Here is a 115,343-nt window from a genome sequence, read left to right as displayed (position 1 = left end):
TGTGCACACCACCGCCTCAACCGCGTCGACATCGCAGGAGCCCGTCACGGTTCCAGCACGTTCGCGCGTCGCGATATCGATGTTGAAATCATAATCCTGTCTCTTGGCATCATACTGCAGAAGAAACCTCAGCTCGGTGACTTTTTGCCCGGGATGGCGCGCAAGATGGGCGTCGCTGTAGGTTCTTTCCCAGCAGAAACCGTCACCTGAAGCGGGCGCCACGAAATCCGACAGCACACCGGCCGCGGCGGAGCTTGTCAGAAGAACAGCCGACAGGATGGCACACTGGATTTTCAATCGTCCCGGCATTTCAGGTCTCACTCGGCAAACAAGGGCGAGACAGCAGGAGACGAAACTCCCGCTGCCCCGAGCGGGCTCTCACACCCCGAGCCTGTCCGCTTCTGCGGGCTCCTGCTTCCTGAGCAGGTCAAAGAAGGCATATTGGGTCAGAATATTTAGCGATTTGATAGTCTGAAAAAGCTCCTTGTCGCCTTTGACATAAGCCCCCCAGACAGCCTGGTACCCTTCGTAGACCTTCTTGGTTTCAGGCTTGTAGGTCATCGACGAAATGGAACTGTTGAGGCTGGCTTCGACGGCTGTCCGATCCGCTTCACTCATCGCGGCAACCTCGTGGCCCAATGCAACGACTTTGGTCACCGAAGCCTCCTTGATCGCAGCCATCTTGTCCGCGACATCCTCAGCAGGCGGGGTTCCTTCCAGAAGCGTATTGGTTTGCACGAGCGTATCGACATAGATCGAAAAGATCTGGTCTGCGGTGTCTTTCGGGTCTGCGGCCATGGAACCTCTTGCGTTTGCGAGCAGCATGATAGTGGCAATGGAAGACAAAAGTACGCGCCTGTTGGGCAAGGAAGGCATCGCATTCTCCTCTGGTTTGAACCCATGGTAATACCGCATGGTAACGATCCGTGCCGCTCTGGCTTGGACACAAGTGGCTGCCCGGGTTGGACAAAACACGCCTTGCCGCCAGCGGCTTGCGCATGCTGACCGCGTGTGGGGAATGCCATCTGGTACCGTTGTGTCCAAGCTCTCCGAGCGCTTAGTCCAAGCCGGCGATTTCCTCGCCTGATAGGCTTTCCTCCTGTTCCGGGCGACGGGAGCGATCGTTGGCCAGAAAGAGGAGACACTCATGCGCTTGCGACATTTGCTTGCCGCCATCGTTTTTATTGCTGCCGTCGCGGGCGGCATCTTTGTGATGGCACCGCTGAAGCTGTCGATTGCGCAGTCAACCGACTACTCACCGCCTCGGACACAGGAGAGCGACGACGGCTGGCTGATCTACGTCGACGCAGCCGATATCGGGCCGGAACTGGCCGCAGACCTGAACCCCTCACCGGCCTCGCCCGAGGAAGTGGTGGTCAAGTTCCTTGCCAGCCGTATGCGCGGAGACAGCCTGTGGCAGGAAACCCTCGTTGCTGACAGAAGCTCGCGTCTGCAACGGAAAATCGCCAAATGGCAGAAGTGGACAGTCGCCGGGTTTCAGTTGCGCGGGCGCAAGGCGGCAAGAGGCGACGGTGTCTACGTGAAGGTGTTTTTCCGTGTTTCCATCGATGGGGACAACGACGAAGGCACGGACGAATTCCAGGTGGTTCCCGAAGCCGACGGCTGGCGCATTGCGGACATTCCATCCTGAAGCCCTGATCCATGGCCTCTAATACCGACAATGGTTGGACCGGAAGCCTCTTCTGCGGAGGAATGTAAATGTCCTGCACCCTGCACACCAAGCTGCTGAAACTGACGGTTTGCGCAGTTTTCCTGATGGGCCCTGCTTGGGCTGAAACACAGCAGAACGTCTCCGGGCCCACTTCACAGCAAGGGCAGAGCCTCCCTGCGGATGTGCGGCCGCTGTCGGATCTGCCACCCGAGATCAGGGAGATGCGTGAGAGCCTCGAGTTCTGCCGTCCGCTGCCGGAGCTCGATGACAGAAAGGTCTATGTCTTTGCCGAAGATCCCAAAGCATTTTCCCAGTTCTTCATCGTGCCCTGTGCAGGCGGCGGCTACAATCTGTCCGATGTGATCTTTCTCGAAAGTGCGGGTGAAATCACACTCAAGGGTCTTGAGAAATATTCACATACGGACGGTTGGGCACAGGAACCGGAGATATTCAACCCGGAATGGGACAGCCAGACGGGTATCCTCACGAGCTTTCTGAAGGGACGCAGCCTGGGAGATTGCGGTCACAGGGGCAAATGGTGGTTTACCGAAGGCAATTTGCGGCTGATGCAATACGCCTGGCAACCGGAGTGCGATGGAACTTCCGTCCCGGGCGAATTTCCGCTCATCTTCGATTCTCGTTCCCGTGATTAGATGTCCCTGTCTCATTTGCACGAAATCGCAGCCGGCTAGCTTTATGTCGATCACATCAGAACGTCGCAGTGTCTCTTGCGGATCCGCCCGACAAAAGTCGATACGGGTTCCGCCAAGTCCCCTGCCTGTTTAGCCGCTTCTCCTTGCAGGCACACGTTGCCTCTTCCCAGATCACGTCAACGATTTCATCTGGCTCAGCTTGGCATAGGGCTTGTCGCGTAGACATGGTGCACATTCCGCTTGTCACCGCCGTCCTCCGTTCTGAACTCGATCGCGCTGAGCTGACCCGGCCCTGTCTGTTTCCCGATGCTCACTCGCGTTTTTCGAGTATGCCTATTCTTCCACACCTGTCATGGTGTTGCAGACCGCCGGACATGCCCGTTGCGCTGAACTGTACGGTGACGGCTTTCAACATGACGGATGGGACGATGCCTGAAACAGAACAATTGCTGCCATTGACCAACGGCAATGACGATTTGCCGAGGAATGAGGCTGGCTCCATCGACGTCTGGTTCGGTTCGAAGACACCGGACTGTGTGTTGGCCCGCGCTTTCCGCCTGACGGTACCCTGTTTGAATTCATCACCGATGCCGGGGCTGGACCTGAACACGACGGGGGCGGCCTGCCATAACGTTCCTGTTCCCGATAAGTTTTTTCGCGCCTTTGCAGATCGGCTGTCGCGGCGCAGATCCGTTTTCCCGAAACAGATGAAACACGCGCACATTTGGAGGTCGGAATGGTAAATACCGGAAGGAATGCTTCAGTCCCGGTTGTTGTCGGTCTATTGGCCGCGCTTGGGCTGCCACCCGTTGCAATGGCGGCGGATGGTTCCGATGACGAAGCAACACAGGCAGCCATTGCCGCCGTCTCCGAAATGGGCAAGCAGCTTCGCGAACTGAAAAGTTTCGGCATTCACGCCAATGTTGCCTATGACGACGTCGTGAGCGACGACGTTCTCGTTCAAAGAAACGAGGAAGTCACGATCTCCGTGCGGGTTCCGGATGGACTTCGGGCCGAAATCAAGGGCGCGGATCTTCACCGCAGCATCACCTACGACGGTCAGATGGTGACGGTCTACGGTGAAACACTCGGTTACTATGCCCAGTTCGAGGCTCCCGCGACAATCCGCGAAACGCTGCAACAAGCCGCCGAACGGCATGATCTTCAGCTTCCGCTTGCGGACCTGTTCTTCTGGGGTACCGATCAGGACAATCTCGCGGATGTGACGGCTGCCACCATGGTCGGACCTGCGAATATTGGAGGACGCCTTTGCGACCAGTTTGTCTTCGCACAGGAGGATGTGAGCTGGCAGATCTGGATCACTCAGGGAGACATGAAGCTTCCTTGCAAGCTGGCCATCGTCGACCTGTCGCAACCTGCCAGACCTCAATATTCAGCTGTCATCGACATGACGCCTGAAGCGACGTTCGATGCATCGGTTTTCAGTTTTTCCCCGCCGGATGGGGCTCAAAAGATCCGCATCTACACCGCAGAAACCGCTGACCAATAAACCGGGAGGACAATCGATCATGCGCAAAATCCTGATACCAGCCCTTTCGGCATTCCTGATTTACGGCCTCGTTCCGGCGACGGTTCATCTTGCAAGCACCGACCAGGCGGAAGCCCGTGGAGGTGGTCACCGTGGCAGTGGTGGTGGTGGCGGACGTCACACCGTGAACAACCGTGCGGGCGGCAGTGTTCACCGTCAGGTCAACAACACTGTGGTTGACCGCAACAATACGGTGGTAAATCGCAATAATACCGTGGTGAACCGCAACAATGTCGACGTGAACGTCAACAGGAACACCAACATCAACGTCGACAACCGCTATTATGACCGCGGCCATCATCCCGTCGCTGCGGCTGCAGCAATCACCGCAACGGCGCTGGCGGTCGGAACGATTGTCGCGTCACTGCCCTCCGGCTGCACTCAGGTGGTGGTCAATGGCATCGCCTACCAACAGTGCGGAAATGTCTGGTACGCACCGCAATACCAGGGAACGACGATCAACTACATCGTTGTAAACCCGCCGCGCTAGACAAGACTCGGCCACAAACCAATGACGTCAGGTCTGCGGCCGGTTTGTATGCTTCTTGTCCGGAAACGAAAAGGGCGGCCCGGAGGCCGCCCTGCAATCGGTTGGTCTCCGCCTGCTTGGCAAAGGCCAAGGCAATAGCCAGATCGAAGGATCGCCGCCCTGCGAGTGGCCATGGGCCAACCAGTGCCTCGAAATTCCCAACACCCTCGGCTTTCGCTTCCTGACGCGCTGCGAACTTGACGGGTGACAGCGTCGGATCAACGTGCCGCCGGATATGTCATTTGCCGGGCAGATCGACTTGCAGCATTTCGCCTCGTCAGGGTGTTCCTGCAAGAGAAAGCAGTTGCATTGACAACTCTCAAAGGGCTTGCTAGCGAAAGAACATGAGCAACATCCCGCACACAACTGCGAACTACTACTATTATCTGCCAACTTAGCGGTGGGATGTTGCAATCTCTTTACCGCTGCATCGCCAGCGGTTGTGACTCGGTATACAGCTCTGGCCTCGCAGCCAATTTACCGAGTTAAGGTATGACTGTTTGCCAAGCTGTAACATCAAAGCCCCGTCGTTCGCCCTCCCTGGGGCTTATCGGATACGGAGCGTTCGGGCGACTGATCGCCAAGTGTCTTTCTCCTTACTTCGACCTGCAGATCTTCGATCCGCATTATGAAGGTAGCGCAGATCTGGCTGAGGTGGCCGTCTGCCGGATCGTCGTGGTTGCTGTACCCGTTGCAAGCATGGGCGAGACGTTGCAGGCAATAGCACCGCATGTCCGTCCAGGTGCGCTGGTGCTGGATGTCGGTTCGGTAAAGGTCGAGCCCGCCCGTCTGATGTTGGAATTGCTTCCACCGCATGTCGAAATACTTGCAACCCATCCGCTTTTCGGACCGCAAAGCGCCCGAAACGGAGTGCAGGGTCTGAAAATCGCACTTTGCCCTTTGAGAGGCCGCAGCCACAAACGGGTGGCCGCCTTTCTCAAGGCGGCGCTCGGGCTGAATGTGTTTGAAACGACACCAGACGCGCACGATCGTGATGCCGCCCTTTCCCAAGGACTGACCCACCTAATCGCAAAAGTGCTGGTGAAGATGGGGCCACTGCCCCAAATGACCACCACCCGGAGCTTCGATTTGCTCAACGAAGCTGTCGAGATGGTTCGCCACGATCCGCCGGAACTCTTCGATGCGATCGAATGTCTGAACCCGTACGCTTCAAGCGTGCGCCGGCGTTTCTTCGACCTCGCGTCGGAGCTTGAAATTGAATTACGAGAGGCTCCGCAATGGCCCGAACCGTCGGGCCTGCCGCAAAGTTTGGCGGACTAATCGTGTTTTGAGGTTTGGCCGTTGAACGTGTGCGGCGATCCTGGCGGTGCACAGATCCCTCGAACTGCAGATTTTCCGCCTCAGTCAAAGGGATCTGTCCGACAGCGACACTTGCGGTGTCTACTCGTAACGATCGTGGCGGCGCACCCAATCCATGCCCCTGGTCTCGTTACGTCCATTGGGCGCGAGGTCGAGCATGGCATAGGTACCCATCATCGCTTCCACACCGCGGCCGTAGGTCGAGTAGGTCCGAAAGACTTCCCCGGCCTCATCCTCGTAGAAGGTGCTGATGCCTGGCCATTCTTCGCCTGTCATGTTCCAGCCACCGAAATTGTAATCTATGTGACCACTCGCGATCTCCTCGGGTGTGAAACTGACCCGGAAATCGTAGTTGAAGTCGCTGCCTGAGGACGAGACCCATCCGAACTTCCAGCCCATGCGCTGGCGGTATCGTTCGATATCGGCAAGCGGTGCGCGCGACACTGCAATCATGGTCACGTCATGATGGGCAAGATGCAGGTTCATGCCGTCAGTGTGGTCTGCCATGAAAGAACAGCTCGGGCAGCCTTCCTTCCATCCCGGCGCGAACATGAAATGTTGCACGACGAGCTGAGACCGGCCGTCAAACAGACCGGCAAGCGTGCGTGGGCCGTCAATTGTATCGAACACGTATTCCTTTTCGATGCGCACCCATGGCAGCGCCTGACGCTCGCTGCGCACCTGGTCGCGCAAGCGAGTCAGGTCCTTTTCTTTTTGCAGCAACTCCCGCCGGGCGGCGAGCCAGTCGTCATGTGAAACAACAGAATGTTGCATGATCATTCTCCTTCAGTTCGGTTTGCGGAATTGTCAAAGCGCCGCCCCTTGGCGGAACAGAGCCTCAGCCAGGGCGCCAGGTGGAAAAGGCTCATCAGGAGGTACATCAGAGCCATGTCGTTCACCGGAAGTAAGCCTGGAACAGAAGAGCAGATCGCCATTGCTTCTGGCCCTGTCCCGGAAATCCAGGCCATCAATGCGAAGGTTGGCGCTGCGGCAAGGCCAAGCCAACTTTCCGCGTAAAGGGAGTGGCCAGGTCGTGCTGATGCCTTCCCTGCGGCTGCAATCCTCGTCATTATCTGTCCTTCGATTGATCCGGCGTTTGCCGCGATTACGCGGTGAGCAAAGACTTAGATCCGGAGGCGGTTCGGGTGAGAGTTACAAGATTGACGGGATTTTCATGGACTTGCTGATCGCCGCCGCAGCGCGTGCCCTATCAACCGGAGATCCCCTGGCTGCACTAAAACGGGTTGCATTGCGCAATGACGCCCCCGCGCTGGCCTTGCGTGGTATTGCGATGGCCCAGCTCGGCGACCTGTTGCGCGCCAGAGATCTTCTAAAAGGGGCCGCACGCGCTTTCGGGTCAGAGGAGCCAATGGCGAGAGCGCGCTGCATCGTTGCCGAAGCCGAGATCGCTCTTGTCTCGCGCGACCTGGGCCGTTCCTTTCAAGCGCTCAAAGGGGTGCGGGCAACACTCGAGATCGAGGGCGATTGGACGAATGCTGCGCATGCCGGCTATATCGAAGCCCGCCAGCTTCTCCTGATCGGCCGGCTTGAAGATGCCCAGGAGATCCTCGACACCATCGACAGCGACGTGCTGCCACCTGCATCCCGCGCCGGCTGCGGCCTTGTTGCGGCTGGCATTGCCATGCGGCAGATCCGAACAAGTGCCGCAAGAATCGCGCTCGATCAGGCTGAGCAAGCAGCGCAAGCCTCCGGCATTCCCAGCCTTATGGCCGAGGTTGCCAAAGCTCGTCAGACGCTGGAAGCACCTGCAGCTCGCCTCGTCTCCAGCAGCGGACACCAGTTGCTCCAACTTGAGGGTGTCGAGGCCCTGATCGCTTCGGACATGCTGATTGTTGATACCTGCCGAAACGCCCTGCGTGCGGGGGATGTAATAATCGCTCTCGACAGCCGCCCTGTCCTGCTCGCGCTTGTGCGTACGCTTGCCGAATTCTGGCCGCAGGATGTTTCGCGCGAAATTCTTCTCGGACGCGCGTTCGGGGCAAAGCAAGCGGATGAATCCCACCGGGCAAGACTGCGTGTGGAAATTGCAAGGCTTCGCAAGCTTATCAAGCCCTTCGCCGCTGTTACATCAACCAGTCAAGGGTTTACGCTCAAGCCTGTCGGCACCCGCCAGGTCGCAGTTCTGGCGCCTCCTGTCGAAAGTGATCATCCAGAGGTGCTGGCCTTGCTTGCAGACGGTGAAGCCTGGTCGAGTTCGGCGCTGGCCATGGCTCTCGGCGTCAGTCCGCGCACCGTGCAAAGGGCGCTTGAAGACCTTGCCTTTGCCGGCAAGGTTCAGTCCTTCGGGCGAGGACGGGCCTGCCGCTGGATCACAGCGAGTGTTCCCGGTTTCCCGACAAGCTTGTTACTCCCTCTGGCGATCGCCTCCGATTAAGGTAGCCATATGAAACACAAAGCAGCAGAGATCATCCGCGAATACGGGCCCTTTTCCGGCATTGATGACGTTGCCGGGGTCAGTTTCGATCGAAATCATGTCTGGTTCGCATCGGGAGACAGGCTGAACGCCCTCGATCCTGAAAGCGGCGAGATCACCGCATCGATAGACACGACCGCGGATGCAGGCACGGCGTTCGATGGGCAACACCTGTTCCAGCTTGCCGGTGCCCAAATAAACAAGGTCGATCCCAAGACCGGCGAAGTGTTGGCCACAATTCCAGCGCCTGGGGGCACGGGCCATTCCGGGTTGGCCTGGGCCGAAGGGTTTCTATGGATCGGTCAGCATCGTGATCGCCGGATCCATCAGGTTGATCCCGATACCGGAAAGATACATCGTACCATCGAGTCCGACCGCTTTGTCACTGGTGTCACCTGGGTGGACGGTGAACTTTGGCATGGCACCTGGCAGGACGGCGAAAGCGATATCCGGCGCATTGATGCCACTTCGGGTGAAGTGCTGGAGCATTTACAGATGCCATCGGGGTCAGGTGTTTCGGGGCTTGAGTCTGATGGCGGTGGCCGTTTTTTCTGCGGCACCGGAAGCGCTGGAAAGGTGTTGGTGGTTCGCCGGCCACGGAGCGACCTGGAGTGACCCGATCTCAGGTTCGATTGCCGCCCTTGTTCGGACCAGCTTGAATTTCGGAATATTGCCATCGAAGAGTTTGGTGCGGAATTCACAACAGAAGCCTCAAGCGGGCCTCCAGACGGTTGGCTGATCAAAAACCTATTGCAGATCGAAATCATCTCTAATTGCCAGGGCGCTCAACGTGAACCAACGGGAAAAGGCCTGAACATCTGCCTTGTCACCTTCAAGCAGGAGCTCATGCTTACGGATCGCTGAATCCAGCGGCAAGTGTCCAAGCCAGACTTGAGTCAACGTCCGGATATGCGCAGTCACCGCAAGGCCGATCTCGTATCCCGGGTCACGAACACAAACTTCGATTTCCCCGTCCCAAAACAGCAACCAGAAGCGGCTTCGTTTGGTTGGTACGCCCATGAAATGAAACAGCACGACAAAGTGCTTTTCCCTGGGAATACCCTCGCTGGTCACTCTGCGTCTGATGTTCCACATCAAGAGGTCGGGATCCAGGTTTTCGTCCCTGGTCATGTCGTTGCTGCTATGCGCCTGCGCCCAACGTCCCATGCTTTCAAGGACCGGAAAAAGAGCGAGGCCTGCCTCGGTCAGGCCATAAATATTCCCCGCCCCGTTTTCGGCGGGCTGGCAGGTAACAATGCCGTTGAGTTCCAATTCTTTCAGACGCTGCGAAAGCAAAGCACTGGATATTCGAGGCAAACCCCGCCGCAAATCGCTGTATCGCGTGCTGCCGAAATACAGCTCGCGCACAACCAAAGGTGTCCACCTGGTCGTTAGGAGTTCGGCTGCCCGCGAAATCGGACAGAATTGGCCATATCCCTGACGCTTGCCCATACGTATTTGCTTACTCGCAACACCCTGGTCATTCAACTTCAGTTTTTGAACTTGAATGAATTGAAGCCCCATCGAAAATGGAACCAGAGCTCCCGGACCGTGTGACGGCGCTTCCAGGGGCTCAGTGGCCCCCTGATACTTGAAGTGGCGAAGACGATGATCACAGAAGCAGACTATGACGCGTGGACGGCAGGGCAAAGCTATGAGCAATACATGGGTCGATGGAGCCAAATGATCGCGGCCAGGTATCTCGATTGGCTGGACGCTCCGAACAATGCCGACTGGTTCGAGTTGGGATGCGGAACCGGGGCGTTGACGTCCACCATTCTCCGGAAATGTTCTCCAAAATCGCTCGTGGCGACGGATGCTTCTGAAGACTTTGTCGCGCATGCGAGACGAGCTATCGTGGATCCGAAGGCAAGCTTCCAAACTGCGAATGCCGAGAAACTGCCCGCAGATGCCGGAAGCTTCGATGTCGTGACATCCGGTCTCGTATTGAACTTCGTTCCTGACCAGGCGGCCGGCCTTGCAGAAATGAGGCGCGTTCTGCGGCCGGGCGGACTTCTGTCGTTTTATGTCTGGGACTATCCCGGTGGTGGCGTCGGCTTCATTGACGCCTTTTGGAAGACTGCGGCTTCCCTCGACGCAAGAGCGACCAAGCTCGATGAAAGTTCGCGGTTTCCCTCTTGCACGAAGCACGGCTTGGCCAAGTTATGCTCTGAAGCAGGGTTGGACGATCCTGAGATCACACAGATCGAGATTCCCACTGAGTTTGCCGATTTCGAAGCGTTCTGGCATCCCTTTACGCTGGGGGTCGGACCAGCTCCGGGATATTGTGCGAGCTTGTCGGAAGACGGACGCAAAGCCCTGAAGTCCGCCCTCAAGGAGCGGATGGGGGCCAAAGTCCCGATCAGTCTCATGGCGCGTGCCTGGGCAGTGAAAGCCCGTTCTCGCGGTTAACTCCAGAGCGAACGGACAGGGCACGCCAGAATTGACCAGTGGGATTTGCGGCCCCGTTTCGGACGCACGCCGGGTTTGATCCAATCCCAAAGACAGTTATCGTTGGAACGCGACCCCAACAGTCTCATGTGCCGGTGCCACGGGATCGTGAGTTGTGACAGAGCGGAGTAATCGGCGGGTCTGAAATTGCAGCATGGTATTGGTCAAACCCGAGACGACAACCTTCAAGCCAGGGAACGTGGCTGAACACCCATCTGAAGGGCCAATTTGGAGTGGGTAAATTAGCCTTTGGAGCCTTTTACCCGCCCCAGACAACTGCATCTTCGTGTCGCTTGATCAGGTTTCGAAGGTGATATTCAGAAATCAAAAAGAACACGCCAACGTCTTTACGGTCATGAATCGGAATTCACAAAATCGCCAAGGCTGGGTATATTCTCCCTGCGGCCTAAGTTGGCTTGTATACTAATTCGATATTCATTTTGATTTGCCTCTCACATTTCCGGAGAATTTGTTGTGCCGGTCAAAGAATTGCGACTATTGATATGTTCCGCAGGACGCCGCGTTGGATTGCTTCAGTGCTTTCAATCTGCCGCCGAACGCCTGGGTATCCAGTTGGAAATACTTGCCTGTGACCTCGTTCCGGATTTGAGCGCAGCATGCGCAAGTGCAGACCGATCCTTAGCCGTGCCCCGATGCACTGACCCGGGCTATGCCAACGCAATTCTCGACATCGTGCGTGACAATCAGGTCGACCTGGTGGTTCCAACGATTGACCCGGAGTTGATGCCTCTTGCGGAAGTCTCGGACGCCTTCGCCCGACTGGGAGCGCGGCTGCATGTTTCTTCGACTGACGTCATCGAAATTGTGAGGGACAAGCGGCTGACGTCGGAATTGCTTGAAGCGGCAGGAGTACCCGTCCCCGGATCCCTGGGACACGAAGCGCTGCTGTCCGATCCGGATGCGCTCGGCTGGCCGGTTTTTGCCAAACCAAGTGGCGGCAGCGCCAGCCGGGGATTGCAGGTGTTTCAGAATATCGGCGAGCTGCCCGACGGTTTTGAGGAACCCATGGTGTTCCAGCAGCTTCTGCGTGGTCCGGAATACACGATCAACATGTTCGTCGATAAAGGCGGCCATTTGCGAACCGTGGTTCCGCATCTGCGCATTCAGACCCGCGCGGGTGAAGTCGAGAAGGGAAGAACGGTTCGCCGGGAGGATTTCCGGCAGATCGCCGAAGGCGTGCATCGAGCCTTGCCCGGCCTGCGCGGCGTCGCCTGTTTTCAGGTGATCGACGACCCGGATCTTGGGCCTCGTGTCATTGAAATCAATGCAAGATTCGGTGGCGGTTATCCGTTGGCCGACCATGCCGGCGCCTATTTTGCACAATGGCTGCTTGAAGAAGTGCTGGACCGCCCATGCAGCGCAAATGATGACTGGCGAGAAAATGTCAAAATGCTCCGTTTCGACAGCGCGATCTACGACGGCTAGCTGTCCCGGAGTTTCCGCGGGCAATGTCCTTTCGTTGGCATCCAATCATAAGGTTAGCCCCAGCACTGGTCGCCCTGCCCGCAACCTAGAAATATCGGCCCGATATCGTTTGTCTGGTGGATTGCGATGATTGTTTTTGATCTGGACGATACGCTCTACCTGGAGCGGGATTTTGCGTTCAGTGGCTATCGCTTTCTCGACAGATGGATGAAAGAGCGCGAAGGCCTCTCAGGCTTTGGCAATGCCTGCAGGACGCTGTTCGAGGAAGGCGAGCGGCGCCAGATCTTCAATCGCGCGCTTGAAAATCTCGGTCACAGCGGGGACGGCAACTTGATCCCCGATCTTGTTGCGGCCTACCGCGGCCACACGCCGCAAATTTCGCTGGCTCCGGATGCGGCCCGTTATCTTGAGCACCAGCGCGGTCCATTCGGCCTGATTACCGACGGACCTGCGGCAACTCAAAACGCCAAGATCGTTTCTCTCGGGGTCGAGCGGTGGATTGAAAATATTCGCAAGACCGGCGACTGGCCGCAAGGTTACGGCAAGCCTCATCCTCGCGCTTACGAGGAAATGGAAGAACTTGCGGCAGACAGCGGGCCAATGGTCTACGTCGCCGACAATCCGGCAAAGGATTTCGTGACACCAAAAGCGCGCGGCTGGATCACCGTTCAAATCCGGCGGACGGGGGCGGTCCATTCACCACACGCGAAAGACGACGCACATGCGGCCCATGTGGAGATAACGTCGCTCGACGACCTTGACGCCACGTTGAAAGTCCAGATGCAGTCCATAAAATAGCTGTCTGACTGAGACAAGCGTGCCGTTACACGGGAAGGCGCTGCGACAGAACCTCCCGGTACTCATCAAGGATGTGCTTCACCTGGTAATTCTCCTTGATGCGCACTCGAGCCCTTTGTCCGAGATCTGCTACCTGATCGGCGGTCAGCTGGGCGAGGTCCGCCATAGCCTCGGACAATGCATCCGGATCCCCCGGCGAAACGACCTTGCCGGTGGCTGCCACGATAAGAGCTGCGTCGCCAACATCGGTGGTGACCACCGGGCGGGCGTGGCTCATGGCTTCAGCGACCACATTCGGGAAGCCTTCCGTTCGGGACGACAGGACGAGAACATCTATTTGCGAATAGAAATCCTCCATGTCACGCAGTTCGCCGAGCAGTTTCAGGCGTGACGGATCGAGCCCTGCTTCCGCCACCAGAGCCATGACCTCGCTGTTGTGCTCATCGAGACCGTGGCCTGCAGCGACAAAGCGAGCATCGGGAAATTGCGCCGCGATCTGTGCCGCGGCCCGGAAGAAGGTCAGATGGTCCTTCTGCGGATGAAAGCGCGCGGCAATACCGAACACGCGGGCCTTGCGTGGCGCGCGCTCCGCCTGCTCTGGCACCACCACACCATTCGGGATGACTGTGCCATATTGCGCGGCATAACCATACTGTTCGTGCTGCTCTTTCGCCCGGGCCGAATTATAGACGATGCCGGCAGCGCGGGACGAAAGCATACGCGCACCTGCGACTGCAAGACGCGTGCTACGGCTCAGGCTTCGGGGGTCGTCAAGCGCCTGGCGCACAGTCCAGAAAACGGGCGGGGCGCCCGCAAGCCGCGCCGACAAGGTGCCGACAACCATCGCATGATACATCCAGCACAGCACCGCTCGCGGGCGCTGCTCCCGCATAAGCCCGGTCAGTTTCATGATTGCGCCCGGCATCTGCGCCGCACCACGGGCGTTGAGCGAATGATAGTCCACATCCGGACGCGCGGCTAAATTCAGATTACGATCCGAAACGTCGATCAGGGACACCACGACTGCCGGATCGCCTGTTGCCGCCAGAAGTCTTGCCAGCATCGTTTCCGCACCGCCGCTCGCGGCGAAATTGGTAATCACATGCATGACCGGTGGACCAGCGTCCGTAGCAGCCTCCTCCACAAAACCGTCGCTGGCAAATTCGTCCATCCGCTCAGGCCCCGCGCATGCCGCGCCAGACGTCGAGCGGTCTGCCGATCCACTGTTCAAGCTCGCTGACTTCCGGCGCATAGAAATCCTGCAGCCGTTTTTCCAGATCAGGGCTCAATGGGGGGTATTCCTGTGGCCGGGCAACGGCGTCGCGAAGAACCTTGATTGGTTTCGTATGCCGGACACCGTCCAGGACCGGCCGAAACGGCTTCAGCACCTTCCGCAGAGGCAGCGGAACCATGGCCGCGTTCTTGTCCTTGACCTTGCTGTCCACCGGAGGGGCCAAGGGCGCCTCGTGACCGATATGAGAGGCAAGGCGGGCGAGCTGAGCTTCTGGCTCACGCCGGATATCCTCAAACAGCAGCAGCAGGATCTGCTCCGTCGGGAACAGATCGTAGAACCGGCGAAGATGCAGGGCATAACGGCCGTTGTTGATGAACCGCTTATCCGCCGCCCTGGCCGGGTCAAGATGATCCTCGATGTTTCGGGACACCTCCCCCCGCCGCAAGAGCATGCAATAATCGGAGTAGGCACGCGCCGCGGGTTCCCGCATCTGCACGACCAGCCGGACATCGGGAAGGTCCCGCCGGATTCGCTCTGCTGCTTCAGGAACCGTGAGATAGGTATTGGACTTTTCGCCGACGATTGCGTCCGGCTTGTCGAAGTTGAACTGAGACAAATACCAGTCCGCCCCCCGGTGATACTCATCGGAAAAATAGTGCAGTTCCGGACTTGGCATCGATATCGTCGGACTGCGCTCAAGAGATCTTTGCAGCCAGGTCGTTGCGGATTTGGCAGCGCCGAAAATCAGAAATCGTATATTTGAGTCAAGCATATGCGGTACCTGCTACCTGGGGGCCCACGACGAGCTTTTCGTAAAGGCGGGAAATTTCGGAAACGTGGCGTTCGGCCCCGTATTTGGCCGAAGCATCTGCCTGCGCCGCGTCTGCAATGCGGGCTCGCAGCGCAGGGTCGCTAATCAGGCTGCTGATCGGTTCGACAAAACTCTCCGGAACATCCGGTTCGACGAGAAAGCCCGTCCTACCGTCCGCGATCGCTTCGACGTTTCCCCCGTGACGCGTCGCGACGACGGGTGTGCCCAGATACATGCTTTCGATCAGGGTCCGCCCGAACGGCTCGTTCACGGCCGGAACAAGCATGACGTCGACACCGCTCATGGCCTCGAAAACCGGTGAGCGGAAGCCCATGAAATGGAAGTTGTCTGCCAGCCCCAGGCTGTCGGCCAGTGTCTTGCAGGTTTCGTCCAGTCCCCGGGTTGCAGCGACGGCATCTCCGAACAGCAATCCGTGCACCTCACGGTCCGGCAGCGCGCGACGAACGGCGTCAACCGCCCGAACAAATCCGTCTGGACGCTTGCGTTTGATAATCGAGCCGAAATACCCGAGCAGCATCGCGTCCCTCGGCAGACCGAGTTCGTCACAAAGCGTGGCATGGGCGGCCGCGCGGTCAGGCCGGACGGCAGGGAAGTCGAACGGACTGCGGATCACGCTGGCCCGGTCGCCGATCGAACGGATAGGACGCGATGGCATGGCGTAGTGCGAAACGCTCACGATGTGATCGGCCAGCAAGGGGGCGAGTGTGTTCGCGCCTCTGGCTGCCGGGTCCTGACGATGATGCCAGAGGTGACGGCAACCGGACAGTTTGCTTGGCACGATCCAGTTGGCGTGCATGCGTCCTTCGTTCGTATGCACGATGTCGGGATCAATCTGTTTCAGCGTCCTGCGCAGCGCCGGCAATGTTCGCGTCAGATAGCCCAGCGGGCCCACACGGCCCGGCAGAGGCAGGCCGGGCGACGACATCAGCGGCGTGTCCTCCAGCACCTCGAAGTCGAGACCCAGATCCCGTGCCCTTTTGCCAATGGCACCGGGCTCGAAATGAACGAGGACACGCGGCTCGAACCGGTCCGGATCAAGCGAGGCGGCAAGGCTGAGCGCCGAGATATGGCTCCCGCCCAGAACCGGTCCGCCAACGAACGGAAATAATACTCGAATGCGTCTCATGACTGCTCCGGACCTACCTGGACGCTGGCTCGGACACTGCCAGGGTGATTGTCAGACTGTCACCGGGACGCATGAAGGCGTTCAGATCGACGTTCAAGCTCTGCATTTCGCCGTTCTCGAACCGCGATATCCTGTAGGAAGGTGTGACAATGCTATCCGTTTCGGTCGCATCGACAGAGTTTGTTGCGAGTGCCTCGGCGTAGACCTTGTGGGCCAGGTCGAGACGGGCTTCGACTTCGAAACGTTTCGATTTCACCTCCATGAGTTCGGAAAGCTTTTCCCCGCGGGCCTTGTCGAACAGGGTGGCGGCGTCTCGCAATGCGAGATTGAGACGCTGCTGCGCGTCGAGACGGGCCACTTCAAGCTGCAGGCGTTTTGCCTCCAGGTCGTTGAGCGTCGTATTGGCTGCTGACACACGCGTCGTCACGGCCAGCCCCTTGTCCTTCAGATGCTCCATCGAGGCGAGATCCTTGCGGGCCAGTTCGATCTGCTTGTCGCGCAGGACGATTTCTTCAGACAACTGAGAGATCTTCTCGTTGAGCAGGACGCGAAGATCCTTGAGGCTCTGGATCTCGGCCTTGATCACCCTGATGTTGACGGAAAGGATCTTGGCCTGCACCGGATCGGAGGATTGCGACTCGACCGTATCAGGCAGCTCTTCCGCCGAATAAAGCTGGACTTCCTGCTCAAGCCTTTTCTGCTGCTCAGCCAGGCCGGCTGCCGTTCCGCGAAGCTGATTGATCTCGCCCGTTATTTTGGTGAGCGAGGTCTGCCGCGTCCCGTCTTCGTTCGGAAGGCGATAAAACCCGCCGGCAATCGCAAGAGCTTTTTCAACCGTCATGCCGGGCGTGAAGTCGAACTGACCTGGGGCTGTCACCGCCCCGCCCACAAAGATCGGCGCATATCGCGATATTTCGACCGACACTGCGGGCAATTCGGTCAAACCGACAATACGCTGCATCCGGCTGGCAATTGTGTCCGCGACCTCGTCCAGGGTCTTGCCGACGACTTCCACAGCACCCGCAATCGGGACGTAGATATTGCCGTCTGGCGCCATCTTGTAGGAGCCGGCAACACCATCCCAATTGGCAAAGATCTTGTTTCTGGCATCCCAGGCACCGGCGCGAAGTTCCAGCGTCTCACCACCGGAGAGCCTGTACTGCTCGGCCGCGCGGCCAGCTCCAAGAAAAGCCATCAACGAAATCAGGGCAATTAACAACCGAATACTCAACGTACATTCCCCCGGATTAATACCAACTTTTAAAAACTGAATTATTCTCAATATCGAATAGAATATCACAGAAACCGGCAAACACCTCAATAGAAACACTGTTAAAAACGGCATCTCCCAATAGTCCTGGATGCCGACCCCGTATCCGGCCGCTCCGGTGTATCCATCGACCTTTGGAGTGCACATTTTCCATGGATCACATGGGCTCCCGCTTTTTCTGTCCGCGCCCCCCAAAGCCTGACAGGCAGATCGCCGCCGGAAGCAGAAGCGGCACGCACAGGAACCTTCCGTAGATGTGTGTGACGCCATTCAGGGCGAATGCGAACATGAGCAGTATCGTGAACATCAGCACTCCGGCCCAGCGCGTTTCGGGATTGCTGAACGCCCGCCAACCGACGAACACCAGCGTGAGAAGGACGCCGACAAGACCGAGCAGCGAAACGACACCGCCTTCCGAAAACAACAGCAGATAGGTGTTGTGGACAGGCGCGCCCAATTGGCTGATCAGCCTGTGCTGATCCACGCCGACGCCGATCCAGATGGACCGGTTGATCATGACGATTGCTTCGCGAATGAGAAGCATGCGGCCATCGAATGTGCCTGCCTCACTGGAATCGCCGGTCGTCAACGCCCCGTAGACCCGCTCCTGAAACACCTCGGGTAAAAAATACTCTCCGAAGAGGAAAAGCGCCGCCAGACCTGCCACGGCCACCCCGATGAAGACCAGCATGTGTTTCGCCGAGCCGTAGAAAAACGAAATTCCGAAAATCCCCAACATCGCGACGATAAACCCGGAATTCGATGCGGACAGCAGCAGGCCGTAGGCAACCGGCGCGGCCAGTGCCACGAACACGATGCCCGAGATCTGGGAGATGAAGTAGAGCCAGATCAGGTAGACCAACCCCACACCTGCCAATAGCCCGACCCCGTTTTCCCGCTCGATCAGGCCGGTCAGGCGTCCGTTTCTCGAAAAGAAACGGGCATCGTCCGGGCTGAACACGGAATAGAGCACACCGTGCAACATCACGAACGCGAGAGAAAAGGCCATCACCTTGCACAGGAACATCGTTTCCCGCGCCGGCCGCCCCAGAAGCAGCAGAGGCATGAGGACGAGCGAAAACCCGTATTGGCCGACACCTACAGCCCCGGTCAACGGATCGCCGGACATCAGCGATCCGACAATCAGACCACCGCAAAGAAGCAGCACCGAGAACAGCCAGAAAGACGTCATGTCCGCAAATGGACGAAGCGGAATACGCCTGTTGGCGATCATCACGACAAAGGCGGCACTGGCAACGAGATCCGACAGCGTGAAGAACACGATATTGGTTCGTAGATAGGTCATCGGTGACAGGAACACCGCGACGATGACAAGCAGACGCTCCAGTTGCTGACTGGCCGTCCCTGGCAATACTGGGCTTCGGTGCGGAGAGACCGGGATCGCGCTCAGGCTCAAGACGCCCCCCTCACATCACGCTGCCGGCGCGACCAATAGAGGACGATCAAGGCACCTGCCACGAGCGTGCCGTTGAACAACACATGTGCGACGGCAGCACCAACCGGTCCCAATATGCGGACGAGCGGCACGAAACAGGCCAGGAAAACCACGCTTCCGATCACGGTCACCAACAAGAGCTCACGGTCGCGCCCCATGCTCAGCATTGCCGGATTAAGCACCATGGTCGCCAGCAGCAGTATGACGGCCAGCAACTGAACATTGACCATGCTCGCCGCTTCGTCGAAGCCTGCGCCGAAAACAACTGACAACAGGGATGGCATCAGGAACGCTGCAGGGATCAGCACGGTCAGGCAAAGCCCTGCGATTGCCAGCAGCACACCATTTACCAGCTTGTGAAAACCACGCTCCTCGCCGGAACTCCATTTGCGCGCCAGTTCCGGAAAGATCACCTGGTTCAGCGGGCGCCCCAGCTTGAGCGCGCTGTCGGCAACCCGGCGGGCGATATGGAAATAGCCGACAAATTTCTCATCCACGAGCAACGACAGCAGGATCACGTCAAGACGCTGGACTGTCTGACGGATGATCACATTGAAGTTCGAGTTCCAAAGGAACCGCAGTATTCCGGGGTTCTCGTTGCGAATGCCCCGGATCGGAAGTTGCATGAACTTGCCGTAGCCGCGCTGGCGAACATACCGAAGCGAAAAGACAAAGGGCAGCAGACTATTCGCCAGGCCTTCGATCACCGCAACAAGAACAAAACCCCAAAGACCGTAACCCATCGCCCATATACCGGCGGACAGCACCAATCGCATAAGGGCAATACCGACGTCGACCTTGGCGAGAACGTCGAACCGGTTGAAAATTCTCAGCACTGCGACGGCGGTTGGTTTGAGGTTGAAGAGAAGCGCCAGGGAAAACAGCGCTAGATAAGCGGAACTGTCCTGCGGCCAGCCCATCATCCGCACCGTTACATGGGCGGCAAGGATCGAAACCCCGGCAGCGAGCGTACTGCCTGCAAGGTTCACGTAAACCGAGCCCTTCAGCAATCGCATGAACCTGTTGCCGTCATTGTCGGACAGGGCCTCAACGCCGTATTTGATCACGGCCTGCCAGGGTTCCAGCCGCAGAAGCCGGTCGACAATGCGCACATAGGCCTGGAAGATCGCAAACAGGCCGAGACCTGCCGGACCAAGCGACTGGGCCATGATGGCCAAGGTCCCGATGCTGATCAGCCCGCTGACCGCCTGAGACGAGAAGACCCATGAAAAATTGCGGATAAGCCGCCCGGCGATCAGGCTGTCTTCGGCAGAGAGGTTGAGCAGGCGGGCCATCAGTCAACCAGCTCCCTGTCGCCGGCAAGCTCTGCCAGCCAAAGTTCAATGTGCGCCTGGTCCGTTCCCGTGGCCATCTGCCAAGGGTCGTTCGGCTGGCTGGCATCAAGCCCGGCCGTTGCGTCTTCCCAAGCGTCCGGAAACCCGTCACCGTCACTGTCCGAAACCCTTTCCTCCGACAGAAGATCCGGCCAGCCACCGACTTCGGAAGGAGAATTGATTACCCTGCCGGCGCAATTGCGAACCGTATCGACAAGCTGACGGTCGAGCGGGTCCCGGTGGCGGTCCGACGGCAGGCGGTCACCAACACCTTCAAGCACGAGATCGAGCACTTCACTTGCCTTGACGCGCGGGACGGACAGTTTACCGGTCACGCCTTCGATGATTTCGGCGCCGGGATCGGCGTCCACCTGCCGGAAAGGGCGGTTTCGATTGCAGCGTCCGCGGTCGATCGCGAGAACGTCATCGACCTGAACCTCAAGACTGTACTGGTCGCTTGCCATGATGGCCTCGACAGCAGCGGGTCGTCTGCGGACGGTGTTCGGACCGGTCAGCGCCACATTGCCGGCATAAATGATAAGCGCGTTGCCGTAGTAGTTGCGAAACTCTCCGAATTGACTGATCGGATTGTAGAAAACGCTGTTGACGACTTCGACCGGGCCGGCGTCATTGCCGTAAATATCGGGATTACGGTCTCGATTGTGGGCAAAGAGGTTTCGCCAGAGGCTCACGCGCCCGCACTCGAAGGTCGAGCCGTTCCCGGAGCAGATCAAGGCCCCCTTGGAGTGGCGTCCCTTCGGATGATTGGCGTGATCCAGACCCCAGGCGGAAATGCTGTTGGCGACCGTTATGTCGCTGGATCGCTTACCGGAAACGTGAATGCTGAAGTTCTCGTCGGTCGCAAACATCAACGACAAATGATCGAGGTAAACGCGTGAGGCGTTTTCAAGCGTCACGGCATCGACCGACGACGACGGCTGCTGGCTCGGCCCCGGTCGCACCTTGAGAAACCTCACGACGACATCGCTGGCATTCTTGATGATCACCGGCGTGGCACGGGACGACTTGCCCAGCCTGATCTGGATGCCCAGCCCGGGTGCTGTCTGGCCTGCGACATAGAGGTTCGAGCGGAAAAAGAGGGGACTGTCGAGCGTGATCGTTCCGCTTACCTGGAAAACGCAAATCCGAGGCATGTCCCCCTTTTCGACGCAGGCGCGCAGAGAGCCCGCGCCGGCATCAGCCAGCGTGGTCACCGGAATGACCTCCCCACCGGTCCAGCCGGTAGCATAGGCCCCGTACCCGACAGCCCCCGGGAAAGCGCGAGGCGCGGCCTCAGCCGCCAGCGTCATTGACAGCAAGAGGCCAAGGGCGAAAACGATTGCAGCCTGTGTCCTGTTCTCAGCCATCATTCACCACAATCCCGACATTCGAGGCGTTGTTCAGTTCGAGTTGTTGAGCGGCTTTCGAAAGGTCTTCGAAGCGCGTCTTCTTCATGCGGGCGACCACCAGCACCGCCTGCGCAAGACTGCCGAGGCGGCATGCCACGTCATCGCTCAGCACAGGCGGGCAGTCGACCACGATCAGGGAATATTTGCGGCGCAGGACGCTGAGCGACGCCGTGACGCTGGACATGTTGCCGAACCGTATGGGCACGGCACCCGGTGCGGGTGCGATTATCGACAGGCTCGGATGGCCGGGCAAATGCCACGCGGCCGCATCTATCTGCAAAGGATTGGTCAGAAGATCGAGGAACCTGCTCGCGGTGCGTTTGCGCGACAGGGTCGTGATCAAATCCGTTTGCGACGGGTCGAGATCGACAAGCAGGACATTCTCACCGCCGGCGGCCGCATGCGCCGCGATTGCAAAACTGAGGGTGCTCCGACCCTCGTGGCTTCCCGGTGACGTCACCAGAACCATGGCGCTGGTCTCGTTCCCGGAGCCTATCCCGGTCTTTGTCCGCAGGGTCGTATAAAGAGGCGAGAGCTTGTGCAGCGCATGCACCAGACTGCCTCTCCTGGTGGCCCAGGCCATGCGGGCGATGAACTTTCGTGAAAGCCGAGGCAAGTGCCCCAGAACCGGCGCGCGAAACGCGGTAATCTGATGCGGCCACCGCAAACGTCCGCGAAGATTTTCCCGCAGAAGCGCCAGAATGAAACCGAATGTAAGCCCACTGATCAGCGCGCCCGCCATCTCTGTTTTGGGAGAAGGGGAAACAGGCCTTGCTGACGGACTTGCTACGGTAACCTGCTGCGCAACCGGGGCCAGAAGCGCCTCCTGCATTGTGAGTGCCTCAATCTTGTCGAACAGAAGATCATCCTGTCTTCGCATCGACTCCAGCTTTCGCTCGAAGCCGGCTTTTTCTATTTCGGCCGCCGCACGCGCTTTGAGTTTCGCAAGTGTCGCGTCCCGGTCGGCCTTGAGTTCCGTGGCATCTGCCGAGAGTTCTCCCTGTTCGCCAGCCAGCGCCAGCTGCGCTTCCAGGCGGCGAAGGGTGTCGGTCAGAGTTTGCGTCACGGTCAGATCGTCGAGATTGTGGGCTTTGTTGAACTCAAGCAGTTCGGTTTCCGCTTTTTTCATCGTCTCCTGCAACGCGGATTGACGCGACAAGATCGACATCTTGGCCCTATCGACTTCCGTGCGCTGTATCTCCAGCGTGTAATCGACGTAGCTCCGGGCGACGCCATTCGCGATTTCGGCAGCCCCTTGCGGACTGGTGTCCGTAGCAAGGATATCAATGGCGAATGTCGTGGGATACCAGATGATCTGATAGCTCTCCAGAATGCGATCGACCGCATTCTCCTTGGCGGTATCGCCGCCTTGACCGGCCCCGGAAACCGAGCCGTAAATCTCTTCGGGCAACACCCGTTCCGCCACCCGTGCAGCGAACTCTCGTGAATTCATGACCTCGACTTCGGTGGCCAGTTGGGTCATCGACAAGGTTCTGGCCCGCAATCGGGCTCCGAACGGGTCAAGTCGCAGGATCGCATCGTCGACCACCAGCGTGGCCTGCGAGCTGTAGGTCGGCACAACAGTGGCAAGCCGAAGCCACATAAGGGCGCCACAGGCCAGAATGCACATGACGATAAGAACCGCATTCCTGAGGATCAGCGTGTGAATCTGGATGTTCTCAGGCCAGAAATCGGCAGCACTTTCGGCAGAGCGATCCTGTTTTGACACCGGATCAGCCACCTTGCCGGCAGTTTTAGAACTGGTGTTGAGCAAAGACAGGAATCGTCTCCTTCACTGTGTTGCGGCGAAAGTGCCGGACCTTGCGATCGTCTTAAATTGCCGAGCGCCCGAATATCCCTTGAACGGCACTGCGCGGCACTCGATGCGGTTTTCAAATAGCTGCCACTGAAACGCCAATGCGCAGCAAGATGCAAAAAACTTCAGATAAACTGCCCTGTCAGATCCAATGCCTTTGGGTGGCTCGCGATGACGGAAAGGGGAGCGTCAACGCGACCGAGGCTGTGTCACTGCGGTGATTTGTAAATGTAGCTGTTGTTATAGGCGTAGTATCCTCCTGCCCGGTGGGCTCCGTAGTCGCGCAACGAATAACGGCGAATGTCGACGTCGTTCAGCACCACGCCAGCGAGTGGAATCTGATTGTACCGCAAGGCTTCCGCCGCCGTTCCGAGCGCATCTTCCGACGTACGCCCCCAACGCGCGATCAGGATCACGAAATCCGCGAGCGCCGCCAGGCGGTTGGCTTCGTCGGCTGCCAATACGGGGGCTGTATCAATAATGATGACGTCGTAGGTTCCGCGTAGCTTCTTCAAAATGGCCTTGCCGCGAGGCGTGTCAAACAGGCGCCTCGGAACGATGAAATCCTGCGAGAAAGACAGGAGATTGATCTGTCCGAACCGCGCGCATGGCACAATCTGCTCGTCGATTGCCTTCTGATCCTGCCAGATGTCCTGGGGCGTATTCTTCGGTATCTCGCAGCCTGCCATGCGTGTAAGGCCGTGCCGGTGGATGTCGAGATCGATCACCAGCACCCGATGTCCTTCACGGGCAGCAGAAACCGCGAGAGAGAACGTCAGGGTCGTCTTGCCTTCGTTGGCAAGTGCCGATGTTACGGCCATGACCATGCTGTCCTTTTTCCGGACCTGATTGGAAAGAAGCGTGAGCAGGCTGCGCAGCGCGAGCTGGAACGGCGAATTCTCTTGCCTGGATGTTTTGCTCAGGAAGAGTTCCTGCTTGTCCCTCTTCCGCCAGTACCTTATCCGCGGAACGTAACCAATAGTTCGCAAGCCCAGGTACTGCATCGTCTGAGTACCGGTCCACACCCTGCGGTCGAACAATTCCCGCAGGATCACGAATGCCAGACCGACAATCAACCCGCCCGCAATGCCAAATGCGAAGATTGCGATACGGTTTGGTGTCGCCGGTTTCAGCGCAGGGTAAGCCACTGTCACCTGACGGGCATCGGGCTGAAGAAAGTCGACCTGTGTTTCCAGCGCGTTGCGTCGCTCCACGAGTGCCTGATACCTGGCCAGGTCCGCATCCAGAGATCTCTGCAGCTTGGACTGTGTCAGTTCGGCGCGCGTTCGCTCTTCCAGTTTCTTTTCCACCTCCGCAAGGCGCTGCCTGCTGTCATTGATCCGGATAGACGACGCATTCCGGTCGCGTGCCAGGCTCATGATAGAGGTCAACCTGTTGAACTCTGCCCTCAACTCGTCGCCGAGGCTGGTGTCATCGAGTTCGTTTTCGCGAATGAGCTCCGCGAGACGCGCTTCCATCTCGCTCAAGCGGCCGCCAAGGAGCGTTATCCGATCCCGCAATTCGGAGATTGAGGACTGGACGACTTCCTTTTTCTCCCGAAGGGAGCTGTCGATGTAGGTCCTTGACAGTGTATTCGCCAGTTGTGCTGCCATGACGGCATCCGGGTGGCGCACACGAATGTCGAGGGCCAGGCTCTCGCCCCGACGTTCGACCGTGTAACTGTCGAGCATTCGCACCAGGACCGCTTCCAATTGCTGTTCGTCAGTGGGAACCGGCTGTTCGGTCGCCGACAGGTACGGATTGAAATAACTGTCCGAAATCAGTTTCAGCTCACTGGCGACCTTGCGGGCGAACTCGACTGAACGAAGCAGGTCGATCTCGGTCTCGATATGGACAAGCGACGTGTCGGAATTCTCGATTGTCGTCTCTGTCGGATTAATCCGCGTTTCCACGTTAGCCAGAATGATGGTCGAGCGTGCAGCAAATTTCGGCTGAATGACCCGAAGTGCCAGATGCGCAGCACCCAGGCCCAGCAACACGGACAAAGTCAGCCAGAGCCAGTTTCTTCGCAACACCTTGAACATGGCAAAGAACCCGAACTGTATCGGGCGTTCTGCCAAGGGACTTTGCTCCTGCTGCGAGTCAACAAGAATGCTCATAGAATTCCCCCAAATGCCGCTGAGTTCTGTTGATTTGTGTTGGTATTAAAGTCGTAATTGTTGAGCGCTCCGATATCGGTCCGCGCCAGGTCCGCAGCGAAGGACATACCGATGTCCGCAGGGGTGAAAACCTCACGCATTCGCATGTGAATATCCCTCCCCTGCCGGTTTGCCGTGTTTGAATGCTCCCTTCCTGGCGGCATCGGAAATCGTCCGGTCCCAGAGAGCAAGAATGGTCTCCGGTGCCAGTTTTTGCTGCAGGCGGACATTGGCATCAGCCATTGCCGCTCTCAGGGCCGGGCTTGACATCAAGCGATCAATCGCCTCGGCAAGCGCGCCGACATTGCCGTCCTGAACCAGAAGTCCGTTCTCCCCATCGACGATCAACTCCCGCGGGCCGTAGGGGCAGTCGAATGCAACGACGGGAAGCCCGCTGACGACTGCTTCAGCGACAACGTTCGGAAACCCTTCGAACCGGGAGGACAGAACAAGAATGTCGGAGTTCCGGATCCATTCACCTGGCCTGGTGCTCTTGCCCGGCAGGGAAACGATGTCCTGAAGACCAAGACGGTCACGCTGCGCTTCCAGGGAATCGCGGGCGGCCCCTTCTCCATAGATCCTCAATCTTGCATCCGGCTGTTTTTCACGCACCAGCGCCATGGCATCGATGAGCAGATCAAAGCCCTTCTGGTGGTCCAGACGCCCGACGGCAACCAGCCTGTTTCCGCGTGGTGAAGGCACCACCCCTTTTATCGGCGCACAGGGATTCGGGATCACCTGGGCGCAGGGCTGCACTCGCGCCGGCAGGTCCTGCCGTGCCCGGTCAGTCTGCATGACCATCGCCGCAGCTCTCGGCATCAAGGCATTCTGGGCACGGCGCCAGAGCGGATGCGCTCTCTGAGCCAGCGGGTTGTTGCGCTCGGAGGCAATCACGGGCACCGACGAACCGGCGGCCAGAAGGGTCAGCACGTTGATCTTGGTCAGGAACGAAAGGCAGGCATCCGGTGACAGAGCCCGAACCAGCCTGCGGATATTTGCAAGCCTGCGCAACGGCGTAGGAAGCAGCCCTTTGCCGCTTGGCCGGTCGAGTACGTGAAGGACGACGCTGTCCGGATAGGCGAAATACGATCCTGCTTCGAGGCAGGTCATAGCGGCCACATGCACCTCATCGCCCAGCTCGGCACGATGTGCCGCCAGCATGGCAACGATCTTTTCCGTGCCGCCTGCGCCGAAACCAGCCTGAACGAAGAGCAGTTTCATGGTCTATTCTGCAGCCTCCACCATGGTACGGCTGTCATCGGGAACCTTTCCGTTCCGCTGTCCACTGCCATTCAGTTCGATTTCGACCAGTGGCCGGTTCAGGTTCTTCGACTGCAGGAATATCCGGCCGACATATTCCCCCAGAATGCCGAGAAACATTGCGTTCACAGTCGTCGACAGCAGGATCAGCGTGGTGGTCGTCGCAAAACCAGCGGGCCAGTCCTGGCCGAAAACAAGCTTGCCGATGATGTATCCGGAAAGCAGCAGAAAGGCGCACAGGCCGCCCACGAGGCTGATCAGGGAGGCCAGCCGCAGCGGCACAAGCGAATGGTTGATCAGCCCATCCACCGCCAGCGAGACCATTGCACCAAGCGGAAACTTGGATTCGCCGGACACGCGAGCGTTCCGGTCGTATTCAAAACCGGTCTGGTTGAAGCCCATGCCGCTGATCAGCCCGCGGACATACGGTGAGCGGTCGTCCACGCGGCGCAGCTCATCGAGAATACGCCGATCGGTCAGCCGGAATTCACCCGCATTCCGGGGAAGATCGTCCTCGCTGATCGCGTCGATCAGCGCATAGAAGGTTCTGCGCAGCCAAGCGACGATCGCGCCGTCCGGCAGGCTCCGCCGGATTCCGTAGACCACATGATAGCCCTTGCGCCACGTGTCCAGCATCTGCGGGATCAGTTCAGGCGGGTCCTGGAGGTCACAATCAAGCTGTATGGCACAGGCGCCCTCAGCGGCCCGGTAGGCAGTCAGCACTGACGCCTGATAGCCGACGTTGCGCGAAAACCGTATCACGCGAACCCGGGGGTCCTTGGCGGCTATTTCCGTGAGAATGTCGAAGGTCCGGTCACTGGAATGATTGTCAGTGAAAATGAGCTCCGGCTCATAGTCGGGAAGCTGGTCAAACACGTCCATGACACGCTTGTAGGTGTTGCGAACGTTGTCCTCTTCATTCAGCGTCGGGATCAGGACAGAAACAAGAATCATGCCTGCATCTCCGCTGCGAACGTTGGAATGATGTTCTCTCGTACCCATTTCACGGTCCTTTCGAGGCCATCTTGGAGCTGGATTTCGGGCGACCAGCCAAGGCGGTCGCGGATGCATTCGGCAGTGACGATCAATTCGACCGGATCGCCGGTTTGATCGCTGAAATTCACGAGACCGGCATCGGCGCCGGTGAGCTTGATCAAGGTCCGCATGACCTCGGCGACCGTCGGAGAATGTCCCGACCCCACATTGACCACCAGTCCGGCATCTTCGGGATTGTTGCCCAGCATCATGAGTGCCCTGGTCACGTCATCGACATGGATCAGGTCACGGCGATCCGAGGGGCTGCGGACACTTACCTTCTGGCCGGCCAGCAATTGAGAAATGGCGCGCGGGATCAGGAAGCTCTCCGACTGCCCCGGCCCATAGGTCAGAGCCAGCCGCGCAGTGACGGCAAAAAACGGCAACCGCGGTTGTGCCATCTCCAGATAGTGCGTCCCGGCCAGAAGAGAGGCGGCATAGGACCCGCCCGGTCTCTCACGCGCTGTTTCCGTAAAAGGCGTCGCACAGTCCCCGTATTCGGCAATCGTCCCCGTCCTGACGAAGGCCCGGGGTGGGCAATCGCAAGCCGTCAAGGCCGACAGGAGCGCGATCAGCGGCGAGAGGTTCTCTTCGACGCTGTCTGCAAGATCCTGCAAGTCCGGCCGGTTTTCGAAACGGGTGCGTGCGCCCACATGGAAAACGATCTCCGGCCGGGTTTTTGCCAGGCAATTGCCGAGCGCCCGGGCGTCCGAGAGATCAAGCCTGTAGAGGTCGATGCGCGACCCGATGCCGGCGAGCCGGCCCGTGGACGAGCGAGGCCGCACGACGGCACTGACCTCGTCGCCTCGCTGCAAACAGGCCCGGACCAGGTTCGATCCGATGAAGCCGGATGCTCCGGTTATGAGAACGCGCGCCATAAGTCTGCCTCAGGGAACAATCTTCGGCACCGGAAGGGGCACGATGAACTTGCCGCCCTTCGCCTCGAATTCGGCCATCTGCTCACGGATTTCGTCCAGGAAATTCCAGGCGAGAACCAGCAGGTAGTCAGGCTGTTTCTCGGCCACGGCTTCCGGTGCCAGAACCGGAATGTGCATGCCAGGAGAGTAGAGCCCCTGTTTCAGCGGGTTCCTGTCGACCAGAAAATCGAGTGTTTCCGTGCCGATCCCGAAAAAATTGAGCAGCGTATTGCCTTTCGCCGGCGCTCCGTAGCCGGCAATCGACTTGCCGTCTGCCTTCAGTTCCGCCAGCAACTCGGTGAGATCCTTGCGGATCTGATGAATACGGCCGGCGAAATCCTCGTATGTCGCAGCCTGCGTCATACCGGCCTGACGTTCATCTTCAAGCATCTCGTCGACAATAGCCGCGCGTTGCGCCTTCAGGGCGGCCGGCTGCATGAACACCCGCATCGAGCCGCCATGAACGGGAAGCTTGGTAACATCCACCACATCCAGCCCGACGCTTTCGCCCAGGCGCACGATGGAAAGCAGGCTCAGTTCCGAAAGATGCTCGTGATAGACGTTGTCGAATTCGTTGGTCGCGAGGATCTCCTTGCCCCACGGCACTTCAATGATGAAGACGCCGCGCTCGTCCAGAAGCGTCAGCACGCCCTCGGTAAAGCCGTGCAAATCGTCGATATGGTTGAACGTGTTGGAAGTCGTGATGACCGCCGCCGGACCTTCGGCCTCTCGCAAGGCCGCGGCCGTCTCGGGATTGAAGAATGCCGTGTGCACCCTCACGCCGCGCTCTTGAGCGATTATCGCAAGGTTTGCCGCCGGGTCCACACCAAGCGTCTTGCCGCCCAGCTTGTTCGCATGGGACAGCATGAGCCCGTCGTTGCAGCCGATATCGACGATCAGCCCGCCGTCTGCCTTGTCCACGGCGACTTTCGCCAATTCCGCGAAATGGGAATGCATCGTCGCAGCGCCCGAAGGCACGTAAAGATAATTGGTGAAGAAATCGGCCGGCACCTGATCGGCAACCTGGATCAGGCCGCAATCGAGGCAGGCTTGCGTGTTGAGCGGAAAAGCGACCTGGGGCTTGCCGCGATCGGCCTCGCTTGCGAACATGTTGGCCGGCGGATGAGTGCCCATCGGCAGAAACAGCAAAAGATCCTCGGAACCGCAGGTTCTGCAGGTACGGCGGATAGACTTGTCTAGCTCGAACTTATTCATTGTTTTCAATCGCTCTCAAAAAGGACTTGCACTGTCTGGGTTCTTGTTCACTGCGAATTCCGCGCGGTAAAATCCCCACCAATTCGACCTGTCGATGCCGCTCCTTCTGAACTGTGTCTGCGCATGACCCGGCGGGCCTCGCCTGAAGGACATGGCAGGGTCAGCATCATCCAACCCTCTCTTTGCCTGCAGCCACAGCACCGAATCCGGCAGAAAACCGGCTCAGGAAATCGCTGACACGCGCGTGCATGTATTCAACCTGATCGTCATCGAGGCCGTGATGGCAGGCCAGAAGGATGCCCCCCCGCATCACGCCGTCGGCAATCGGATAACCAGCCGGATCGACGCGGCAGTCGACGTCCTTCATTGCCGGCTGGCGCAGGATATTGCCGGTGAAGACCGGGCGCGTCTGGATGTCGGCCTTTTCGAGATAGATCTGGAGTTCGCGCCTGGTAAACGGCGCATCAGCACGGATTGTCAGCGGGAATGCCAGCCAACCCGTCCGGGCACCCTCTAGCTGGCGCGGCAGGACGAACCAGTCTTCATGGTCCGCGAAGAACCGCTTGTGTGCCTCAAAATGCCGTTCGCGAACCGCAATGTTGTGTTGCAGCTTGCCAAGTTGCACGAGGCCGAACGCCGCGCTGATTTCCGAAGGTTCCAGATTGTAGCCAAGCGCTTCGAAAACGAACTTCGCGTCATATTCGATGTCGTCGAGCCGGACGTTGAACCGGTTCTCGATTGCCTCGGACTCAACGAAGAGCGACGAACTGCGGCCCCAGGAGCGCAACAACAGCGCCTTGCGTGCCAACTCGGGAGTGTTGACACAGAGCATGCCACCGTTGCCTGCGCCGTTGATGACGTGCGAACCGTAAAAACTCGTCGTCGAAACATCCGAGTAGATGCCCGTGCTTTCGCCGGAAATCGTCGCGCCCAAGGTGTCGGCACTGTCTTCGATCACCTTCAGGCCATGTGCATCGGCGATTTCCCGAATGCGCTTCCAGTTCGGCAGATTGCCGATCAGGGAAGGGATCATCACCGCAGAGGTTGCGGGCGTGATCATGCGTTCGATGGCCGTCTCGTCGATGTTGTAGGTTCCCTCGGCAGCGTCGACGAATGCCGGCACGAGGCCCTGGCGGACGAGCGGGGCAACCGTGGTGGCAAATGTCAGCGCGGGGGTGATGACCTCGCTGCCCTTGGGAAGGTCCAGGATCTCCACGGCCAGATAATTGGCCGAAGACCCCGAGTTGACCATGATCCCGAAATTCTTGCTGAAAAGCTCGGCGACCTTCTGCTGCATGTCACGAACACGCGGCCCCATCTGGGTCGAGGTCTTGAGCACTTCGACCACGGCGTCGATCTCTTCCTGTCCGTGTACCGTCTGGCCGTAATTAACTCGCATGTGTCAATTTCTCCGGTGATCTCGCAGTGTCTATTCAGCGACCATCGCGTAGCGCGTGAGACTGCTGCCAGCCATCAGGGCGCTGTAGCCAGCAAGCTGCTGTTCGCTACACTCACTCATGTCCTCGCCAAGCGCGTGTGCCTTGTACCAGTCGACTGTCATCCCGATTGCCTCGGCAAGCCTGAGCTGCGGCCGCCATCCGAGGCGGGTGCGGGCCTTGGTGCTGTCGAGACGCAAGATGCCGGCTTCGTGCAGAGCAGAAACCGTTTCGGGCTGTGGCTTGGCGAAACGGATCTCCGGGGCCCCTTCGCCCCAGGCCGTCCGCACCATATGCAGCAGCTCGCGCACGTTGACCGTGCTTTCGATGTCAGGGCCGAAGTTCCAGGCGCCAGCAAACTCGGGGCCATCCTCGACAAGCCGGGCCGCGAGCTGGAGATAGCCCGAGAGCGGCTCCAGAACATGCTGCCAGGGCCGCACTGCCTCGGGGCTGCGGATCTCGAGCGGCACACGGTTTGAGGCTGCCCGCACGATGTCCGGCACCAGCCGTTCCTCACCCCAGTCGCCGCCACCAATGACGTTCCCGGCTCTGGCTGTAGCCAGTTGCGGTCCGCTGCTATCGGCGAAGAAGGCGTGGCGATAGGCCTGCGCCACAAGTTCGGTGCAACCCTTCGACGCGCTGTAGGGGTCATGGCCACCCAGCGGGTCGATCTCGCGATAGCCCCAGGTCCATTCGCGGTTGTCGTAACACTTGTCGGAGGTGATCACGACGACCGCACGCAGCGAAGGCATCTGGCGAACCGCATCCAGGACGTTGGCCGTACCCGAAACATTGGTTGCAAAGGTGTCCGCCGGATATCGGTAGGAATGGCGCACCAGGGGTTGGGCGGCCAGATGGAAAACGATCTCGGCATCGACGCCGTGCAAGGCTTCCTGCAGCGCCGCCCGATCCCGGATGTCCGCAATCCGGCTGTCCATCCGACCGTCAAGACCGCAGGACCTGAAGACGCCCGGTCCCTCGTTCGGAGGCAGCGACAGGCCGACGACATCGGCTCCAAGATGCATCAGCCAAGCCGAAAGCCAGCCGCCCTTGAACCCTGTATGCCCCGTGACCAAAACCCGGCGACCGGCGAAAGAACGGCCAATATGAGGATCGATAAAATCTGACATGGTCGACATCTCAGATCGCGAGCGCCGGCATGTCAGCCGGCATTTCCTCATTGAACCGCAGCCATGGCGGCGGGGCCTCATCGCACAGCGAATTGAGCGTGTCCCGGTCGCGGACGGTATCCATCGGATGCCAGAAACCGTCGTGGCGATAAGCCATCAGCTCGCCGTCCTTGGCCATCTGGGTCAGAGGCGACTGTTCGAGCGGTTCGGCATCATTGACCATGTAGTCCAGCACGCCGGGTTCGAAGACGAAATAGCCGCCGTTGATCCAGGTGTCGCGCTTGCGCACCTTTTCAGTAAACGCGAAGACCCGGTCGCCCTTGAGCTCGATGTTGCCGAAGCGTGCGGGCGGCTGAACGGCGGTGACGGTGGCAAGCTTTCCATGCGACTTGTGGAAGTCGATCAGGGCATTGATGTCGATATTGCCCAGACCGTCCGAGTAGGTGCACATGAAAGTTTCGTTGTTGAGCCAGTCCCGCAGCCTGCGAATGCGGCCGCTGGTCATCGTGTGAGCGCCCGTATCGACAACGCAAACGTTCCAGCCACCCGGTTCCGATGGCACGAGACGCAGCTTTCCTGTATCCACCGACACGGAAATATTGTTGGCGATCAAGTGGTAGTTGGCGAAGAACTGTTTTATCAGCAACGCCTTGTAACCGGCCGCGACAACAAAGTCGCGGTGGCCGAAATGACTGTAAATGTCCATTACGCGGGCAATGATCGGCCGACCACCGACCTCGACCATTGGTTTGGGAATGGTGACTGTTTCTTCTGCTAGGCGTGAGCCTAACCCTCCGGCAAGAAGCACTGTTTGCATTTTTCTTCTCCCTGATTGTCTAAACACTGAAAACAAAATCTTGGTAAGAAACGAAGTCAGTCCGACTGAAACGATCGCGCTGACACAACTTTGAGAACCGCAGAGCTGCGGCTCAGTCCAGACCTCCCGTCGTTCGAACAAAAAGGCGGCCTTCGCCGTAACGGTTGCTCAGCTCCGAAACCGGAATTTCCAGGTAGCTGTTTGCCCGCGCATACTCGAGCATCGGTGCTTCGAGGTCGGGCTCGTAGCCCACGAGGATGGCGGCGGGGGGCTCTTTGCTGAAAAGACCTGCCAAGCCGTCGGCGCCGACCATCCGATAGAAACTGGCAAGTTCGGCGTCCGTATAAGGCGCGATCCGGTAGGCGAACTGGCCCGAGGCAAATTCCGGATAGATACCGAGACCGGCCTCCATCGGATAAAGAGGCATGAAAGTCGCCACCGGTCCCTCGGGGGCATTGTGGGCGACGAGCGCCTGCTGCAATTCCTTGCCGCCGCGAAGCATGCGCGCGGAGGTAAAGTCGTCAGAGGCGGCAAGGCTTGCGAGTCCGGGCATGAGCCGTGGAAGCGTAATGACGAGCATGACGAACATGCTGGCGCAAAGAACCGGCAACACTTGCTGGCGGTCTTGTGGTCCGATCTGCCGATAGAGCAATGCACCCAGGATCGGAAGGCAGGCCAGCGGCTGAATATAATACTGCGGATAACCGGGGGTTGGCACGAAGCTGAGTGCGGCAGCAAGTGCAACGACTGCCAGGACGACAGCAGTCTGACCACGGCAATCGCGGCCCTGCGCGTCACCTTTTTGCCGAGCGCGGAGCGCTACCCAGAACAGGTAAACCAGCACGGTTGCCAGGATCAACGGACCTCCCGCCAGCCAGGCTTCGAATGCGAGCTTAAACTTACCGCCCAGTCCCATCGCCAGGCCAGGCTCGCTGGCAGCATTCGCCGTCCAGTAGGCGATGTGCGGGCCGGTATGAAACGACAGCACATGTGCAAGAAACAGCTGCGGATCGGCCAGCAGATACCAGATCACGGGCAGTGCTCCGATCAGACCACCGGCAGCGAGTGGCAGAACGGTTCCGGTCAACCGCCTGCTCATGGAAGCGCCAGCCGGAAGCAGGAAGGCGGCAAGCGCGACCGGAGGAATGAAAACCACCGCACTGACCTTGCTGCCCGCCGCAAGCGAAAGGCACACTCCGGCAACGAAGATCAGGCTGGATCGCGGCCGCCGTTCCATGGTTTCGACGAGGAAAAGGCCTATCCCCAGAACCGCGAACGGCAGCGGCAACAGGTTGTTGGTTGCCGCCATACCGGCCTGGCCAAGCAACGGGTCCGCCGCAAGCACGGCCACGGCGGAGAAGATCGCCAGCAGCCAGGATCGCGATATGCGCAGTGTGATCCAGACAATCGCGAGGATCAGCAGCACCCAAAGCAGAAAGACGCCTGTTCTTGCCGAGCCGAGCAATCCCTGGTCACCGAGCAGCATATGCATGAAGTGGTAGAACCAGGCGGCATTCGGCACATGGTTGAAGAACGCATCGCTGTAGAGCTGCCAGTCCGGCAGATACTGCGCGGGTGGTACGAACATCATCTCGTCCCGCCGCACACCGAAGGCCATCAGCCTGCCGTAGAGCGCGCCCAGCAACAGCGCGGCCCCTGCAACAGATGCGGCACTGACCGCGAACCGCAGCCATTTCTGACGGAGTCCGGCATGCGATGCCCCATCCACTGCAACGGTCATATGGTTGGATTGCAGGACACTCATGGCTGTGCGTCCTTTCTGCTCCCGCGCACACCGAGCGCACGGGCAACAAGAACGTAGGAGAGTGCCACGACAAGAGGCAGCGACAGGAGCTGCGCACCGAGCGCGGGCACCCCGGCTCCGGTCAAGACAGCAAGCAACACGGCGTTGAATGCATAGGCTGCGACATAGGCAAGCCCGTAGAGCGGGAGCCTGCCAAAACCGCTGACACCGAAAACGAACCGGGCATGGATGGAGTAGTTCCAGATCACCCCGAGGCCGAATTGCGCCACAAGCGCGGCTTGCGGGTGCACACCCGCCAGGACGAGGATTGCAAAGACCCCATATCCAAAAGCCGTGTTGACGACGCCCGCGCCAAGGAACCGCACGACCCGGGAGGTCATCAGGTCGGTCAATGCCGTGCGGGTCGATGCAACTGACAGGGTCATGAGAGGGCGACCTCCGAGACCTGGCAGACCACTTCCGCGTCGGCGACCGGATCCGGTTTGCGTACCCCGGAGGCGTATCGCACGGCCTCGATGCCCATGAGTTGCATCAGCCTGGCATTCACCTGATGAATGTCGTTCCGGCTGCAAACGAGTTCACGGGCGGCTGCACCCATGACGGTGGCCCGATTTGGCACTTCGATGAAGCGTCTCATCGCCCCGGCAAGTGCCTGAACATCATCGCGCGGAACGACAAAACCCGAAACACCGTGTTCTATCGTCTCCCCGCAGCCCGGCGCATCGGTGGTAATGACGGCGCGCCCGCAGGACATGGCCTCGAGGATCGACCTCGGAATGCCTTCGCGCAGCGACGTTGGCAGGACCAGCACACTGCTTGCGTGAAGAAACGGCACCACATCATTTGTCGCTCCGCGATATGTCAATACCCCGTCATCCTGCCACGCCTTGAGCTGCTCCGGCTCGATCGCATCGGGATTGCTGTCGGTTGGCCCCAGAATGTCTAGCTCGAACTGGAGCCCTTCGGACTTGAGGTGTTGCGCGGCTTCTGCAAGAACAGCAAGCCCCTTGGACCGAAGGAGCCGACCCACGAAAAGGAAACGGACAGGCCCCTGCGGAACCGGTGTCGCCGAGAAGCGGGCCGTGTCAACGCCTGAGCCTGGAATGTCATGGAGCGGTACCCGGTCCGGCACCAGTCTGTACTGCCGGATATCCCGGCGATCCGCTCTGTTGTAGCAGAAAGCAGCGGTCAGCCTGCGCAGGGCGATCCGGTGCAGCCAGACGGAGGCGCCGCGCACGTATCGCCGACGGCCGGTCGGCTTGTCTTCCATGAAGGCATATCCGAGCCCGGTGAACAGCGCGTAGCGGGACCGGACGCCGACCAGTTGCGCTGCGAGGCAGCCATAGACGATCGGCTTCATTGTATATGCGAGGACGAGTTCAGGCTTTATCTCGCGAAGTGTGCGAACAAGGGCCCACAGACTGACAAGGTCGCTAAATGGGTTCGTCCCCGTGCGTTTCATGGGAATTTCGCGATGGGCAATCCCGTTCTCGTCCAGAATTCTCGCGGTCTCGGCATCGATCTCAGCGGCAAGAGCGGTAACCTCATAGCCGTTTGCCTGGAAGCGCCGCATCAGATCCAGCCGAAAATTGACCAGAGAATACCCAAGGCTGCCGACGACCACAGCTCGCCTGCGGCGGCCGGAATTGCCGTTTTTCGTCAACTTCTGAGAATCGCTGACAGTGCAGCGCATATGGTTGGCAGTGGCGCTCATTAGCCAACACTCAGTACTTCAGGTGCTCCGGCAGGCCGAATAACGGCAGGCGCCGGGACCGGAAACTTCACGGACAGTTCCTTCGCACTGGACCGGGCAGTGACGGCAGCGACTCTGGTCGTCTCCGTCGCGCAAGTGCCTTTCTCGCCATAACCGGGCTCGCCATAACCGGGCACCAGTTCCCGGAGCAACTGATTGACCAGAGGTCCGTTCTGGCGCAGTGCCGCAAGCTCCAGCTTCAGGATCATCGCCCGCAGCCGTGCAATCGGAACGCCCTCCGGACGTGCTGCGCTGACACCGGGTATGCCGCAATCAGCCCGGCTTTCCGATTTGTCGAACAGTTCCTCGTACAGCTTCTCCCCGGGACGCATACCGATGAACTTGATCTCGATATCCTTGTGAGGTGTCAGGCCGGCGAGACGGATCATGCGCTCGGCAAGATCGACTATCTTGACCGGACTGCCCATGTCCAGAACGAAGATTTCGCCCTGGCTGGTGTCGAACTTCAGGCCGCTCGCGGCAGAAACCAAGGTCAACTGAACCGCTTCGCGGATCGTCATGAAGTACCGTTCCATCTTGGGATCGGTGATCGTGATCGGTCCGCCATTGGTGATCTGGCGCTGGAAAAGCGGGATCAGCGATCCCGAAGACCCGAGGACATTGCCGAACCGGACCGAGAAGAACCGTGTGCGTTCTTCCGTCTCGTTGGTGATACGGTCCTGTGCCTGGACATAGAATTCCGCGACACGTTTTGTGGCCCCCATGACATTGGTTGTGTTGACAGCCTTGTCGGTCGAGATCTGTACCATTGCGAGAGCCCCGACCTCCCGGGCCGCATCGGCAACATTCCTCGATCCGATAACGTTTGTCAGAACGCCTTCGCACGGGTTGAGCTCGACGATCGGCACATGTTTCAGGGCCGCCGCGTTGAACACCAGCTCCGGGCGATGCATTCGGAAAATCGAGTTGATGCGATCGGCATTGACAATGGACGCCACATACATCCGCCGTGGCACGTCGGGAAAATGTTGCGACAGATCCATGTCGATCGAATATGCATTGAATTCGCAGCTATCGATGATCACTATCTCTGCCGGATTGAAGGACGCGATCTGCCGTGTGAGCTCGCTACCGATCGACCCTCCGGCACCCGTCACCAGGACACGCCGTCCCCTGAACACTTCAAACAACAGGGACCGTTCCACAGCCTGTTGCGGGCGATCCAGAATGTCATCGGGATCGACGCTCCTCATGTTCTGGCCTTCGCCCATGTCTTGCGCGCCAAGATCCTCCAGCCCGTGCAGCCTTGAAACGGTCACCCCGTGTCCACTGGCCCATGCAGTCAGTTTTTGAATGCCGTCGCTGTCGAAGTGGGTTGTCGGTTCTGTCAGAAGCAGCCGCTGAGGCAGCACGTTCCACTGCGAAAGCCGTTCGATCACATTGTCAGGATCTCGCAGTGATCCGATGATCTGGACGTCATGGAAGTATAGTCCCTGGGTGTTGCGGGCATCATCGATAATTCCAACCGGGAGATAGCGGGACCCGGTATTGCGCAAAGAGCGCAGGAAGAGATCGCAACTTGTCCCAGTCCCCACCAGAAGAACGGGGGTTTTCGTGTTTCCCTCTTTGAGCTGGCGGCTCTTGCGGGTCAGTTCCCGGCCTCTCGCAATAACCCGCAACGCACCGAGCGCGGGCACTACGAGATAGAACTGAACGATCACAACAGGAAGGGGAACGGTGGCTGTTACAACATTCAGCCGCGACAGAATTGCGAGCGACGTGCTTGCGAGCAGCGCTCCCTTGAGCAGGATCACGATGTCTCTCAAGGAGGTTGATCGCGTATCCCGCCGGTAGAAACCGGCTAAAGGGAAAATCAGGAGACCGCAGACACAGGCCAGTGCCGCAAACGGCAGTATCGCTGGCAACAACTGCTTTTGAGCCGATCCGGTCACCGTCAGAAGCACCGCAAGCGCAGCGGACAGTGTTATTGAAACGACGTCACCGAGTACGAGCCTCCGGTTAGCCTTCAACTCGGCCAATAATTGTTGGCACCACCGATTAAGCCTCGACTGGCTTTCCAACACAGGGCGACCCGATGCTTCTATCCTGATCTTCGGCGCCGTCTCAGATGTATAAAAATCCGCCATAACCAAATGCTCCGCTAAACACTCGAGGCGCAAAAAAATGCTATTGCCCCATGTCCGCTATTTTTTTGCGAACTATTATTCTTGGTTTTCTTTTGCTGTGACGGCGGCGCATCTATAAAATTGAAAGTATATAACTAGATTGCCACTTTTCGAATGTAATATAGACAAATATTTTCAGTTTTTCCGAAGATTTGCCCGCAGTCGGGACGTCGACCATTAAAAAAATGATCAGTATTAAAAAATATAATCTTCAGAACATGAAAAAGTGCCATACGTCACAGGATTTCATGTCAAATTTAGTCTTGCAATTTCAACCGATGTTATAGCATATGACGCAGGGTTAATAAATAGTTTTTTTCCACAAATTTTTTCGCTGTGTAATTAGGTGACTTTTCCGACACCTCAAGAACCCAGGGCAAAACGGAAAAAACAATACAAATCAGCCAGTTCAGTATGGTGCATTATGACAATGCCAAAAACGTCATAGCCACAATCGCGGAGCCTGATTTATGGTGAGTCCGACAGGATATCGCGGCAGCAATATCCGCATCTGATCGCCGCCCGGGTTACGCAGCTGCCTGGGTGGTCGGGGCGATTCTGGTAAGGACAAAACATCTTGCCGCCTGACCGTTTCGAGTTTCCGTTGCAACTATGCCGTCAATTTCCTCAGACGCTTCGAAACAGGGGAAACTCGCACACCACCGACGCCTGCGACCCATCAGATATTAAAGGACTTCCTCGAGGGCATCTGAGCGCGTGTTGGCATATTCTGAGAACCTCGAAGAGAGTTTCTCTTGTAAATTCTCGCGAGGACGCCAATAATACGGGTCCGATGCTTCTTGGGAGATCGTTGTTTTCTTTCTATTCTAGTTTTATTGGCGTTCAGAATTTTCTCTGAGTTTTTTTTAAGATTTCAGGAGCCTAGGATACCGATGAACAGGTTTATCGAAGTTTTTTTGTGCCTTTGCGCTCTTATTGTTGCGCTTCCGTTGTTTGTGTTCGCAGCTTTCGCCACGTTTTTTACGCTTGGTCAGCCGGTTTTCTTCAGGCAGACACGAGCAGGTAAAGGCGGCACTGTGTTTTGTCTCGTCAAGCTGCGCACCATGAGCGATGCACGCGACGCTGGCGGGAACCTGCTTCCCGACGAAAAACGCGTTTCAACGGCTGGAAATTTGCTGAGACGCATGCGGCTCGATGAATATCCTCAACTGTTGTCAATCATTCGCGGCGAGATGGCTTTGGTCGGACCCCGACCGTTGAAGCCCGAGACCGTGGCGCAATTCGGGGCTGACGGGCGTCAACGCGGAACCGTGCGACCGGGGCTGACAGGATGGGCTCAGGTCAGCGGTAATACGGCGTTGAGCAACGAGGAGAAATTGCGGCTGGACCTTTGGTATATTGCCCATCGGTCCGCTGCGCTTGATCTCCAGATCCTCTTCGAAACTGTTGGGGTCGCATTGTTCGGTGAGCACCGCAACACAACCCGGCTGGATGCCGCACGCTCCTGGAGAAAACTCGACAATGAGGTCGAAAACAACCGGGTTTCCGCATGAAGATCGTCTTTGTGGGTGCGGTTGAAGGGTCTCTTGAAGCTCTTGCCGCAATTTGCACCGCGGGTCACGTTCCGTCCCTCGTGGTGACGCTGCCGCTGGAACTGTCCGGCCGGCATTCCGACTTTGCCGATCTTGCACCGACGGCGGAAACGTACGGCGTACCGGTCCACCACACAGCACGGTCCGACTCCGAGGAGACGCTCAAGGTCCTTCGGGAAGTCGCTCCCGATTTGATACTCGTCATCGGCTGGTCCCAGATCTGCGGCCCGGACTTTCGCGCGATTCCCCGGCTCGGCTGTATCGGATTCCATCCCTCTGCCCTGCCGCGCCTGCGCGGACGGGGTGTTATTCCCTGGACGATCCTGCAGGGCGAATCCGAGGCCGGTGCAACGCTGTTCTGGCTTGGCGAGGGCGTCGACGACGGCCCGATCGCAGCGCAGATGCGCTATGAAATAGACCCGGGAACAATCACCGCCCGCGAGCTCTATGACCGCGTCCGGAACGCGGTGTCTCAGATGCTTCCGCCGCTGCTGACCAAGATCCGGTCCGGAGACGTCCCGTCGGAACCGCAATCGGAGGACGGCGTCAGCATATGTGCGCGGCGGCGTCCGGAAGATGGCCTTATCGACTGGACCCGCCCCGCCGAGGAGATCGATCGGCTTATCCGGGCCGTAGGCCCTCCCTATCCTGGAGCTTTCACCCAAACGTCCAACGGCGACACGCTGACCGTACTCCGCGCAAGGCACTGCCCCCACAAGGGCCGTTACATCGGCCTTCCGGGCCAGGTCCAGGCGGTTGACGGTTCGGTCTTCACAGTCGCGTGCGGCGACGGGCAGTGTCTTGAAATTCTCGAATGGACCGGCCCGGACAGGTGCCCCAGTCTTCATTCCAAACTCAGCAGTCGGGCAGTATCATGAAATCACCTATCTTCAACGGCGACGGCCCGGCACTCGTAATCGCACCCCATCCCGATGACGAGGTGCTGGGTGCCGGAGGCACCATTGCGCGTCTTGCGGACCAAGGCAGGGCGGTGCATGTCGCGATCGTCACACGAGGCCGCGCGCCCCGGTTTTCTGACGAGCAGATCCGCAGGGTCCGCGAAGAAGCCGCGGCCGCGCACGCCCATCTGGGCATTTCGCAGACCCACTGGCTTGATTTTCCTGCAGCTGAACTTGCTGAACATCCCCATGCCGACCTGAACGGTGGGCTGGGGACTCTCGTGCGGGATCTCGACCCGACCCTGGTCCTTGCTCCGCATCCTGGCGACATCCACCTCGACCATCAGCTCTGCTTTTTGTCCACCCTGGTCGCCAGCCGGCCCCATCAGGCACGGCATCCCTCGGTCATCGCTGCTTACGAAACGCTGTCGGAAACCAACTGGAATGCGCCGTATCTGACGCCAGCATTCGTTCCGAATGTCTTCGTGGACATTTCATCAACGCTGGAGCGCAAGCTGGAAGCGTTCCAGCTGTTCGCAAGTCAGGTTCGCGACGCCCCTCACGAGAGGTCGGTTGAGGCCCTCAGGGCGCTGGCCACCTTGCGCGGAGCGACCGTTCACCGTTCTGCCGCCGAGGGGTTCGTCCTCGTACGGTGTGTGGTCTGAGGAGGAGAAGAACATGGGCGGTTGGCCAGTCTACACTGACGAAGAGATCGACGCCGTCGCCGACGTCCTTCGGTCCGGCAAGGTGAATGCCTGGACCGGCCCGGACGTCTTTGCCTTCGAAACGGAATATTGCGACTACACGGGCGCTGCTCACGCAATCGCAATGGCCAATGGTTCCGTGACACTGGACACGGCTTTGCGGATTCTCGACATTCAACCGGGTGACGAGGTCATCGTGACCCCGCGCAGCTTCGTTGCATCTGCCAGCTGCGTGCTTCTTGCCGGCGGCGTCCCGGTGTTCGCCGACATTGACCCCGACAGCCAGAATATCACGCCGGAGACGATTGCCCCCCTCATCACCTCGCGAACGGTCGGCATCCTGCCCGTGCATCTGGCAGGCTGGCCCTGCGACATGGACGGTATCCTGGCCCTTGCCCGCGCCCACAATATCTGGGTGATCGAGGATTGCGCCCAGGCACATGGCGCCATGATCGGTGAACGACATGTGGGGACACTTGGTGATTTCGGGTCCTATTCATTCTGTCAGGACAAGATAATTTCGACAGGGGGCGAAGGGGGGATGCTTCTCACCGACAACCCCGACCTTTGGTCTCGTGCCTGGAGCTTCAAGGATCACGGCAAGGGCTACGCGACTGTATTTGAAAAAGACCATCTGCCCGGCTTTCGATGGCTGCATGATTCTGGTCCGGGCACCAACCTGCGCATGACGGGACCTTCGGCCGCAATCGGGCGTATACAACTGTCGCGGCTAGAGGAAACCCGCGCCCACCGGACGCACAATGCCTTCACGCTTGCGGAGATCCTCAGCGGGTCGAGAGCGTTACGGGTTCCCGTTCCTCCCCCGTCCCTCACCCATGCCTATTATCGCTTTTACGCCTTCGTGCGTCCTGAGGCCATGGCCGACAGCTGGTCGCGCGACCGGATCCTTGCCGAAATTGCCGAAGCGGGTCTGCCTGCGTTTTCCGGAAGCTGTTCCGAGATCTACCGAGAGGCAATGTTTCGCGATCGCGGGCTGGGGCCCGACAAACCGCTTCCCGTTGCCAAACAGCTGGGTGAGACGAGTCTCGCTTTCCTGGTCGATACCACCTGGGAACACGAGCGGATCATCGAGCTGGCCGAAAAAGTCGTTTCGATCGCCGATCGATCGCTTGCGGTGTCGCACAAACCACCCGCAAAGGCCCCCGCCTGAAGCGACCAACCAGTGTCATGCCGGAAAATCCAGATTGGCCTTGAGGCCATCGGCGCCTCGGGTCCACACGCGAACCTTCGTTGATTGGCGTGTCCCCGTTGTCAGGCGTTCTGAATCCGTCTGTTCCTGTAGATTTTCTGTCCGAAGAAGATTTGGTACGGCAACCTCTCGAGAATCAGATAGGAAAAGTGCGAAAAGATTGCCGACAAGATAAATACTACCGATCCAAATAATAGAAGTGAAACGAATATATTATCGCCAAACAGGTCAAGATATGAGAATATTTGTCGCACGGCGAAGTATATGTACGGATGAACCAGATAGAAACTGTAGCTTATTGTTCCGAAGAAGAACATGATCTTGTTGCTCAGTAATTTTCCGGTCAGGCTTTCCTTCGACGCGGCAAAAAAGAAGTAGGTCGCGGTGGACAGGACCAGGAGCGCGGGGGCGGGTATGATGGTCGGATAGGCCTCGTAGAACTCGTAAGTCCGAAACTTGAAGTCCCATGTGGAAGCCAGATAGACCCAGACGAGAAACGAAATGGCTTCAAGCGTTTTCGTGTACTTCAAACCGCTGGTGACTTCACTCCTGTATATCCAGTAAACGGCGGCACCTGACAGAAAAAATAGCGCTTTCGGATAGTAGTAGGTAAACAGTACCGGTATCGCCAGGGATACGATCTTCCAGAAGATGTTCATTTTTCGTGTCAGAAAAAAATACGTCATGCAGGCCAACGTATAGAACATCACTTCATAGGTCAGGCTCCAGGCGTTCGGGGCAACTTGCTTTGTTGTTGTGAACAAATCCAGGAAGGTCAGGGAAAACAGGACTGACTCAAGGTTGTTCAGTTCCGGATACTTGTTTGTCGCGCCATTCAGGACGGCAAAAAACAAGGTGGACACGAGAAAGAGTGGATAGAGCCTCAGAAAGCGCCTGAGGGCAAATTCTGTGGGAGAATACCTCATCACGCTCGGCAGGATGACAAACCCGCTGATTACGAAAAACAACATCACGCCGGATGTGCCGAAGTTGTGAAATGGCACAATCCCTTCAACGTATCCAGGTCTGTCATTGTAGATGTGTTCGGCTGTTCCACCGAGAATATGGGCGATCAGCACCATGATCGACGCAACGCCGCGCAGACCGTGTACGGAATAGTTGAATTGCGAACTTTGCGGCGAGGTGGAATTCATATCGGACCATATTCAATTTTCGAAAACAGAGGTGGTTTACGGCCATTGTCAGTCGTGTTTGAGTCGGAACGACTTCGCTGCCCGACATGGATTAAGATTGTTCAGATATCTTGTATCGAACCTGTTCGACATGTTCGCACGCAGGTGACTCTTCGATATCGACCACCGTGCGAATGCTAGCTTATTTTTCAATTTCAAAATAGTATTTCAGAAGTATTATCGCAAACAATAGCGTTGTCAAATTCGATTTGCCTACCGGTAGATTTCATCAACGCGTGCACAATCTCCTCTGCAGAAATGCTTGAAACCGCGCTCTTTTCGTTTTCTTTGACTTTAAGGCAAGTTGTGCCTGACCGGCCTCGTACCCGGTACCGTTGAAGAAGCTGCCTATTCCCCGTTTTGATTTCGGTTTGCCGCACCTGAAAGGCCTCCGCCTTCCCGGACCGACCAGAGAATGCACCGAGCCGGCACCGTTTCTGATGCGATTACGGTTCTCGAGCGAGAGCAACAGCTGCCTGGCCGAATGCCAACCCTCCGTCGTTCGAGGGAAGGTTTCGGTGCGTGAGGACTTCCAGTCCCGCACCATTCAGCGAAGCGGCCAGGCCGTTGGCGAGAATTCTGTTCTGGAAGACGCCGCCGGAAAGCGCGACGGTGCCAACGTGTCTTGCCGATGCGATCCGAACGGCCGATTTCGTCAGCCCTTCGACGAGGCTGGCGTGAAAATTCGCGGCAAGCTGCTCCGTTTCAACACCTGCGCCCAGATCTTCCAGAAGCCCTTTCCATAGACCGCCGCACCCGAGCCTCAGCAGCCCGTCATCGGTGATGACCTCCATCGGATAGATCTTTCCCGGCCCGTTCGCGCGCGCAGCGGATGCTTCCAGATATGATCCGGCTTGCCCCTCATAAGTCTGGACATCGACACAAAGGCCCAAAAGTGCAGCGGCGGCATCAAACAAGCGCCCCATGGAAGAAGACATGGGTGAATTGACACCTTGCTGCATCATTTTGGTCAGAATGGTCAGCGGTTTTGCCGACAGTCTTCGTCCTGTCTCAAGCCTCTCAAACACTTCGCTATAGCCAGGCCCATAGACCGCAAAAAGATGAGCGCAAAGATTTCGCCAGGGCTCCTTAACCGCTGCGCTGCCACCTGGCAGTGAAACCTGGTCGAGATGTCCCAGGCGCTCGACGGAGCCGTAGCCGCCAAGAAGGAATTCGCCGCCCCAATTCGTTCCATCCGAACCTAGCCCTGTGCCATCCAGGATAATACCGAGCACATGGCCCCCATCCGGAGGATGACCATTGTCCGCCAGAACGGAAGCCAGATGTGCGTGGTGATGCTGCACGCTCACAAGTGCCAATCCGTTTTCCCTGGCAATTCGACGTCCCTCTTGCGTGGACAGATAACCGTCATGCCGGTCGGCTGCGATGACATCGGGATTGAAGCCGTAAAGATCCCGATAAAGCTGCAGCATCGCGAAATAGTCCTGAAGCGTCGGCCCATTTTCGAGATCGCCAATGTGCTGAGAAAGAACCGCTTGCCCACCCCTAGCCATGCAGAAAGCAGATTTGAGTTCACCGCCCATGGCCAAAACCGAGCGACTGTCTCGCCTCGTTAGCGGGAAGGGAAGGGTCGTAGGCGCATAGCCGCGCGCCCGTCGCAAGTAGACCGGTTTGCCTAGCTGGATACGGGTTACGGAATCGTCCAGACGATTAACGATCTCCCGATCATGCATGAGCATCACGTCCGCGATGCAGATCAGCCTGTTACGCGCATCTTCGTTGGAGGTGACTTGTGGTTCAGACGACAGGTTGCCTGATGTCAGCACGATTGGACCCTGCTGTGCCCGCATCAACAGATGGTGCAAAGGCGAGTAGGGCAGCATGAATCCAAGATGCCCCTGTCTCGGGGCGACACTCTCAGCAAGGTGTTCTCCATCCTTCCGCAACAACACGACCGGCGCCGCACCGGACTGGAGCAAGGCGGCCTCGCTTTCCGCCACCCGGCAATAACGCCTGATCTGGTCCAGGTCGCGCCCCATGAGCGCAAAGGGCTTGTCCGGGCGGTGTTTTCTGCGGCGTAATTCGGCAACGGCGTCCTCATTGGCCGCATCCACGGCCAGATGAAACCCACCGATCCCCTTGATTGCCGCAATCTCCCCCCTCTTGATCCGTTTTGCCAGTTCCTCAAGCGGGTCGGCAAGGTCGAGTTCTTCCCCCTGCTCTTCCAGCCACAGGCGCGGACCGCAAACCGCACAGGCGTTGGGCTGGGCATGGAAGCGTCTGTTGGACGGGTCCTCATACTCCGCCTGGCAATCGGCACACATGGAAAAGGCATGCATCGAGGTCTTGCCGCGGTCGTAGGGAATCCCCCTGATGATGGAAAGCCGCGGACCGCAATGGGTACAATTGGTGAAGGCGTAGCCGTATCGGCGGTTTTCCGGATCGAGGATTTCGGCGACGCAATCCTGACACGTGGCCGCATCCGGGACGATCCCCGTGGATACCCGCCCTTCCCGGCTTGCGGATATCCTGAAGTCGTCACCTTCTGGCTGCGTGTCCAAACGTGACACTTCGACCGTTTCGACACGGGCAAGAGGAGGTGCCTGCCTCTTCAGCAGGATTGCAAATCTCTCGATTTCGGAGGGCGTCCCCGACGTGCGGATCAGAACCCCATCCGCATCGTTGAGCACCTCGCCCGCAAGCCCTGCGGAAGTCGCGAGCTGCCAGACAAACGGCCGGAACCCGACGCCTTGCACCAGACCGCGCACACGAATGGCATAGGCCCGTCTTTCTTCCGGGAGGTCCATTTCAGGCGACGCCATATCAATCCTCGTCACTCGAAGACCTTGAACCGCTCGTAGACCTGGAACAGCTGTTTTTGAGAATTGACAGCCATCTTTGTCATCGCTGACTTCAGCTGTTTGCGTACGGTGTCTTCCTGAACTCCCTTGCGCCGGGAGAAATCCGCCAATGGTTGCATGGCTATTACCGCAGCTATGGCTGCGCTTTCGCTGACACTCAGACCGTAAAACTGGCTGACACGGTCCAGCGTACGCGATGAGAGACTGTCCTGAGGATTGAGCAGCACGATTTTGTACGTCACCCAGCGTGCTGGCTCCAGTCGCCCATCGACGAACCGGGGGAGCGGATTGAACACCTGAACGGCATATGTCGCATTTGTTTTGTCGTCGAGAAGACGCACCAGTGGAGCTTCCCCGTGTCGCACGCGCCGATGAACTGCTTCCAGCTTCTTTTGTTCACTTGGATTGCGGCACACCAGTCTACCGTTTTGTATTCTCACGAAACCCAGGTCGAGAATGTCCCGTGCGATTTTGTTGACGTATTCGATCTCGCCATTGGCAAGCATGATGACGGCGTGAGTTTGTGCGTCGTTGGACGACCTGTGCACGAGTTCCCGTTCACCGGTTTCCTTGCTCAGCTGCCGAAGTTGAAGCGCCTTCCTTGCATGTACGACGAACCTTGAGAAGTCCTCCATTACATCTTTCGAGAAGGTTCCGTCCTTGCGCTGGCTGGTGACGCCGAACCAGCCAAACTGACCGTCAACAGTGATATTGCTGCCCATGATCCTGTTCACACCATAGCGTGGAAACAAGTCGTTATGGATCGGACTGGAGCGCAAACCGTCAGCCGTATTGAACTGATCGTCCGTCAGGACAGCCCCTACGGGCGAGCCCATTATGAGTTTGAGGCGATAATCGATATTGACATAATTCTGGTGGTATTCATTCAGAAAATTTGGATCCATGTTGGCGGTAAAATTAAGCCCAATCGAAGAATTATCCTCGCCAAGAAGGAATAAATGAGATTGGGCTGCGCCAAGGTAAGCAACAATTTTCGAGAGAGTTTCTGAAAACAATTCCTTGTTCTCAACCCCCTCATATAACTCTGAGATAAGTTTTTCCAGTTGCTCGGACATTGCTAAAACACAACATTCTACCTGCTGCAAAAATAACGAAAATGGCGCGATTAAAACGATACAATCCTATACACAACTCTAAGGGGAGGCAATACCGCATTCCGTGAGGATTTATTTTTCTCGCGCGCCAAAAAAATTAATAATTAGTTAATCCCCTGATGTATGGTGACCATAGGTAATGTTAACACCCTCCAAAGCATTGAAACTCTAAGGCTTTCTCCTAGGCATTGTTTACGCTGCGTATTTTCGAAGCCTCATCAGAAGGTAAGGTTAACAATCCCCTCGAAAAAAGCAGCCCCCATTTGGGGAATGGCTCAAATTGAAACAGTCTGGCTAGTCTGCTCGTGCATTTCAGCAGGGGTGATTTTTACACCCGTTCTTTAATCACCGGTTGTCTCTGGCAGTTAGCCGGTGGAGCGAGTGAGGAATGGAATAATGCCTAATAACGTTAATCTTTCGGAATTTTTTGACTCAATCCGCGCCACTCTGGCCGACATCAAGAGCAATACGTCCTCGGTCAACGACATTGACGTCGTGGGTACCTACATTGAAGAAGATGGCAACGACCCCACGCCGGATGTTTCCAGCATCAATTTTGTTAACGGAACAACGGGCGCGGATGTGCCGCTCGAAGGAACATCGGGGCTGGATCTCGTTCTCGCCAGAAGCGGTAACGATATGCTTGTCGGTTACGGCAGCATCGACATCCTGCTCGGTAGTGACGATGTCGATACGGTCGACTACTCCTACCTGAACGGAACAGAGAACGGCATCTTCATCGACCTGCGCAGCGGTATCGCCGTGAGCAAGGGTGGTGACATCGATCTGCTGTCATCCATCGAGAATGCCATCGGTACGGTGAACAGCGACGTTCTGCTCGGCAACGGCCTGAACAACATCTTCTTCGGTAATGGCGGCAGTGACATCATCGATGGTCGCGGCGGCAACAAAGACGTCGCCCAGTTCAACGGCAAAGCCGAAGATTACGACATCAAAACCAACGAAGACGGTTCTGTCAGCATCGAAAGCGATTCCGGCACCACGACCCTTTACAACATCGAACTGGTTCAGTTCGGCGAAGGCAGTGAAGTCGGTGATATCCATCTTTTCAGTATCACGGATGGTGCGCTGGTCGCCCATAACGATGCAATCGACGTCACCGAAACCACTGATGACGACGAAGCGGAAGTCGCGGCAACATTCAATGTTCTCGGTAACGACGATGAACTCGGCGAAACCGGTGACCAGGTAATCACCCAGCTGGCTTTGAAAAATGCCGGCGGCGCGGAAGTCAACGTCGATGCCGTCGCTGATGCAGAAGGCATGCTCGAGGTTCAGGGTGAATACGGCACCTTGTTGCTGAACGTCGAAACGGGCGAAGCCAGCTACATCTATTCCGATGAAGCGAACCGTCTCGCCGATGGCGAGGAAGGTGTCGATACCTTCATTTATCAGGTCGTCGGTGGCGACAAGGCCGAATTCAAGGTTACGGTTACCGGTAGCAACGATGCTCCGACGATCGGCAACGACCTGTCCCTGAACTTCCTGCCCATTGTGGAATGGCCGGGTACGGAGGACGCAGGCTACGTCCATTCCCGGAGCGGTGTCTTCGAAGTCCACGATCCGGACACGGTCGTCAATCCGGCCAATTTTGAAGTCATTATCACCGAGCCGAACCTGTCCCTGGCCTCCGGAGCCGGCGACATTCTGGAAATGCCGGGCGATATCTACGCTGCCCTCACGGCCAAGGATACGAACTTCCTCTTCTGGACATTCGACCAGTTCGACGATCAGGGCCGGGTAACCTATTCCTACAAGGTTCAGGACAAGGCCATCGACTTCCTTGCCGAAGGCGATGTTCTCACGATCGATTACACGCTTCGGGTTCAGGACACGAATGACCCGGACTCCTTCGTCGAGCGCCCGATCACCGTGACGATCATCGGCACCAACGACCAGCCGGAAATCCTTGTCGAGCAGAGCGTGCTTGACTTCGCAGTCGACGAAGATCTCGACGCCAATCCGCAGAATATCGGCGAATTGACCGGCAACATTGTGGTCGACGATCCGGATCTGGGCGACACGCTCTACATCTCGGTCGAAGGCGCCGGCGAAGCGGACTATTCGGAAGGCGACATTCCGGACGGTGTCGATATCAGCAGCCTTCTGATGGCTACCAATTTCGACTTCACCAGCGGAGACGCACTGAACAACATCTTCACCGTCCCCAAGGGACCGGATGGGAATGTTGAATTCACCTATGCCTACAACGGCTCGGCTCCACTCGACTGGCTGGCGGATGGCGAAACGCTGACCCTGACGTTCGACGTGAAAGTCAGCGACCGGAACTGGTTCCCCGAAGGCACAGACACCACCCAGATCACCATCACGATCACCGGCACAAACGACGTCCCGACGCTGTCTGCGATTGACGTGAGCGGATCCATCGTTGAAGGCGATCCGTCCACCCTGTCCGACAGTGGCTCGATCGAATTCGCCGATCTCGACCTCTCCGATACGCCAACGGCAACTTTCGCGGTCAAGAGCGTTGAAGGTCTTGATGGTGTCGGCCTCACCGCCAGCCAGATCGCGAATATTCAGGCAGGTTTCGGGCTGTCCGCCGACCCGGGCAACACGAACAACGGCACGATCAACTGGTCTTACAGCGTGGCGGAAGAGCATCTTGACTTCCTCGCCGCAGACGAAAAGGTCGAAGTGGTCTACACCGTGACGGTCGACGACGGCAACGGCGGTATCGTCGATCAGGATGTTACCATCACGATCACGGGCACCAACGATGCTCCGACGATCGGCAACGACCTGTCCCTGAACTTCCTGCCCATCGTCGAGTTGCCAGACACAGAGGACGCAGGTTACGTCCATACCCGTGGCGGTGTCTTCGAGATCAATGATCCTGACACGGTCGTCAATCCGAGCAATTTTGAAGTCCAGATCAGCGAACCGAACCTGTCCCTGGCCTCCGGTGCCGGCGACATTCTGGAAATGCCGGGCGATATCTACGCTGCCCTCACGGCCAAGGATACGAACTTCCTCTTCTGGACATTCGACCAGTTCGACGATCAGGGCCGGGTAACCTATTCCTACAAGGTTCAGGACAAGGCCATCGACTTCCTTGCCGAAGGCGATGTTCTGACGATCGACTACACGCTTCGGGTTCAGGACACGAATGACCCGGACTCCTTCGTCGAGCGTCCGGTCACCGTGACGATCATCGGCACCAACGACCAGCCGGAAATCCTTGTCGAGCAAAGCGTGCTTGACTTCGCAGTCGACGAAGATCCCGACGCCAATCCGCAGAATATCGGCGAATTGACCGGCAACATCGTGGTCGACGATCCGGATCTGGGCGACACGCTCTACATCTCGGTCGAAGGCTCCGGCTCCCCGGACTATTCGGAAGGTGATATTCCGGACGGTGTCGATATCAGCAGCCTTCTGATGGCTACCAATTTCGACTTCACCAGCGGAGATGCACTGAACAACATCTTCACCGTGCCCAAGGGACCGGATGGGAATGTTGAATTCACCTATGCCTACAACGGCTCGGCTCCACTCGACTGGCTGGCGGATGGCGAAACGCTGACCCTGACGTTCGACGTAAAAGTCAGCGACCGGAACTGGTTCCCCGAAGGAACAGACACCACCCAGATCACCATCACGATCACCGGCACAAACGACGGACCGATGTTCTCTGGCGGTGTCTTCGAAGGTGCTCTCGAGGAAGCCAATACACCGGCACAGCTTGAAACATCCGGTGAGGTCTTCTTCACCGACCTTGACCTGTCCGACACGCCGGAAGTGACCGCTCAGTTCACCTCTGTCGAACCAGTCGCAGGCAGTGGTTTCACTCTGACCGCGGATCAGAAGGTTGCCTTCAACACCGCTCTGACGGTGCAGCAATCGGCCGGTAACGCCAACAACGGAAGTGCCACCTGGACCTTTGCAATCGCCGCAACGGCACTCGATTTCCTTGCCCAAGGCGAACAGCTGGAAGTCAAATACCTGCTGACCGTTACGGACGACAGCGGAGAGTCGGATACTCGGGAAGTCATGGTTGTCGTGACCGGCACCAACGACGACCCGACAATCGTCTCCCAGGATATTACCGGCGAGGTTACGGAAGCCGGTGTCGATGAAGCAGGTACCGAAGTTGCCAATGGCCAGATTGTCGGCGCAGATGTCGACATTCGGGATGTACTGACCTACTCGGCATCCGTCGTGGACGGGGCGCTCGGGCAATTCAGTATCGACGAGGACACCGGTGAATGGACCTACACCATTGATCAGTCCGACGCCGATGTTCAGGCGCTCAACCTGGGTGACAGCGTTGAGGAAGTCTACACGGTAACGGTTTCCGACAATAACGGCGGCACCGTCACTACGGACGTGACCATCACCATCAACGGCTCGAACGACGCCCCCACCATTGAGAACTACACGGGTTCGTTCACTGTCGTTCACAGTAACTCGAACAACGACGAAAGCAGCTTCAATCTCCTTGAGCTTCTATCTGCCAACGACGTTGATGATGGTGAAACAGAAACGCTCCAGATCGACGAGATCTCGGGCACTCTCAGCCTGTCAATCGCAGGCCACCAGGTGACGCTGGATATCGCCGATCTGGAAGCCGCAGGTCTTCTCAACATCGGAGAGGCCGACGGCAGCGTTACTTTCACCAATAACCTGGAACGCATAATGGCCCAGGTGATGGATCAGGGCGAAACCGCCAACATGTCCGGTACCGTGACTGTAGTGGATGTCCATGACGCCGTCTCCAACTCCGCCGAGTTCGATATCGAACTGTCGGTAGATCCGGACAAGACCAACACCTTCGGTGGTGACGACTGGACCACGGCCGGCGGCGGTGACATCCCCGAGATGCTCATCCCGACCTTTGACGAAGACGGCGACGGTCCTGTGATCGTCTGATCCTGAGATTGCCGGAGAGGGCGTAAGCGCCCTCTCCTCCCCTTTTATTAATTTTTTGGAGAGTCTACATGGCTGTGCGCAGCGCAAGGGAAAGTGTTTATCCCGCTCTCAAGGTCTATCGCTCTTCCTGGGCCGGCTTTTTTGCCGTTGGTTTCTTTTCGATCTTTGTCAATCTCGGCACCCTCGCTTCACCTCTTTACATGCAGCAGATCTTCGACCGGGTCATGCAGAGCGGCCATCTGGAAACGCTCGTCTTCCTGACAATGATTGTCATTTTCTTTCTGGCCGTGATCGCGGTTCTTGACGCTATCCGGGGTTCCATCCTTGCCAGCATCGCGAAGTGGTGGGACGAAACGGTCCATGCCGATCTGCTTCATGCGATCATTCAGACGGCAAGATCCACGGGCAGATCCCACTCACATGCCATGAACGACCTTGCGACCATCCGGCAGTTCGTTGGCAGTTCGAGCGTGCTGCCCTTCTTCGATGGGCCGTGGGTTCCCCTCTTCGTCGGCGCCATTATTCTCATTCACCCTGCCCTCGGCTTCGTCGCCGTCGCAGCCGGCGTGTTGATCGTCATGATCGCGGGTATCAACGACACCGTGACCCGCCGCCGGATGGCTGGTGCCGCGGCGGCTCGTGTGCGGGCGCAGCAGACAATCGACATCGCCACACAGCACGCAGAAAGCGTCTACAGCATGGGAATGCTGCCTGGCGTTCTCGCCCGTTACCGGAACGATAACGAACTGGTGGCCAATTCGACTTTCAGCGTCGCCTCCTTTTCAGCGAAGACTGCCGCAGTCACCAAGTTCATCCGGTTCACCGCACAGATCAGCGTCTTGGGTCTCGGGGCCTATTTCGCCACGCTCGGCGAAATTACTCCGGGCGGGATGATTGCTGCGTCAATCATCATGGGGCGCGCGCTTGCACCTGCCGAACAGGCTATTGGCGCCTGGCGGGGCATTGTTGGCGCGATGCAGTCTCACCGTCGGCTGAGAGATATTTTTCTGGCTGCCCCGCTTCACTTCGACAGGACCCAGCAACCGGATCCCAGTGGCCACCTGCAGCTCAAAGGTGTCAATTTGCTTGTTTCAGGCCAGGAACGGCCCTTGCTGCGCAACATCACCATCGACATCAAACCGGCAACGCTGAATGCAATCGTTGGGCATTCCGGGTCAGGAAAGAGCACCTTGTGCAAATTGCTGATCGGCGCAATGGATCCGAGTTCCGGCTCGGTGCGTCTTGACGGTGTCGCCATGACCAATTGGGACCCGCAACAGCTTGGTCGGAATATCGGCTACCTGTCGCAGTCCGTGGAACTGCTGCACGGCACCGTGAAGGAAAACATCGCCCGGATGGGAGAGCCGGAGGATGAAAAGGTTGTGGCTGCCGCACGCCTCGCCGGCTGCCACGACATGATCAACGGACTGCCGAACGGCTATGAAACCATGATCGGGCCGGGCGGACTTCGCCTGTCCGGCGGGCAGGCTCAGCGAGTCGGGCTGGCCAGGGCCATCTACGATCTTCCAAAGCTGATCATTCTTGATGAGCCGAACTCCAATCTGGACAGCGACGGCGAAGCGTCGCTTCAGGAGTGCCTTGTTCTCCTTCGAGAAAAAGGCTGTACGGTCATCATCGTCAGTCACAGACCATCGGCGCTTTCGAAAGTCGATCTGATTATCACCCTCGCGGACGGCACGATTCAGAAGACACAAACTGGCGAGGAGTTCATGAAGCACGCCATTCGTCCAGTCAGCGATATTCTGCAGAAACTTGGCAAGATCCAGCCGGAGCAAGCAAAACGCACTTCACCAGCCAACGAAACACAGGGAGGTCAGTGATGAACAAGCAACAAAACCCAGCGTTGTTACTCCGGCGCTCCATTCGACTTCATTGGGTCCTGGGTTTCGTCGTCGTCGCGGTTTGTTTCTTCGGCACGGGGATCTGGGCGAGTCTCGCGGAATTGTCGTCGGCCGCTATCGCTGCCGGCAAGGTCAGCCCGGACGGAAGCTTGCGCGTGGTGCAGCATCTGGAAGGCGGGATCGTGCGCGAGCTCAATGTCAAAGAGGGTGATTTCGTCAAGGACGGTCAGGTTCTCATGGTTCTTGACCAGGCACTGGCGACAGCGAACTACCTGTCGATCTATCGCAAGCACCAGCGCTATACGGTGACCAGAGACCGGCTTCTGGCACAAGAGCGTGGCGATGATACCTTCGAGGTCAAGATGCCGTCGGTCATGTCTGTCGACAAAAGCTACCAGCAGTTCGTCGCCAACGAGATTATCAAGTTCAAGGTGCGGCGCGAGCTTCTTGACAGGCAGACGAACACCTATCGTGTGCAGGCTGGCCAGGTTGAAGCAGAAATCAACAGTCTGAAAGCTCAGATCGACGGCATGGATGAGCAGATCGTGCTGCTGGACCAGGAACTGGAAAGCAAAAAGGTCCTGATGAAAAAAGGTCTCATGAGGCAGCCCGAGCTTCTGGCTCTGCAACGCAAGCGGGCCGAGCTCTGGTCGGAGCGCAATGCAATCGGCTCAACAATCGCCCGTGCCCGGCAGAAGATCGAGGAAATCAAGATCGCGGAGCTGACGGCCGTCAGCGAAGAACGTGAGAAGGTTGCCGAGCAATTGTCTGAGATCAACGCGGAGATCGCTCAGGCCGACGAGGCGCTTTCCGCCACTTCCGACATTCTGAACCGGACAGAGATCATCTCCCCGATCGAAGGGCGGGTGCTCAAGGTCAACTACAAGACGGTTGGCGGCGTCGTGCGGCCGGGCGAACCCATCATCACCATCGTTCCCCAAAACGAGGAACTCATCCTCGACACTCGCCTGCGTACGTCCGACATCGACAACGTCATGATCGGGATGGGCGCCAAAGTTCAGCTCACTTCTTTCATGGGGCGGCACATGAAGCCCTTGAAGGGGCATGTCTTCCAGGTCGGTGCCGATGCCGAAACCGACGATCAGACGGGAGAGCAGTATTACACGGTGCGGGTCCGGGTCACGTCCGACAATATCCGGGAGGCCGGGGGCGGCTTTGAGCTGGTGCCGGGCATGCCCGCACAAGTCTTCATACAAACAGGAGCCCATACGCCGATGCGCTATCTCCTGGACCCTGTGCTGCAGTCCTTTGGACGGGCATTCCGGGAAGAACGCGTTCTCTAAGTGCGCAGCCGGAAACGGCGATTGGCAGGCGTGATTGAGTGGACGGCTCTCCTTCTTGCGGTTTTCAACAACCGCACCATGGCATCTCAAGTGCCGGCGGAGGAGACCGCCCACTCGATCACGCCCGAATCTTCTGGCACAGCAGTGCGGCATATGATTTTGTTTCGTTTTCAGCTCGGAGCCGTCAACGCGTGCGGCTTGTGATTTGCGGAGTGACAGACGTTGCAAAATTCAGCAAGCGATTTTCCGATCAGGACATTCTCACGTCTCGCAGCCCTGATGGGAACAGTGATGATGTTATGCGGTGTTTCATCGGCCCTGGCGGACGAAGCAAAATTGCCTCCGTTTTCAAAAGCCGAAGTGCCGCTGGCCCCTGACTATGAGACTGCGAGCGGCTGGCTCGACAAGCCCGAGGATCCGGACAGATTTGGCGTCGATATCATCTGGATCTATCCGACGGTGCTGTTTGACAACTCGGCCTGGCTGATGGACATCACGCGCAAGGACCTTGTCGCTGCTGCTGCGGAAACCGTCACGACTGAGGCCCGAATATTTTCGGGTCAGGCTAACCTTTACGCCCCGTTCTACCGGCAGATGAACCTTGCCGGTTTCAATCTGCCGGAAAAGGAGCGTGATGCGCTCGTTGCCTATGGCGAGAACGATGTCAGCAGGGCTCTGCGCTACTACATGCAACATCACAACAAGGGCAGGCCGTTCATTCTGGCTGCCCACAGCCAGGGATCCTACGTCCTGACCCAGCTTCTGGTCGACCACTGGGGCAAGCTTGGCATCGAGGATCAGCTCATTGCCGGATATGTTGTCGGCTGGTCGATTACCGAAGAAGACCTCAGTGACAATCCGGCTATCGAGATCTGCGAGGAAGCCCATCAGACCGGTTGTTTCATCAGCTACAATTCGGTTGCTCCGGGCAAGCAGAAGGACTCGCCCGTCATTCTGCCTGGCGCCATCGTCGTCAACCCTCTGACCTGGACCCGGGAAGACACACTTGCGCCGGCGGACCTCAATCGCGGGTCGACTTTTTTCAACGATGACGACACCTATCAGACCTATCCGGGTTTCGCTTCAGCCCAGATTGCAGACGGAGGACTGGCCGTCGTGGCAAAGGACCCCAAGCGGCTTGATGTGCCGTTCTTCCCGTCCGGTGTCTATCACGGCTATGACTATCCCTTGTTCTTCGAGAACATCATGACAAATGCCGCGCAGCGCATTCAGGCCTATCTCGCCAAGAAGAAGTAGCACCGGAAAACAGACCTCAGCCAGGTGCAGACAGCTGAAATCCACGGCAAGCCCGTAGCTTTCCGTTGAGTTTTTGTTAACATTAATCTGAACACTCGGGAATCAGCGAAAACAGGTGCACATGAGCGGATCAGTCGTCACCATCGCCTCCTTGAAAGGGGGAAGCGGCAAGACCACCCTGGCAACCTGCCTCGCCGTCCATTGGCAGCTGAAAGGCCTGACACCGCTGCTGGTCGATGCCGATCCGCAAAGGTCTGTCATGCGCCTTGCCGAACGCGAACTGGCACTTGGCGGCGTTGATCTTCTCGAACAGCCCGACAAGTCCGTCTGGACGGCAATCAAGCAGCATGGACCCCGCCATGGCGTCACCATCGTCGACACGCCAGGCTTCGACAGCGATATCACGGTCGCGGCTCTCGCCGTCGCCGACCTGGTTCTCATACCGGTCAAGGCCTCGCCGCTCGATGTTGACCGGATGATGGACACCGTCAAGACGCTGATGAGTGGTGTGAAGGGCTGGGCGCCGACATTCCGCTGCGTCCTGACCCAGACGATCAGGGGAAGCGTGATCTCGAGGCATATTCGTACCGAGCTGGAAGAATCCGATTTTCCGTTGCTTGTCAACGACATGCCAAACCGGGTCGCCTATGCGGAGGCCGGCCTTTATGGCGGCACACCCAGTCTGATCGCACCGGATGGGGCAGCGGCAAACGACATCCTCGAAATCGCAAACGAAGCCGAGGCACTTCTGGCAACGAAAAAGGCCCTCAGCGCGTGAGCAAGAGACTGCCGAGAACCTCAAGACGGACGCTGGACGACCTACGCAAGGCCGCAAAGTCCGCCCTTGAAGCGGAAGACCTGCCGCATCGACCCGCGCAATCTGCCGAGCCGGCGAAATCTTCCGAAGGGGAACCGGCTCCGCAGAACCCTGACCCGCAAGAAAAACCTTCGCGTGCTAGCGCCACCGATCAGAGCGCGCACGCTCCGCTGCCCGTGACGGTGGCTGCGTCCTTTGAAACCCGCAGCCGCCCGACCAGAGCCGCCTTCCGGCAAGCTTCCGGGAGACTGATTGTGGAACGTCATGCAAATCTCGCCACTGTCGCGGGATTGATCCCAATGCCCTGGGTTGACCTTGTCGCCATCTCTGCGGTTGTTGACCACATGTTGCGCCGGTTGTCCCGCCTCTACGGTCAACAACTCGACGGATCTCGCAGCAAGCGACTGGCAACTGCTATGCTGACCGGCATGGCTGCCCCTGGTATTGCAAGTTTCGCGACAACAGGACTGATGAGCATGATGCCCAGTCCGAATTTGGTCGCGACAGCGATTACGTCCATATCCGCGGCTGTACTCGTGCGGATTGTCGGGGAAGTCTATCTCGCTCATCTCGCCGGTCTGGTGGGTGACACGACTGCAACGAGCCAAATTACGGCGATTCCAACTGTTTAAGTGCGTGGACACTTTTCATTTTCCACCAGAAAGAGTACCGTTCTGGCGGTGCGGATGCCGTACAGGAATGTAGGCCACCTTCACTTCGGTCGGACAATCGGTAAATGTCCGTGCGGATCTCAGGAGATTTCTATGGCGAGCAGAACTACCGCAAGCAAGGCTGAAGAGCCGGTTGAAGACGTCGCAGAGGCAGAAGCTGTCGAAAATGACGCGGAATTCGATATCAACCGCGAACTCACGGCTGACAATCTGATCAAGGACTATGTGATTGCGTCTGTCGCCGCGAGCATCGTTCCTGTTGCCTTTTTCGATATCGCCGCCGTCGTGGCGATACAGTTGCGCATGATCCAGAAATTGTCGCAACTCTACGGCAAGCCATTTTCCGAAAAGCTTGGCCGCAAGGTCATTTATGCGCTTGCGGGCGGCGTGCTCGGCTACGGAGCCGGTTATGTCGTGGCTGCCAGCGCCACCAAGATGATCCCCGGCATCGGCTGGATGGTCGGAATGGTGTCCCTGCCCGTGGTTGCAGGCGGTTCGACCTTTGCGGTCGGCCGGTCCATCGTGAAGCATTACGAGGAAGGCGGCACCTTGATGGATTTCAACGCCAGCAAGATGCGCGAGTTCTACAAGGAACAGTTTGAAAAGGGCAAGTCAGTTGCCCGCAAGTTCAAGCAAAAGGCTGAGGCCGAGGAAGCAACGGCGAGCGAAGCAGCGTCCTGACCGGTCTCAACCTTCCAGAAAATCTGAGCGCCGCAGTGTTCCAACACTGCGGCATTTTTGTTTCACGAAGACCTGGAACACCGATCGACTGAACAAGGGCCGGCTTCAGCGCCGTGCACATTTCAGGAAGCCTTGCCCCCCTCGCGCCGTTTCAGGCCTTGCGTCTCTTGCGGTCCCGCGACGGTCTGCGCCAGCGATCCGCAGCGAGCAGGACAATAATACCCACCAGCGGCGAGAACACGAAGGCGATCAGGAAATTTCCGACAAAGCCGAAACGCGTGTCCCTGCCCAGAATACCGATGACCCAACTGGCCAGCACCCAGATCAGGAACACCCAGGGATTCACGAAGATTGTCATTGGCCAATAGTCTCCATCGCTGAAGGAAGCGCTTCGGTCTGGTTCGCGTCAGGTCCTTCGCCATCCTGCGGATCCAAATGCAGCACCGATTTTGGCCCCAACGGTATCTTGATGCTGTCGACAGTCCGGAACTCCGTCCCGTCGTGACGCACGATAAAGATATGCGTGTCGGTAATGAGGCCGTTCCGGTCAAACACCAGCGGACCCGTCACGCCCGAAAACGGGTTCTTGTAACGGGACACTTTCAATATATCGGAGACGTGGCCGGGGTCCAGCGTTTCCGCCCTGTTGACCGCATCGCGGATCAGCAAGGTCGCGTCGTAGCCGATCGCCGCGTTCAGATCAGGCAACCGGTCGAAGGTGCTTTCAAAGTCTGCCGCGAAAGCCTTGCCCTTTTCGGAAATTGTGTCCCTGTCGTAGAGCGAAACGCCAATCACGTCTTTCATTCCCGCCTTGCCGACCTTGGCTTCAATGGCTTCGGAAAACATGTATTCCATTCCGAGGACGGGAACATCCAGACCGAGATAGCGTGCCCGTTTGATGAACTCGGCCGTCTCCTGGACCGAAGACGACACTATGAAAAAGGCATCAAAGTCTGTTCGCTTGAAGAGCTTGTTGTCCAGGACAAACATCAGCAGGTCGTCAATGGAACGCTGCGTACCTGAAAGAAAGCCCCGGTAGACCAACTCCGCACCTTCGTTCGCAACCGCTTCGGAAAAGAAATTCGCGGACTCCTTTCCATAGTCAGTCTTGTCCGAGAGAACGATGTACCGCTTCAATCCTTGCTTGAGCGCGTAGCTGGCAACGATATGCGCATTTGTGGAATTGTCCGGCTGCAGCGCGAACACGGTGTCGAAATCATGATCCGTCAGCGACCTTGCAGTGGCTTGCGTTGCAAGGAACAGCACATTTTCACGAGCATAGACGGAGCTTGCCGTGACGGCGGTGTCCGACCATTCGTGGCCAATGACTGCCAGAAGATTATCCGTTTTGGCGATCTTTCCGGAGATTTTCAGGGTTCTTGATACGATCGTCTCCAGTGGGGTCACATTCGTCGCTTCCGCTTCCCTGACAAATTCCAGCTTCAACGGCTTGCCGAGAACCAACTGACGGGTCGCATTCACCTGCGCCACCGCCATGCGGACCCCGTTGACGAAGTTGCTGTCCTCACTGTCATCGGAGTAGACCGCCACCAGTGTCAGGGAATCGTCTTCCTGCCCGAAGAGATCTGCCAGATATCCGGCCAGACGTGACACTGTCGGGGCGGTGGAATTTATCCTGGAAAGAGCAACGCCCAGAACTCCGAGGCCGAGCACAAGAAGAATGCCCGCGAAAAGCAGCTTTCGCGCCCATTTCCTGGCTCTTCCCTTTGCCGGTGGATCTGTCTCGTCCCGCGCCATCACGTCTATCTGTCGCCGCCGAGAATGATCGGCAGGCCATCCTTGCCCGAACCGATGACGACCGTCTTGGAATTCGGCGATGTCGCCAGGTCCTTGGTGGCCTGCACCCCCTGCCATCTGAGCAGGTTTTCGGTCAGGCTTTTCTTGATCGTGTCCTGGTACTTCTGAATACCCCCAGCCTCGATCGCCTTGCGCTTAGCCTCTTCTTCCTCGATTTCGATACGGTATTTGTAGGCCTTCTGTTCCTCCGACAGCGTCAGCTTGCGCTCAATCGCCAGACGAACCGCGGACGGCAGTTCCACGTTCCGCACCAGCACATTGTCGACGATCACATATCTGTCCTCGACGCTTGTCAGACTGCTGATGACCACCGATTCCAGAAATCCGAGTTTGCTCGTGTAGACCTGTTCTGGCGTGTATTGCCCGACAGCGCGGCGCAGGACCGCCTCCGTTTCGGGGAAGACGACCTTGTCGAGATATTCCGGCCCGACCGTGACGTGCAACAACGGCAAGAGACGCAGATCAGGCTGATAGCGAACCGCAATCTGCAGATCGATCGGCAGGCCGTCCTTTGTCAGCATCGTGTAGTTGCGTTCTTTGGTCTGGAGGCGGACGTTGTAGATATACATCCTGTTCCACGGCCAGAGGATGTGCAGCCCCTCGCCATAGATCTGGTTCATCTCCGTTCCGGACACCCAGCGATAGAGCACACCGGCTTCACCTGAGTGAACCGTAATGACAATCCGGTTCCACAGAACTGCCACGGCAACGCCGAACGCCAATAGCATGATGAACAGGTAGAGCTGCAACTGGCGCCGCCGCTCACCTCTCAACGCCTCCTCGTAGTCGTCGAATTCGTCTTCATAAGCCATTCGGCCGACTCACCCTATCGGTTGCAAATCGAAACAGGACTATAAAGTTAGCGCAACCGGTGTTCCAGTGGAGAACTGTTTGGGCGGGGGCGGCTTGCACTTCAAGCACGCTATCTGCAATCGGATGCTGCGTCTTGTTCATATTGAACGACGTCTCCTCAGGTGGATATCTGCTTGTTGTCGAAAGCCCCCAGCCATCCGGACAAGGCCGGTTGCCGGATGACCGAATAATGACTGGCCTCGACGCGCAGCAGATTGACCGGCAGCGAAGTCAGGTCCTGCCAGCTTTCAACGAAGTCCCGGTCCAGGCCTTCGACGGCTCTCACCAGTGTGATGGTGACGTCACAAGGCTGCGGCCGGTACACTCGCAGCAGCCTTTCATGTGCGCTAAACACAGCCAGCAGCCGTGCAATGTCTTGCGGCCCGGCGCCCGGAAGCACAGCTTCAAACTGGGGAAAACCACGGACAAGCTCGATGACATCCTGATCAACGGCGAGATCCACTTCGACACCGAAGAGATCCCTGACAAACGCTGCCTTGCAATCCCGGTCGTCGTCAGGCCCCGCGCTTCCCGAGGTGATCCCCATCGCAACCAGGTCCTGCGGCGTGAAACTGTCGATGAGACCAAGGAAGGCGATTTCCTCGCCGGCCTGTCTCAGTTGCCGGGCAATTTCATAGGCGACGACACCGCCGAACGACCAGCCGCATAGCCTGTAGGGACCGCCGGCTTGCAGCCTCAGGATCTGCTGGCAATACCGTGCCGCCAGTTTTTCCAGGCTTTCGTCCCGACACGTTTCTCCCGGTTCCAGTCCCTCGGCACGCAGGCCGTACACGGGGATATCACGGGGCAACGCGTCGAGCAGTGGCTGGTAACAGGACAGAGTGCCCCCGACCGGGTGGATCAGGAACAAGGGGGCTTCCGTTCCGGCCTTTGCGCGATGTTCCGGCTGGCGGAGGGACACCATCAGCGGCACAGTTTCAGTGGCACCATTTTCTCTGCCGGAGTGGTCTGCCGTGAGACCGCGCTGCCGGAGCAACTGGGCCTGTGCGGCAACAGTCCCGGCCAGGGCGAGATCGGAAACCGAAAGCGCACAATTGAACGCCTGCTGGATCCGGCTCAGCAGGCGGACAGCCAGAAGACTGTGGCCTCCTGCTTCGGAAAAATCCGCGTCGATGTCGAGGGGCCTGTCCTGCGCACTTCGCCCGAGCACTTCAGACCAGATTTCAAGAAGCCTCGATTCAAGCCGGTCCCGGGGTGCCCGAATTTGACCGCTCGTGCTGCCCTCCGCACTTGCCGGCCTTTTGAGGGAATGACGGTCGATCTTGCCGCTGACGGTTTTGGGAAGCCGCTCAAGACACACCCAAACCGAGGGCACCATATGCGCGGGCAGCGTTTCAGAGACCCGACGTTTCACCTCCAGTTCGTCGAAGCTCTTTTCCTTGGCGCCGAGATAGGCGGTCAGGACCGGATCCCCTGCCCCGCTTCTTTCCAGAACAACGGCGACTTCACTTATGCCGCAGGAGGCGATAGCCGCCTCGACCTCTCCGAGCTCGATCCGGTACCCGCGGATCTTGACCTGATCGTCCAGCCGCCCGTGAAACTCCACAAGACCACCGCTATTTGCCCTGAAACAGGCAAGGTCGCCGGTGGCGTAAAGCCGGACTTGCCGGCCGGCGATCCGATGATCTCGAAACTTTGCCTGTGTCAGCTCGGGACGTTCGTGATAGCCGATCGCAAGACGGTCACCACCCAGATGCAGTTCTCCCACAACATTGTCCGGAACCAGATTGCCGTCCCGATCGAGAATAAAGACCTCCACGCCCGGCAAGGGACGGCCAATCGGAACGCTGTGATCCCGGCTGTTCTGCTTCACTGTGTGGGTCAGGGCGGTGATCGTCGCTTCGGTGGGGCCGTAGGCATTGATCAGGCGGCATCCTGCCAGAGCGCTGCGGCTCCACAGTTCCACCACCTCCGGGGCGAGCGCCTCGCCGCCGACGATCAGAAGACGCAGGGACAGGACCGACAGGTCGGCCTTGGCCTGTTCCCACGATCTCAGGAGCTCATGCAGCAGGACCGGTGGCAGATCGGCAACCGTCACGGCCCTTTCGCGGAGCATCTTCAGGAAGTCCAACGGTGCCTGCAGACCGTCGCTGCGTATTTCCAGTCTTCCGCCCTTGGTCAACACCGGCAGGATCTGCTCGATCGCGGTATCGACCGATGTCGGGGCGAATTGCAGCACGGCGTCCCCTGCCGTCAGTCCGTATTCCTTGGCAATCACCTCACAGTGGCCGGAGAGTGCCCTATGGGAGATGACCACCCCCTTGGGTGTACCGGTCGAACCCGACGTGTAGATGATATAGGCCGGATCCTGGGCCCGGACACCTGCGGACGGCGGCCGGGCCAGACGCCCCTGAAGTCCAGTGCGTTCCTTTGTCAGATCGATAATGACAGCTGCTGCATCGTCCAGTTTCCCGAGCCGGTCCGCATGGGGACCTTTTGTCAGGACGGCTGCCGCGCCGGCATCCTTCAGGATGGAACTCAGCCGCTCGTCCGGATGATCGGGATCAAGGGGAACCCACACGGCGCCGATGCTCATGACGGCCAGAAGGGCGGCAATGCCATCCGGATCCCGGCCAACCAGAACCGCGACCCGGTCTCCCCGTTTCACCCCGCGCCTTTCGAGGAAAAAGCCGATCCGCCTGAAACGTGAGACAAGTTGCCTGTAGCTGAGGTGGCCGGTTTCGCCGGTAACCGCAACTGCGGACGGCGTCTTTCGGGCCTGGGTAAGGACCTGTTCGTGAACCGGGACGGCAGAAGTCGATTGCGGACGGCTACGGCTCCAGTGGTGCAGGGCACGATCCACTTCAGCCTGAGTAAGCATCGGCATTTCGGAAATTGCCTGACCCGTCTTGTTCACGAGGGCTTCGAGCAACAGGCGGTAATGCTGCAGGAACCGTTCAAGCATCCCGGAGGCCAGGACCTTGCCGCCCGCATTAGCAATGATCAGCGCACCATTCGAACCGTTCTGGACCTCGATGCCCAGCAAAGTGTCGCCAGCCTGCCGGATCTCCGGGACAAGGCGTGCCTGTCCCTTACCGAAGCTTTCAAGGCCGGCCAGATCCTGCCCGAAATTCTGGTACGCGAATGTCACCTGATAAGGTGTCTCGCCGGTCGCCGTCCCGCCCAGGTCTCTGGCGATGGAGCTGAAGGGAAAATTGCTGCGGGCCAGCCCTTCACCGAGTTCAAGATGGACCTGCCTCGAGAGGCCTTCGCCGGTGAGCTCGGGACGCACCGCCAGACGCAGGGCAATCATGTTCGTGCAATATCCGACCGTTTCGGCAAAACGGGCTGACGGTCGTCGCAGCGTCGGTACGCCAATGACAAGATCCCGCTCGCCGGTGTAGCGATATAGCAGTGCCGCGAAGGCTGTCAGGTACAGCGAAGCCTGGCTCATCCCGAAGGTCTTGGCCAGGTCCGAAAGGGCTGCGCAAAGGTTTGACGGCAGCATCAGTTCCTGGCTGTCTCCAGGACCGCCGGCCTCCCGGCCAGCGGCCGGGTCGCGTGGCAACTTGAGGGTTGGCAGGGTTCCGGAAAGCTTCTGCAGCCAGTACGCCTTCTGGGCCTGCCCCTGTTCGGATGCCGAAAAGGCGGTTTCCCAGGCAACGAAATCCGAATAGTCCGAACCACTGACGTTGCCCGGTTTGGGTCCTCCCCTGGAGAAATGCTCGTAGGCGGTCCAGAACGCCCGTGTGATGACCTCCGAGGAAACGCCGTCGGTCACGATATGATGGGCGACAAGAAGGACGACACAGTCCTCCTTCTGTAGACCGCCTCCTGTGATATGTTCGACCCGGAAGACCTCTTCTCCCAGATCAAACGGGATGGAAGCGCGCTGACCCACGAAGGCCCTGGTCTCGATTTCCTTGGGAAGGGTTACAAAACGGATGTCAAGGGAACCCGGCCGTTCGACCAGAACAGGTTCCTCGTTTTCCAGGACGATGCGCGTTGCCAGGACCGGATAGCTGTTGGCCAGCCAGTCGACGGACTTTTTCAGCGCATCAACGTCCAGGGACTTGCATTCGAACGCAAGCGGAACGTTGTAATGCCCGCTGCCGGTATAGAGCGACTGAAGCGCCCACAGTCCCTTTTGGGCTTCGCCGAGGGGCAGTCGATAGGGACCGGCTGTGCCAGGAGCCTGCACCACCTCGTATTCAGGTTCGGCTGTCGAGCCAAGCGTCTCCAGATAGCCGGACAGCAGAGCAGGTGTTGGATGAGTCTCCATTTCGTGCTGGTTCAGCACCACGCCATAGGCCTCTTCAATAGCGTAGACCAATCGCATCCGGGCCATTGAATCGACGCCGAGCGTCTCGAAATTCCTGTCTCGGTCTATGTCGTCTGCCCGGCAGCCAAGTTCTTTGCCAAGCGTATTGCAAATCAGCTGCAGTGCCGATCCCTCGTCCGGCAGATCTTGATCCTGATCCTGATCCTGAACCTTGTTGTCAGGTAGGATCTTCACCGGAGCAGCAACGACGTTCCCTTCCTCGCAAGCGCGCGCTTCTTTCAGCCAGTGCCGTTCCCGTTTGAAAGGATAGCCGGGAAGAAACAGAAGCGGGCCTTCCCTGCTCACTTCCTGCACCGTGGAAGCGGACATCGGCCTTTCGTCCCCGCGGCAAGCCCCGTCCTCCAGTTCGGCGATGAGTTCGTCTGCATTCGAGGCGACAAACACCGCCTGGCAGTCGAGGCGTTCGCGGCCATGGCTGAGTGTTCTGGAAAGCGCTTCCAGCGATACGTCTTTTGTCTCGCGCAGGTACTGACCGAGAACAAGGCACAGCTCGCTTAGCTGTTCAGCCGTTCTGGCGGAGACCGGGAAGAGCCAGGGTCCGACGCTTTTGCTTGCCGCGCCGGCCGGGTCAACGACAGGAGCGCTCTCCAGAATGAGGTGTACATTCGAGCCACCGGCGCCGAAGGAGCTTATGGCTGCCCGCAGTGGTCCCTCAGATCCGGTCTCTCTGGTGGGTTTCCAGTCGGGTTTCCAGGGAGCCAGGTCTCTTTGCGGCCTGAATGGCGTGCCTTCGAAGGCATCCAGTGGTGCGGCCTTGCCGAACGAGGGAAACAGCTCGCGGTGTTCGAGTTGCAAGAGCACCTTGGTCAGCTGCGCAAGACCCGAGGCAGCCTCCGCGTGTCCCATAAGGGCCTTGACCGATCCTATCGCCGGGCCCGCAATTTCGCGGTTTGCGTAAACTCTGGCGAGTGCCCGGAGTTCGATGTTGTCCCCGATGCTCGCACCTGTGGCCGCTGTTTCGACATAGCCGATGGTGGCCGGATCGATGTTGGCGTTCCTGAAGGCATCTTCGAGCAGGCGGGCCTGTGCGTCCGCGTTCGGAACCGCATAACCGGCGGAATGCCCCGCGTGGTTGGCAAGGCTTTCCTTGATCACACCGAGGACCCTGTCCCCGTCCGCCAGTGCCGCTCCAAGTGGTTTCAGCAGTACGGCGCCGACCCCTTCGGCCGGCAAATAGCCGTCACCACCGGTGAAGGGTCGGGCGTCGGGCGTGCTTGCGACAAGTCCCGCCCGGCTGAGCGCTTCGTATTTGGCCGGATGAATTGAAAGGTTGACGCCGCCGGCGATCGCAAGCCTGCATTCCCCGGACCGCAAGCTCCGGCAGGCCTGGTGTACTGCCTGGAGGCCTGACGAACACATGCTGTCGACCGCAACGCTTGGTCCCTGAAGGTCGAAGAAGAAAGATGTCCTGTTTGCTATGCCAGCGTAGGAGGACAGCGCCAGCAGCGCCTGGTCCTCTTCATCCGAGGCCAGCGCGGGATACTGGTTGTACATGGCGCCGACAAAGACGCCGACACGCTTCTCATAGTGTTCGGCAAGCCAGCTGCGCGTGTGTCCCGCCCGCTCCAGCAGGTGCCAGGTCGTTTCCAGGAAGAGCCGTTCCTGAGGATCAGCCAGATCGGCCGCCCGCGGGGTATAGCCGAAGAATTCCGCATCGAAGCAGTCGATGTTGGAAAGGAAGCCACCCCATTTGCAGTGGCTGGAACCCGGCGCTCCCTTGCGAGGCGAATAGTGCTTCAGGAGCTCCTGCCGATCGGTCGGAATTTCGGAAATGCAATCGCTGCCTTTTCGCAGGATATCAGCGAAGGCCTCTATCGTTTCCGCTCCCGGGTACCGGCCGGCAACGGCGATGACCGCAATGTCCTTTGCGTCGACAAACGGTGCAGCTCTCATTGGGGCTGCAGGGTCTGGCCTCTTCAAAGGAGGTTCGGTCGGCCCGGCCTGTTCCGGTGCCGGCGGCTTCGGTGCGCCACCGCGTTCAAGCAGTTCATCGGCCAGACGATTGATGGTCTGGAATTCAAACAGGATGGTCTGGGAGAGAGGTCCGAAATGGCCTTCCAGCGCTTCGACAATCTCAAGTGCCGACACGGAATCGACGCCGAACCGGTCGATGGTGTCATCCGGCCCCAACCGGTCTTGCGGGATGCCGAGACAGGTGGAGAACGACACCTTGATTGCCGCGACGACCTTTCCCCTGTCTTCCAGGACCGCCGTCGAGCTTGCGCTCATGACCGCCACAGGTGCAGCTTCCGCAGCCATGCTGCTCGCACGTGTTTCTTCGACCGAGGCAGTCGGCGTCATCAGTGTGCGAAGTCGTTCGTGATCTCCGTCAAGAACCAGAACCTGGTCGACGTTGCGTTGCGCCACCAGGATGGCCGTCAGGGCGGCAAGCGCCGGACCGGTCTCCAGAGGCTGCACACCGGACGCGCGTTCCATGGCCGCGGCGGTGCGCTCGTCCATGTGCATGCCGCCTTCGCGCCAGTACGGCCAGTCGATGGAGACTGTCCTGCCGTGCCGGGTGCCTCCGGCAACCTGGCTGTTGCGCCAGGCTGCAAAACTGTCGAGGAAGGCATTCGCTGTCGCGTAGTCCGATTGCCCGGGATTGCCGAGGGCTCCGGCAGCCGATGCAAACAAGACCATGAAGTCGAGCGGTCTGTCGCCGATCACCTCATCAAGCAGGCGTATGCCACTCGTCTTGGGCGCAAGAACTTCCCGGAATGTTTCTTCGGTCTTTCCTGTCAACAATCCGTCACGGGTCAGACCAGCCCCGTGGATGACACCATCCAGCTCACCCTCGTCCTGTTCGATTTCATGCAGCAACCCGGAAACGGCGAGTTCGTCGGTGACATCAATGCTCCGGTAGCGAACACACGCGCCGAGCGCTTCGAGTTCGCTCAGGCCTGCACGGATTGCCGGTGTCATTGGAGACCGGCCGGTCAACCAGAGCGAGGGGCTGTTCACGGAAGCGGCGATTGCCTTGGCCACATGCTGCCCGATACCGCCCATGCCTCCTGTCAGCAGATAGACACCGCTATCTTTCCAGGGCAATTGCGAGACCTGCTGCGCGACTTCGAGTTCCTGCCAGGACCGAACGAAGCGCCGTCCGCGACGATAGCGGATTTCGCTCTGGTTCCCGGCGCACTTTGCGTCTTCCGACAGGCGATCAGCGAGATCGTGAACCGATCCGTCCGTTGCGACCAATTGCCAGCTCATGCCGGGATGTTCAAGCCTTGCACATCGCACCAGGCCGGCAAGACCTTCCAGAATGCTGTCCGTTCCACCCAGCGGAACGACGATCTGTACGATTGCTTCCCGACGGTTGCGCACAAGGTCCTGACAAAGCCTGAAAACATGCAGGGCGTGGAATTCGTACCGTGCGTCCACCGCTGTCTCCGGCGCCTCCAGCACCATGACCTCCGCCCCGGTTTTCCGAAGGTCTGCGGCCAGGTTCGGCATCGTGATGGCCAGATCACAAATCACCTGAAAAAGCTGACCTTCCGGTCGCGCTTCGTCTGTCGCTTCTGCCCGTTCCTGCCAGATTGTGGAATAGAGAAGCGGCATGGGGGCAGTCGGAACAGCGGCCTTTGCAGGCGCGGTTTCCTTTCCTGCAAGTTCGGGCAACCAGAAGCGATCCTCTGCAAAGGGATAGGACGGCAAGCTGATCGGGCGTGGTTTTACACGTGACCACAAGGCCTTCCAGTCGACAGCCGCACCCCTTGTCCAGGCCGCGGCAATTTCCTCAAGCGGGGCGGAAGGATCAATCGGCGTTGCGGGTCCGGATACCCGTGCCCGGAAAAGGCTACTGCTCGCAAATGCGCCTGTATCCGGGCGGATGAGGACGCTATCCAGCTTTTCTTGCAGCTCGGCTCTTCCGCGCGCGACAATCGCCAGCCGCTCCTCGAACGCCTCACGACCCTGTTGCAAGGTCCAGGCCACGGCCGGCAGGTCGTTGTCGGTCAGGCTGTCGAGCCGGAAGCGGAAATTCTTGAGCAACGCAGCCAGCCGCTCCGGATCGCGGGCCGAGAACGGATAGACCTCAGGGAACTCCCCGGCAAAGGAGGCTTCCCTTTCCAGATGTTCGGCGACAATGAAATGCGCATTCGAACCACCCGCGCCGAAGGAGGAAAGCCCGGCAATACGTGGCTGGACTTCCCCCGCCCTGAACGATGCCGGCCAGCGCGCCAGGGCCCGTTGAACGCTGAAGGGCGAGGCTTCGAAGTCGATATTGGGGTTCAACCTGCCGGAATGAATGGAAGGGGCAATCTGCGCGTGCTTGAGCTGCAGCAGAAGTTTGGTCAGCCCGGCGATCCCGGCAGCACTCTCCGCATGACCGATATTGGATTTGACCGAGCCGATGGCAGAGCGCGTCTGCGTTGTTCCGGGCGTGGCATAGGCCCTAGTGAGCGCCGCGAACTCGATTGGATCTCCCAGGCTGGTTCCCGTTCCGTGGGCCTCGACGTAACTCACGTCTTCCGGTGCGACGCCCGCTTTCGCCAGAGCCTTTTCGATCACCGCAGTCTGCGCTGCCGGGTTGGGGACAGTGTAGCCGTTGGTCTTGCCGCCGTGATTGAGCACCGACCCGAGGATTACGCCGTAGATCCGGTCGCCATCGGCTTCGGCCGTGCTCAACGGTTTCAGGAGAACAGCGCCGAGGCCTTCGGCGGGAACATAGCCGTCTCCGCCTTCGCCAAAACTCTCGCACCTCCCCTTGCTGGACAAGAACCGTCCCTGGGAGAGCGCAATGTATTTATTCCAGTGCGGGGTCAGGTTCACTCCGCCCGCCAGCGCAACCGCGCAGCTTCCGGACCGCAGGCTGTCGCAGGCAAGGTGGATCGCCGTCAGGGACGAGGAGCACATCGTGTCGACGGCCAGGCTCGGTCCATGGAAGTTCATGAAATAGGACACCCGATTGGCAATCGACGCCGCGCTACCGGTCAAGGCGGTCGGGGTTCCCTGCGCAGTCAGCTCGGGACCGTAGAGCTGGTATTCTTCCCACATCACTCCCACGAAGACGCCGACATCGCCGTGTTCTCCAAAGGCTGCCCGTGTGTAGCCGGCATCTTCAAGGGTTTCCCAGGCGCATTGCAGGAAGAGCCGTTCCTGAGGATCCATATAAAGCGCTTCTCGCGGCGCTATGTTGAAGAACATCGGGTCGAAACGGTCGTAGCCATCGACAAACCCGCCCCATTTCCCCGTGGTCTTGCCGGGTTGGCGAACGGGATCAAAGAACTGCCCGTGATCCCATCTTTCAGCGGGGACTTCGGTGATGCAGTCGCGCCCCGCGGCAAGATTTTTCCAGAAGTCTTCAAGTGTCCGTGCTCCCGGATAGCGGCCGGCAACACCGATAATCGCGATCGGATCGTCAGCAGGCGCATCGCCCCGTTTCATGGTCGCTGGTGCTGTTGCCTGCAAGACGGCGTCGGCGGGACGGGCCCCTTCACCGCACACCTCGGTGAGACGGTCTCCATGATTAGCGCGGAAATATCCGATCAGGGCTTCAAGGGTCTGGTATTCGAAGAAGAGCGTCTTCGACAGGGGGCCGAAATCCCGCTCCAGAACGTCCGTCAGCTGCATGATCAGGACAGAGTCGATGCCATAGTCCTCGAGCGGCGCCGTCAGCACGATGGCCGCCGGATCGATCTCGGTTTCCCGGGCGATCAATCCGACAAAATAGTTTTCAACGCGACCACCGCCGGCAATGGCCTTGGGAGACATCATGGGTGCTGCAGGTTCCTGCTCTCCCTTGGGTTCCTCCAAAAGGCGCAAGGTGAAGCCGGTAATCCGGACGCAGACAGCACCTGTGTCGTCCGCCAGATCGATATCGAGTTTGCGAAGCCCCTGGTTTGCCGGGCAGACAAGCAGATGGGCCCACATGGCCTCACTTGTTGGCCTGATCACGTCCATCCGGTCGATGGCAAAGGGCAGGGCCAGACCTGCGCTGCCTTCTTCTGAAAACGCGACAAGCGCGGCGTGGAACGCGGCATCGATAAGACTTGGATGCAGAATGTGCTCGCCACCTTTGGCTGCCTTCGGCAACTGCAGCCGTGCTAGCACCTCGCCTTCGCGGGAATTCAGCTCGGTGATCGCGCGGAATGCCGGTCCGTAATCGATCCCGAGCGCGGAGTAGCAGGCATAAAGCCAATCCGGGTCATGGCCGGTCCGACAGGCATTCTGAAGTGCATCGACGTCCAGTCTGCCGGGCAGCCCCTTTTCCGATACGCCGCCAATCTGTCCACGCATGAAGTCCGGCTCGCTGGTGCCGGTGGTGCTCATACGGAACTGCGAACCCTCCGGGTTCCCCTTCGAGAACCGGACATCGAGCGCCAACTGACCGGTATTGAGCTCTATGGGCCTGCGCCAGGTCACATTCGCGAAGCGCGCTGGAAGGGCGTCCACGGCCTTGTCTTCCAGAGCGGCTGTCAGCACGACTTCCAGGCTCATCGCACCGGGCAGAATACGGCTTCCGTGAACGACATGGTCCTTCAGATAATACCCATCCGCATTCAGCTGCCTGCCGTTGGACCGGGTTGAAATGGGTTCCGCTTTCGGCGTGTATCCCGGAACGGCATCGCCGACGCGGTAAATGTCGCGGGCAAACGGATAGGTCGGCAGCCTGAGCCGGCGACGCCGGCCTGCGTTGAGCTGCTGCCAATCCACCTTGCCGCCCCGGACCCAATGGCGCGCAATCCCGGCCGGACCGGCATCCTGCGGCAGAGACCCCTGTGGCCGGTCCGGTCCCTTGGCATTGCCGAAAAAGGTTTCAGGTGGTTCGCCGCCTGCCAGAACAGACGTCAGCCGGGACCGCAATTCATCGAGGCTTGAAACAACGCATGCGAGGCGCTCGCCGAGGCCGGATCTGCCTACCTGCAGCGTGTAAGCCAGGTCCGCCAGATCCGCTTCACCCAGACGACCGCTTTCAAGCTCGCAAAGAAGGTCACGGACCACGTCGTTCAGGCGGGTGCGGTCCCGCGCCGACAGCACGACGACGGCCGGTGCATCCAGACGGGACGGCAGGGTCGCCGCCTCCGCCCCGCCCAGGTATTCCTCCACCACGACATGCGCATTGACGCCGCCGAACCCGAAACTGCTGATGCCGGCTCGCAGCGGCAAGGTCGCTCCGCTTTCGTCCTTCACGGGCTTCCAGGGCCGTGCCTCCCGCACAATCTCGAAAGGACTTCCGCTCAAGTCGATGTAAGGGTTGACCTCCTCGCAATGGAGGCTCGGCGCGAGCTGGCGATGCTCAACCTGTTTCAGGACCTTGATCAGCCCGGCAACCCCGGCCGCGAGCTCCAAGTGTCCGATATTGGTCTTGACCGAAGCAAGCCCGCACACTGCTTCCTCAAGCCGGGCTGCACCCGTCGGCAGCGAGGCGAATGCCGATTTCAGGGCATTGATCTCGACCGGGTCTCCCAGGGCCGTGCCCGTGCCATGTGCTTCGATATAGCCGACAGTGCGCGGGTCTATGCCGGCGCGGGAATACGCGGTGGTCAGAAGATCGGCCTGGGCCTGCGTGTTTGGCGCTGTGAGAGAGTTGGCATGGCCGCCGTGATTGATCGCCGTACTGCGCACCACGGCCAGGATCGGATCGCCGTCCTGCTCCGCGTCAGACAGTTTCCGCACGAACACCATACCGACGCCTTCGCCGCGCACGTAACCGTTGGCCCCGGAAGAGAAGGTCTTGCAGCGGCCGTCGACGGACAACATGCCTGCCTTGGCAAAGTTGATATGGGCCTCCGGGGTGAGGATGGTATTGACGCCGCCGACAAGCGCCATGTCGCAATCTCCGGCCCGGATCGCCTGAACGGCCCGGTGCAGGGCGACCAGGGAACTGGAACATGCCGTCTCGACCGGTTCGCTCGGCCCGTGCAGATCGAGCAGGAAGCTGATCCTGTTGGGACCAACGGACGGTACCGACCCTGTCGCGACATAGCCTTCGCCGCCTGAATCCGCACCGATCATGTCCCGGTATCCGCTGGAGGATGTGCCGACGAACACGCCGACCTTCTGTCCGGCAAGGCTTTCAGGCGCATGGCCAGCGTCTTCGATCGCCTTCCACGCGTGGGTCATCATGAGGCGCTGCTGGGGATCCATCAGCCTGGCTTCGCGGGGCGAAATGCCGAAATGGAGCGGATCGAATTCAAATACGCGGTCGATGAAACCGCCCCAGTGTATGTTGGTTCGCGACGGATCCTGCCTCGGGTCACCGTCAAGCTGTTGCCAGGACCATCGGTCGGCAGGGATCCGGCTGATGCTGTCCCGGCCGGAGATCAGGTTGGACCAGAATTCCTCAGCAGTCGCAGCACCGGGAAAACAGCAGCTCTGCCCCACGATGACCACCGGATCGTCCTCGGCCTCAGATGGCCGGGAGACAGGGTTCGAGACATGAGGAGAGGAGACGCTTTCCGCAAGTTCGCCCGTGATGGCGGCCATTGCCAAAGTCTGCGTGCTGCCGGACGAACTCAGTTGCTCATCGTCCAGCGCGTCGCCAATGTGTCCTGCGAGGCGAGAAAGCGTTGCGAACTCGAAGAAATCGGCAGGCGTCAGGCTCAGGTTCAGGTCCGAATTCATCTGCGCGGCGAAGGCCGTCATGCTGACGGAATCGAAACCGAAGTCACCGAGCTCCGTATCGGGATCCAGCATCTCCGGGTCGATTTCGAGGGTTCTCGCCGCGATGCCGGTCACAAGCGTCAGCGTTCGTTTCTGCCGCTCTTCGCGGTCAAGGGCCGGCCGCTCAACCGTGGCCGCCTTGTCCGATGACGCTGCGCCCGGCAACTGTCGGGTGACAAAATCCTCAAGGCACAGGACGAGGGTACCGTCTTCGTTGCAAAGATCGACGTCTGTCCCCTTGGCTCCCTGTCTGGCAATTGCCCACATCCGGTCAGTCGTCTTGCCGAAAATCCTGATGCGGCGCACGGAGTAAGGCAGTGCCAAAGCAAGCCCGTCCTCTGTGTCATTCAATGCGAAGACGGTCTGCAGGGCACCGTCAAGGATCGAGGGGTGCAGCGCAAATCCGCTGTCGGCCTCCGCAGGCAGATCGAGCTGCGCAAGGATGCCGTCCGCGCTGCGCCACAGCCGCGTGATCGCCTTCTGCGCAGGGCCATAGCCGAGACCGAGGTTTTCAAGGCGGCGATAGAGGGCGTGTCTGTCCAGCTCGGCAGTCGCAACCTGCCTTGCTGCCTGGAGATCAAGTTTCGGCGCGGCTTCTCCGGAAATCGGACGGATAACGCCTTCCGCGTGCTGCTGCACGCCCCGTGCTCCTTTAGCGACAATCGAATAGCGGCAATTTTCCGAAGATCCGTCGGTCAACAGGACCTCCAGTTGCTCCGGCCCTGCCTTGACAGAGACCGCTCCCGTCCAGGTATGACCCGCGAGTTCGAAGGGCCCGCTGTTCCTGCCTGTGTCAGCGAGGGCGCGCTGCACCAGGTCGAAGGACAGGACGCCCGGTACTACCGGGTCGCCACTGACCAGATGGTCGCGCATGAAACTCTCTGACCCATCGATCCGGAGCGCGAAACTTGCTCGTGAAGGTCCGGTCGCCACTGCAGCCGTCTGCGTCCTGCCGACCCAATACTGTTTCTTTGCGAAGGGATAACCGGGCAAGGAAATACGGTTCCCTGGCCGGCCGTTGCGAACAGCGGCCCAGTCAACGCTCAAACCACCTGCCCAAAGCGCCAGCAGGTCATCCGCCCGCCCTCTTGCGGCGAGGCCGGAAGCAGCCTCCCGCAGGGGGGGATCGCTCTCGAGAACCGCAAGCGTCTTGCGCCCGGATTTTGTGTCTCCGGTGTGCAGTCCCTTGCCGATTTCACCAGCCAGATAGGTCTCCAGCCGTTTCTGCAGATCTTTTCGGGACTTGACTTGGAAGCCCATCCGATGATCCATCTGCTCGCGCGCAGTCTGTAGCGTAAAGGCGATGTCCGCCAGGCTTGCACCGGTACCTTCACCGGACAGGAAGGCGAGCAGATCGCCAGCCATCTCCTTCAGCTGATCCTCAGATTTCGCCGACAGAACGATGAGTTCCGGCACCTCATGCGGCGCAGGGTTGGAGGCCGGGAGCGGTGCCAGATACTCTTCCAGAACCACGTGGGCGTTGGTACCGCCAAACCCGAAACTGCTGACACCTGCCCGGCGCGGCAGCAGATTACCGTCTCTGTCCACGTCATGCGTCCAGGGTTCTGCCTGTTGCGCCACACGGAACGGGCTGCCCTGCAGTTTCAGATAAGGATTCAGGTCTTCGCTGTAGAGCGAGCGCGCGATCTTGCCGTGCCGCATTTGAAGCAGAACCTTGATAAGGCCGGCAATTCCTGCAGCAAGTTCCAGATGACCGATATTCGATTTCACCGAGCCGATGGCGCAGCTTTGTCCCGGGGCAGACCCGAAGGTGGCTTCAGCATCGCGCGCAAGATCTGAAAAAGCTGCGGTGAGAGCCTCGATCTCGATCGGATCGCCGAGCGGCGTTCCCGTGCCGTGCGCCTCGATATAGCCGACCGTTCGCGGATCTAGCCCGGCGCGCTTGTAGGCAGTGCGAATGAGATCCGCCTGGGCTTTCGGATTGGGCGCCGTGAGAGACGCCGCGTGACCGCCGTGATTTTCGGCACTCGAGCGGATCACGCCCAGGATCCTGTCGCCGTCGCGCTGCGCGTCAGACAACGGTTTCAGAAAAACCAGTCCGACGCCTTCACCGCGTGCGTAGCCATCTGCCCGGGCGGAGAACGGCTTGCAGAGCCCTTCCGGCGACAACATGCCTGCCTTGGAAAAGCCGACAAAGGCTTCCGGCAGGAGCAGCGCGTTGATGCCCCCGGCAATTGCCGCCGAGCAATGTCCCGCCCGGATCGCCTCGGCAGCACGATGGACCGCGATCAGAGCGCTGGAACAGGCAGTTTCAACCGCGATGCTCGGACCGTGAAAATCGTAGAAGTAGCTGATCCGGTTCGGCCCCAGCGACGGGGCGAGGCCGGTCATCGAATAACCTTCAACCTTGGTTCCCGTTTCCGCGATGAGCCGGCTGTAGCCTGTGTCAGCAGTCCCGATAAACACACCCGTGCTGGTTCCCGCCAGCGCGGAGGGGGCGTAGCCTGCATCTTCCATCACGCGCCAGGCTTGGGTGAGCAACAGGCGCTGTTGCGGATCCATCATCCGGGCTTCCGGCGCTGAAATGCCGAAGAAGGCGGCATCAAAGGCGGCCATGTCCTTTATGAAGCCACCCCATTTGACGTTGCCCTTGCCGGGTTCCGACAGGGGATCCCCCCAATAGTCCCGCCAGTCCCAACGTTCGGAAGGCACTTCGCCGATGGTGTTTCTGCCTTCGTTCAGGATATCCCAGAAGGCGTCAATATCGGGAGCACCCGGGAACTGCCCGCTCATGCCGACAATGGCCACCAGGTCATCGTGGCGATGGGGGACCGGTGAAGCTTTCGGCGCATCAATGACCGCTGCTGTCGATGGACTCGACACAGCGACAAGTTCACTCGCCTCAACTGTTACGTCCGACGCGACCTCGCCCTCGGTTGCAGACACTCCGAAGGCGGCAGTCATCGCGTCAGCTTCTTCTGCACCGAGATAATCCGCCAAACCATCGAGCGTCGGAAATTCAAAGAACAACGTCGGCGTCAGTTCCAGACCGAAACGGTCATTCAGCCTGTTGGCGAATTGGGTGAAGCCGATGGAATCGAACCCGTATTCTGTCAGTTCCTCATCCGGCTCGAGGTCCTCTTCCGAGACCTTGAGCTGCGCACCGGCTTCCTCAATCAGGCTTGCGAGGATCAAGCGGCGCAGAGCGCCTGTTTCGACAGGCGGCCGGTTTCCCGGTGGTGTGCCCGGTTTCGAATTTGTCGAGACACCAGGGTTTTCATGCTCGAAAGTGGCGCTGACAAAACGCCGGATCCGCTCACCGTCTCCCGGTGCAATCAGAACTCGCGTTTGTGTGTCGCCCAGGACGGAATAAAGCGCTTCGAGCCCTGCGTGGGTCTCAAGCGGCACAAGGCCGGTTGTCCGACGCATCAGCGTTTCCTGCTCCGGTGCGAGCGACATGCCGCCCTCGCGCCAGAGGGGCCAGGCGACGGACACCGTCTTACCCTGACATTGCCCCGCGTCACGCCGTCTTTCCCGAGCCTCGGCAAAGCCGTCGAGGAAACTGTTGGCCGCCGCGTAGTCGGCCTGGCCGACATTGCCGACAATGCCGGAGATCGAGGAATAGAACACGAGGAAGTCGATCGGCGCGGCGCCGATTGCCCTGTCCAGGGCCACGGCACCTGTTACCTTTGGAGCCAGCACATCAGCGAGCTGGTCCGGGGTCTTGCGCATAAAGCCATCGTCCCGGATGGCGCCTGCGGCGTGAATGACACCATCCAGCTTGCCGTGTTCGCTCCGGATTACCTGCACGAGGGTTTCGACCGACCGTGCATCGGAAAAGTCCGCAAGCCTGTGATGCAGGGTCGGTGTCTCGGCGATCCAGTCAGCCACCTCGGGCTTCGGCTGGTTTCGGCTCGCAAGAACCACCGTCGCACCGGGGACCGTCTTGATGATTTGCCGGCCCAGCGCAATCCCGAGCCCGCCGGTCCCGCCCGTGATGAGATAGACACCATCGGATTTCCACGGCAATGACGCCGGTTCCGGCGCGGTCGAGACCTCTTCCCAGACCTCCAGCGACAGGTCTTTTCCCGTCGCCTTCAGGCATGATCCGGCGGGCGCGCCGGCGGCCTTCTTCAATTGCTCCGCCAGATTCCGAGAGGCTGGTCGATCCGTGAGAACCAGAACCTGGCCACGGAAAGCCGGGTGCTCACGGCTTATGCTGCGGATCATTGCCACAACACCGGCCAAGGCTTGGTTGTTCTCTTCCGGCCCGATAACCAGCAGCATCTGCACCGGTCCTGCCGTCAGCGCCTCTTGAGCGATGCTCAGGGTCTGGCTGGCCAGTTTCAGGAAACGCTGATCAAGGGACGTGGCAGGTTCGTCCTGTAGCGGACGGACATCCCAATCCGGCAACTGGGTGGACAGATCCCCTGCATCCCTTGAAGCTGCCGACAGGAGCATTATGCGCCGCCCGTCTTGCGCTGGCACGGCTTCCGCATCGAGTGGCCGCCAGCACGGCTTGAAGCGTAACGTCGCTGTGTCCGCGGACTTGTCGAGCGTTCTCGTCGTGAACCCTTGCAGCGATAAACGGATCCTTCCCTGTTCGTCGATCAGGTCAATATCCATCTTGCGCAAGCCTGAGCCTGAGCCCGCCTGTTGCCGGACATGCGCCCACATGTGTTTTTCGCAGGCGCCAAAGATCTTCACGCCCTCGACCGAGAACGGCAGGGCAGCCGCTTCGGGAGCTTTGCCGGAGGCATCCAGCGCCAGACCGATTGCCGCTTGCAGTGCTCCGTCCAGCAGGCTCGGGTGCAGGCCGAAATCGCCGAAACCTGCCTCCAGGCTTCCTGGAAGTTCAAGTCTGGCAAGCACCTCCCCGCCAGTTGAGGCCTCCCGGGTAACGGCAAGATCGGTGATCGCGCGATGGCCTTGTCCATAGACCAGCCCCATGGCGTCGAAACCGGCATAGACCTCGCCAGCTCCCAGACGGGTTGCCGGTTTCCCTCGAAGACTGTCCAGGTTAACGGAGAGCGCGTTTGCCTCCAAATTGGCGGCAATCCGCATTTGGGCATGCAGAAGACGTTCGCCGTTTTCCGGTGTGCTGAAGATCTCCGCGCGCAGGCTTCCCTCCCCGAGGCGGGAGAGCTCGCAGGTGATCCGAACCGGCGCTTCGACCACCAGAGGCGCCATCCAGACGACCTGCCGGAGAGCAGGATGCGCGATGCCTTCCTGAACGGCGGCCGCCCGCGCCAGTTCCAGATAGGCAACACCGGGCAGGACCGGTGAACCGGCGACCTTGTGGTCCTTCAGGAAGAACTCGCTGCCGGTCAGCGACAACTGATAAATTCCGTGGCCAGCGGGAACCGGTGTCAGAGAGGTCTTTGAGGCCTCGGTGGCACCCTCCCCGTCAGGCAGCCAGTAGCGCTTGCGCTGGAAGGCATAACCCGGAAGGGCAATGCGGTGCGGTCGCGTTCCGGCAGGAAGCGCTGGCCAGTCCACTTCGCCGCCCGAGACCCAGTGCCGGGCAATTGCGGCCGGGTCTTCCGTGGAAGGATCGAGAGGTCGGGTCTTTTGCTTGCGACCGGCCGCGACGGTTCCACGTTCCGCGACATCGCCGCTGCCGGCGAGAAACGCGTCCAGCTTTTTGGTGAGGTCCTCCCGGTCAGAGGCTACAAAGGCCACGCGGTGACGCAAAGCGTCACGACCGACCTGAAGCGTATAGGCAAGGTCCGCCATATCGTTTTGCGCAATCGCGGGCTTCAGCCGGGCAAGCGCCTCCAGAAGCGCTTGCTCTGTCTTAGCGGAAACGGGAACGACGACCGGTCCTTGGGAAGAGTGCGGCGATTGCAGGCCCAGCCCGGCATATTCCTCGATCACGAGATGCACATTGGCTCCCCCGGCTCCAAAGGAGCTGATGCCGGCACGCCTGGGGACCTCCTCGCCATCGATCAGTGGCCGTCTCCAGGCTTCCTCATCCTGAAGCAGATAGAAGGGACTGCCGGAAAGTTCCAGCAGTGGATTGGGTTCCGCGCAGTGCAGTGTCCGGAAGAGCGTCTTGCTCTTCATGGCAAGGAGCACCTTGATCAGTCCGGCAACACCCGCTGCTGTCTCTGCATGACCGATGTTGGACTTGACCGAGCCGAGACCGATTTTCGCCGCGTCTGGTCGCTCAAGATCCCAGTCCCGGTAGAGTTCACCGAAGGCAAGCTTCAGTCCCTCCACCTCGATGGGATCTCCGAGTGGCGTGCCCGTGCCATGACACTCGATCAGGCCGATTGACCGCGGATCGACGCCGGCCTGTCGGTGGGCCTCTACGATGAGACGGCCCTGTGCCTTGGGGTTCGGAGCTGTCAGCGATGTCGCCCCACCGCCGTGATGCTCCACCGATCCCCTGATGACACCGAGGATCGGGTCGCCGTCCCGCTCCGCGAGATCGAGGCGCTTCAAAAGCACGGCTCCGACACCATCTGCCCGGGCATAGCCGTTGGCGTCCTTTGAAAAGGTCTTGCAGCGCCCGTCCGGCGTGATCATGCCGACCTTGGAGAACATGATGTGCTGCGTCGGCGAAAGCATAAGGTTCGAGCCGCCCGCAATTGCCATTTCGCAGCCTTCATGGCGGATGCTCATCACGGCACGATGAATGGCTACCAGCGAACTGGAACAGGCGGTATCGACAACTTCGCTCGGCCCGTGGATATCCAGAAGAAAGGAAAGGCGATTAGGGCAAAAGGCATGCCCAAGGCCGGTGAGCTGCTGGGCATCCATGATCCCCGCGCGGTTCACCATGTCGGTGTAGTCCAGCAGATTGATGCCCAGAAACAGGCTGATCTTCCGCCCGGCCAGAGACCCCGGCGCGTAGCCACCCTTTTCGATCAGGCTCCAGACGCACTCCATGAACAGGCGATGCTGCGGATCCATGAGTTCCGCTTCGCGCGGCGATATGTTGAAGAAGCCCGCGTCGAAATGATCGGCCTCCGGAACGAAGCCCCCGTATTTGACGTCTGTGAAAGGTCCCTTCTTCGGATCACCATAGACCGCCCGCCAGTCCCACCGCTCGGCCGGAACCTCCTCGATGCAGTCCCTTCCCGCCCTCAGATGTGCTTCGAAGGTCTCCAGATCCGGACTTTGCGGAAATTTGCCTTCCATCGAAACGATGGCGATCGGCAGTGCATCTGCAGGTCCCTTCGCGCGTTCCGGCTCTGTCCGGGGACGAGGTCCGGCTTCGGTTGCCCGCGCAGCCGCGCGGTGGCGACGGATCCAGGTTTCTTCCCAGCCCGGATCACTCTCTCCTGCGGTCTCCATTTCCGGTATTTCAGACGTTGCTGCCGCGACCGGTATGTTCTCTTCCAAGACCGGCGCCGGTACCTGTTCAGCGTCCAGCTTCGCGTAATGGGCTGCTATCGGTGAAGTGTATCGCTCCAGCAGAATGCTGCTCAGGTCATCAAGGTGTTTGGCTTCGAAGAAAGTGGTTGGTGCAACCGAGATCCCGAAATGCCGGGAAATCTGCACCATGATCTCGGTGATCGCGATGGAATCGACCCCCAGATTGGCGAGATTTTCCTGCGGCTCCAGTTGGTCTTCGGGCATGTGCAGTGCGGCGGCCGCGATCCGCCACACATCGAGCGCAAGCCTGTCGGAAACACTGGTCACACCGGCACCTTCTGGCGAACAGCTGTCCGCTTTCGCCTCTTGAGACCGGGATGCCACGCGCGCACCGGCCCGCTCGACCAGTTCCTGATCAAGGATTTTCGCCATACGGGCGCGCAGGTCATTGCCGGATCCGGAACTCATTGCAAGGCGGCCTCTCTTGTGACCGGTGCCTCTTCTGCCAGCATATCCCGGTATCGGCGCATGTGGCCGAGCAGCTTCCAGAGATCCGCTTCCCACTGATGCCGGTAACTGTCGATGAAATAAGTCTGGCCAAGATCGGGAGTATCGGACTTCTTCGCGGCGAGGAAGCGTTCCAGTCCGGCGGTTTTGCCGAAGAACGCCCTGGCATAGTTCAGCACGAACAGGCCCTGTGTCTTCAGGCCGTCTCCTAGTCCTCCCGCGGCGTTGATGAAGCCCATGAACAGGATGTTGTCGAGATTACGCGGCGTGGAATGCAGGAAAAGATCGGGAATGCTGCCATTCCATTCCAGGAGTGACCGGTCAAGGAACGGGAAGTCGCGGCTGTATCCGGTAGCATAGAGCACGAGATCAATTTCTGCCGGAGCCCCTTCCCTGAAATGCACTGTCTTGCCATCGAATTTCTCGATAGCGCCTCTCGGGGCAACATCGCCGTGGCCGATATGATAGAGCAGCAGCGAATTCATGACCGGGTGTGCGGCATCGAGCGGATAGTCGGGCTTCGGAAGTCCGTAGTCGGTGCCGTCATACCCTGCGAGCCGGAACACTTCCTCGATATAGGCGAGCGTTTCTTCCTTGGTGGCGAACTTGTTGCCCAGTTCCATCATCCATTGCGGCGTAGGTTTGCCGGAAATGAATTTCGGCTGGTAGTAATACCCCCGTCGCGTGCTGTGCAGGACGGTTTCCGCCGTCCTGATGGCGTCGACGGCGATATCGCAGCCCGAGTTGCCGCCGCCAACGACAAGCACACGCTTGCCACGCAGCTGGTCGGCCGACTTGTAGTCGCGCGCATGCAGGACCTCGCCGGAAAATTGACCGGGAATGGCAGGCTCCGGAAAGCGCGGGACCCGCTGCAGACCATTGCAGACGATCACCAGCGGATAGACGATGTCGTGCCCAGCGCTGGTCTTCAGACGCCAGCTGTCGCCCTCGGGTGTCAAGGTCTCGACCGCGGCGTTGAAACAGGCGCTCTCATAGACACCGAAAGCCTTTGCGTAGGAGCGGATATAGGCCAGCATCTGACGATGGTTGGGATAGGGAGGATAGTCCTCCGGCATCGGAAAATCGGCAACCTGCGTGTTGAATTTCGGTGAAATCAGATGGAGGGAATCGTAGGTCCGTCCACATTTGGCATCCCCGTTCCAGACTCCGCCGAAATCCGCTTCGGCTTCGTAGAGATCAACCTTGATGCCGCCATCGATCAGTTCGCGCGCGACGCCGATGCCGGTCGGTCCGCCGCCGATGATCGCAACCTTGCTGGATGAACGGCTCATGAGTGAAGATCCTCCCTGATCAGGATATCCCGGCTGCGTTCCAGCGCCGTCACCCGGACACCTTCCAGGCGCAAGGCCTCGGATCCGTCTGCACCAAACATCTCAACCTTGTAAGACACTGGCCCTGAACCGGCGCGCTCCTGAACAATTCTGACAAGTGCCTGGTCTCCAAGTGGTGCAAAGCCAATCATGCATTCCATGCTGCGCGGAAAACGCAAGGCATTGGCAGCCCCGGCATCGGCGGCACAGCCGCCGGAATGGAAAGCCAGCAACCGCCAGACCGCATCCAGATGATATGGATCGAACAGGATATGCCGACGCTCCGCGGCAGTGCCCCGGAAAAGCTCCAGCCGCGCGGTCAGCACATCCCCCGCGTGGGAGACTTCCGAAACGCGCGCCATTTCCGGCGTCGGCGGCCCGGAATGAACGGCGCAGTGTTCGGCAAATTCTCGAAACGTCTCCGAGACATTCCTGCCGGGCAGCGGCTCGGCGAAAGCGACGGACGAGCGGCTCGTCCCCGTCTCGATGCCTAAACTTCCGGAGCCCAGATGACAGGGACCGCTTTCATCCCCGTCCGCTTCTACCCTGTAGAGCAATCCTTCCTCGTCGGACATGACGACAAAGGTAAGGTCACGCGGTTTTCCGTTGATGGCGACCGGTTTCCCCCAGATCAGCTGCGCGAGACCGGAAACGGGTTTTCCCGACAGCCGCTCAAGGGCACTACGGGCCATCTCCGGTAGGGAAAGACCGGTCATCAGACGTGTTTCGCCCGTCAGATGCGTGGTCAGATAGGGCTCGTCCCCGTGGATACGCAGTGTGATCCGGCCGATTTCGCCCTCGGATGGCGAGTTTCCGAGCAGGACACCTTGGGCCGGCATCCTGGAAACCGCTTCGCCGGATTGCATTTCATCGGGTACAGGCACCCAAAACCGTGTCCGGGCAAATGGATATCCCGGCAGATGCAGACGATTGCCCACCCGAGCCGGCCAGTCGATATCGAGCCCCTTGGCCCAAAGCTCCGCAACCTTGTTCAGGTGTTGCGTGTCTGCCGACATCAGCCATTTGCGCAACAGCGTCTCAGTTTCACCATCCGCAGAGAACAGGGCCGTCGCAACATCATCACCGGACGACAGATGGACGCCTTCGAGACTTCCACCGGATGTCACGGAGGCGATTTTCCGCTGCAGATCATCCCTGCCGGAATAGACGAAAGCCAGCCGTTCCCTGAACTCGGGCCGGCCGGTCTGCAGGCTCGCGGCAAAGGCGTCAAGATCAAGGTCCGGTTCGGCAGCTATGAAACGCTCCATTCGGGACGCGTAGTCCATCAGGCTATCCCGGTCCCTGGCGGAAAGCACAAAGATCGGTGGTGTTGCCTTGCTCTCTGCCCTGGCGACCGGGAGATATTCCTCCAGCACCAGGTGGGCGTTGGTGCCGCTGAAGCCGAAGGAACTGACTGCGGCGCGCCTCGGTACGCTGTTGCTTGGCGGTGCCCAGTCCGACAGGATCCGACTGACGGCAAAGGGTGACCTGTCGAACGGAATGTGACTGTTGAGGGTCTCGATATTGATCGAGGGCGGGATCTGCCTGTGCTCAAGCGACAGCATGGCCTTCAGCACTCCGGCTATACCGGCGGATGCAAGCAGGTGGCCGACATTGCTTTTCACCGAACCGATGGCACAGCGCCCGTTGGCGGGCACGTCAGCGAAGGCGTCCGTCAGGCCCTCCACCTCGATCGGATCGCCAAGAGGCGTACCCGTACCGTGGCATTCGACGAGCCCAATGGTTGCCGGATCAATGTTGAACCGCGCGTAAACGTCCTTCATCAGTGCCGTCTGGGCTTTCGGGTTCGGCGCCGTGATACCGTTCGTGCGCCCGTCCTGATTAACACCCCAGCCCCGGATGACGCCGTGGATCGGATCACCGTCCCGTTCTGCATCCGACAAACGCTTCAGAACAACGGCACCTACGCCTTCGCCGGGCACGAACCCGTTTGCCCGCTCGTCGAAGGAATAGCACCTGCCGTCCGCCGACAACATGCTGACCTTGGACGTATCGATGAACATGTTCGGCCCGACCAGAACACACACCCCGCCGGAAAGGGCCATGTCGCAGGTGCCGGACAGGAGAGCCTCGCAGGCCTGCGCAGTTGCGACCAAGGAGCTGGAACAGGCTGTGTCGATGGAAAGACATGGGCCGCGCAGATCCAGCAGATAGGATATGCGGGCCGCCAGGATCGATCCCGAACTTCCAAGCAGGCTGTAAGTGTTGCGTTGCTCGATCAGCCCTTCATAGCCGCTCGGTCCGGAGGCAACATAGACACCGAAGCGCTTGCCAGAGAGACCTGATGGATTGATTGCCGCATCCTCGATCGCATGCCAGGCCGTTTCCAGGAACAGGCGCTGCTGCGGATCCATCAGCTCTGCTTCCAGGGGCGTTATGTTGAAAAAGCGCGCATCAAACGCCTCCACATCCTCAAGGGCCCCCATCCACTTGCAATAGGTCTTGCCCGGAGCCTGGGGATCAGGATCGTAATAGCGGCCGATATCCCAGCGGGACGCCGGCACTTCATCGATGCAGTCGCGACCCTGGGCGATGTTCTGCCAGAAAGCGGCCAGGTCCTCTGCCTTCGGAAACTTGCCCGCGGCACCGATAATCGCAATCGCCTCTTCAGAACTGTCGACAGCATCCTCTCTGGTGGACTTGGTCTCACCGACGCGGGGTCCCGGTTCGGATCGAGCCGCTTGACGGAATTCGCTATCCTGGGCCTGCGGTGTCGCAACAGGCGCTGGCATCGCGACAGGCGCTGGCGTGTCTACAGCCGGCACGAGTTCGGAGACATGTCTGACCAGTGCGCCGACGGTCGGGTATGCATAGACTGCGGTTGCCGGCAGACTGATAGCGTAGCGCTTGTTGAGGTTACGGATCCAGGTGACCGCCAGAATGGAATCGAGACCCAGATCCAGGAAGCCGGCACTGTCTGTGATATCGGACGGCTCCAGCATGAGATCCTCGGCCAGCGACGCGACGATCTCGGCGCGTAACAACTCCCGGGGGCGGGCGCTTGCCGGATCAGCGGTCCCGCACGTCATAGGCTCCGGCTCCTGCGATGCCGGGATCGCATCAGACGGCAAGCTGTCCTGCCGTGCACTGACGAGTGCCGCCACATGGGTTGTGAGCGCCTTTACGGTCGGGTGGGCATAGATGACGGTCGCGGGCAGTTCGATTTCGAAGAGAGTATTGAGTTTCCGGACCCAGGTGACCGCCAGAATGGAATCGAGACCCAGGTCGAGGAAACTGTCCTCCACGCGAATATCCGCCACATCAATCATCAGGTCACCTGCAAGCGACCTGACAAGATCGGCCTGCAGGGCAGCGCTGTCGAACGGCGCTGCCGTTCTGGGCTTCTCAAGATCCGGCAACCGCGTGTCCTCGCCAAACTTTTCCGCAATACGTTGCCGGACCGTCTCGTTTCCGATGAAGGTCCTTTCATGCATCGCCAACTCGCGTTCCAGCACTGTGTCCAGCATGCCCCGCAGGGGCTGGACTGCCTTTTTCTTGGCATCGATAAGGCTTTCCCGGCTCTCGCGCGCTAGGACATGCGCCGCTGCGAGGGCGGTCGGCAGGACCTGGCGTGCAGGCTGCACGACGATGCGGTCGGACCGCGCTCCAAGATCCCGGCCCCGGTACTGACGGGCGCTGAAGAGGATTTCGCGCCCCAGGTCGTCGCCGAGACGATGCGGGAAGATCAGTGTCGCTCCCGCCCCCGGCGTGAAGCCGTACCAGAGATAGTTGCTGTGATAGAGGCCTTCGGTTGCCAGAATGGCATGGTCGCAATACATGCCGAGCGACCAGCCGGCCCCGATGCCGTGACCCTGCATCGCCGCGATCACCGGCAACTCGCACTCCAGCGGCAACGAGTAGATCCGCCGGTCGGTGAAACGGCTCCCACCCTTCTGCAGATCGGCAAGACCATCCCTGGTGCCACCGCAGGCGAAGTAGTTGTCATGCCCCGTCAGGACCACCACCCTGGCGTCGGAAAGCTCGGATATCTTTGAAAATGCTTCCTCGAACCCATCCATGAAGGCCGGTGTGAACATGTTGCGGTTCTCCCGCTCGTTCATCGTGACCAGCACGACACCGTCGTCAAACAGCTCCAGACGCATCACGTCCGATTTGAGCGGAACGTTTCGGGATACCCGCGCCGGTTCAGCTGGCAGGTCTTCCGGCAGGCCGGATGTCTTTTCATCGGGTTTCAGGTCGGCCAGAAGCAGAGGCAGGTCCCGGCGCATGTGGTGCTTGAGCAAGGATAACGCCTCGCGCGGCCCTTCCGCGATCTCCCTGGCAAGCGCCATGGCGGTTTCCACGACCTCGCCTGAAGGAACGCGCAGGAGGCTGTTTTCGGCGTCCTGCCTCCGATCGTAGAGAAGCTTCGAAAGACGGCTCAGCGGGGGCGGGAAACCGGTGAATTGTCCAGCGGTGTTCATGACGACGAAATCGCTCAGAAGAGCAAGTCCCGCCGGCTGCCCACTTGCGCCACTCACGAGCGAAGCGATTACCGGCACCGCGCAGTTCAGGAGGCAATCCGGATCAAAGCCGGTCACCGAATTTGACCCTGCTTGCCACGTTCCATCACCGGTCAGGACGACGACGCGAACGGTTTTGTCCGTGCCAGCGGCCTCCAGCTCACGCACGAGACTGCTCGCAAGCCCCTCGCACCATGTCCCCGAAAGCTCCAGAACGCGAATGCCGTCAGTATCGGCCCGGCACTCCACGCGCCCGGTCGGTTCCTCTATCAAAGACGTGGGTACGAGTGGTGACAGAACAACCTTTTCCGAAACCACGACATCGGCCGAGGGTAATGTCATCGCGGCAGGGCGGGAGAGCTTTACCCGGTCACCGGCCTGACGCTCCGATGTTTCCGGCAACGCGGGTGGCTGTGATTGTGACTTGGCAACCTCGGCGCCTGTTTCGGCATCCGGCAGCCTCTCCGGCACTTCCGTTTCGACCCAGTAGCGTTTCCTGGCAAAAGGATAGACAGGCAGCGGCACGCGACGGCGTGGCCGGGTGAACAGCTGTTCGGGATCGAGCCGCCCACCTGCAAGGAACTGCCGTCCGAGACTTTTCAAGTCGGCGGTTCGCTGTTCGCCATCCACCGTCTGCGGAGGCACAGACCTCTCAGCCTCGCCTGCGCGCTCCCCGGTCATCTCACTCACTTCGACACCCGAGTCCGCGTCCTCCGCGAGCCAGGCTCTGATCGAAGCGCTTGCCGCCTGAAGACTGTCAGTCACAAGGAAGAGCCTGTGCGACAAAGCACGCCGACCCGCGAGCAAGGTGAAGGCGACATCCTCGGCAAGCAGCTCCGGGTGAGCTTCCAGATGGCTGGCCAGATTGCCCGCCAGAGCCCTGAGCTGTTCCTGCGTGCGGGCAGACAACACGTAGAGCTGACTGGCGGCCAGTTCGCGGTGACTTTCGGCAACCGGCGCTTCTTCAATCACCACATGGGCGTTGGTTCCGCTGAAGCCGAAGGAGCTGATCGCTGCACGTCGTCTCCGCTCCGGCCTCGACGGCCAGGGAACCCAATCGTCATTGACCTTGAACGGCCCCTTGCTGAAATCGATGGCCGGATTGCCTGCGCCGAAATGCAATGTCGGTGGAACGGTGTTTTCCCGAAGGCTCAAGAGAACCTTGGCCAGGCCTGCGAATCCGGCAGCTGTTGTTGCATGTCCGATGTTCGACTTCACCGAGCCAAGGTATATGGTCCGCTCGCTCACATCGCTAAAGGCCCGGACAAGGGCAGCATGTTCGATCGGATCGCCAAGCACCGTTCCCGTGCCGTGGGCTTCGACGTAATCGATGCTCCCTGGATCGATGCCGCAATCTTCGTAGACCTGCCGGATCAACCGTTCCTGCGACGCCGCACTCGGGGCCGTGATGCCATTGGTGGTGCCATCCTGATTGGTGCCGGACGCAAGAATGACACCAAGGACCGTGTCGCCGTCGGTGAGGGCATCCTCCAGTGGGCGGAGAAGCACCGCCCCGACCGCTTCCCCCGGAACAATGCCGTCGGCGCCTTCGCCGAAAGCCGCGCAACGTCCGGATGGGGACAGCATCTGCGCGGCATTCGCATACCGGAAGAAGCGCGGAGAACACTGGACGAAGACACCACCGGCCAGAGCCATGTCGCATTCGCCGTTGCGAAGGCTCTGGTAAGCCGTGTGCAGGGCGACCAGCGAGCTTGAACAGGCCGTGTCGATGGCGACCGCCGGACCTTTCAGATCGAGCCAGTAGGAAATCCGGGCCGGAATGAGAGATGTGGTGTTGCCCCAGAACGCCTGGCCTGGCGGTTGATGTGTGAAGAGTTCCTGATAATCACCATGGGCACAGCCGACGAAGACCCCGCAGCGGCTTCCGGCCACGTCCTCACCCGCATGTCCGGCGGATTCCAGGGTTCTCCAGGCTTCTTCCAGGAACAGCCGCTGCTGCGGATCCATGTAGGTGGCTTCGACGCCGGAAATGCCGAAGAAGACCGGATCGAAACAAGCGACATCGTCCAGGAAGCTGCCATGCTTGCCGTAGGCGCCCGGATCGGCATCCGTGTAGAAAGGCGAAAGGTCGAAACGGCTAACCGGCTCGACCAGATCACGGCCGGCCTTGAGATGGCTCCACAAGGCGTCGATGGTCTCCGATCCGGCGAACCGCCCGCTTGCTCCGACAATCGCGATCGGCTGGCCAGCCCGAGGGGTTTTCTCGGTCGCAATTTCGTCTCCGCTCCGGACAATCGTCGGCATTTCAGGTGCTGCCAACGGATCAGGAGAAGTGGCAAGCGCCGGGCGAGGAGGCTGTGGCACCTGCGCCTTCAGATACTCTTCCAGCGTCGCAACGCTGGAAAAATCGAAAAGGTCGGTCTGGCTGAAATCGATCCCGAGTGCCTTTCTCAGGCGATGGGTAAAGTCTGCTCCCAGGATAGAATCCAGCCCATAGTCGGCGAAGCTCTTTTCCAGATCGATCGTCGCAGGCGCCATGTTGAGCGTTTCACCGAGAGCCTCGAGGATAACATCACGCACCGGGACCCCGGCCTCGGCGACATTCGCCACGGCGGGCGAGACGATGGCGGGACGGGAAACTCCGGCCTTTGCTTTTGCGACGATGATCTGCTGGCCAAGGTCCTGCTCTGCGTCCCCGGAACCCACGATCCAGTCGAAACCGCATTCTTCCAGTGCCTTGCGCCATTGATTTGCGGTCAGCGAAGGCGACCCGGGAATGCGCCGCTCGGCATCGGTGAACCGCCACCAGCCGTCCAGCAGTCCGAAAGTCACATGGGTGAAGAGTGTCGGCTTGCTGGTCTCGTTGAGCAGCAGAATTCCGCCGGGCGCCATCGTTTGGCGGACGCGGCCGAGCGTGGAGACGATATCGGCTGTCGCATGCAGAACGTTTGCCGCAATGACGAGTTCGTGGCTCCCCTGCGCAATGCCCTGTCCTTCGAGTGGTTTCTCGATATCGAGCAGCGCCGTCTTCAGAAAGGGGACGCTTCCGGTGTAATTTCGCTCCGCATGGATCAGGAACGCACGCGAGACATCCGTGTAGGTGTAGACGCCAATCCGTTCGAAAGAAGGACGAAGTGCCTCGAAGACCGGCTCACTGGTGCCGCCCGTACCGGCGCCGATTTCCAGAATGGTCAGCTTCCGTGTCGTCGCATCCCACGCAGCAGCAAGGCTGCCGGCGGCATCGGCAACGGTCCGGCTGAAACGTTCCGCGATCCGGTTTTCCTTGTAGACCGCTTCCACGAGCGTCTGGCGGCCTTCCGGAAAGAGAACATCGGTTGCACGTTGTTTACCCGTCAGGATTTCCGGCAGGGCCTTCAAGGCTGTTTCCGCGAGCGCCATCTGCGCCTGGGAAGCGCCAACCTGCCGGAGCCGGTCCCAATACGCCCAGGCGTCGGCCATCGGCGAAGGCAGGTCACCCTCTTCTTCCGACACCAGTGCTTTCGCGGCCTCCAGCCAGGGCTTGTACGCCGGGATCACATCCCTTTCCGGCAGATCCCGCAATATGCCCAGAAGAACGGAAGCCACCCCGGTTTCAACGGTCCGGGCAGCCTCGAGAAGGTCTGTGTCCCCGCATCGGGCTTCCACAAGCTGCCGTAGCCTACTCGTGCTGTCTTCAGCCGATTGAAGCGTCGCACTGCCAGGTTCTGCCAGCGTGTCGGACGGCAGCCAGTATCTGTTTTTCTCAAACGGATAGGTTGGCAGCGAAACAATGCGGCCAGGTTGGTCCCGCCGCAAGTCAGCCCAGTTGATGTCAACGCCTTCGACCCAGAGCCGCAACAGAGTTTCAGAGCGTCCGGTCTGCCACGCCCGTTCCGCAACTTCGTGGATGACATCGTCATCGGCAAGCGCCGCCAGTGCACCTCGCCGGCCATGTGCCTCGCTGGCAAGGACCGGAACCCCGGTCTTCCGACCCGCAATCCATGCCGCCAGAGCCTCCTTCAGGTCCTCGATGGATCCCACCAGAAGACCAAGCCGGCATTCCATGGGCTCGCGGCCAACCTGCAGCGTGTAGGCGATATCCTGAAGGCTCGGAGCAGCGTTTGTGGGCAGCGCGCCACCAGCCCCGTTCGCAAACACTAGGTCAGCCATTGCATTGACGGACCCGGCCACGTCCAGTTCGGCTGGGCTTGGCAGGTAGCCAAAGGTTTTCCCGCACCATCGTTGCAGGGCGGCAATGTGAGACGCATCCAGACCGAAAGCATCGAAGCTTTCGTCCGGATCGATCTCGTCGGATCCGACATCCAGCAAGACACCGAGCTTGTTGCAGATGCTTCGGGCAATTTCAGAGCGGTCAAGCGGGTTGCCGGCCTGAGCGCCGCTGCTCTTGTGCAGCGACGCCAGGAGACGCTGCGCGCTTTCCCTCAGCCGCTCATCACTGCGGGCCGACAAAAGGATGATTTCCAGGTCAGCACCTCTCGGTGCATCCGTGATCCCCGCCTCGGGATCAAGCCATTCTTCCAGCACCACATGAGCATTGGCACCGCCCGCACCAAACGACGACACACCGGCATATCGGGTGCCGCGGGCGTTCCAGAAACCGGTCTGCCGTTGCAGGGTAAAGGGAGAGCGTTCAAAATCGATGTTGGGGTTGGTCGTGTCCGCATGAAGGGTCGGCACCAGGGTACGGTGCTTCATCTGCAGAACGATCTTGGTCAGTCCTGCGATGCCGGCCGCTGCTTCCAGATGCCCGATGGAGGATTTCACCGAGCCGAGGGCACAGAACCCTTCGTCGGACGTATCGGTCCCAAAGGCCTGGACCAGTCCGTCGACCTCGATCGGATCGCCCAGATCTGTTCCGGTCCCGTGGGCCTCGATGTAGCTGATGTCCCTGGCGCTGAGCCCCGCATGCTGCAGGGCGCTGCGCACGACATCCCGTTGTGCATCCGGATTGGGCACCGTATAGCCGTTGGTCCGTCCACCGTGATTGACGGCGCTGCCACGAATGAGCGCATGGATGCGGTCACCGTCAGCAAGTGCCCGCGACAGTGGCTTGAGCACGAGACAGCCGGAGCCCTCGCCTGGAACAAAACCGTCCGCCGCCTCGCCAAAGCTGCTGCAGCGCCCGGATGGGCTCAGCATGTGAGCGGCGCTCAGTTCGACGTAGTTCGACGGGTGAAGATAGAGATTGACCCCACCCGCCAGTGCCATGGTGCAGCTGCCTCGACGCAGATGCTCACAGGCTTCGTGAATGGCGGTGAGCGACGACGAGCACATCGTGTCGACCGGCAGGCTGGGACCTGAAAGATCGAAGAGATGCGACACCCGGTTCGCGATGCCCGCAAAGGATGTCGTCGGGCGCACCGTCGCGCCACCTTGCGTCTTGAAGGGACCGTAAAGGGCGTAACCGGTCTTGGTCACGCCGGCGAAGACCCCGACACGGGCACCACCATGGTCGCTACCGGCAATTTTCTTCAGCCGCGCCCGCGTGTAACCGGCGTCTTCCAAGGCCTGCCAGGCGCTCGTCAGAAACAGCCTTTCCTGGGGATCCATGGCAGCGGCATCGCGAGGCGACAATTTGAAGAACAGCGGATCGAATTCCGCAAACCCCTTCAGGAACGCTCCCCATCTGGAATAGCTTTTGCCCTCGGCAGCAGCCTTGTCGGGATCCGGTTCGAAGAAATCGTCCGGGGACCATCGGTCACGGGGTATTTCGCCAACGGCATTGTGCCCGGCAAGAAGATTTTCCCAGAAAATGTCGAGATCTGGCGCGTCGGGATACAGACCGCTCATACCCACGATGGCAATCGGCTCCGCCCCGGAGGGTGTGGCCTCGTGGCGTGCGGCGGTCTCTCCGGTGCCGGACGAAACAGATACCTGTTGCGGCGCGACCCTCTCCACACCAGCCCAGCTTGAACAGGCTGCAGGCTGCGCATCGACAAGATATTCGGCGACCGCAGCAAGTGTTCTATGACGGAAGAACAGGGTCTTCGGCAGCGCCTCGAATACATCACCAAGCTCGTTGTTGAGCTTCGTGATCATCAGCGAGTCGATGCCGTAGTCTTCCAGCGGTGTCCGGGGATCGATCCGGTTAGAGGAAAGACCGCTGACCTTCGCAAACAGGGCGCCCAGCAACGATCCGGTCTTCTCGACAAGCACTGACGAGGAAATTGTCCGGGGCACGTTCGAAGATGCCGTTGACGGATCGAGCTGGGCCGGCGCTGCGACGGGAGGATCACCCCGGTCCGGTTGCCCGCTTCCGAAAAACGCCCTGATGCGGGTTTCATCTCCGGCAACAACAGCGATCTGCGCGGCAGGATTTGCCACGCATTTTTCAAGCGCCTCAAGCCCGGCAGGGGTTTCGAGCGGCCGCTGCCCCATCCTCCGGAACAGCGCCTCCCTGGTGGGCTCGTCGACACCCATGCCACCCTGCGCCCAGAGCGGCCAGTTGATTGACGTTATCGCCCCGCCGGAAGCGCGGGCAAGCGCATCCAGAAATCCATTCGCCGCTGCATAGTTCGCCTGTCCCGGATTGCCGAACGGACCCGCAAGCGAGGAAAAGAGCACAAAGGCGTCGAGATCGAGACCGGCGCAAGCGTCCCGCAGGGCCAGTGCGCCATCGACCTTGGGTTTCAGGACCGCAGAAAGATCACCTTGGCTTTTTGTAACCAGGAAGCCGTCGCGCAGAACACCGGCAGTATGGAAGACACCATCCAGATGTCCGTGCACTTCGACAATGTGGTCGACCGAGGCCTTGACCGCAGCAGGATCGGCAAGGTCCACCTGCCGGTAGGCCGTGACGACGCCCTCGGAACGCAGTGATGCAAGAAAAGTCGAACACGCATCATCAAGCGGTCTTGTGCCTGCCAGCACCAGTACAGCCCCCTTGACCTCTTGCGCGATGTGCCTTGCCAGGATCCGACCCAAACCGCCCATGCCGCCGGCAATCAGGTAAACGCCATGATCTCGCCAGGGCGAAGCAGACGGTCTTTCGGCAAGTTCGTTCCAGACACGGACATGTCTATGCCGGTCGAAATAGCGGACATGGCTGTCCCCCAGGGCTGCCCTCTCCTGTCGCAGCCAGCCGGCGATACGCTCGGGGTCCGTCTCATCCGGGACCTCAACGACCTGCGTCCTGATCCGGGGGTCCTCCTGGGAAGCGGTCTGGAGCAGTCCACCCAATCCCCCGAACAGATTGCCGTCGCCGCTTGCGGGAACAACAAGCTGGATGAGAACACTATCATGCCCCGGCACAGCCATTTCCCGTTGAACCAGTTCGACAAGCTGCTGGGTGACAACCTCGTAGTTTCCGGCGATGTCCCTGCCTGGCAAAGACGGATGAATCGTCTCTTCTCCAGCCGTCTCCGCAACAGTCACGCCACAGGCGACAACGATACGTCGTCCGGGGGTGGCTTCACCGGATGCTTCGGCGGCGAGCCAATCCGAGGCGAAGAGCATGCTGTTTCGCTGTGTGGGCTTGGCCTCCACGGTGGGCAACCAATGCCGGTCTGTGGCAAACGGCCGGGGCTCAAGCGGCTGCCTGACGGCACCCGACGGCCTGTCGTAGCTTTCCAGAACGACATGGGCATTGGCCCCGCCAAAACCGAAGCTGCTCACGCCGGCTCGCCTCGGTGTGCCGGAACTATCCACGGGCCAGGGTGTTCTGGTGGTCAGGATACGGAATGGGCTGCCTTCAAGCTCGACATGCGAGTTGCGTGGTTCGCTTTCCAGCGTCGGCGGCAGCTCGCTTTGACGCATCGCCATCAACACCTTGACGACACCTGCCATGCCTGCGGCGGCTTCAAGATGGCCCGCGTTGGACTTGACCGTCCCCAGGCCGATTGTTGAGCCTGGGGATGTGCTGTCTTCCAGCAACTGCGCATAGGCGCGCCGCAATCCGTTGACTTCGATCGGGTCGCCGAGCTCCGTGCCGGTGCCGTGGGCTTCGACATAGCTCACGGTTCGCGGATCGATCCCGGTCATGGCTTCCACAATCAGACGGGCCTGCGCCTTGACGTTTGGTGCCGTCAGCGCACCTGAACGGCCTCCGTGGTTTTCCGCGCCACCGGCAATCACACCGAGTATCCTGTCCCCGTCACGCTCTGCATCTGCCAGCCGTTTCATGAGCACAGTCGCAACGCCTTCACCCCGCGCATAGCCGTCCGCAGCTTTGCCGAAGGCATGGCAGCGGCCCGTCGGTGAGAGCATCCCGGCCTGATGCGGCCCCTCAAAACCTTCAAGCGAAAGGCAAATGTTCACCCCGCCAGCCAGCGCTGCGGAGCATTTGCCTGCCAGGAGCGCATCGCGGGCGCGCAGCATCGCAATCAGCGAACTTGAACAGGCCGTGTCGATGGCCTGGCTCGGGCCATTCAGATTGAACTGGTGCGACAGGCGGTTCGCAGCCATCGCCAGCGAATTGCCGGTTGCGACATACCCATCCGTCGCCAAACCTTCGGCACGCCAGACTTCCGCATAATCGAGAGACGTAATTCCGACGAAAACCCCGGTATCGCGCGGCAGCTCCTCCGGTGTGTAACCGGCATCCTCGAACGTCCGCCAGGCCGTTTCCAGCAGCAGCCGCTGCTGTGGATCCATCCTGGCTGCCTCGACGGGCGAGACCTTGAAGAACGCCGCGTCGAATTGGTCGATTTCCTCCAGAAAGCCGCCCCTCAGCGCAAAACCCGCTTTTTTGAGACGGTCTGCGTAAGCCGGGGAATAGCGGTCGAGCGGCAGGTCACCGGTGAGGTCCCGTCCGGCCAGCAGCTGATCGAAGAAGGTCCGCACGTCCGGGCTCTTCGGGAACCGGCCCGCCATGCCGATGATGGCGACCCGGTCGTCAGAGGCGCCTGCCCTGCCCGTTTGCTTTGCCGATGTCCGGAATACCGTTGTCTTTCCGGACGTGACGACGTCTTGCGGAGACCGCGAAGCCATCGCGGAAACCGGCGCCGCCTCTTTTCTCGGGTCGGACGGTTTAACCCCGTATCGGTTCACAAGGTGATCCGCCAGAGCCTCGATATGCTCGCATTCGAAGAAGATCGCCGGCGACAGATCAATGCCATAGGCGGCACTGATTTCGTTGGCATAGCGCGTCAGCGAGATGGAATCGAAGCCAAGGTCATGGAAGGCTTCACGGGCGCCGAGGTCTGACGCCTCGAACTTCAGGATAGACGCGGCCTTTTCCTGAAGTTCCTGCTGGAGCCGGTCTGGAGCATGAGCCGGTGGTGCGATCTGGTCGTCCTGCTTGTCTGCCGTCGTCCGAGCAAGCGCGGTTTCACCGCCCATCGCAATACCGGATAGACTTCCGAGAACCCTTCCTGCCTGGTCGAACAGCTGGACGCTGTAGGAACCCGAACCTTCCGGTCTGCAGAGCAGGTGACTTGCATCGCCGCCGAATAAAGTCGCAGTGTCTATTGCCTCAAGGTCCCCAGGGCCATCATGACCTGCCAGGAGCAGACACTGATGGATTGCCCCCAGGACCGAAGCCGGAAACCAGACGTTTTTCTTGAAATAGTCCTGCTGTGGCTGGTCTTCGCACAAATCGCAAAGCAGCGCTCCGTCCGGCAGACGCCGAAGTTGCCGGAGGCTCTCCAGATACGGACTGAAATTCAGGCGGCGAGCCTTGAACTGCGCGTAAATCGCAGCCTTGTCGGCACCATCCGAAGCAGTAGCGCGCAAGGCATCTAGGTCGACAGACGGCCCGCCGGCAGCTCCGGCTTCGGCGACGTCGGCCCGAAGCCAATCCAGACGGTCTCCCGTGGCCAGAATGCATTCTACGCTGACGACATGGCGCCCACCCGCCGGGTCCGGCTGCACGAGAATTTCAAGTTCTCCAACGTCCGACCAGACGGGGGTTGTCTTGACAGAAAGGCCGTTCACGCTGGGACGCTCGACGACGCCGGCAACCCTTGCAGCCACCGCAACGATTTCGGCACCGATGACCGGCAGGACCGTGTCGCGTCCGCCGTCCAGATAGACGTAGTCGCGAAGCTCCTTCAGATGGATCTGGGTCTTGTAACGAAGTCCCGTAACGTCTGAACAGTTGAGGCCGATGAACGGATGGATCTTCGAGCGGGCGCCGATCGGATTGATCACAGAGGGGGCATCCGGCTCTTCCTGATACCAGCAGCGGATCTTCTCGAACGGATAGGCCGGCAGCGAAATGCGCCGAACATCGCGTCCCTCATTGAAGCTGTCCCAGTCGACATCCGCCCCATGGCACCATGCCTGCCCTACACGCTCGAGCCGGCGGGCGTCACAGTCGGCTTTCACCGCCGCCCTGTCTTGTGGTGGATCGACATCCAGTATGGACGGAACATGGACCATTCCCGCCGGCACAAGGCCGTCCGCCAGGAAGGCATCGATGGCCACCAGTGCCTTTTCCCTGTCTTCCGCGACCAGTGCCAGGCGCGATGTCAGCTCGTTTTTTCCAACCTGAAGCGTGTAGGCGATATCTGTCAGGCGCGCCTGCGGCTGGCCATTCAGGAAGTCTCTGAATGCCCCGAGCACCGCCTTCAACCGGTCCGGCGTCATCGCGGAGAAAACCAGCAGCTCTGGCTGCGCCGGCTGTGCCGCCGGTTCGTCGGCCCGGTACTCCTCGATGATGATGTGGGAATTCATGCCCCCGGCGCCGATGGAGGTCACACCGGCCCTGCGGGGCAGCTCCGCTCCTGTTTCATCGGTCAGCCGCTTCCAGGGCGCCAGTTCCCGCTGAACATAGAAGGGCGAGGTCTTGAACGGGATGTCCGGATTGAGCGTTTCGGCATGAAGCGACGGCGCGAGCTGGCCGTGCTTGAGCTGTGCCAGAACCTTGACGATGCCGGCCAGTCCCGAAGCACCGAGCAGATGGGCAACGTTGCTCTTCACGGTTCCTATCGGGCAGGTCTCGACCGCCCCGGTGTACTTTCGGAAGACCTGGGTCAGCGCCTTGACCTCGATCGGATCCCCCAGCGCTGTACCGGAGCCGTGGCCCTCGATATACCCGATGGTTTGCGGATTGATGTCAGCGTCTTCCAGGGCACGCTCGATGGCAACGGCCTGCTGGTTCGGATTGGGCACGGTGAAGCCGTTGCGCACGCCGGCGTTACTGATGCCCGAGCCGGTGATCACGCCATAAATGTGGTCTCCGTCGCGTTTGGCATCGACAAGCGGTTTCAGCACCAGCGCCCCGACGCCTTCGCCCAGGATGGTACCCTCGGCGCCGAGGCCGTAACCCCGAATGACGTCGGCCGACTTGGTTGTGAAATGCTCCTGCGAGGTGGCAATGAGTTTCTGCGGGTGCAGCAACAGGCTGACACCGCCCGCAAGGGCCATCTTGCATCGCCCGGCGCGCAGCATGTGCACTGCTTCATGCACGCAGGTCGAGGAGGCCGAACACATAGTGTCCAGGAAATAGGAGGGTCCCGTGAAGCCGTAATAGTAGGACACCATATTCGGCACGGTGCCCGTGTAGCTTCCGCTTGCGAGCGATCCGCGCATCAGCATGTTCTGGAAGCCGAAAAGGTCGTATTCGTTGGTCATGGAACCGACGATCACGGCAACATCTCCGCCGTAGCGCCGCGCCATCGTCTCCCTGGAATAACCCGCATCCTCGAAGGCCTCGACGCTCGCCTGCAGAACCAGACGGACCTCCGGCGACATCAGTTCTGCTTCGGCCTGGGAAATGCGGAAATAGCGTGGGTCGAACTTGTCGATATCCGGCAGAAAGGCCCCGGTCTTGACCACCGTCTTGCCCAGGACGTCTCTCTCGGGATGATGGAGCGCACCGTTGTTCCAGCGCTCGGCCGGCACGGGTTCGAAGCCGTGAATGCCCTCCGACAGCATCTTCCAGAACGCGTCCTGCGTGCTCGCATTGGAAACGTGCAGTGACAGGCCGACGATCGCAATGTCGTGCCGATCATCCCTGTCAGCCTCGCCCGTCGCGTGAACGGATGTCTCGCCCAAGGGCGGTGACGAGCGGACGTCAGCGGCGGAGGAACTGGCCGCAATTGCCATTTGCCGCGTCTCGACCGCTTCAGGGTCCGAAGGCAACTCGTCGGCGAACAGCCTTCTCAGAGCGTTGCCGTGCTCGGCCACAAGATGCCCACCAACTCCTTCCAGATCGACATATTCGAAGAAGAGTGTTTTCGACAGCGGCCCGAGCGTTTCTTCCAGACGATTGGTGCTTTCGACGATTGCGATGGAGTCGAGGCCGTATTCCTCGAGTTTCCGGTTTGCACGAATGCGCGCTGCGTCCATTTCCAGAACATCTGCGAGAACGCCCCGGACATGGTCGATGGTCTTCGCCATCAGCTCCGCGTCATCAAGGCCCGCTGTCCCTGAAGCATCCCCGGAGGCAGGCGCCACCGAGGCGGGGCCTCTTCTTTCCGGGTCGGCCTGTCCGACGCCCAGGAGGATCTCCTCGATCCTGTCCAGGTCCCCGTGAAGTACGGTGCAACAGGGTGCGCCCGCATTTGAAAGAATAGTCTCGAGCGCTGAAAGTCCTGTTTCGCTTGGCAGCGGTGTCAGTCCGAGACGCCGGCGCAAACCCTCGATGGTCGCAGCATCGGCGGACATGCCGCCATCGGCCCAGAGCGGCCATGCGACTGCAACCGTTCGCCCCTGCCGATTTCCTGCCAGAGTCTCGGCCGCCCGCTCCTCGGCGAAGGCATCCAGAAAGGCGTTGGCTGCGGCATAGACCGCCTGCCCTGCGGTTCCGAAAACGGAGGCAATCGACGAACAGAGAACCAGGAAATCCAGCGGCGCATCCTTTGTCGCCAGGTCCAGGTTGACGGTTCCGGTGACCTTGGGTGCAAAAACGCCAGCCGCGCCTTTCGGATCCTGGGTCAGGATGTAGCCGTCATCCAGCACGCCCGCGGCATGGATGATGCCTTTCAGTGGTCCGAGGTCTTCCTGGATCTTTTTAGCGAGACCCGCGGCATCGGCCGTCTTCGCGAGATCGCAGGGCCGGTAGACCGCCTTGGCACCGGTTTCACCAAGCTGCTTCAACCAGGCCTTGGTGTCCCGGTCGGTTCTCTTGCGCCGGCCGGTCAGCACAAGCTTTCGTGCGCCCTTGGAGACCAGCCATTCGGCAAAGATACGCCCGAGCCCACCCAGCCCCCCAGTGATCCAGTAGACACCTTCCGGATCAAGGTCAGGCATTTGCATTGCCGACCCGGCCGACCCCAGGACCGGCATCCAAGCTCGCCGAATACCACCGGCGTCATAGCGCAGCTGCTCAATGCTGTCGTCGGCATCGACCTCGGCAGACACGATGGAACGGAGGCGATCCGCTGTGATCGCACCTTCGACAGAGACGACCCTTCCTGAAACCTTGGGAGCCTCGATCGCGGCCGTTTTAAGGAGGGCCGCAAGGGGAGCGGTCACGGTTGCCGGGAGGGCGTCCGCCACCAGCACGACGAACTTGACGGGTTGTGCCGGGCGCTGTTCCAGAACATCCCTGATAAGCGTGTGCACGAAGCCAAAGAGTTTTTCCGCCGCCTCGGCTTCTCCAAGCTCCGACACGTCGGGAAGTCTCTCGACCGGCCAATCCACCTTCTGCGCCAATGCATCGGCATTGGCTTGCGAACTGGCCAGGAGCAGGCGAACCTTGTCCTCTCCCTTTTCCTGCCGGAGTTTCAGCGGAGCTGCCTGCCAGCCGAGGTCTGCGACAATCACCGGCTCGTCAGTTTCACGCACTCGAACTCTTGCCGTCTCGTGTTTCAGAACCCGAAGAGCCAGGTCCCTGATCGAGATCCGCAGCTCTCCGTTCCTGTCAAGGAGATCGATATCGAGCTTGCGGACCGGTGCGTCCGCGGAGTGTCCAGACGTCAGGCGCACATGAGCCCACATCTGCGTTTCGACCGGTCCATGGACTTCGATACTGTCGCAGGCGAAGGGGACACTCGCGCCTGCTGGTGCTTCGCTGCCGGTCGCAACCCAGGCCTGGATGGCTGCATCCAGGAGAACAGGATGCAGCGGCATGAGGTCGAGGGAAGTCAGTAGCCGGCGGGGCAGCTTGATCTGCGCGAGCACCTCGTTGCCACCGAGGCTGGCAACTCTGGTCAGCGCCCTGAAGGCCGGGCCATGATCGACGCCGCTTGCACGCAGCCAGTCGTAGCAGGTCTGCGGTTCGAGTGTTCTCGTTATCCGGCCTTTCAGAGTCTCCAGATCCGCCGTCTCTGGCTTCGACAGCGCCAGGGGGCGGAGTGTGCCGGTCGCGCTCGGTGCCGGTGCCTTCCGGCGATCCGCTTTGGTCCCAATCGTGAAGCCGATGTCGCCGGTCGCCTTGCGCTCAAGCACCGTTTCTACGGTGACGGCACGCCGATCCCTGATAAGTATCGGCCTGGACCAGACGATGTCGTCGATGGCGAAGGCTGGCGTTTCCAGGCCACCAGCCAGCACGGCCGCCGCACGCGCCATTTCAAGACACATCACTCCGGGCAGTACCTGCTGCCCGTCTACATGATGATCGGCCAGCACGAATTCATCACCGGTCAGCCGCGTTTCAAAACAACTCCGGTCAAAGCCCGACGTGTTTCTGTGCAGGAACGGATGGGGGACAGGTTCAAGATCCTTCGCTCCAAGCGAAAGGTCCATCCAGTGCCGTTGCCGCTCGAACGGATAGAGCGGCGCGTGGATCCGGTCGCCAGGCCCTCCAGCCGCAGTACTAGGCCAATCGACAGGTTCTCCCGAAACCCAGCGCCGGGCGAGGTCGGCAAGCTCCGACGCCTTCGCATCTTCAGCATCCGCAAGCTCGGCCGACACCAAGCAGCCTGTGGTCTCCGCACCAATCAGATACCGGCGCAGAACGTCAGCCAAACCGTCGAGATCACCCGCCAGGAAGGCGCACCGCGCCTCCATCGGCTCTCGTGCTGTCTGAAATGTGCGGGCAATGTCAGCGACACAGGTGGTTTCCGGATCAGCTTGTTCCACGAAACGCAGGAGTTCAGCCGCATATTGGGACAATTGTCCCGCGCTTGCGGCCGACAGGGGAACAGCGACGATGGCTTGAGCGGTCTCCCGTGAACCAGACTCACGGTCGGGGGCCTCTTCCAGCAGCAGATGTGCGTTGCTGCCGCCAAAGCCGAAGGAACTCACGCAGGCCCTCCTCGGGCGCCCCGCCTGCGGCGGCCAGTCGGTCGAATCCTTCTGGATACGGAAGGGTGAACCGGAAAAGTCGATCAGCCTGTTGGCTTGCCTGAAGCCAAAATTGGCTGGCAGGCGACTATGTCTGAGAGCTGCCAGCACCTTGACGACGCCAGCGACACCCGCAGCGCCTTCAAGGTGGCCGATGTTGGTTTTCACCGACCCGATGCCGCAGGACTCCGGTTCCAGGACCACGTCATTTTCATCGGCCAGCCCAGAGAAGGCCTGTTTGAGGCCGGAGATTTCAATCGGATCTCCGAGCGGCGTTCCCGGACCATGCGCTTCGACATAATCGATGGTGTTGGGACTGACGCCTGCTTCGCGGTGCACCTGTGTGATCAACTCCGCCTGTGCAGCCGGATTGGTCACGGTCAGCGAGTTTGTTCGTCCGCCATGATTGATGCCGATGCCCCGGATGACCGCATGCACCGGATCTCCATCGGCAAGCGCTTTCGACAAGGGTTTAAGGAGCAGGACCGCCCCCCCCTCCCCGCGCACATAACCGTCAGCCGCCTCATCGAAGGCCTTGCTGCGTCCGTCCCTGGACAGCATGCCGGCCTTGGAAAAGGCGACGAAATGGTTCGAAGACCAGATGAGGTTCACGCCTCCTGCAAGCGCAAGGTCGCACGTCCCGTCCTGCAATGCGCGAACCGCCTCGTAAATGGAAGTCATCGAGGCCGCGCAGGCAGTGTCGTTGGTGATGCTCGGGCCCCGGAAATCGAAGAAGTGAGAGACCCGGTTGGCGATAATCGAAAAGGCGATGCCTGTCGGCGTATAGGCATCGACATTTGCCAGATGCTTTTCCAGCAGTTCGGCGTAATCCCAGTGGCAGACGCCCATATAGACGCCGGTCCGGCTTCCGGCGAGATCCGAAGCCCGATAGCCGGCATTCTCGATCGCGTGCCAGGCCATCTCAAGAGCGAAGCGCTGCTGCGGGTCCATCCAGGCCGCTTCGCGCGGCGAGATACCGAAAAATGCGGCGTCGAAACAATCCGCCTGTTCGAGAAAACCGCCCCAGATGCTGTTTGTCTTGTTGCCTTTCGCCGGTTCGCCCCTGAGGTCTTCCGCATCCCAGCGTTCAGCCGGGACTTCCGATATCAGGCAGTGTCCGGCAGCAAGGTGTTGCCAGAAATCATCCAGGCTGTCGGCACCCGGCAGGCGCAGGCCGACGCCAATGATCGCGACCGGTTCCCGTGGATTGTCTGTCGCCATAGCCAGCCCCCTAACCCATCAGATCCGAAAGCCGGCGGCTCAGCAGCGCCGCCGTTTCTTCAAGAAGGCGTAGACCAATGACATCGACGTGACGGTTGCGCCAGGACTGCAGCTCCGTACCCTCGACCCATTGATTGAAGGCCCCCTGGGCCGGCCCGCAATGCACTTGAAAATCCACCTTGCGCGTCATGTCTCCTTTTAGCGCCCAGTCGGTCGTATCCCGGTAATAGCGCTTGAAGACGAGAGCCATGCGATGCTTGGGCATGCGCCGGGCACGTTCGATCTCGGCCTCGGGGTAGGCCTGTGCGACTTCGTCAAAGACCGCGTCGAAGCTCCGGCCGAAATACCGTTCCTCGATCTGCGCGCGCACTTTGGCGTCAATGGCCTCCAGCCCATCATGTTGCCGATAAACAGCAACGAGCTTTTCCGAACGGGCCGGAAAGAACACGCCCTTCTTCAGAACCTGGATCTTGGAGCCAAGCTCGAACATTTCGCCGGAGGGCGCGTAGGCGGTATCGTAGACATTGATGCCTTCCAGCATGTCCTTGACCGCGTCGCTTGTGCCCGCTTCGACCGTGCACTGGTTTATCGAGCCTGTCAGGAGAAAATCCGCACCAAGCACAAGCATGGCGGCCGCTGCCTCGGGCGTGCCTATGCCTCCCCCGGCCCCGACGAACAGGGGGCCAAAGGCGCAGAACTCCCGCTGCGCCGCGTCGCGGAGCTTGAGGATCGGAGGGATCAACGCGAAGGACATGCCCTGGTCCGTGTGGCCTCCGGAATCGGCCTCGACGCAGATCGCATCCGCCATTGGCACCAGCTTCAGAAGCTCGGCCTCCTCCGGCGTTATGGATCCGAGCTGCTGAAGTTTTTCAACCATCTGCCGTGGAGCCGGCGCGAGAAACTGCGCGGCAACATCCGGACGAGAAACCTTTGCAATGACCTTGTTTTCCGACCGGATCTTTCCACCATCCCGCCGCAATCCCTTCGCCCGATAGCGAACCAGCGCCTGGGTCACCTCCATGAACGCCGACGCTTCGACGATCCGGACGCCTTCCTCGAGCAGGACATCGGTCAACGCATCTTCGAGATGTGGGCGGTTGAGATGAGCGATAAAGTTGATGCCGAAGGCGGCGCCTGAAGGGATGGACGAGTGGATCTTCCGGATTTCCCTCCTGACCTCTTCAGCCGGCAGCCCGGCGGCTCCGAAGAAGCCGAGCAGGCCGGCCTTCGCCATGCGGATCACGATGTCGCTGGATGCGATACCACGATACATGGCCCCGCTCACATAAGGATAGCGCACGCCGAACACGTCGCAGAAGGCACGGGAGCCGAGCGTTTCCATGGAAACCCGGTTAAATCCTTGCCGCGCACCGTTCAGCTTGATCGGCTCCGGCTCGGGGCTCTCAACGTGGCGTTCTTCTGACTTGTCGGACTTGGCTTGCGCAACAGCGGGCAGACCGGCTGCAAGTTCGGCCTCTCCGAGCGGCCCGGCTTCCAGTTCCGTTCTCTTGAACATCGGCCGGACAACGGGCGGTCCGTCCGGTCCGATTTCGACCGTGTCTGCGAATGCAACTCCCTTCGCCAGCAGATAGCGAAGGCTCTCGCTCCAGCGGACCGGCGCGGTGATCTGCTCGATCATGCGAGCACGAATGTCCGCATCGACATGAGGCCGGGCCGTGACATTGGAAATCACCGTTGCCTGCTGCGGCGCAAAGGCAACGCCGGCAACGAATTCGGCGAATTGCGACCGGGCGTCCTCCATGAAGGGGGTGTGGAATGCGCCGCTGACCGGCAGTACCTTGTAATGCGAGGCCCCTGCTTTCAAGAACAGCTCCTCGGCATCGACAACGGCCTGCCGGCGCCCCGACACCACGATCTGTTTGGGCGTGTTGAAGTTCGCCGGAAAAATGTCGGTGACGCCCTCACCGCGCAGCAACTCTTCGACGGCAGCCGCCTCCAGCCCCAGGACGGCAGCCATGCCACCTCCCTCGGCCCGGGACATCAGGGCCCCGCGCCTGGCGACCAGCCGCAATCCGTCGGCAAAGTCCAGAACACCGGCGGCGAAAAGGGCGACATATTCCGAAACGCTGTGACCAAGCAGAAAGTCAGGCCTTTCTCCGGTCTCTTCAAGATGGCTCATATACCGGAGGCTGTTGACGACATAGAGCGCCGGCTGGGTGTATTCGGTCTGGCTCAGTTTTTCGATCGGCCCGTCCTGACAGAGCCCGGCAATGCTGTAGCCGAGAATATCGTCCGTCTCTTCGACCCGGTCCTTGAACCGGGCAAACACGTCAAGGCCCATTCCAAGACGCTGAGCGCCTTGCCCGGGGAACATGCAGACCTTCATTCCGCCTCCAACTCGGCCCCGTTTTTCACCCACTCGATTTTCCCCAGGTCCAGCTTGACCACTCGGTCGGCAACTTTCCAGTACTTTTCGTCATGGGTGGTCGCAATGACCGTTTTGCCTTCGTCCCGGAGCCTGGGAATGAGCACGTTGTAGAAGTAGTCACGGAAATGGACATCCTGTTCGGCCGACCATTCATCAAAAACACAGATAGGGCGGTCTTCCAGCAGGGCTGCAACGAGTGCAAGGCGCTTGCGCTGGCCGGTCGACAGGTGGATCCGGTCGAAATGCCCGTCCGCGAAACTCACCTTGTCGGCCAGCCCCATTTCGGCAACCAGCCGGTTCACCCGGACGGGATCGATGTCCTCCAGCCCGTAGAGCCGGTCAAACAGGTGAAAGTCGACAAAGACAGATGAAATCAGCTCCCGGTACCCGGCGATCAGCTTGCCGGCAACCGGCGCTTCGTCGACGCCAATCCAACCCGACTGGACCGGAAAAAGGCCGGTCATCATGCGAAGGGCGGTCGATTTACCACTGCCGTTGCCACCGACAAGAAAGATCACCTCGCCGCGGCGGACCGAAAGATTGAGCGGACCGACCACATAGGCCTCCGGGTCGCCGGCATTGTAGCTGAAACGGACACCGTTGAACGAAATGGTCGAGAAATCGAGGTAGGACCGGACATAGTTGCGGGCCTCGTCCGGCGTCGTTGAAGAGCCTGCCGACAATTCCCGGTCGATAGCCAGAATCGATTGCAGACCGACTTCCGCCCGCATGAACATGGGCGACTGGGCAACCGTCTTGCCGAGGGTTCCCATGCAGAACAGGAGAACCGGAACCAGCTGGAATATGGTCGCCTTGTGGCCTGCGACGTAGTCGGGAAAGGCAAAGACGACGACGCCCAGCATGGCGAACATCGTCACGCTGCCGAGCATGATCAGGGATACCCAGTGCTCGACCGATCGCACCAGCAGGCGCTCAAGGATCATCGACTTTTTCCGGTAGGCTGCGGCGACGGCTTCGCTGCGCTGCGCGTTCATGCGCAGTTCCTTGCTGCCATGAATGATGTCGAGAATGGCATCGAGCATCTTCGCCTGCATACGCTCAACGAGACGCAGAATTTCACGGTAACGGCCGTCGATGATCTTGTAGCCCATGACACCGGCACCAACGGTCGCCAGAAAAACGAGAAATGCAGCTGGCGACAGATAGAGAAGGTAGAGAAGAGCGACCATGAGCAGCGTGATTTGCTGAACCGCGTCGACTATCAGCGGAAAGGTGACCGACAGATGGTTGGTTTCCTTGGCCACCAGATTGTAGAGACGCCCCCGGTCCAGCTTGTCGACGACCAGCAGCTCCGATTTGCGCAGCTTGTCCGCGATATCCAGACGGATCCGGTTGAGCAGATCCTCGATGATCGTCATGGAGCGGATAAGGGCAAACTGATTGGCCAGGTAGTAGACGCCGAAAGCCCCGAAAAAAGCCGCCCAGGCAAGCGGCCCCGGGCTGCCCGCCCCGGCGACCGTTGCCGCAACATTGGTGACGACCACGATCAACGCCGCATTGGCACAACCGGCCACAAGGGTCAGAAGCCACATCCGACGCAGTTGCTGCGGGTCCGCACCTTTCAGGAAGTCGATCAGGGCCATCCCTATCTCTCCCCTTCCGCGAGGATCGCGCCGAGATCCAGGAACAAGCGCCGGTCGCAGCAATCCCAGTAGTGGTCGTCGTGGCTCACAGCCACGACCGTCTTTCCGCGTGCCTTGAAATCCGGAAGCATCTCTTTGTAGAACACTTCGCGGAAATGGGCGTCCTGGTCTGCAGCCCATTCGTCAAAAACATAGATTTCGCGATCTTCGAGCAACGCAACGATCATTGCCAGGCGCTTGCGCTGCCCCGTCGAAAGATCGCTTGTCGTGAAGCGACCGTTCTCGAACCCGACCTTGTCGTCCAGCTCCATCCGCTTGATCAGACGAATGACTTCTTCCGGCTCCGCATCCTCGATGCCGTACAGACGGTCGAACAGGTGAAAGTCCGTGAAGATGCAGGAAAAGATCTCCCGGTACTGCTGCCGGTTTTCGTCCTCGATTTCCAACCCGTCGCACAGGATCTGCCCTGATGAAGGCTTGTAGAGACTGCAGAGCAGATTGAGGGCGGTTGATTTTCCCGCGCCGTTGCCCCCCGTCAGGAACACCGTTTCCCCCCGGTCCAGTGTCAGGTTCAGAGGCCCGGCTTCGAAGGTGATGTTGCCGTCGGCATCCAGATACCGGAAAGTTACATCGGCGAGCTGAAGTTTGGAAAAGCTCTTGAACGGTGAACTCTCGCGCGGTGACGGACCGACGGGGTGCGGCGCGCCGTCCTCGAGCCGTTTTTCCAACGCGTAGACATGACCCAGTCCGGCTTCCGCCCGTCCCACGAGACGCAAGACCGACAGGATTGCGGCGGTTGGCCCGAGCGCGAAGACGGACGCGGCGGTTATCTTGTAGATCGTGTCCGTATAGCCGGAGAAGAAGGCTGGCAGGATGAACACAACGACACCGACCAGCAGAAAGATGAATGCATTGCTGAACTGAAGCAGGGTGACCCACTTTCCGCCCAGCCGGATCACGACATCGCGAAGCCGGCCGGTCACATCGGAAAAATGCGCGAACAGCGCATCGTTCTTGTTCGCATTCAGGCGGATTTCCTGAAAGCCGAGCGTGAAATGCATGAGACTGTCCAGCATCTCGGCTTCCCGGTAGTGAACATCTACCAGCGAGGCCGTCAAAGCCCTTTGCCGCGACAGGAAGAAACGGACACCGAGATAGGTGAAAACCGAAATCACCAGGAAGGAAATGAGGGACAGCGTCGCGATGTAGAGAAACAGGAACAGGACCAGCAGTGCGCTCTGGGCGGCCCCGATCAGCAACGGCAGGGTCTGCGACAGGTGATCGGTTTCCTGGGCGACAGTCACATAGATATCGCCCTGCCCGAGCCGTTCGAGCGTTCTCAGATCCGCCTTTCTGATCTTGCTGACGATCCGTCTGCGCGTCGCCTCCAGCCGCGACTGCACAAACCGGTTGGCCTGATGCAATGCGGACCGGTTGGACAGCAGGAATATCGACAGTGTCAGGACATAGACGATGAGGAGCTGAGGCTCGACCTTCATGCCGAGCAGCGACTGTTCGGCAGCCTCGTTGACGAGGCCGACCAGACCGGCATTTCCCACCCCTGTCAGGGTGGCCATAACAAAAATCAGCCGACGGCTTGCGGGCGGTCCTTCACGGAGCAGGCGGAGTATATTCATGCCGAACCTGCCATCGTGAATTCAGCTCCCCTAATCCGGTGACACCGGATCGCCTGACGTCGTTCCTGCGGGGTCTTTTCCGCAAATGATCCCGACCTCTGAAACGAGGTCACGATCGGCGTGAGAGCCCTTCCTTTGGGCTTCATGCTATTCGTCGGACATGACTGGCGCAAGCATTGCAACAATCGCTTGCACATGAATATTCAAAAAACTTCCCGGGAAAACCAAGGACTTCCTGCGACGCAACAGATTTTTTGTGCAGGGAACCCGGCATAGAGTGCCCCGAAGTCAGTTATCCAGCAGGTTTTTGGTGCAAGCATGCAAAATACCAACTTTGGGGACTGTCCCTTCGGCCTCCTATTGGCTAACGTGGCTTATCTTTCGGACCGGCCAAGGACACATAAAAACAGTCACCGGCTCGACTTCGGCGGCCCCATTCAGAGCGTTCGGACACCATGCAGAAAATTCGCAATTTTATTGAAGAGCAATTTCTGATTGAGTTCGATGAAAGTTTCCCCGAGACCTCGGATCTCTTCAAGGAAGGCGTGATGGATTCCTTCGGCTATATCCAGCTTGTCCGCTTCCTGGAGCAGGAGTTTGCCATCAAGTTCAGCGAACAGGAAATGACTGGCGGCGTGATGGTCAGCTTGACCCAAATCCAGCAAACGGTCGCGCAGAAAGTCGCAGATCGGACCAACAGCTGATCCAGGGCGGGCAGTAACCTCATGTGCGGTATCGCTGGCATACTGAACCCGGATCTTCGTGCAGAAACGCTTGGCGGCGACATTCGCACGATGCTCGCTCTCATCGGACATCGTGGGCCCGACGGAGCCGGTTATGTGGTCGACAACGGCTTTGCCATGGGCACCGTCCGTCTGGCGATCCTGGATCCTGCATCCGGAGCCCAGCCGTTCGGCGATCCCACTGGCCGCTACTGGCTCTGTTACAACGGCGAGATCTACAACTACCGGGAACTTAAAACGGAACTGGAAGCCAGGGGCTGCCGGTTCACGACCCGATGCGATACCGAAGTCGTTCTCAATGCCTGGATTACCTGGGGGCCGGATTGCCTGCGCAGGTTCAACGGCGGCTTTGCCTTCGCTGTTTACGATTCCAGGAACCGCGAGGTCTTTCTTGCGCGTGACCGCTTCGGAAAGCGACCCATGTTCTACGCTCAGCGGGGCGAATCCCTGCTGTTCGGGTCGGAGATGAAAGCGTTTCTGGCCGTGCCGGGTTTCTCCTTCGAACAGGATCCGGCACAACTCGCCGCGATCCTGGGCCAGTGGACGCCACTTCCCGATCAATCGGGCTTCCACGGCATAAAAAACCTGCCGATGGGACAGTGGCTTTCATTCCGCAATGGCGAGCTGACGACAAAGACCTACGCGGATCTCAGGTTCGATGAAGGACCGGATGTCACTTCCGAAGAAGAGGCTCTGGAACTGATCCGGGAACGCCTGACCCGGAGTGTCGAACTCCGGTTGCGCAGCGATGTCGAGGTAGGCGTCTATTTAAGTGGCGGCGTCGATTCCGCCATCGTGGCTACGCTTGCGAAGGACTTCACGACGAGGCCCGTGTCAACCTTTTCGGTGGAGTTCGAAGACGCGGAATTCGACGAGTCGGAAGACCAGCAGCTGGTTTCCAGTCATCTCGGCACCCATCACCATGCGCAACGCATTACCTATGCCGACATTGCGGACAACACACCGGACGCAGTCTTCCATGCCGAGATCCCGGCCTTCAGAAGTGCCTTCGTGCCCATGTACATTCTTTCAAGGCGAACGAAGGAAGAAGGGATCAAGGTCATTCTCAGCGGGGAAGGCGCGGATGAGGCCTTCCTCGGTTATGATCTCTTCAAGGAAACGCTTCTGCGCGGCAGCTGGGATGACCATACCGATGACGCCCGCCGGGCGCGGCTGAAACTGTTCTATCCACATCTGGCGCATTACGGTCCCGAGCACATCGCCGCCATGACCGGTCTTTACCAGCAATTCTCGCAGGAAAAGATGCCCGGCCTGTTTTCTCATGAGCTGAGGTTCCAGAACGGCCTGTTTTCCGCTCGCCTCCTGAAGGACGCCGGCGACCCGTTTGAAGCAATTTCAACGCTCGTTGCAGCGCAGCCCGGCTTTGCGGATCTGTCGCCGGTCGAAAAGGCCCAATGGCTTGAATACAAGACGCTTCTGTCGGGCTATCTCCTGTCGACGCAGGGGGAGCGAATGAGCCTCGCCCACGGTGTTGAAAACCGGTGCCCGTTCCTTGACCCGGATGTGTTTGCCCTGGCCACGTCCGTCAATCTGAAATTCGATGACGGCTTTTCGGAAAAGCGGCTCCTGCGCGAAGCGTTCCGCGACCGGTTGCCGGACCGGATCGTCGACAAACGCAAGTTCCCTTACCGCGCCCCGGATGCGGCCGCCTTTGCCGCAAGACGGCCCGATTATCTTGACCTCGTCCTGAGCGAGGCCGAGCTTTCGAAGCTGCCGTTCCTCAACGTGAAATTTGCTCAGCGGCTTGCAAACAAGGTCCTGACCAAACCGGCCGGGGAGATCAGCACGAAGGAAAACCAGTCCTTCCTGTATCTCTTGTCAATCAGCCTGCTCAACCGCACGTTCGTCAGACGAGAGGAGTTGCCGGAAGCAAACCTTCCGCCCCTGGAGAAGGTTGTGGATCTGGCGCAGTCTGCCGCCACTCATGTCTCCCAGGGAAATTTGAGTTCGGTGACATAACGGCGAATGCCGGCAAGAATACCGGGATCTGAAAACATGGTCCGGTTGGCGTCAAGCGCTTGCTGTCTGTCCTGAACCGGATCTCCGCTGCAACCGGCAAGATAGGACTTGTACCGGGCAAGAGCAGGCCGCGTCAGATGCCGAAGACGTGCCAGGTGCTGGCGCAGGGCTGTCTCGCCGTCCTCCGCCAGGACATCGACCAGACCCGACGACAGGGCTTCGGCAGCAGAAACCGGTTTGGTCATCAGTGTCATATAATGCGCGCCCCGGCGCCCCATGCGCCTGATCAAAAACGGCAGGACACAGGCCGGGTAGATACCGAAAAGCAGTTCGGATAGACCGAAGCTCGCACTCTTCTGCGCAATCACGATATCTGACGCGGCAACGAAACCGATCCCGCCGGCATTGGCACGCCCCTTGACCAGGCTGATCGTCACGAAAGCCCCCCCGGCCAGCTTCAGCCAGATATCGTAGAGAGGGGCAGGATCTCCGGCCGTTCCGTTTTCGGAAATTGCCTCGAAATCCCCGCCGGCACAAAAGATGTCCTCGCCTCCCTCGATCACGATCACCGTCACAGGCCTGCCGTCCGGGCCCGTGTCGGCAGAGCAAATCTCCAGCAGGTGCGAGATTTCCTCGATCATCCGGCCATTGATTGCATTGCCGACCTGAGGACGATTGAAAGCGATCCGGCATAGACCGTCGCGAAAGGTCACGTTGAGAGTGTCATACGTCATGACGCGTGTCCTCCGGTATCGGGAGCTTCGAGCACCAGCGCAGCATCCATGCCACCGAAACCGAAGGAGAGTTTCAATGCGCGCCGTATGTCATGGACAGCGGGCTCCGAACCGACCCAGTTGAACCGGCTATCCAGAGGCTTTTCAAGATTGCGCGTCGGGTGCAACAGACCTTCCCTCATCTGGATGAACACCGCCGCGGTTTCGATGGCTCCTGCGGCGCTCAATCCATGCCCCAGAATGGATTTGGTCGCATTGATCCGGGCCTCCTCCAGCCCGAGGGTCCGGTAGGTTTCGCATTCGGCGTCATCGCCTGCGGGCGTGCCGGTTGCGTGACCATTTACATAATCGATATCGGACGCACTCATGCCAGCTTCGGCCAGCGCCGTCATGGCTGCACGGACCTGCCCTGCCGAATTGGGTTCTGGCCCTCGCGCGCCATCGACAGCAAGACCGGCACCGGCAATTCTCCCATAGGGTTTACCCGCTGCAGCCAGATCCTGACGGCAGAGCACCAGGGCCGCACAGGCTTCGCCATAAATGAACCCGTCCCGCGCGGCATCCATGGGCCGGCAAGCCTGCCCAGGGCGCTCGGCAAAGCGCATGGATCCCATTGCCCCCAGCGAGCGCATGGCGTGGAGATCGTAGGCTGACAGATCCTGCAGGGCTCCTAGGGCGATGCAGACATCGACACGGCCCGACCGGATTGCCTCTCTGGCCTGAATGAGCGCCACGGCGCCGCTTGCGGACGCAGCACCGAGTGAATAGGCAAACCCGCGGATCTCGAAGGTGGACGCACATAAGCCGCAGATGTC

62 protein-coding genes (2 of these 62 cut by a window edge) are annotated in these 115,343 nt (G+C 59.5%); 24 read left to right on the top strand and 38 right to left on the bottom strand.

Annotation, left to right across the window (positions count from 1 at the left end; all coding sequences use genetic code 11):
* Together ACYQ54_RS25270 and ACYQ54_RS25265 are read right to left on the bottom strand one after the other, a co-directional pair.
* A protein-coding gene (locus ACYQ54_RS25270; protein ID WP_460087400.1) for a hypothetical protein crosses the window boundary here: on the bottom strand, positions 1-309 show its 5' portion. Its footprint begins 240 nt before the window's first position; only the first 309 of its 549 coding nucleotides appear in the window; it begins with the start codon at positions 307-309; the stop codon falls past the left edge of the window.
* A gap of 69 nt (positions 310-378) precedes the next feature.
* Positions 379-876 (bottom strand): hypothetical protein, encoded by a 498-nt coding sequence (locus ACYQ54_RS25265; protein ID WP_460087399.1) that lies wholly within the window; start codon positions 874-876, stop codon positions 379-381.
* Positions 877-1,147: 271 nt separating this feature from the next.
* Here ACYQ54_RS25265 and ACYQ54_RS25260 point away from each other — a divergent pair, with 271 nt between their 5' ends.
* From ACYQ54_RS25260 to ACYQ54_RS25235, 6 genes are all read left to right on the top strand, one after another.
* Entirely contained in the window at positions 1,148-1,651 is a 504-nt protein-coding gene (locus ACYQ54_RS25260) for a hypothetical protein (RefSeq protein ID WP_460087397.1), read from the top strand.
* A gap of 68 nt (positions 1,652-1,719) precedes the next feature.
* Positions 1,720-2,325, top strand: a complete 606-nt coding sequence (locus tag ACYQ54_RS25255; RefSeq protein ID WP_460087395.1) for a DUF1176 domain-containing protein — start codon at positions 1,720-1,722, stop codon at positions 2,323-2,325.
* Positions 2,326-2,699: 374 nt separating this feature from the next.
* Positions 2,700-3,068 carry a hypothetical protein gene (locus ACYQ54_RS25250; protein WP_460087393.1) on the top strand — a complete coding sequence of 123 codons (369 nt, stop codon included), beginning with the start codon at positions 2,700-2,702 and terminating at the stop codon, positions 3,066-3,068.
* On the top strand, positions 3,062-3,835 hold the full coding sequence (locus ACYQ54_RS25245) for a DUF2092 domain-containing protein (protein ID WP_460087392.1): 774 nt from the start codon (positions 3,062-3,064) through the stop codon (positions 3,833-3,835). The genes ACYQ54_RS25250 and ACYQ54_RS25245 overlap by 7 nt, the downstream gene beginning before the upstream one ends.
* Before the next feature lie 19 nt (positions 3,836-3,854).
* Positions 3,855-4,364, top strand: coding sequence for a DUF6515 family protein (locus ACYQ54_RS25240; protein ID WP_460087390.1), 510 nt, complete (start codon positions 3,855-3,857; stop codon positions 4,362-4,364).
* A gap of 531 nt (positions 4,365-4,895) precedes the next feature.
* A complete protein-coding gene (locus ACYQ54_RS25235) occupies positions 4,896-5,684 on the top strand; it encodes a prephenate dehydrogenase/arogenate dehydrogenase family protein (protein WP_460087388.1) in 789 nt (262 codons plus the stop codon).
* Positions 5,685-5,804: 120 nt separating this feature from the next.
* On the opposite strand, the gene ACYQ54_RS25230 is transcribed toward ACYQ54_RS25235, so the two are convergent.
* Positions 5,805-6,497, bottom strand: a complete 693-nt coding sequence (locus ACYQ54_RS25230; protein WP_460087387.1) for a DUF899 domain-containing protein — start codon at positions 6,495-6,497, stop codon at positions 5,805-5,807.
* 400 nt (positions 6,498-6,897) lie between these two features.
* Here ACYQ54_RS25230 and ACYQ54_RS25225 point away from each other — a divergent pair, with 400 nt between their 5' ends.
* Positions 6,898-8,118, top strand: a complete 1,221-nt coding sequence (locus tag ACYQ54_RS25225; protein WP_460087386.1) for a helix-turn-helix domain-containing protein — start codon at positions 6,898-6,900, stop codon at positions 8,116-8,118.
* Positions 8,119-8,127: 9 nt separating this feature from the next.
* Positions 8,128-8,772, top strand: coding sequence for a Vgb family protein (locus ACYQ54_RS25220; RefSeq protein WP_460087384.1), 645 nt, complete (start codon positions 8,128-8,130; stop codon positions 8,770-8,772).
* Between the two features lie 132 nt (positions 8,773-8,904).
* Here ACYQ54_RS25220 and ACYQ54_RS25215 read toward each other — a convergent pair whose 3' ends face one another.
* Complete coding sequence (locus tag ACYQ54_RS25215; protein WP_460087383.1) at positions 8,905-9,681, bottom strand: winged helix-turn-helix transcriptional regulator; 777 nt, start codon at positions 9,679-9,681, stop codon at positions 8,905-8,907.
* A gap of 84 nt (positions 9,682-9,765) precedes the next feature.
* Between ACYQ54_RS25215 and ACYQ54_RS25210 the strand changes: the two genes are divergently transcribed.
* The 3 genes from ACYQ54_RS25210 (at position 9,766) to ACYQ54_RS25200 (ending at position 12,852) form a co-directional block, all read left to right on the top strand.
* The gene (locus ACYQ54_RS25210) at positions 9,766-10,569 is read left to right on the top strand and encodes a class I SAM-dependent methyltransferase (RefSeq protein ID WP_460087382.1); all 804 of its coding nucleotides are present in this window, start codon (positions 9,766-9,768) and stop codon (positions 10,567-10,569) included.
* A 513-nt stretch (positions 10,570-11,082) separates the two neighbouring features.
* Positions 11,083-12,054, top strand: coding sequence for an ATP-grasp domain-containing protein (locus tag ACYQ54_RS25205; protein WP_460087381.1), 972 nt, complete (start codon positions 11,083-11,085; stop codon positions 12,052-12,054).
* A gap of 126 nt (positions 12,055-12,180) precedes the next feature.
* Entirely contained in the window at positions 12,181-12,852 is a 672-nt protein-coding gene (locus ACYQ54_RS25200; protein WP_460087379.1) for an HAD family hydrolase, read from the top strand.
* A 25-nt stretch (positions 12,853-12,877) separates the two neighbouring features.
* Here the strand turns inward: ACYQ54_RS25200 and ACYQ54_RS25195 are convergent, their stop codons facing one another.
* The 20 genes from ACYQ54_RS25195 to ACYQ54_RS25100 form a co-directional block, all read right to left on the bottom strand.
* On the bottom strand, positions 12,878-14,023 hold the full coding sequence (locus ACYQ54_RS25195; RefSeq protein ID WP_460087378.1) for a glycosyltransferase: 1,146 nt from the start codon (positions 14,021-14,023) through the stop codon (positions 12,878-12,880).
* A 4-nt stretch (positions 14,024-14,027) separates the two neighbouring features.
* Positions 14,028-14,858, bottom strand: coding sequence for a sulfotransferase family protein (locus ACYQ54_RS25190; RefSeq protein ID WP_460087377.1), 831 nt, complete (start codon positions 14,856-14,858; stop codon positions 14,028-14,030).
* Positions 14,851-16,044 carry a glycosyltransferase family 4 protein gene (locus tag ACYQ54_RS25185; RefSeq protein ID WP_460087375.1) on the bottom strand — a complete coding sequence of 398 codons (1,194 nt, stop codon included), beginning with the start codon at positions 16,042-16,044 and terminating at the stop codon, positions 14,851-14,853. Before ACYQ54_RS25185 ends, ACYQ54_RS25190 begins: the two co-directional genes overlap by 8 nt.
* A gap of 13 nt (positions 16,045-16,057) precedes the next feature.
* Positions 16,058-17,239: a polysaccharide biosynthesis/export family protein gene (locus tag ACYQ54_RS25180; protein WP_460087374.1), complete on the bottom strand. Its 1,182-nt coding sequence runs from the start codon at positions 17,237-17,239 to the stop codon at positions 16,058-16,060.
* A gap of 232 nt (positions 17,240-17,471) precedes the next feature.
* On the bottom strand, positions 17,472-18,731 hold the full coding sequence (locus ACYQ54_RS25175) for an O-antigen ligase family protein (protein ID WP_460087372.1): 1,260 nt from the start codon (positions 18,729-18,731) through the stop codon (positions 17,472-17,474).
* Positions 18,728-20,065, bottom strand: coding sequence for a lipopolysaccharide biosynthesis protein (locus tag ACYQ54_RS25170; protein WP_460087371.1), 1,338 nt, complete (start codon positions 20,063-20,065; stop codon positions 18,728-18,730). Before ACYQ54_RS25170 ends, ACYQ54_RS25175 begins: the two co-directional genes overlap by 4 nt.
* Positions 20,065-21,471: a pectate lyase family protein gene (locus tag ACYQ54_RS25165; protein WP_460087369.1), complete on the bottom strand. Its 1,407-nt coding sequence runs from the start codon at positions 21,469-21,471 to the stop codon at positions 20,065-20,067. The genes ACYQ54_RS25170 and ACYQ54_RS25165 overlap by 1 nt, the downstream gene beginning before the upstream one ends.
* Positions 21,464-23,242 (bottom strand): GumC family protein, encoded by a 1,779-nt coding sequence (locus ACYQ54_RS25160; protein ID WP_460087368.1) that lies wholly within the window; start codon positions 23,240-23,242, stop codon positions 21,464-21,466. Before ACYQ54_RS25160 ends, ACYQ54_RS25165 begins: the two co-directional genes overlap by 8 nt.
* Positions 23,243-23,538: 296 nt before the next feature.
* The gene (locus ACYQ54_RS25155) at positions 23,539-25,449 is read right to left on the bottom strand and encodes a GumC family protein (RefSeq protein WP_460087367.1); all 1,911 of its coding nucleotides are present in this window, start codon (positions 25,447-25,449) and stop codon (positions 23,539-23,541) included.
* Between the two features lie 132 nt (positions 25,450-25,581).
* Positions 25,582-26,709: a glycosyltransferase family 4 protein gene (locus ACYQ54_RS25150; RefSeq protein ID WP_460087366.1), complete on the bottom strand. Its 1,128-nt coding sequence runs from the start codon at positions 26,707-26,709 to the stop codon at positions 25,582-25,584.
* A gap of 3 nt (positions 26,710-26,712) precedes the next feature.
* Complete coding sequence (locus ACYQ54_RS25145; protein WP_460087364.1) at positions 26,713-27,702, bottom strand: glycosyltransferase family 2 protein; 990 nt, start codon at positions 27,700-27,702, stop codon at positions 26,713-26,715.
* Positions 27,699-28,661, bottom strand: a complete 963-nt coding sequence (locus ACYQ54_RS25140) for an NAD-dependent epimerase/dehydratase family protein (RefSeq protein ID WP_460087363.1) — start codon at positions 28,659-28,661, stop codon at positions 27,699-27,701. Before ACYQ54_RS25140 ends, ACYQ54_RS25145 begins: the two co-directional genes overlap by 4 nt.
* Positions 28,662-28,670: 9 nt before the next feature.
* Positions 28,671-29,915, bottom strand: a complete 1,245-nt coding sequence (locus ACYQ54_RS25135) for a methyltransferase domain-containing protein (RefSeq protein WP_460087495.1) — start codon at positions 29,913-29,915, stop codon at positions 28,671-28,673.
* A 166-nt stretch (positions 29,916-30,081) separates the two neighbouring features.
* Complete coding sequence (locus ACYQ54_RS25130) at positions 30,082-31,314, bottom strand: DegT/DnrJ/EryC1/StrS family aminotransferase (RefSeq protein WP_460087362.1); 1,233 nt, start codon at positions 31,312-31,314, stop codon at positions 30,082-30,084.
* A gap of 30 nt (positions 31,315-31,344) precedes the next feature.
* Complete coding sequence (rfbG, locus tag ACYQ54_RS25125; RefSeq protein WP_460087361.1) at positions 31,345-32,481, bottom strand: CDP-glucose 4,6-dehydratase; 1,137 nt, start codon at positions 32,479-32,481, stop codon at positions 31,345-31,347.
* A gap of 10 nt (positions 32,482-32,491) precedes the next feature.
* Positions 32,492-33,298 (bottom strand): glucose-1-phosphate cytidylyltransferase, encoded by an 807-nt coding sequence (rfbF, locus tag ACYQ54_RS25120; RefSeq protein ID WP_460087360.1) that lies wholly within the window; start codon positions 33,296-33,298, stop codon positions 32,492-32,494.
* Positions 33,299-33,410: 112 nt separating this feature from the next.
* The gene (locus tag ACYQ54_RS25115) at positions 33,411-35,063 is read right to left on the bottom strand and encodes an ArnT family glycosyltransferase (RefSeq protein ID WP_460087359.1); all 1,653 of its coding nucleotides are present in this window, start codon (positions 35,061-35,063) and stop codon (positions 33,411-33,413) included.
* The gene (locus tag ACYQ54_RS25110) at positions 35,060-35,488 is read right to left on the bottom strand and encodes a GtrA family protein (protein WP_460087358.1); all 429 of its coding nucleotides are present in this window, start codon (positions 35,486-35,488) and stop codon (positions 35,060-35,062) included. The genes ACYQ54_RS25115 and ACYQ54_RS25110 overlap by 4 nt, the downstream gene beginning before the upstream one ends.
* Positions 35,485-36,777, bottom strand: a complete 1,293-nt coding sequence (locus ACYQ54_RS25105) for a glycosyltransferase family 4 protein (protein WP_460087357.1) — start codon at positions 36,775-36,777, stop codon at positions 35,485-35,487. Before ACYQ54_RS25105 ends, ACYQ54_RS25110 begins: the two co-directional genes overlap by 4 nt.
* Positions 36,777-38,591: a polysaccharide biosynthesis protein gene (locus tag ACYQ54_RS25100; RefSeq protein ID WP_460087355.1), complete on the bottom strand. Its 1,815-nt coding sequence runs from the start codon at positions 38,589-38,591 to the stop codon at positions 36,777-36,779. The genes ACYQ54_RS25105 and ACYQ54_RS25100 overlap by 1 nt, the downstream gene beginning before the upstream one ends.
* A gap of 1,265 nt (positions 38,592-39,856) precedes the next feature.
* Here ACYQ54_RS25100 and ACYQ54_RS25095 point away from each other — a divergent pair.
* From ACYQ54_RS25095 to ACYQ54_RS25080, 4 genes are read left to right on the top strand one after another with little or no spacing between them, the layout of a single operon-like run.
* Positions 39,857-40,477 (top strand): sugar transferase, encoded by a 621-nt coding sequence (locus ACYQ54_RS25095; RefSeq protein WP_460087354.1) that lies wholly within the window; start codon positions 39,857-39,859, stop codon positions 40,475-40,477.
* Positions 40,474-41,394: a methionyl-tRNA formyltransferase gene (locus ACYQ54_RS25090; RefSeq protein ID WP_460087353.1), complete on the top strand. Its 921-nt coding sequence runs from the start codon at positions 40,474-40,476 to the stop codon at positions 41,392-41,394. The genes ACYQ54_RS25095 and ACYQ54_RS25090 overlap by 4 nt, the downstream gene beginning before the upstream one ends.
* On the top strand, positions 41,391-42,080 hold the full coding sequence (locus ACYQ54_RS25085) for a PIG-L deacetylase family protein (protein WP_460087352.1): 690 nt from the start codon (positions 41,391-41,393) through the stop codon (positions 42,078-42,080). Before ACYQ54_RS25090 ends, ACYQ54_RS25085 begins: the two co-directional genes overlap by 4 nt.
* Before the next feature lie 13 nt (positions 42,081-42,093).
* On the top strand, positions 42,094-43,290 hold the full coding sequence (locus ACYQ54_RS25080) for a DegT/DnrJ/EryC1/StrS family aminotransferase (RefSeq protein WP_460087351.1): 1,197 nt from the start codon (positions 42,094-42,096) through the stop codon (positions 43,288-43,290).
* Between the two features lie 101 nt (positions 43,291-43,391).
* On the opposite strand, the gene ACYQ54_RS25075 is transcribed toward ACYQ54_RS25080, so the two are convergent.
* From ACYQ54_RS25075 to ACYQ54_RS25065, 3 genes are all read right to left on the bottom strand, one after another.
* Positions 43,392-44,483, bottom strand: a complete 1,092-nt coding sequence (locus ACYQ54_RS25075; protein ID WP_460087350.1) for an acyltransferase family protein — start codon at positions 44,481-44,483, stop codon at positions 43,392-43,394.
* A 485-nt stretch (positions 44,484-44,968) separates the two neighbouring features.
* Positions 44,969-47,305 (bottom strand): carbamoyltransferase HypF, encoded by a 2,337-nt coding sequence (hypF, locus tag ACYQ54_RS25070; RefSeq protein WP_460087349.1) that lies wholly within the window; start codon positions 47,303-47,305, stop codon positions 44,969-44,971.
* 11 nt (positions 47,306-47,316) lie between these two features.
* Entirely contained in the window at positions 47,317-48,420 is a 1,104-nt protein-coding gene (locus ACYQ54_RS25065) for a helix-turn-helix transcriptional regulator (protein WP_460087348.1), read from the bottom strand.
* A gap of 435 nt (positions 48,421-48,855) precedes the next feature.
* Here ACYQ54_RS25065 and ACYQ54_RS25060 point away from each other — a divergent pair, with 435 nt between their 5' ends.
* The 7 genes from ACYQ54_RS25060 (at position 48,856) to ACYQ54_RS25030 (ending at position 59,962) form a co-directional block, all read left to right on the top strand.
* A complete protein-coding gene (locus ACYQ54_RS25060; protein WP_460087347.1) occupies positions 48,856-53,370 on the top strand; it encodes a VCBS domain-containing protein in 4,515 nt (1,504 codons plus the stop codon).
* A gap of 68 nt (positions 53,371-53,438) precedes the next feature.
* Positions 53,439-55,211 carry a type I secretion system permease/ATPase gene (locus ACYQ54_RS25055; RefSeq protein ID WP_460087345.1) on the top strand — a complete coding sequence of 591 codons (1,773 nt, stop codon included), beginning with the start codon at positions 53,439-53,441 and terminating at the stop codon, positions 55,209-55,211.
* On the top strand, positions 55,211-56,536 hold the full coding sequence (locus ACYQ54_RS25050) for an HlyD family type I secretion periplasmic adaptor subunit (protein ID WP_460087344.1): 1,326 nt from the start codon (positions 55,211-55,213) through the stop codon (positions 56,534-56,536). The genes ACYQ54_RS25055 and ACYQ54_RS25050 overlap by 1 nt, the downstream gene beginning before the upstream one ends.
* Before the next feature lie 222 nt (positions 56,537-56,758).
* Positions 56,759-57,793, top strand: a complete 1,035-nt coding sequence (locus tag ACYQ54_RS25045) for a DUF3089 domain-containing protein (protein WP_460087343.1) — start codon at positions 56,759-56,761, stop codon at positions 57,791-57,793.
* A gap of 121 nt (positions 57,794-57,914) precedes the next feature.
* Positions 57,915-58,571 (top strand): nucleotide-binding protein, encoded by a 657-nt coding sequence (locus ACYQ54_RS25040; protein WP_460087342.1) that lies wholly within the window; start codon positions 57,915-57,917, stop codon positions 58,569-58,571.
* On the top strand, positions 58,568-59,242 hold the full coding sequence (locus ACYQ54_RS25035) for a DUF697 domain-containing protein (RefSeq protein WP_460087341.1): 675 nt from the start codon (positions 58,568-58,570) through the stop codon (positions 59,240-59,242). Before ACYQ54_RS25040 ends, ACYQ54_RS25035 begins: the two co-directional genes overlap by 4 nt.
* A 132-nt stretch (positions 59,243-59,374) precedes the next feature.
* Positions 59,375-59,962, top strand: coding sequence for a YcjF family protein (locus ACYQ54_RS25030; RefSeq protein WP_460087340.1), 588 nt, complete (start codon positions 59,375-59,377; stop codon positions 59,960-59,962).
* 151 nt (positions 59,963-60,113) lie between these two features.
* On the opposite strand, the gene ACYQ54_RS25025 is transcribed toward ACYQ54_RS25030, so the two are convergent.
* From ACYQ54_RS25025 to ACYQ54_RS24985, 9 genes are all read right to left on the bottom strand, one after another.
* Positions 60,114-60,320: a hypothetical protein gene (locus tag ACYQ54_RS25025; RefSeq protein WP_460087339.1), complete on the bottom strand. Its 207-nt coding sequence runs from the start codon at positions 60,318-60,320 to the stop codon at positions 60,114-60,116.
* Positions 60,317-61,720, bottom strand: a complete 1,404-nt coding sequence (locus ACYQ54_RS25020; protein WP_460087338.1) for an ABC transporter substrate-binding protein — start codon at positions 61,718-61,720, stop codon at positions 60,317-60,319. The genes ACYQ54_RS25025 and ACYQ54_RS25020 overlap by 4 nt, the downstream gene beginning before the upstream one ends.
* 5 nt (positions 61,721-61,725) lie before the next feature.
* A complete protein-coding gene (locus ACYQ54_RS25015) occupies positions 61,726-62,592 on the bottom strand; it encodes a prohibitin family protein (protein ID WP_460087337.1) in 867 nt (288 codons plus the stop codon).
* 158 nt (positions 62,593-62,750) lie between these two features.
* Positions 62,751-83,294 carry an amino acid adenylation domain-containing protein gene (locus tag ACYQ54_RS25010; RefSeq protein WP_460087336.1) on the bottom strand — a complete coding sequence of 6,848 codons (20,544 nt, stop codon included), beginning with the start codon at positions 83,292-83,294 and terminating at the stop codon, positions 62,751-62,753.
* Complete coding sequence (locus ACYQ54_RS25005) at positions 83,291-84,625, bottom strand: flavin-containing monooxygenase (protein ID WP_460087335.1); 1,335 nt, start codon at positions 84,623-84,625, stop codon at positions 83,291-83,293. The genes ACYQ54_RS25010 and ACYQ54_RS25005 overlap by 4 nt, the downstream gene beginning before the upstream one ends.
* Entirely contained in the window at positions 84,622-105,441 is a 20,820-nt protein-coding gene (locus ACYQ54_RS25000) for an SDR family NAD(P)-dependent oxidoreductase (RefSeq protein ID WP_460087334.1), read from the bottom strand. The genes ACYQ54_RS25005 and ACYQ54_RS25000 overlap by 4 nt, the downstream gene beginning before the upstream one ends.
* Before the next feature lie 10 nt (positions 105,442-105,451).
* A complete protein-coding gene (fabD, locus tag ACYQ54_RS24995) occupies positions 105,452-107,788 on the bottom strand; it encodes an ACP S-malonyltransferase (RefSeq protein WP_460087333.1) in 2,337 nt (778 codons plus the stop codon).
* Positions 107,785-109,434 (bottom strand): ATP-binding cassette domain-containing protein, encoded by a 1,650-nt coding sequence (locus ACYQ54_RS24990; protein WP_460087332.1) that lies wholly within the window; start codon positions 109,432-109,434, stop codon positions 107,785-107,787. Before ACYQ54_RS24990 ends, fabD begins: the two co-directional genes overlap by 4 nt.
* 2 nt (positions 109,435-109,436) lie before the next feature.
* Positions 109,437-111,071, bottom strand: coding sequence for a cyclic peptide export ABC transporter (locus tag ACYQ54_RS24985; protein WP_460087331.1), 1,635 nt, complete (start codon positions 111,069-111,071; stop codon positions 109,437-109,439).
* 455 nt (positions 111,072-111,526) lie between these two features.
* On the opposite strand from ACYQ54_RS24985, the gene ACYQ54_RS24980 reads away from it, so the two are divergent.
* Positions 111,527-111,775, top strand: coding sequence for a hypothetical protein (locus ACYQ54_RS24980; RefSeq protein ID WP_460087330.1), 249 nt, complete (start codon positions 111,527-111,529; stop codon positions 111,773-111,775).
* A 21-nt stretch (positions 111,776-111,796) separates the two neighbouring features.
* Positions 111,797-113,794, top strand: a complete 1,998-nt coding sequence (gene asnB, locus ACYQ54_RS24975) for an asparagine synthase (glutamine-hydrolyzing) (RefSeq protein ID WP_460087329.1) — start codon at positions 111,797-111,799, stop codon at positions 113,792-113,794.
* On the opposite strand, the gene ACYQ54_RS24970 is transcribed toward asnB, so the two are convergent.
* Complete coding sequence (locus ACYQ54_RS24970) at positions 113,758-114,528, bottom strand: enoyl-CoA hydratase/isomerase (protein WP_460087328.1); 771 nt, start codon at positions 114,526-114,528, stop codon at positions 113,758-113,760. The two genes, asnB and ACYQ54_RS24970, sit on opposite strands and share 37 nt — an antisense overlap.
* On the bottom strand, positions 114,525-115,343 hold the 3' portion of the coding sequence (locus ACYQ54_RS24965) for a beta-ketoacyl synthase N-terminal-like domain-containing protein (protein ID WP_460087327.1). 408 nt of this gene lie beyond the right edge of the window; the window shows 819 of its 1,227 coding nt (coding positions 409-1,227); its start codon lies off the right edge, out of view; it ends in the stop codon at positions 114,525-114,527. Before ACYQ54_RS24965 ends, ACYQ54_RS24970 begins: the two co-directional genes overlap by 4 nt.

Source organism: Roseibium sp. LAB1, from assembly GCF_054658235.1.
The sequence above is the reverse complement of the archived record's forward strand: the minus strand, read 5'-3'. Positions and strand labels throughout refer to the sequence as shown.

Coding starts and splice junctions, on each gene's coding strand:
- ACYQ54_RS25170 (WP_460087371.1), bottom strand. CDS start 20,065: ATGGCCCGCCTGCTCAACCTCTCTGCCGAAGACAGCCTGATCGCCGGG.
- ACYQ54_RS25080 (WP_460087351.1), top strand. CDS start 42,094: ATGGGCGGTTGGCCAGTCTACACTGACGAAGAGATCGACGCCGTCGCC.
- ACYQ54_RS25190 (WP_460087377.1), bottom strand. CDS start 14,858: ATGCTTGACTCAAATATACGATTTCTGATTTTCGGCGCTGCCAAATCC.
- rfbF (WP_460087360.1), bottom strand. CDS start 33,298: ATGCAAACAGTGCTTCTTGCCGGAGGGTTAGGCTCACGCCTAGCAGAA.
- ACYQ54_RS25135 (WP_460087495.1), bottom strand. CDS start 29,915: ATGAATAAGTTCGAGCTAGACAAGTCTATCCGCCGTACCTGCAGAACC.
- ACYQ54_RS25060 (WP_460087347.1), top strand. CDS start 48,856: ATGCCTAATAACGTTAATCTTTCGGAATTTTTTGACTCAATCCGCGCC.
- ACYQ54_RS25005 (WP_460087335.1), bottom strand. CDS start 84,625: ATGAGCCGTTCATCCAGCAAGGTTGCGATCATCGGCGGCGGACCGACC.
- ACYQ54_RS25260 (WP_460087397.1), top strand. CDS start 1,148: ATGCGCTTGCGACATTTGCTTGCCGCCATCGTTTTTATTGCTGCCGTC.
- ACYQ54_RS25180 (WP_460087374.1), bottom strand. CDS start 17,239: ATGGCTTTTCTTGGAGCTGGCCGCGCGGCCGAGCAGTACAGGCTCTCC.
- ACYQ54_RS25025 (WP_460087339.1), bottom strand. CDS start 60,320: ATGACAATCTTCGTGAATCCCTGGGTGTTCCTGATCTGGGTGCTGGCC.
- ACYQ54_RS25000 (WP_460087334.1), bottom strand. CDS start 105,441: ATGGCGACAGACAATCCACGGGAACCGGTCGCGATCATTGGCGTCGGC.
- ACYQ54_RS25165 (WP_460087369.1), bottom strand. CDS start 21,471: ATGGCTGAGAACAGGACACAGGCTGCAATCGTTTTCGCCCTTGGCCTC.
- ACYQ54_RS25090 (WP_460087353.1), top strand. CDS start 40,474: ATGAAGATCGTCTTTGTGGGTGCGGTTGAAGGGTCTCTTGAAGCTCTT.
- ACYQ54_RS25055 (WP_460087345.1), top strand. CDS start 53,439: ATGGCTGTGCGCAGCGCAAGGGAAAGTGTTTATCCCGCTCTCAAGGTC.
- ACYQ54_RS25250 (WP_460087393.1), top strand. CDS start 2,700: ATGCCCGTTGCGCTGAACTGTACGGTGACGGCTTTCAACATGACGGAT.
- ACYQ54_RS25105 (WP_460087357.1), bottom strand. CDS start 36,777: ATGAGCGCCACTGCCAACCATATGCGCTGCACTGTCAGCGATTCTCAG.
- ACYQ54_RS25085 (WP_460087352.1), top strand. CDS start 41,391: ATGAAATCACCTATCTTCAACGGCGACGGCCCGGCACTCGTAATCGCA.
- ACYQ54_RS24990 (WP_460087332.1), bottom strand. CDS start 109,434: ATGGCCCTGATCGACTTCCTGAAAGGTGCGGACCCGCAGCAACTGCGT.
- ACYQ54_RS25225 (WP_460087386.1), top strand. CDS start 6,898: ATGGACTTGCTGATCGCCGCCGCAGCGCGTGCCCTATCAACCGGAGAT.
- ACYQ54_RS25215 (WP_460087383.1), bottom strand. CDS start 9,681: ATGGGGCTTCAATTCATTCAAGTTCAAAAACTGAAGTTGAATGACCAG.
- ACYQ54_RS25010 (WP_460087336.1), bottom strand. CDS start 83,294: ATGAGTTCCGGATCCGGCAATGACCTGCGCGCCCGTATGGCGAAAATC.
- ACYQ54_RS25145 (WP_460087364.1), bottom strand. CDS start 27,702: ATGATTCTTGTTTCTGTCCTGATCCCGACGCTGAATGAAGAGGACAAC.
- ACYQ54_RS25230 (WP_460087387.1), bottom strand. CDS start 6,497: ATGCAACATTCTGTTGTTTCACATGACGACTGGCTCGCCGCCCGGCGG.
- ACYQ54_RS24970 (WP_460087328.1), bottom strand. CDS start 114,528: ATGACGTATGACACTCTCAACGTGACCTTTCGCGACGGTCTATGCCGG.
- ACYQ54_RS25185 (WP_460087375.1), bottom strand. CDS start 16,044: ATGAGACGCATTCGAGTATTATTTCCGTTCGTTGGCGGACCGGTTCTG.
- ACYQ54_RS24985 (WP_460087331.1), bottom strand. CDS start 111,071: ATGAATATACTCCGCCTGCTCCGTGAAGGACCGCCCGCAAGCCGTCGG.
- ACYQ54_RS25235 (WP_460087388.1), top strand. CDS start 4,896: ATGACTGTTTGCCAAGCTGTAACATCAAAGCCCCGTCGTTCGCCCTCC.
- ACYQ54_RS25050 (WP_460087344.1), top strand. CDS start 55,211: ATGAACAAGCAACAAAACCCAGCGTTGTTACTCCGGCGCTCCATTCGA.
- ACYQ54_RS25075 (WP_460087350.1), bottom strand. CDS start 44,483: ATGAATTCCACCTCGCCGCAAAGTTCGCAATTCAACTATTCCGTACAC.
- ACYQ54_RS25020 (WP_460087338.1), bottom strand. CDS start 61,720: ATGGCGCGGGACGAGACAGATCCACCGGCAAAGGGAAGAGCCAGGAAA.
- hypF (WP_460087349.1), bottom strand. CDS start 47,305: ATGGCGTCGCCTGAAATGGACCTCCCGGAAGAAAGACGGGCCTATGCC.
- ACYQ54_RS25095 (WP_460087354.1), top strand. CDS start 39,857: ATGAACAGGTTTATCGAAGTTTTTTTGTGCCTTTGCGCTCTTATTGTT.
- ACYQ54_RS25240 (WP_460087390.1), top strand. CDS start 3,855: ATGCGCAAAATCCTGATACCAGCCCTTTCGGCATTCCTGATTTACGGC.
- ACYQ54_RS25140 (WP_460087363.1), bottom strand. CDS start 28,661: ATGGCGCGCGTTCTCATAACCGGAGCATCCGGCTTCATCGGATCGAAC.
- fabD (WP_460087333.1), bottom strand. CDS start 107,788: ATGAAGGTCTGCATGTTCCCCGGGCAAGGCGCTCAGCGTCTTGGAATG.
- ACYQ54_RS25200 (WP_460087379.1), top strand. CDS start 12,181: ATGATTGTTTTTGATCTGGACGATACGCTCTACCTGGAGCGGGATTTT.
- ACYQ54_RS25015 (WP_460087337.1), bottom strand. CDS start 62,592: ATGGCTTATGAAGACGAATTCGACGACTACGAGGAGGCGTTGAGAGGT.
- ACYQ54_RS25115 (WP_460087359.1), bottom strand. CDS start 35,063: ATGAGTGTCCTGCAATCCAACCATATGACCGTTGCAGTGGATGGGGCA.
- ACYQ54_RS25195 (WP_460087378.1), bottom strand. CDS start 14,023: ATGGACGAATTTGCCAGCGACGGTTTTGTGGAGGAGGCTGCTACGGAC.
- ACYQ54_RS25150 (WP_460087366.1), bottom strand. CDS start 26,709: ATGAAACTGCTCTTCGTTCAGGCTGGTTTCGGCGCAGGCGGCACGGAA.
- ACYQ54_RS25130 (WP_460087362.1), bottom strand. CDS start 31,314: ATGCGAGTTAATTACGGCCAGACGGTACACGGACAGGAAGAGATCGAC.
- rfbG (WP_460087361.1), bottom strand. CDS start 32,481: ATGTCAGATTTTATCGATCCTCATATTGGCCGTTCTTTCGCCGGTCGC.
- ACYQ54_RS25255 (WP_460087395.1), top strand. CDS start 1,720: ATGTCCTGCACCCTGCACACCAAGCTGCTGAAACTGACGGTTTGCGCA.
- ACYQ54_RS25065 (WP_460087348.1), bottom strand. CDS start 48,420: ATGTCCGAGCAACTGGAAAAACTTATCTCAGAGTTATATGAGGGGGTT.
- ACYQ54_RS25040 (WP_460087342.1), top strand. CDS start 57,915: ATGAGCGGATCAGTCGTCACCATCGCCTCCTTGAAAGGGGGAAGCGGC.
- ACYQ54_RS25245 (WP_460087392.1), top strand. CDS start 3,062: ATGGTAAATACCGGAAGGAATGCTTCAGTCCCGGTTGTTGTCGGTCTA.
- ACYQ54_RS25030 (WP_460087340.1), top strand. CDS start 59,375: ATGGCGAGCAGAACTACCGCAAGCAAGGCTGAAGAGCCGGTTGAAGAC.
- ACYQ54_RS25155 (WP_460087367.1), bottom strand. CDS start 25,449: ATGAGCATTCTTGTTGACTCGCAGCAGGAGCAAAGTCCCTTGGCAGAA.
- ACYQ54_RS25210 (WP_460087382.1), top strand. CDS start 9,766: ATGATCACAGAAGCAGACTATGACGCGTGGACGGCAGGGCAAAGCTAT.
- ACYQ54_RS25265 (WP_460087399.1), bottom strand. CDS start 876: ATGCCTTCCTTGCCCAACAGGCGCGTACTTTTGTCTTCCATTGCCACT.
- ACYQ54_RS24980 (WP_460087330.1), top strand. CDS start 111,527: ATGCAGAAAATTCGCAATTTTATTGAAGAGCAATTTCTGATTGAGTTC.
- ACYQ54_RS25220 (WP_460087384.1), top strand. CDS start 8,128: ATGAAACACAAAGCAGCAGAGATCATCCGCGAATACGGGCCCTTTTCC.
- ACYQ54_RS25110 (WP_460087358.1), bottom strand. CDS start 35,488: ATGACCCTGTCAGTTGCATCGACCCGCACGGCATTGACCGACCTGATG.
- asnB (WP_460087329.1), top strand. CDS start 111,797: ATGTGCGGTATCGCTGGCATACTGAACCCGGATCTTCGTGCAGAAACG.